The organism is Pantoea sp. SM3, from assembly GCF_000963995.1.
Classification (GTDB): Bacteria; Pseudomonadota; Gammaproteobacteria; order Enterobacterales; family Enterobacteriaceae; genus Pantoea; species Pantoea rwandensis_B.
On the sequence record NZ_JZRD01000005.1, the window covers coordinates 113657 to 228999 of the forward strand.

113 protein-coding genes, 3 tRNA genes, 1 other RNA gene and 1 other annotated feature (2 of these 118 running past the window's edge) are annotated in these 115343 nt (G+C 52.4%); of the genes, 69 read left to right on the forward strand and 48 right to left on the reverse strand.

The features are described from left to right. Nucleotides 1-183, reverse strand: partial view of a hypothetical protein gene (locus VI01_RS02845; RefSeq protein WP_156149328.1) — the start only. 246 nt of this gene lie to the left of the window's left edge; only the first 183 of its 429 coding nucleotides appear in the window; it begins with the start codon at nucleotides 181-183; the stop codon falls past the left edge of the window. Between the two features lie 69 nt (nucleotides 184-252). Further along, nucleotides 253-645 carry a VOC family protein gene (locus VI01_RS02850; protein WP_045813919.1) on the reverse strand — a complete coding sequence of 131 codons (393 nt, stop codon included), beginning with the start codon at nucleotides 643-645 and terminating at the stop codon, nucleotides 253-255. A 532-nt stretch (nucleotides 646-1177) separates the two neighbouring features. Between VI01_RS02850 and VI01_RS02855 the strand changes: the two genes are divergently transcribed. Continuing rightward, nucleotides 1178-2155: a thymidylate synthase gene (locus VI01_RS02855; protein WP_045813920.1), complete on the forward strand. Its 978-nt coding sequence runs from the start codon at nucleotides 1178-1180 to the stop codon at nucleotides 2153-2155. Beyond that, nucleotides 2155-3099 carry a hypothetical protein gene (locus tag VI01_RS02860; protein WP_045813921.1) on the forward strand — a complete coding sequence of 315 codons (945 nt, stop codon included), beginning with the start codon at nucleotides 2155-2157 and terminating at the stop codon, nucleotides 3097-3099. Before VI01_RS02855 ends, VI01_RS02860 begins: the two co-directional genes overlap by 1 nt. 1 nt (nucleotide 3100) lies before the next feature. On the opposite strand, the gene VI01_RS02865 is transcribed toward VI01_RS02860, so the two are convergent. Both VI01_RS02865 and VI01_RS02870 read right to left on the reverse strand, forming a co-directional pair. After that, on the reverse strand, nucleotides 3101-4183 hold the full coding sequence (locus VI01_RS02865; protein WP_045813922.1) for an ImmA/IrrE family metallo-endopeptidase: 1083 nt from the start codon (nucleotides 4181-4183) through the stop codon (nucleotides 3101-3103). Then, nucleotides 4180-4506, reverse strand: a complete 327-nt coding sequence (locus VI01_RS02870; RefSeq protein ID WP_045813923.1) for a hypothetical protein — start codon at nucleotides 4504-4506, stop codon at nucleotides 4180-4182. The genes VI01_RS02865 and VI01_RS02870 overlap by 4 nt, the downstream gene beginning before the upstream one ends. Nucleotides 4507-4651: 145 nt before the next feature. Between VI01_RS02870 and VI01_RS02875 the strand changes: the two genes are divergently transcribed. Continuing rightward, nucleotides 4652-4918: a MazG-like family protein gene (locus VI01_RS02875; RefSeq protein ID WP_045813924.1), complete on the forward strand. Its 267-nt coding sequence runs from the start codon at nucleotides 4652-4654 to the stop codon at nucleotides 4916-4918. 752 nt (nucleotides 4919-5670) lie between these two features. Here VI01_RS02875 and VI01_RS02880 read toward each other — a convergent pair. The 7 genes from VI01_RS02880 to alaE all read right to left on the reverse strand — a co-directional run bounded on the left by VI01_RS02880 (nucleotide 5671) and on the right by alaE (nucleotide 11532). Further along, complete coding sequence (locus VI01_RS02880) at nucleotides 5671-6717, reverse strand: thiamine-monophosphate kinase (protein WP_045813925.1); 1047 nt, start codon at nucleotides 6715-6717, stop codon at nucleotides 5671-5673. After that, nucleotides 6717-7400, reverse strand: a complete 684-nt coding sequence (locus tag VI01_RS02885; RefSeq protein WP_045813926.1) for a hypothetical protein — start codon at nucleotides 7398-7400, stop codon at nucleotides 6717-6719. The genes VI01_RS02880 and VI01_RS02885 overlap by 1 nt, the downstream gene beginning before the upstream one ends. Continuing rightward, the gene (locus tag VI01_RS02890) at nucleotides 7384-8259 is read right to left on the reverse strand and encodes a hypothetical protein (protein WP_045813927.1); all 876 of its coding nucleotides are present in this window, start codon (nucleotides 8257-8259) and stop codon (nucleotides 7384-7386) included. Before VI01_RS02890 ends, VI01_RS02885 begins: the two co-directional genes overlap by 17 nt. Nucleotides 8260-8616: 357 nt before the next feature. Then, a complete protein-coding gene (locus VI01_RS02895) occupies nucleotides 8617-9357 on the reverse strand; it encodes an SDR family oxidoreductase (protein WP_045813928.1) in 741 nt (246 codons plus the stop codon). A gap of 392 nt (nucleotides 9358-9749) precedes the next feature. Further along, nucleotides 9750-10034 carry a biofilm development regulator YmgB/AriR family protein gene (locus VI01_RS02900; RefSeq protein ID WP_045813929.1) on the reverse strand — a complete coding sequence of 95 codons (285 nt, stop codon included), beginning with the start codon at nucleotides 10032-10034 and terminating at the stop codon, nucleotides 9750-9752. A 480-nt stretch (nucleotides 10035-10514) separates the two neighbouring features. Next, nucleotides 10515-10775 carry a hypothetical protein gene (locus VI01_RS02905; protein WP_045813930.1) on the reverse strand — a complete coding sequence of 87 codons (261 nt, stop codon included), beginning with the start codon at nucleotides 10773-10775 and terminating at the stop codon, nucleotides 10515-10517. A 319-nt stretch (nucleotides 10776-11094) separates the two neighbouring features. Further along, nucleotides 11095-11532, reverse strand: coding sequence for an L-alanine exporter AlaE (alaE, locus tag VI01_RS02910; RefSeq protein ID WP_045813931.1), 438 nt, complete (start codon nucleotides 11530-11532; stop codon nucleotides 11095-11097). Between the two features lie 257 nt (nucleotides 11533-11789). Here alaE and umuD point away from each other — a divergent pair, with 257 nt between their 5' ends. The 3 genes from umuD to VI01_RS02925 all read left to right on the forward strand — a co-directional run bounded on the left by umuD (nucleotide 11790) and on the right by VI01_RS02925 (nucleotide 14214). Continuing rightward, on the forward strand, nucleotides 11790-12212 hold the full coding sequence (umuD, locus tag VI01_RS02915) for a translesion error-prone DNA polymerase V autoproteolytic subunit (protein WP_045813932.1): 423 nt from the start codon (nucleotides 11790-11792) through the stop codon (nucleotides 12210-12212). Then, nucleotides 12212-13474 carry a translesion error-prone DNA polymerase V subunit UmuC gene (gene umuC / locus VI01_RS02920; protein ID WP_045813933.1) on the forward strand — a complete coding sequence of 421 codons (1263 nt, stop codon included), beginning with the start codon at nucleotides 12212-12214 and terminating at the stop codon, nucleotides 13472-13474. The genes umuD and umuC overlap by 1 nt, the downstream gene beginning before the upstream one ends. 152 nt (nucleotides 13475-13626) lie before the next feature. Continuing rightward, nucleotides 13627-14214, forward strand: coding sequence for a DsrE family protein (locus tag VI01_RS02925; RefSeq protein WP_045813934.1), 588 nt, complete (start codon nucleotides 13627-13629; stop codon nucleotides 14212-14214). Nucleotides 14215-14258: 44 nt separating this feature from the next. Here VI01_RS02925 and VI01_RS02930 read toward each other — a convergent pair whose 3' ends face one another. Both VI01_RS02930 and VI01_RS02935 read right to left on the reverse strand, forming a co-directional pair. Further along, nucleotides 14259-15326 (reverse strand): hypothetical protein, encoded by a 1068-nt coding sequence (locus VI01_RS02930; RefSeq protein WP_052696960.1) that lies wholly within the window; start codon nucleotides 15324-15326, stop codon nucleotides 14259-14261. After that, entirely contained in the window at nucleotides 15326-16144 is an 819-nt protein-coding gene (locus VI01_RS02935) for a nucleotidyltransferase domain-containing protein (RefSeq protein WP_045813935.1), read from the reverse strand. The genes VI01_RS02930 and VI01_RS02935 overlap by 1 nt, the downstream gene beginning before the upstream one ends. A 190-nt stretch (nucleotides 16145-16334) precedes the next feature. Between VI01_RS02935 and rtcR the strand changes: the two genes are divergently transcribed. From rtcR to VI01_RS02950, 3 genes are all read left to right on the forward strand, one after another. After that, entirely contained in the window at nucleotides 16335-17909 is a 1575-nt protein-coding gene (rtcR, locus tag VI01_RS02940; protein ID WP_045813936.1) for an RNA repair transcriptional activator RtcR, read from the forward strand. Between the two features lie 256 nt (nucleotides 17910-18165). Further along, entirely contained in the window at nucleotides 18166-18426 is a 261-nt protein-coding gene (locus VI01_RS02945) for a hypothetical protein (protein WP_034821873.1), read from the forward strand. A gap of 312 nt (nucleotides 18427-18738) precedes the next feature. Beyond that, a complete protein-coding gene (locus VI01_RS02950) occupies nucleotides 18739-19050 on the forward strand; it encodes a hypothetical protein (RefSeq protein ID WP_045813937.1) in 312 nt (103 codons plus the stop codon). A gap of 32 nt (nucleotides 19051-19082) precedes the next feature. Here the strand turns inward: VI01_RS02950 and VI01_RS02955 are convergent, their stop codons facing one another. The 4 genes from VI01_RS02955 to VI01_RS02970 form a co-directional block, all read right to left on the reverse strand. Beyond that, complete coding sequence (locus VI01_RS02955; protein ID WP_045813938.1) at nucleotides 19083-20141, reverse strand: YeiH family putative sulfate export transporter; 1059 nt, start codon at nucleotides 20139-20141, stop codon at nucleotides 19083-19085. A gap of 158 nt (nucleotides 20142-20299) precedes the next feature. Continuing rightward, nucleotides 20300-20812, reverse strand: coding sequence for a GNAT family N-acetyltransferase (locus VI01_RS02960; protein ID WP_038647425.1), 513 nt, complete (start codon nucleotides 20810-20812; stop codon nucleotides 20300-20302). Nucleotides 20813-20909: 97 nt separating this feature from the next. Continuing rightward, a complete protein-coding gene (locus tag VI01_RS02965; RefSeq protein ID WP_234465340.1) occupies nucleotides 20910-21203 on the reverse strand; it encodes a hypothetical protein in 294 nt (97 codons plus the stop codon). 24 nt (nucleotides 21204-21227) lie between these two features. Beyond that, complete coding sequence (locus tag VI01_RS02970) at nucleotides 21228-21518, reverse strand: hypothetical protein (RefSeq protein WP_045813939.1); 291 nt, start codon at nucleotides 21516-21518, stop codon at nucleotides 21228-21230. A gap of 224 nt (nucleotides 21519-21742) precedes the next feature. On the opposite strand from VI01_RS02970, the gene otsB reads away from it, so the two are divergent. The 15 genes from otsB to cheZ all read left to right on the forward strand — a co-directional run bounded on the left by otsB (nucleotide 21743) and on the right by cheZ (nucleotide 39117). Next, nucleotides 21743-22531, forward strand: coding sequence for a trehalose-phosphatase (otsB, locus tag VI01_RS02975; RefSeq protein ID WP_045813940.1), 789 nt, complete (start codon nucleotides 21743-21745; stop codon nucleotides 22529-22531). Then, nucleotides 22528-23964 (forward strand): alpha,alpha-trehalose-phosphate synthase, encoded by a 1437-nt coding sequence (gene otsA, locus VI01_RS02980; RefSeq protein ID WP_045813941.1) that lies wholly within the window; start codon nucleotides 22528-22530, stop codon nucleotides 23962-23964. Before otsB ends, otsA begins: the two co-directional genes overlap by 4 nt. A 960-nt stretch (nucleotides 23965-24924) precedes the next feature. Further along, nucleotides 24925-25275: a flagellar transcriptional regulator FlhD gene (gene flhD / locus VI01_RS02985; protein WP_038647417.1), complete on the forward strand. Its 351-nt coding sequence runs from the start codon at nucleotides 24925-24927 to the stop codon at nucleotides 25273-25275. Beyond that, entirely contained in the window at nucleotides 25275-25853 is a 579-nt protein-coding gene (gene flhC / locus VI01_RS02990) for a flagellar transcriptional regulator FlhC (protein ID WP_034821849.1), read from the forward strand. The genes flhD and flhC overlap by 1 nt, the downstream gene beginning before the upstream one ends. Before the next feature lie 131 nt (nucleotides 25854-25984). Continuing rightward, nucleotides 25985-26872 carry a flagellar motor stator protein MotA gene (gene motA, locus VI01_RS02995; protein WP_034821846.1) on the forward strand — a complete coding sequence of 296 codons (888 nt, stop codon included), beginning with the start codon at nucleotides 25985-25987 and terminating at the stop codon, nucleotides 26870-26872. Next, nucleotides 26869-27900 (forward strand): flagellar motor protein MotB, encoded by a 1032-nt coding sequence (motB, locus tag VI01_RS03000; protein WP_038647414.1) that lies wholly within the window; start codon nucleotides 26869-26871, stop codon nucleotides 27898-27900. The genes motA and motB overlap by 4 nt, the downstream gene beginning before the upstream one ends. 10 nt (nucleotides 27901-27910) lie before the next feature. Beyond that, a complete protein-coding gene (gene cheA, locus VI01_RS03005) occupies nucleotides 27911-29893 on the forward strand; it encodes a chemotaxis protein CheA (RefSeq protein ID WP_197079558.1) in 1983 nt (660 codons plus the stop codon). Between the two features lie 22 nt (nucleotides 29894-29915). Further along, the gene (cheW, locus tag VI01_RS03010; protein WP_034821837.1) at nucleotides 29916-30413 is read left to right on the forward strand and encodes a chemotaxis protein CheW; all 498 of its coding nucleotides are present in this window, start codon (nucleotides 29916-29918) and stop codon (nucleotides 30411-30413) included. A gap of 170 nt (nucleotides 30414-30583) precedes the next feature. Continuing rightward, on the forward strand, nucleotides 30584-32260 hold the full coding sequence (locus VI01_RS03015; protein ID WP_045813942.1) for a methyl-accepting chemotaxis protein: 1677 nt from the start codon (nucleotides 30584-30586) through the stop codon (nucleotides 32258-32260). Between the two features lie 249 nt (nucleotides 32261-32509). Beyond that, nucleotides 32510-34180, forward strand: coding sequence for a methyl-accepting chemotaxis protein (locus tag VI01_RS03020; protein WP_045813943.1), 1671 nt, complete (start codon nucleotides 32510-32512; stop codon nucleotides 34178-34180). Between the two features lie 165 nt (nucleotides 34181-34345). Then, entirely contained in the window at nucleotides 34346-36025 is a 1680-nt protein-coding gene (locus tag VI01_RS03025) for a methyl-accepting chemotaxis protein (protein WP_045813944.1), read from the forward strand. A gap of 90 nt (nucleotides 36026-36115) precedes the next feature. Then, entirely contained in the window at nucleotides 36116-36991 is an 876-nt protein-coding gene (gene cheR, locus VI01_RS03030; RefSeq protein ID WP_034821825.1) for a protein-glutamate O-methyltransferase CheR, read from the forward strand. After that, on the forward strand, nucleotides 36988-38037 hold the full coding sequence (locus tag VI01_RS03035; protein ID WP_038647406.1) for a chemotaxis response regulator protein-glutamate methylesterase: 1050 nt from the start codon (nucleotides 36988-36990) through the stop codon (nucleotides 38035-38037). Before cheR ends, VI01_RS03035 begins: the two co-directional genes overlap by 4 nt. A gap of 39 nt (nucleotides 38038-38076) precedes the next feature. Next, nucleotides 38077-38466 carry a chemotaxis response regulator CheY gene (gene cheY, locus VI01_RS03040; RefSeq protein ID WP_007892562.1) on the forward strand — a complete coding sequence of 130 codons (390 nt, stop codon included), beginning with the start codon at nucleotides 38077-38079 and terminating at the stop codon, nucleotides 38464-38466. Between the two features lie 9 nt (nucleotides 38467-38475). Next, nucleotides 38476-39117: a protein phosphatase CheZ gene (gene cheZ / locus VI01_RS03045; RefSeq protein WP_045813945.1), complete on the forward strand. Its 642-nt coding sequence runs from the start codon at nucleotides 38476-38478 to the stop codon at nucleotides 39115-39117. A gap of 44 nt (nucleotides 39118-39161) precedes the next feature. On the opposite strand, the gene VI01_RS03050 is transcribed toward cheZ, so the two are convergent. Continuing rightward, nucleotides 39162-39983: a DeoR/GlpR family DNA-binding transcription regulator gene (locus tag VI01_RS03050; RefSeq protein ID WP_038647401.1), complete on the reverse strand. Its 822-nt coding sequence runs from the start codon at nucleotides 39981-39983 to the stop codon at nucleotides 39162-39164. 376 nt (nucleotides 39984-40359) lie between these two features. On the opposite strand from VI01_RS03050, the gene VI01_RS03055 reads away from it, so the two are divergent. The 8 genes from VI01_RS03055 to VI01_RS03090 all read left to right on the forward strand — a co-directional run bounded on the left by VI01_RS03055 (nucleotide 40360) and on the right by VI01_RS03090 (nucleotide 49410). After that, a complete protein-coding gene (locus tag VI01_RS03055) occupies nucleotides 40360-41157 on the forward strand; it encodes a GolD/DthD family dehydrogenase (protein ID WP_045813946.1) in 798 nt (265 codons plus the stop codon). 65 nt (nucleotides 41158-41222) lie between these two features. Next, nucleotides 41223-42158, forward strand: a complete 936-nt coding sequence (locus tag VI01_RS03060; protein ID WP_038647397.1) for a D-ribose ABC transporter substrate-binding protein — start codon at nucleotides 41223-41225, stop codon at nucleotides 42156-42158. A gap of 44 nt (nucleotides 42159-42202) precedes the next feature. Continuing rightward, complete coding sequence (locus VI01_RS03065) at nucleotides 42203-42814, forward strand: DUF2291 family protein (RefSeq protein ID WP_045813947.1); 612 nt, start codon at nucleotides 42203-42205, stop codon at nucleotides 42812-42814. 9 nt (nucleotides 42815-42823) lie between these two features. Beyond that, complete coding sequence (locus VI01_RS03070) at nucleotides 42824-44344, forward strand: sugar ABC transporter ATP-binding protein (protein WP_045813948.1); 1521 nt, start codon at nucleotides 42824-42826, stop codon at nucleotides 44342-44344. Between the two features lie 19 nt (nucleotides 44345-44363). Then, entirely contained in the window at nucleotides 44364-45431 is a 1068-nt protein-coding gene (locus VI01_RS03075) for an ABC transporter permease (protein WP_038647393.1), read from the forward strand. A gap of 11 nt (nucleotides 45432-45442) precedes the next feature. Further along, nucleotides 45443-46240, forward strand: coding sequence for a glucose 1-dehydrogenase (locus tag VI01_RS03080; protein WP_045813949.1), 798 nt, complete (start codon nucleotides 45443-45445; stop codon nucleotides 46238-46240). 629 nt (nucleotides 46241-46869) lie between these two features. After that, nucleotides 46870-48306, forward strand: coding sequence for a YchO/YchP family invasin (locus VI01_RS03085; protein ID WP_082082023.1), 1437 nt, complete (start codon nucleotides 46870-46872; stop codon nucleotides 48304-48306). 84 nt (nucleotides 48307-48390) lie between these two features. Beyond that, a complete protein-coding gene (locus tag VI01_RS03090; protein ID WP_045813950.1) occupies nucleotides 48391-49410 on the forward strand; it encodes an AraC family transcriptional regulator in 1020 nt (339 codons plus the stop codon). Here the strand turns inward: VI01_RS03090 and VI01_RS24625 are convergent. Both VI01_RS24625 and VI01_RS03095 read right to left on the reverse strand, forming a co-directional pair. Beyond that, the gene (locus VI01_RS24625) at nucleotides 49343-50416 is read right to left on the reverse strand and encodes an alpha/beta fold hydrolase (protein WP_231638442.1); all 1074 of its coding nucleotides are present in this window, start codon (nucleotides 50414-50416) and stop codon (nucleotides 49343-49345) included. The two genes, VI01_RS03090 and VI01_RS24625, sit on opposite strands and share 68 nt — an antisense overlap. A gap of 157 nt (nucleotides 50417-50573) precedes the next feature. Further along, nucleotides 50574-51665: a porin gene (locus VI01_RS03095; RefSeq protein WP_038647379.1), complete on the reverse strand. Its 1092-nt coding sequence runs from the start codon at nucleotides 51663-51665 to the stop codon at nucleotides 50574-50576. Nucleotides 51666-52553: 888 nt separating this feature from the next. Here VI01_RS03095 and VI01_RS03100 point away from each other — a divergent pair. The 6 genes from VI01_RS03100 (at nucleotide 52554) to spy (ending at nucleotide 59410) form a co-directional block, all read left to right on the forward strand. Further along, the gene (locus VI01_RS03100; RefSeq protein WP_045813951.1) at nucleotides 52554-53774 is read left to right on the forward strand and encodes an aspartate aminotransferase family protein; all 1221 of its coding nucleotides are present in this window, start codon (nucleotides 52554-52556) and stop codon (nucleotides 53772-53774) included. Continuing rightward, nucleotides 53771-54802, forward strand: a complete 1032-nt coding sequence (astA, locus tag VI01_RS03105; protein ID WP_045813952.1) for an arginine N-succinyltransferase — start codon at nucleotides 53771-53773, stop codon at nucleotides 54800-54802. Before VI01_RS03100 ends, astA begins: the two co-directional genes overlap by 4 nt. Next, entirely contained in the window at nucleotides 54799-56265 is a 1467-nt protein-coding gene (gene astD / locus VI01_RS03110) for a succinylglutamate-semialdehyde dehydrogenase (protein WP_045813953.1), read from the forward strand. The genes astA and astD overlap by 4 nt, the downstream gene beginning before the upstream one ends. Then, the gene (astB, locus tag VI01_RS03115; protein ID WP_045813954.1) at nucleotides 56265-57593 is read left to right on the forward strand and encodes an N-succinylarginine dihydrolase; all 1329 of its coding nucleotides are present in this window, start codon (nucleotides 56265-56267) and stop codon (nucleotides 57591-57593) included. Before astD ends, astB begins: the two co-directional genes overlap by 1 nt. Nucleotides 57594-57636: 43 nt before the next feature. After that, nucleotides 57637-58632, forward strand: coding sequence for a succinylglutamate desuccinylase (astE, locus tag VI01_RS03120; protein WP_045813955.1), 996 nt, complete (start codon nucleotides 57637-57639; stop codon nucleotides 58630-58632). 280 nt (nucleotides 58633-58912) lie between these two features. Beyond that, nucleotides 58913-59410 (forward strand): ATP-independent periplasmic protein-refolding chaperone Spy, encoded by a 498-nt coding sequence (spy, locus tag VI01_RS03125; RefSeq protein ID WP_045813956.1) that lies wholly within the window; start codon nucleotides 58913-58915, stop codon nucleotides 59408-59410. A gap of 78 nt (nucleotides 59411-59488) precedes the next feature. On the opposite strand, the gene cho is transcribed toward spy, so the two are convergent. From cho to VI01_RS03140, 3 genes are all read right to left on the reverse strand, one after another. Continuing rightward, nucleotides 59489-60349, reverse strand: a complete 861-nt coding sequence (cho, locus tag VI01_RS03130; protein ID WP_045813957.1) for an excinuclease Cho — start codon at nucleotides 60347-60349, stop codon at nucleotides 59489-59491. A 112-nt stretch (nucleotides 60350-60461) separates the two neighbouring features. Continuing rightward, nucleotides 60462-61289 carry an ammonia-dependent NAD(+) synthetase gene (nadE, locus tag VI01_RS03135; RefSeq protein ID WP_045813958.1) on the reverse strand — a complete coding sequence of 276 codons (828 nt, stop codon included), beginning with the start codon at nucleotides 61287-61289 and terminating at the stop codon, nucleotides 60462-60464. A 117-nt stretch (nucleotides 61290-61406) separates the two neighbouring features. Next, complete coding sequence (locus VI01_RS03140; protein ID WP_038647360.1) at nucleotides 61407-62597, reverse strand: multidrug effflux MFS transporter; 1191 nt, start codon at nucleotides 62595-62597, stop codon at nucleotides 61407-61409. Between the two features lie 191 nt (nucleotides 62598-62788). On the opposite strand from VI01_RS03140, the gene osmE reads away from it, so the two are divergent. Next, nucleotides 62789-63124, forward strand: coding sequence for an osmotically-inducible lipoprotein OsmE (osmE, locus tag VI01_RS03145; RefSeq protein ID WP_038647358.1), 336 nt, complete (start codon nucleotides 62789-62791; stop codon nucleotides 63122-63124). A 54-nt stretch (nucleotides 63125-63178) separates the two neighbouring features. Here the strand turns inward: osmE and VI01_RS03150 are convergent, their stop codons facing one another. The 6 genes from VI01_RS03150 to hxpB form a co-directional block, all read right to left on the reverse strand. Beyond that, nucleotides 63179-63580 (reverse strand): DUF6515 family protein, encoded by a 402-nt coding sequence (locus VI01_RS03150; RefSeq protein WP_045813959.1) that lies wholly within the window; start codon nucleotides 63578-63580, stop codon nucleotides 63179-63181. A gap of 198 nt (nucleotides 63581-63778) precedes the next feature. Beyond that, nucleotides 63779-65170 carry an L-cystine transporter gene (locus VI01_RS03155; RefSeq protein WP_045813960.1) on the reverse strand — a complete coding sequence of 464 codons (1392 nt, stop codon included), beginning with the start codon at nucleotides 65168-65170 and terminating at the stop codon, nucleotides 63779-63781. Between the two features lie 153 nt (nucleotides 65171-65323). Continuing rightward, entirely contained in the window at nucleotides 65324-65914 is a 591-nt protein-coding gene (locus VI01_RS03160; protein ID WP_038650160.1) for a metal-dependent hydrolase, read from the reverse strand. Nucleotides 65915-66048: 134 nt separating this feature from the next. Then, entirely contained in the window at nucleotides 66049-66810 is a 762-nt protein-coding gene (kduD, locus tag VI01_RS03165; protein WP_038647352.1) for a 2-dehydro-3-deoxy-D-gluconate 5-dehydrogenase KduD, read from the reverse strand. Nucleotides 66811-66822: 12 nt separating this feature from the next. Beyond that, nucleotides 66823-67659, reverse strand: coding sequence for a 5-dehydro-4-deoxy-D-glucuronate isomerase (kduI, locus tag VI01_RS03170; protein WP_045813961.1), 837 nt, complete (start codon nucleotides 67657-67659; stop codon nucleotides 66823-66825). A 234-nt stretch (nucleotides 67660-67893) separates the two neighbouring features. Next, nucleotides 67894-68562, reverse strand: coding sequence for a hexitol phosphatase HxpB (hxpB, locus tag VI01_RS03175; RefSeq protein WP_045813962.1), 669 nt, complete (start codon nucleotides 68560-68562; stop codon nucleotides 67894-67896). A 143-nt stretch (nucleotides 68563-68705) separates the two neighbouring features. Between hxpB and VI01_RS03180 the strand changes: the two genes are divergently transcribed. Beyond that, complete coding sequence (locus VI01_RS03180) at nucleotides 68706-69242, forward strand: YniB family protein (RefSeq protein ID WP_045813963.1); 537 nt, start codon at nucleotides 68706-68708, stop codon at nucleotides 69240-69242. Nucleotides 69243-69246: 4 nt separating this feature from the next. Here VI01_RS03180 and VI01_RS03185 read toward each other — a convergent pair whose 3' ends face one another. Further along, the gene (locus VI01_RS03185) at nucleotides 69247-70140 is read right to left on the reverse strand and encodes a fructosamine kinase family protein (protein WP_038647344.1); all 894 of its coding nucleotides are present in this window, start codon (nucleotides 70138-70140) and stop codon (nucleotides 69247-69249) included. An 89-nt stretch (nucleotides 70141-70229) separates the two neighbouring features. After that, nucleotides 70230-70523: a type V toxin-antitoxin system endoribonuclease antitoxin GhoS gene (gene ghoS / locus VI01_RS03190; protein WP_231638443.1), complete on the reverse strand. Its 294-nt coding sequence runs from the start codon at nucleotides 70521-70523 to the stop codon at nucleotides 70230-70232. 328 nt (nucleotides 70524-70851) lie between these two features. Here ghoS and VI01_RS03195 point away from each other — a divergent pair, with 328 nt between their 5' ends. From VI01_RS03195 to VI01_RS03265, 16 genes are all read left to right on the forward strand, one after another. Beyond that, nucleotides 70852-71613: a YdiY family protein gene (locus VI01_RS03195; protein ID WP_038647342.1), complete on the forward strand. Its 762-nt coding sequence runs from the start codon at nucleotides 70852-70854 to the stop codon at nucleotides 71611-71613. 244 nt (nucleotides 71614-71857) lie between these two features. Next, nucleotides 71858-73786 carry a threonine--tRNA ligase gene (thrS, locus tag VI01_RS03200; protein WP_038647340.1) on the forward strand — a complete coding sequence of 643 codons (1929 nt, stop codon included), beginning with the start codon at nucleotides 71858-71860 and terminating at the stop codon, nucleotides 73784-73786. Between the two features lie 4 nt (nucleotides 73787-73790). Then, a complete protein-coding gene (gene infC, locus VI01_RS03205) occupies nucleotides 73791-74342 on the forward strand; it encodes a translation initiation factor IF-3 (RefSeq protein ID WP_034821726.1) in 552 nt (183 codons plus the stop codon). A 99-nt stretch (nucleotides 74343-74441) separates the two neighbouring features. Beyond that, nucleotides 74442-74639: a 50S ribosomal protein L35 gene (gene rpmI, locus VI01_RS03210; protein WP_006118955.1), complete on the forward strand. Its 198-nt coding sequence runs from the start codon at nucleotides 74442-74444 to the stop codon at nucleotides 74637-74639. Between the two features lie 82 nt (nucleotides 74640-74721). Beyond that, on the forward strand, nucleotides 74722-75078 hold the full coding sequence (gene rplT / locus VI01_RS03215; protein WP_007892678.1) for a 50S ribosomal protein L20: 357 nt from the start codon (nucleotides 74722-74724) through the stop codon (nucleotides 75076-75078). 115 nt (nucleotides 75079-75193) lie between these two features. Next, nucleotides 75194-75319: a sequence feature (Phe leader region), on the forward strand. Beyond that, a complete protein-coding gene (gene pheM / locus VI01_RS25295; RefSeq protein WP_121626058.1) occupies nucleotides 75199-75243 on the forward strand; it encodes a pheST operon leader peptide PheM in 45 nt (14 codons plus the stop codon). (Overlaps the previous feature by 45 nt.) A gap of 71 nt (nucleotides 75320-75390) precedes the next feature. Further along, nucleotides 75391-76374 carry a phenylalanine--tRNA ligase subunit alpha gene (gene pheS, locus VI01_RS03220; protein ID WP_038647337.1) on the forward strand — a complete coding sequence of 328 codons (984 nt, stop codon included), beginning with the start codon at nucleotides 75391-75393 and terminating at the stop codon, nucleotides 76372-76374. A gap of 14 nt (nucleotides 76375-76388) precedes the next feature. Further along, entirely contained in the window at nucleotides 76389-78776 is a 2388-nt protein-coding gene (pheT, locus tag VI01_RS03225) for a phenylalanine--tRNA ligase subunit beta (protein WP_045813964.1), read from the forward strand. Between the two features lie 4 nt (nucleotides 78777-78780). After that, nucleotides 78781-79083 (forward strand): integration host factor subunit alpha, encoded by a 303-nt coding sequence (gene ihfA / locus VI01_RS03230; protein WP_007892687.1) that lies wholly within the window; start codon nucleotides 78781-78783, stop codon nucleotides 79081-79083. 191 nt (nucleotides 79084-79274) lie between these two features. After that, nucleotides 79275-79646 (forward strand): DUF2502 domain-containing protein, encoded by a 372-nt coding sequence (locus VI01_RS03235; RefSeq protein WP_045813965.1) that lies wholly within the window; start codon nucleotides 79275-79277, stop codon nucleotides 79644-79646. 90 nt (nucleotides 79647-79736) lie between these two features. Then, nucleotides 79737-80720 carry a vitamin B12 ABC transporter permease BtuC gene (gene btuC / locus VI01_RS03240; protein WP_045813966.1) on the forward strand — a complete coding sequence of 328 codons (984 nt, stop codon included), beginning with the start codon at nucleotides 79737-79739 and terminating at the stop codon, nucleotides 80718-80720. Nucleotides 80721-80759: 39 nt separating this feature from the next. Continuing rightward, the gene (locus tag VI01_RS03245; RefSeq protein ID WP_038647329.1) at nucleotides 80760-81305 is read left to right on the forward strand and encodes a glutathione peroxidase; all 546 of its coding nucleotides are present in this window, start codon (nucleotides 80760-80762) and stop codon (nucleotides 81303-81305) included. Then, on the forward strand, nucleotides 81306-82052 hold the full coding sequence (btuD, locus tag VI01_RS03250) for a vitamin B12 ABC transporter ATP-binding protein BtuD (RefSeq protein WP_045813967.1): 747 nt from the start codon (nucleotides 81306-81308) through the stop codon (nucleotides 82050-82052). 68 nt (nucleotides 82053-82120) lie between these two features. Further along, nucleotides 82121-82582 (forward strand): NlpC/P60 family protein, encoded by a 462-nt coding sequence (locus VI01_RS03255; RefSeq protein WP_045813968.1) that lies wholly within the window; start codon nucleotides 82121-82123, stop codon nucleotides 82580-82582. A 311-nt stretch (nucleotides 82583-82893) separates the two neighbouring features. Beyond that, a complete protein-coding gene (locus VI01_RS03260) occupies nucleotides 82894-83637 on the forward strand; it encodes an EAL domain-containing protein (RefSeq protein ID WP_045814000.1) in 744 nt (247 codons plus the stop codon). Nucleotides 83638-83734: 97 nt separating this feature from the next. Then, nucleotides 83735-85174, forward strand: a complete 1440-nt coding sequence (locus tag VI01_RS03265) for a protein adenylyltransferase SelO (RefSeq protein WP_045813969.1) — start codon at nucleotides 83735-83737, stop codon at nucleotides 85172-85174. A gap of 5 nt (nucleotides 85175-85179) precedes the next feature. Here the strand turns inward: VI01_RS03265 and VI01_RS03270 are convergent, their stop codons facing one another. Further along, nucleotides 85180-86226, reverse strand: a complete 1047-nt coding sequence (locus VI01_RS03270) for a 3-deoxy-7-phosphoheptulonate synthase (RefSeq protein ID WP_045813970.1) — start codon at nucleotides 86224-86226, stop codon at nucleotides 85180-85182. A gap of 148 nt (nucleotides 86227-86374) precedes the next feature. Beyond that, nucleotides 86375-87202 (reverse strand): pyruvate, water dikinase regulatory protein, encoded by an 828-nt coding sequence (locus VI01_RS03275; RefSeq protein ID WP_034821695.1) that lies wholly within the window; start codon nucleotides 87200-87202, stop codon nucleotides 86375-86377. Nucleotides 87203-87652: 450 nt separating this feature from the next. On the opposite strand from VI01_RS03275, the gene ppsA reads away from it, so the two are divergent. Further along, nucleotides 87653-90040: a phosphoenolpyruvate synthase gene (gene ppsA, locus VI01_RS03280; protein ID WP_045813971.1), complete on the forward strand. Its 2388-nt coding sequence runs from the start codon at nucleotides 87653-87655 to the stop codon at nucleotides 90038-90040. A gap of 99 nt (nucleotides 90041-90139) precedes the next feature. Here the strand turns inward: ppsA and rprA are convergent. Then, an RNA gene (gene rprA / locus VI01_RS24630) (antisense sRNA RprA) lies at nucleotides 90140-90247 on the reverse strand. Nucleotides 90248-90563: 316 nt separating this feature from the next. Beyond that, nucleotides 90564-91676, reverse strand: coding sequence for an AI-2E family transporter YdiK (gene ydiK / locus VI01_RS03285; protein ID WP_034821692.1), 1113 nt, complete (start codon nucleotides 91674-91676; stop codon nucleotides 90564-90566). A gap of 207 nt (nucleotides 91677-91883) precedes the next feature. On the opposite strand from ydiK, the gene VI01_RS03290 reads away from it, so the two are divergent. Next, nucleotides 91884-94937: an FAD-binding and (Fe-S)-binding domain-containing protein gene (locus VI01_RS03290; protein WP_045813972.1), complete on the forward strand. Its 3054-nt coding sequence runs from the start codon at nucleotides 91884-91886 to the stop codon at nucleotides 94935-94937. Nucleotides 94938-94967: 30 nt separating this feature from the next. Here VI01_RS03290 and VI01_RS03295 read toward each other — a convergent pair whose 3' ends face one another. Further along, nucleotides 94968-95372: a hypothetical protein gene (locus VI01_RS03295; RefSeq protein WP_045813973.1), complete on the reverse strand. Its 405-nt coding sequence runs from the start codon at nucleotides 95370-95372 to the stop codon at nucleotides 94968-94970. 390 nt (nucleotides 95373-95762) lie between these two features. On the opposite strand from VI01_RS03295, the gene sufA reads away from it, so the two are divergent. The 7 genes from sufA to VI01_RS03330 all read left to right on the forward strand — a co-directional run bounded on the left by sufA (nucleotide 95763) and on the right by VI01_RS03330 (nucleotide 102430). Continuing rightward, on the forward strand, nucleotides 95763-96137 hold the full coding sequence (sufA, locus tag VI01_RS03300) for a Fe-S cluster assembly scaffold SufA (RefSeq protein ID WP_038647312.1): 375 nt from the start codon (nucleotides 95763-95765) through the stop codon (nucleotides 96135-96137). Nucleotides 96138-96142: 5 nt separating this feature from the next. Beyond that, on the forward strand, nucleotides 96143-97636 hold the full coding sequence (gene sufB / locus VI01_RS03305; protein WP_038647310.1) for a Fe-S cluster assembly protein SufB: 1494 nt from the start codon (nucleotides 96143-96145) through the stop codon (nucleotides 97634-97636). 39 nt (nucleotides 97637-97675) lie between these two features. Next, on the forward strand, nucleotides 97676-98422 hold the full coding sequence (sufC, locus tag VI01_RS03310) for a Fe-S cluster assembly ATPase SufC (protein ID WP_034821684.1): 747 nt from the start codon (nucleotides 97676-97678) through the stop codon (nucleotides 98420-98422). Beyond that, nucleotides 98397-99674, forward strand: a complete 1278-nt coding sequence (sufD, locus tag VI01_RS03315; protein WP_038647308.1) for a Fe-S cluster assembly protein SufD — start codon at nucleotides 98397-98399, stop codon at nucleotides 99672-99674. Before sufC ends, sufD begins: the two co-directional genes overlap by 26 nt. Beyond that, nucleotides 99671-100894 (forward strand): cysteine desulfurase SufS, encoded by a 1224-nt coding sequence (gene sufS / locus VI01_RS03320; protein WP_045813974.1) that lies wholly within the window; start codon nucleotides 99671-99673, stop codon nucleotides 100892-100894. Before sufD ends, sufS begins: the two co-directional genes overlap by 4 nt. Before the next feature lie 20 nt (nucleotides 100895-100914). Continuing rightward, nucleotides 100915-101331, forward strand: coding sequence for a cysteine desulfuration protein SufE (gene sufE, locus VI01_RS03325; protein WP_038647304.1), 417 nt, complete (start codon nucleotides 100915-100917; stop codon nucleotides 101329-101331). Between the two features lie 61 nt (nucleotides 101332-101392). Then, nucleotides 101393-102430 carry a L,D-transpeptidase family protein gene (locus tag VI01_RS03330; RefSeq protein WP_038647302.1) on the forward strand — a complete coding sequence of 346 codons (1038 nt, stop codon included), beginning with the start codon at nucleotides 101393-101395 and terminating at the stop codon, nucleotides 102428-102430. A 65-nt stretch (nucleotides 102431-102495) separates the two neighbouring features. Here VI01_RS03330 and VI01_RS03335 read toward each other — a convergent pair whose 3' ends face one another. From VI01_RS03335 to VI01_RS03360, 6 genes are all read right to left on the reverse strand, one after another. Beyond that, entirely contained in the window at nucleotides 102496-102732 is a 237-nt protein-coding gene (locus VI01_RS03335; protein WP_007374746.1) for a major outer membrane lipoprotein, read from the reverse strand. A 305-nt stretch (nucleotides 102733-103037) separates the two neighbouring features. Next, nucleotides 103038-104450, reverse strand: a complete 1413-nt coding sequence (gene pykF, locus VI01_RS03340; protein WP_038647298.1) for a pyruvate kinase PykF — start codon at nucleotides 104448-104450, stop codon at nucleotides 103038-103040. Nucleotides 104451-104794: 344 nt separating this feature from the next. Then, nucleotides 104795-104871: transfer RNA gene (locus VI01_RS03345), tRNA-Val, on the reverse strand. A 12-nt stretch (nucleotides 104872-104883) separates the two neighbouring features. Beyond that, nucleotides 104884-104960, reverse strand: a tRNA-Val gene (locus VI01_RS03350). Nucleotides 104961-104963: 3 nt separating this feature from the next. Next, nucleotides 104964-105040: transfer RNA gene (locus VI01_RS03355), tRNA-Val, on the reverse strand. 154 nt (nucleotides 105041-105194) lie between these two features. Next, nucleotides 105195-106568: an MATE family efflux transporter gene (locus VI01_RS03360; protein ID WP_045813975.1), complete on the reverse strand. Its 1374-nt coding sequence runs from the start codon at nucleotides 106566-106568 to the stop codon at nucleotides 105195-105197. Nucleotides 106569-106766: 198 nt separating this feature from the next. Here VI01_RS03360 and VI01_RS03365 point away from each other — a divergent pair, with 198 nt between their 5' ends. Then, a complete protein-coding gene (locus tag VI01_RS03365) occupies nucleotides 106767-107417 on the forward strand; it encodes a riboflavin synthase (protein WP_034821656.1) in 651 nt (216 codons plus the stop codon). 46 nt (nucleotides 107418-107463) lie between these two features. On the opposite strand, the gene cfa is transcribed toward VI01_RS03365, so the two are convergent. After that, nucleotides 107464-108612: a cyclopropane fatty acyl phospholipid synthase gene (cfa, locus tag VI01_RS03370; protein WP_045813976.1), complete on the reverse strand. Its 1149-nt coding sequence runs from the start codon at nucleotides 108610-108612 to the stop codon at nucleotides 107464-107466. Nucleotides 108613-108921: 309 nt separating this feature from the next. Then, nucleotides 108922-110124 carry a purine nucleoside transporter PunC gene (gene punC / locus VI01_RS03375; protein WP_045813977.1) on the reverse strand — a complete coding sequence of 401 codons (1203 nt, stop codon included), beginning with the start codon at nucleotides 110122-110124 and terminating at the stop codon, nucleotides 108922-108924. Between the two features lie 108 nt (nucleotides 110125-110232). On the opposite strand from punC, the gene punR reads away from it, so the two are divergent. Then, nucleotides 110233-111144 carry a DNA-binding transcriptional activator PunR gene (gene punR, locus VI01_RS03380; RefSeq protein WP_045813978.1) on the forward strand — a complete coding sequence of 304 codons (912 nt, stop codon included), beginning with the start codon at nucleotides 110233-110235 and terminating at the stop codon, nucleotides 111142-111144. Here punR and purR read toward each other — a convergent pair. Further along, on the reverse strand, nucleotides 111141-112166 hold the full coding sequence (purR, locus tag VI01_RS03385; RefSeq protein ID WP_038647288.1) for an HTH-type transcriptional repressor PurR: 1026 nt from the start codon (nucleotides 112164-112166) through the stop codon (nucleotides 111141-111143). The genes punR and purR overlap by 4 nt on opposite strands. A gap of 273 nt (nucleotides 112167-112439) precedes the next feature. On the opposite strand from purR, the gene VI01_RS25300 reads away from it, so the two are divergent. Then, entirely contained in the window at nucleotides 112440-112529 is a 90-nt protein-coding gene (locus VI01_RS25300) for a YnhF family membrane protein (RefSeq protein WP_097119278.1), read from the forward strand. Nucleotides 112530-112617: 88 nt separating this feature from the next. Here the strand turns inward: VI01_RS25300 and VI01_RS03390 are convergent, their stop codons facing one another. Next, nucleotides 112618-113403, reverse strand: a complete 786-nt coding sequence (locus tag VI01_RS03390) for a C40 family peptidase (protein WP_045813979.1) — start codon at nucleotides 113401-113403, stop codon at nucleotides 112618-112620. 364 nt (nucleotides 113404-113767) lie between these two features. On the opposite strand from VI01_RS03390, the gene VI01_RS03395 reads away from it, so the two are divergent. After that, complete coding sequence (locus tag VI01_RS03395; protein ID WP_197079559.1) at nucleotides 113768-114103, forward strand: Grx4 family monothiol glutaredoxin; 336 nt, start codon at nucleotides 113768-113770, stop codon at nucleotides 114101-114103. Nucleotides 114104-114201: 98 nt separating this feature from the next. On the opposite strand, the gene rnt is transcribed toward VI01_RS03395, so the two are convergent. Together rnt and gloA are read right to left on the reverse strand one after the other, a co-directional pair. Then, nucleotides 114202-114870 carry a ribonuclease T gene (gene rnt / locus VI01_RS03400; protein ID WP_045813980.1) on the reverse strand — a complete coding sequence of 223 codons (669 nt, stop codon included), beginning with the start codon at nucleotides 114868-114870 and terminating at the stop codon, nucleotides 114202-114204. Between the two features lie 108 nt (nucleotides 114871-114978). Beyond that, nucleotides 114979-115343 carry the 3' portion of a lactoylglutathione lyase gene (gloA, locus tag VI01_RS03405; protein WP_034821634.1) on the reverse strand. The gene runs 43 nt beyond the window's last position, so 365 of the gene's 408 nt are visible here — the last part of the coding sequence; the start codon falls outside the window, past its right edge; it ends in the stop codon at nucleotides 114979-114981.

Sequence of the window (115343 nt, forward strand, 5' to 3'; positions counted from 1 at the left end):
TGCAAGCCCGCATAACATACCGGTAAAGCCGCCGGTGATATTGCCATGAGTTAATTGGGGCAATAGCCATTTAATCACGGCTGAAAAGAATAGCCCGGTGAGAATGAAAAAAACGATCCTGAAACTGTCTTTTTGCCATTGCTTTATCAGGCTAAGGCGATGAAGTGAATAGTGAAGTTTCAATTTTTGATTCCTTTCAAAATGTGCATCCATTCTTGATTGTAGCGTTATCCGTTGCTTACTGACGAATCGTTATGCCGCCTTTTCCAATATCTGTTTTGCCTGCGTATATTCCCAGGACGTGATTTCAATCTTGTTGCCACTGAGATCGCTGAAGTAAAGGGACATAGAGACATCGTGGTCACTCGCGGTATAAGCGATTTTTTTCGACTTGAGGATAGGTATGAGTTCGAGAAACGCTGACGCCTCCACGGCGAAAGCCATGGTGTGGCCTGGGTGCTGGGATTTTCTCAGGAAGAGGGAAAGCGATGCGCCATCATTCCTGATAACCAGCGGCCCTCCTTGTTCAAACCAGAAGTACAGCGAGCTATCGCGGGTGAAGCCAAGGATTTCCTGATACCAGCGTTCGGCTTTTTCGATATCGTCGACGTAGACGTGGATATGGTCGATTTTGGTTATGTTCATATAGCTCGATCCTTATTTGTGCTTTGGCGATGTTTGCTGAAGAATTTGCGAGATACAACTATCTGAGCACAGCACAACACGGGATTTACCATAATGTTTTGGGGCGTATTTATGTTGGTAAGGTGGCGGCTGGCTTGGTGGTGAAGGTCCGCTGTGAGCGAGAGTCAGACCAAAGTTGTTAATATTAGAACTTGCAGTTGCACAGTGGTAAAGCCTGAAGTCAGATGCTTACAGGCGCTCCGCATTTGGCAGCCTGTCTTTCTCCACTAGTTTCAGGTCTGATATTAGGAAACCGACCGGTTCATTTGGCGGAATATCTTGGCGAGTGGCCCTGCATGGGTCTGTGCCCTCAGTTTTTAGGCTGCATGAACGTTTATTGCATTCATAGGGAATGGAGGAAATCTGGATGTTAAATTTCGCATCTGATGATCTGTGTTAAAGCTGCTATAGCCCTGTTTGTACTAATGTAATATTGACTATTTATCACACAGGTGGTAATCATTTGTTACATTCATAATATAACAGGCAGTTTATGACTCTTCTGGTGACAGCTGAATGTGTTGACGATCTATTAAACGATGTACATCAGGCGATCCTGACTGACGGACTCTGGAATACTCCCACTAAAGGAGCAAATATTGAGATTCTGGGAGCCTACCTGATTCTCACCGATCCTCGCCGCAGAATAAGCAGGACAGAATCCCGCGGTAAAATTGTCAGCTGTCTTGGGGAATTGCTGTGGTACCTCTCAGCCCAGAACGATCTCGATTTCATCCGGCACTTCATACCTCGTTACGTAAAATACGCTGAATCCGATGGCAGAATACACGGGGGATATGGTCCGAGGTTATTTAAGATGCACGGGCTGTATAATCAGCTGGAAAATGTTATCAGTCTACTGCATAAAAAAAGAAGTACTCGACGCGCACTTATACAACTATTTGATGCCTCAGATCTTGTTACAGATAATCCAGAACAGACAGAATATGCCGATATTCCGTGCACGATATCGTTGCAATTTATTGTCAGACAAGACGCACTGCATCTTTTTGTCAGTATGCGCTCGAACGATGCCTTTATGGGCTTACCCCATGATGTGTTTGCCTTCACGATGATGCAGGAACTGGTCGCCCGCCTCACCGGGTGCAAACTGGGGCATTATCATCACTTCGTCTCAAGCCTCCATATATATGAAGAACATTTTGAACAAGTAAAAGCGCTACAGCGAGAAGGCTTTATGAGTACCTTTCCGGTGATGGGTGATATGCCTGAAATTAAATCCTTAAAAGACATTACAGTTATCCTTGAAGCAGAAAAGGCTCTGCGGGAAAACAAGGAATTTGATATTGATACTATGCCCCTGAATGACTACTGGAAGGATCTGCTGCGCGTGATAAAGACCCATTTTTTGTTGCGTTCACATACGTCGGCACACGATGAGTTGGCCCGCCAGGAGCTGACTGCACTGAATAATCAGGAATACCGATTTATTTTTGACGGGAAAATTTAATGAATAGACACAGTCAGGCCAGCCAGCTTGTCGCCGCTCTTCGAAAATTCAGTCATGATGAACATGTCTTGAACGGACTGAGTTCTCCGGCTCACTATAATGTATTAGCCTGTCAAATTATCGACAGTATTCGCCGTATTCGCTATATGGCAACTCTGACATCACGAACCGATTATATGGATCCGCTAAGACAAGAGCCGAACTCAGATTTATTTGATCCTCTTCGTGCTGCGTGTCTGCACCTGCGTGACAATAATTATGACGAAGCCTGCTGGTTAGTTTTCCTGGCCACGCATTTTGGCCGGAGTAATAAAACTGGCTGGGTATTGTGCCGCGATATTTACAGTGGACTGGGTACCCAGACGTGGACATGGGATGCCATAACGGATGACTTTGATGCTTTTGAACAGTGGTTTGCCAGTGTTTCTGATGAGCTGACTTTAAAAAGCAGTATTAGGCAGTATGGTAACCATCGCAAATATGAAACGAAAAAATATCATTCACGTCGTTCTATACCTGTCGTTTTCCGTTCTTATCTCGGATTCATCGGAGCAACATACAGCCACGAGGCCCGTTTTGCAGAAGCAAGAAGCCTCGCGGCTACACCAGCTACTCTTTTCGAATTGCTGTATTCAGGCCTGAATGCGGTGGTTTCATTCGGACGAACCGCCCGATTTGATTACCTGACTATGCTAAGAAAAACCGGGCTTATCGAAGCAGAACCGGGGCATGCTTTTTTGAAGGGAGCTACCGGCCCTCTTCAGGGAAGCCGGCTGCTGTTTAGTAACAGCCGGAGCGCGGGTGACAGTCTAGATACTCTGAATGATAAACTGGCAGAGCTTGCCGAAATTATCCCTGCACCTTATCTCAGGATGCAGGTCATTGAAGACGCGCTGTGTAACTGGCAGAAGTCACCTGATCGCTACGTCTATTTTGGCGGCTGACTTATACAATATCTTCTTTACTGAATCTCACCTTAAGCCGGTTAAGGTGAGAAAAAGGAATGTTGCCCTCATGTTGTAAGTACCCGAGGACAATCCCTTTTGATACGCCCATTTTCCGGGCCGTGCGGACGATGTCTCTCCAGTGGCGAACACTATAGCGCCTGAGCTGCTGCCTATATTCTTCCGGAATGAGGACGTCTACCGCAAACGTATCGGCTTCTTTTTCCTCTTCTGTCGTCAGGCCTTCTTTACCTTCCGCACGGACCCGCACAGCCTCATGCAGAATGAGATGACCGATCTCATGAAACAGCGTAAACCAGAAATGGTCATCGGTGAGATAGCGGAAACTCATGACCAACGTGGCGCGGTCTGGAGTGAAAAAGCAGGTGGCACCACTGGCTCGGCATCCCCTAGGTGTTGGCAGCACGATCAGCGAAACCCCGGCAGTCGCGAGAAGCCTGCGAATATGGGGGATAAAAATGCCCATATCAGGTTCGTTTGTTGCTCTGCGAAGTTCAGGCAAAAGCGCCTTCAGCGCCTTTTTATTCCATTCTGCGCAGACCTGTTTTGCACTCAGCTGTTCTGCCCGGGTCAGCCATACCAGATCGGCGACAGGCTCAGTCGTCAGATTCAGTGATTTACGAAAGGCGACCAGTGGAGCATCAGAATGTATTTTGTGAAAAAACTCTCTCACGGAGTGTATACCGAAGAACGACAGGCAGTGCCGAAATTTACTTTCCCGCGTTGTGGTTCTCGGGATCCAGCCAAACTCCATCATGTCGCGCACGGGCAATGATTCCAGCCAGTCGCTGTTCACTTTTTGGATATGTTCTATTTGCTGGCGATAAGCATCTTCGCGCCTGATCCAGAAGTCCGTCGATACGCTGAACAGCTCTTCGAGTTTGTCGGCCAGGGACGGATTAAGTCGGAGTTTCCCTACAAGAAGTTGCTGGCCCCGATCAAGTGACAAGCCTATCTTCTTACTCAGCTCTTCATCAGAAATCCCGTGTTCATCCATCAGATCTATAATCGTATCACCAGGTGGAGATACCCAGTCAGGCTGGAAGTCCTGCGTTACCATCATTTCACATCACCTATGAACACTAACCGTATCCGGCTGACTTGGGACCAGTTGATCGTATTGTCTTGATTTTTGGGCTGAACAGTATTCCCGCAAACAAATCCCATTTTTTTATCGCCCAAAAGGGTGATTGTAATACACTCTTCCCCTTCCTCAAAGCATACCTCTGGCGAACCGACGGGCAACGACAATATGTTGTCCGCTACGATGATATCGGATAGGCGTGCGCGTAGCTTGGATGCCAGTTTTTCACCAAGGTTCTCATTTGCATTGTGCATACTCTCACAAAGAGCTCTTAACTTTTTGCTTTGAAAGGTAATGAACAAGGTTATCCACTTTTAATTTTTATCATTGTTACGTTTATAGCAAACTTACCTTTCAATCACAAAATACGATGCGCCATCGCAATGGACTCAACTTATATTTAATGTTAATGATAGCGCTTAAAATAAAGGATACGTAGCGGGAATAATGAAAGATAAACATCAAGAAACCGAAGCACTGAAAGATGTGTTGGCTGAAATGCAACGGCAGGATGCCAAATGGGGAGCAGACCGCAATCTTGATCCTTTCATTTGGGGTGCCATCCTTGGGGAGGAAGTGGGAGAGTTTAATCAGGCCGTACTCCATGATCGTTTTGGGGGAAAAGCAGCCGGTACCAGCAGAGAAGAAGCGGTGCAGATTGCTGCGGTTGCGCTGCAAATCATCGAATATTACGATCGCGTACAAACCCGCTGACCGAGGATCATCACCGACCATTGTCCTCCTGGCATCGCCTCCTCTTTTTTCTGCGCTCCTTGACCTCGAGGAATGAGTGTTATCTTCTTAAGACGAGTATGGACGTCATGCTCGGTCCATAGAACACTGCCCTGTGTTAAGCCAGCATGCCATCATATGGTCTGCAAGCCTTTGACGGGGCCCCGCCCCCAGTAAGATTTTCTTTTTTTCGGTCATTCAGCCCCAAGCATTCTCAATTTTCTGCAGACACTCATTGCACAAATCAGTCCGGGCCACACCGGGACCTATCCTGTTGACCAGGGATTAACTGTCGATCATAACTAAGTCATTAATTTTTTTTGAAGAAGGGCCTTCTTGTGTAAGGCTGTGAACAATAACCATTGCGAGCTCATCTTGCCTATAAAGTTTTCTAGGCCACTCATCGTATCAAATTACTGCTTTCTAGGTGGTCAGTCGGGACAACTGACTTCGTGCCACGACGTAGTAATGACCGTCACAACCATTACTCCGTCCAGCAGCGTGGGTCTTTAAATTAGCTTGCAAAGTTTTGGTCTCAGAGCATTTTTAAATGCAGCAACCCCCGCTTTTCTGCAAGATATATTCATTTGAATTTTATTTCACAAACAAAGACATAACTAAAATATTTATTTTATTTCCATGCCTCGCCCTAAAAAACATAAGAACATAGTGATGATCTCATGATGGATGTATCAATAGCAAGAAATTTAAAGCATTACAAATTACAAGTGTGGTTACTCTTTTTCTTTAAGGAATGTGAATTTATTAAATTCTGAAAAATAGTCTGTCTCTTTTTCCATTGTTTTTCGAAAGTGTTCATTTTTTAAATCGACCGATAACTCGTAGTTTGTCCCAGTCAGGAAAGACCGATAAAGTGGTGTGTCTGCCCTAACGATTGTTCCAATTTTAGTTAATGCTAAACCCGGTGGCATGGATTTTATCGCATTTTCTGCGTCGTTTTTAGACATAGAAAAGAGAATTCCCCAGTCACCTACAGTAAATGCAAAGTTTGATTTAGTAATTAGCAGTTCATTCGAAGCACGGATTGCTAATTGATGTAGTGGTAAGGAGTCGATATCAATTAAGGGGGCTAACCCATCCTTACTTAGCAACGATAATCCCTCGGAAATTCCATCACTTAGATCAACCGCTGCGGTTACTTTACCATTGGAGAAAAGATATCTCGCCTCATCCCAAGCGCATGTTGGAAGCGAGAGAGACTGTAAAATTTCTCTATTTTCAACTCCCAACTTGGACCGCAATAAATAAGCAGAAGCAAATCCTCCGAGCTGACCTGCAAGGATTATTGTATCGCCTTCTTCAGCATTTCTGCGGCTAATAATGGAGTCTTTGTTAATTGTACCAAACGCAGCGCCTACCACATTAGCCTCGCCTCCTTCCTTTGTATCTCCCCCTACAAACGCAACCCCTTTTTCTTTGCAAGCATTCTCAGCTCCGGCAATAATTGCTTCAACATCAGAGGATTTCCAGCAACCGGGCACGGTGATAGAGAGCATGAATGCCGAGGGCGTTGCTCCAACAGCGAGAATATCACTTAGGTTAGCTGTGACGGCTAATCGGCCCCACATCTGGAAGTCCGTCCATCCTTTGTAAGCTGCAATAGGTTTAGCTGCGCGATCAATTTTAAAGGCGATAGCTATATCGGGAAGACCAATATCTACAACACTCGCATCGTTTCCAAAATCATTCAGGAAACATTTTGATTTTTCAAGACGAGGAAGTATAGAACTTAAAAATAACTTTTCCCCAATATCATGCATTAGCATTTTTCTTTTCCCAGCAGAAAGCAAATTTTTTCGAGAACTCTGCTCATAGTAGCAGAATCTAAATTTTTTGCTGTACGTGATGAATCACCTGTGTGTGACTGCCTGCTATATACATTTATATTACGTTCATTGGGAGAGTTTTGGAGTACCAAAGTTATTGCATATTCTGAAAGTGGCTCAATACAATGCAAATCATCGAAGTTAACGTAATATACTTCGTTAGAATTTATCTGAAACTCGCCAGCTTGGGAAAGATTCGTTGCTTCTAAATTTTGTACATATGGCTTACAATTATGTCCTACAGCCGCAAAATTTTTATGGAAATACCTTTCACCGTCATCGTTTAAAATGAAATTTTTAGAAAGAATAGTTCCATGCAAGACTCGAGAGGAAAAAGATGCAATATGGTCATGCACATCCTCTTGCACTTCTCCATATTTCCAAAAGTGTAAACGCACTCGACGAGGGCATTTACCACCAATCTCGGAAATTACAAACTTGTAAAATCCAATCTGATGCTCGTACCCGTTAATATTCAAAGTGCTCTTATCTAACAACGACTTTATATACTCGTAAATTTCATCGTTATTTACAAGATGTGTAAGCATGTCAATAAGATCTTTATCACTAAGATCTTCATTACATCGTTGGTTAAGCTCGTTAATTAGTCGCTTCATTTTTAAAATCCAACAGATGTGTTAACGAAATACCAGGCCTGCCGTTGGCAAGAATCCGCTGCTCTACATGTTCAATAACATCAGCATTTCTCTCAAAAGTACTTTTGTCTTTTTTTAGCTCGCCGATAGTCTTCCATGAATATTGTCCTCCAGGAAGAGTTAGGTCCATTGTGATCATTTTTTTAGAAAAATCCTCTGAAAATTTCACAAAGAAAATATCGAAATAGTACGTGGTAATATTATTATTTTTATACGACATCTTTGTGCTAATTAAATCATCATCAATAGCTGAAATAGTGATGTCTTTGCTGCAAGCTCCCCATTTGTCTGCTAATGCACTACAAAGTTTGTTATGTGTATCAAGAGTCAAAGAACTACTCTTTCCAAAATTAGGTAGCAGCCAACATTCCCAGGTCTCAGAATGTTCTACCAGCAGCCTCAAAGATTGATCTTTGTCAGTCGCAAGGATCAAAAAGACAAACCGGCGTACCTGTCTAGTTAACGACTCATTAGTTAAAATTTGCAGAAATTTTTCGTAGCTTGGTGTGGTAATTATTTTATAAACAATATAAAGAAGCCATGTTATTAAAAATGAAAAAAAGAAAATAGAAGCTGCTATCCAAATGCTTTTATCAACACCCCATTTAGTACTTATATCAGATACAAGCATTGTGTATCCAATAGTTACAAGAATACTAATTTGAGATAATATGATTCCGATGTTGGCTGTTTTATTATCAAAGTATGGACGAAGAAAACTTTTTAGGTAACTGCGATCATATAGCAGTTTATCAGGGGATAACGGTTTTTCATTATCTTTAGAGATGGTTATTTTTATTTTCCAGAGATTAAATTCCAATTTATTTCTCCTTGTTGTTTATTTGGTTCTGTGAAAGTAGATTGACAAGGTGATTGTTTAACTTATCAGATAATTGATTGTTTTAAAATGTTTTTTTAAATTTAATGTGGTTGGGTCTTATCATTTAGCATATGGGGATGAGGACAGCGTAATAGCCCCCGTTTAAACCGTGCACTTCACCAGTAAGAGATAGTCATAGTGACCTGCTCCCATTTTACTAATACGCCGCGATTTTCAATTTAACTAATGTCTGCTTTTGGCACGGATCGGACATCTACAACAGCCAAGATCCACTGTGAGCGAACAGCAGACTTTATTGAATCTATTCGATAGATTTCATAATTCCTTATAGACACATCAGTAATGTACCAGCCCGCCGTCTACAGCATACTGACTGCCAGTAACATAGGATGCGTCATCGGACAGGAGGAAGAGTGCAACCGAAGCGGCTTCTTCTGCTGTGCCTGCGCGACCTAAAGGAACCTGGCTTACCACGAAATCTTCAAACTGCTGACGCGACTCCTCTGGCATAAAGTGCCTGAAGTTAGTTTCAATTGGACCTGGCACCAAAGTGTTGGCGCGAATGCCACGTTCGGCCAGCGCAGATGCCCAGCTTTTGACCATTGCGATAACGGCACCTTTCGTCGCTGCATACAGGCTTGTCATAGCCGCACCTTCGTAAGTTGAAGAGGACGAAGTAACCAGAACGGATGCACCTGAATTAAGTGATTTTGATAGGGCGGCAAGCTGTAGCATCGGGCCGCGCACATTTGCGCTCATCATGCGATTAAAAGAATCCGCCGTTACAGATTCCGGAGAGCTGACCTCCGCGAAGCCAGCATTGAGCCATAATCCATCAAGTGAACCCCAATCGCTAATAGCTTCCTTTAGCGCATTGATGTCAACTTCGCTCGCAGAGTCACTTTTCAAAATAAGCGATGTTTTAGGCAGCAGAGTACGGGCGCGTTCCAGTCTTTCTTCACTAAGCCCTGTAATAGCTACATCACCACCCTCAGCGATAATGCGCAGCGCGCCTGCCAGTCCCATGCCACTTGTACCACCAGTGATCAGTATACGTTTGCCCTGAAACCTGCCCATGCTTAGTCCTTTTTTTGGCTGAGGAATGAGCATTTACCTTACGTAAACAAAACACTGTTCGTCATCTATTTCATTACGCAACTAAGGCATTGCTGATTGAACTACAGCTTCTGGTACGGAATGGACCAACTGGCGAGATGTCAGGTCGGCTTTGAGCGTGAAGCAGATCTTGCCTTTCCGGCGCGAACAGCGTCGAAATTTGCAGGCGCCTAATATGACCTCACTAAATAAGGTGACAGAAAATCCTCCACTTCGTGTTTGCCGATACCTGGCGTATAGCTGATACCTGCATTCTTTAAAATATTGAGTGCTTCCCGTCTGTTTTCTGGATGTGGGGCTGCTGTAGCAACAATATCAATGATCGAGGATGTGTTTAGTCTTTATAAACACTTTTACCAGTTGAAGTATGCCCAACGTTCCTCTTCCCCGGGCGTCATCCCGACCACGATTTTTAATGCGTTGAGTAACAGATCGATTTGCACGGGATCAGAGGCCTTCTGCACTTCAGTGATCAATTGCAAAATCACGGCGCCGTTGGTGACTCTCATGCCACGTTGGGTGATTTCACGCGCGGCTGCTTCAATTACAACGGTTTCAGCAGTGGCTTTATCGCGAAGCGCATCTAAGTGCAGGAAAGACTTCGCGCTATTGGTTGACTGTTGTGTGCTCTGATACATGATTTTATCCCTTATGTCCGCTACTCAGGCGTCACTATGGTCATGCTGTAACATATAACAATCGCAATCTATTGGTAGAGTGCGGATTTTGTACAGGGTGGCATTTCGACTGATGTCGAAATCACATATGAAATAAATTTAGCGCACTTTGTCAAAATTGGGAGGGCGGAGATCACCAAACATAGTTCTGCCATCGTCTATAAATCTTAATAGACCAATTTATGCTCAAAGGCATCTTCGGTGTTTAGGGCTTTTTATGCGGGTATGCCTTGGGTTGAGTGTGCAACCAACTCATGCTTGATAACTCTGTTGCTTCGTCAGCGGAGTAGAGGAAGAAATATTCTGGCAAATCATTTTGAGAGTGTCGTCCCTGACAGTGTCTCCGGCCGGTGTACACTCACGTGTAACCGATGAGGTCATCCGCTTCGTCGTCTTCCGGCCGGAACCGGATTACGTCCTTTGGCTTCAGTTCATATATCGTTAATTCAGTTCATTGTTCAGGCCAACTAAGGTCTGCAAATAAGGTATTTGCTCCTCGGCGACTGAAGGTGACTCAAAGCTCATTAACCAGTTTCTGGCTTTAGCGATTTGAGTCAATCGGTCAATATTATTCTCTGATTTAGACATCAAACCAAGCTGTGAAAAAAGGTTTGCAACACTGATTTCCTTTCGACATAAAGCAAGGCTTAATGCGGCTTCACCAATGATAATATGGCTTTTTTCATGATCTTGAAATAACACTGAAAATCCTCCATCAGATCGAATTAATGACAACCTCCATTTAAACTTAGACGCTACTTTTAATATTGCATTGCGAATCATCTTAATAGCGTTGGGTGTGGCTTTTTATGATTAATAAAAGCGGAGTTTTTACATCATAATCTGTATTTTTCATCATACTGAATGGATGTTGTTTTTTTAATCTAGTGTGAAATACTGGTTTTAATGATTATATAAGAACGTACCATTAATATGATGAAAGTGCCTGTTCATCAAAAGGTTAACACACCCTTTCACAGGCTATTCGAATAATTCTCGTTCGCTTCAGCTAGCGAATCATTTAGCTATCCAATGACATCGGCTTTTCCCCACCCGGCGGCAAACCAAACATGCCTCGCACCCAATTAAGAAACGCGCCATAAGGCCTGCCCAAAAACAGCATCATCAACGCAGCACCTAGCGTACCGCGTACCAATCCACTGCCCGATGCACCGCTAAAAGCAATGATCGCCGCATAGATTGGCACCTGAAAACTCACCAGCGCGATACTGTCCCACAGCAGCTTCGAAACCCGGCCCGATCCTGCTCGCTGCATCACCCAATCACGCCACAAGCCGTAAGGGCGGGCAACCGGCACCATCAGAATTGCACCAATTAAACGGGCATGCAGCACCTGGTCCCACGCCATGCCGGCAATCCATCGTTCATTAATGATGCCCGTCGTGGTGAAAAATAAAATCAGTGCAGTGGTATCCGCAATAAAGGCCTTTCGGCGCATGTTTAGGTCTTGAGGTTGAGGCAAAATACATTTCCTATATGAAATCGTGAGACAAAAGCCGTTCAACTCAGCGGCGAACCCTCATTTCACCCTAGCCCAAAACCACCGCAGCACATCCATCTCACCGTTAAAACCAGCCAAAACTAAATCTCCTTTCCTGCCAACTGCTTTGCATCATCCCGAAGGATCCCGCTTGATCAAACAACCCGATCAGTAATACTGTATTTATATACAGTATTTTTTCGAAGGCCATCATCATGGTGTTTTATCAACCGGCGGAACTCCGTTCCATCCTCAGTTTGCCCTTGTTTATCAGTCGTGTGCCGTGTGGTTTTCCGTCACCGGCGCAGGACTACGTTGAGCAGCGTATTGACCTCAATGACCTCTGCGTCACACATCCCAGCGCCACTTACTTCATCAAAGTCAGCGGTGACTCAATGATCGAAGGCGGAATCAGCGACGGCGATATGCTGATCGTCGATAGTGCGGAGAAACCCGAGCAGGGTGATGTGGTGGTGGCGGCCATCTCGGGGGAGTTCACGGTGAAGCAGCTGATGCTGAAGCCCTGTCTGCACCTCAAACCGATGAATGCGGCGCACGCCATCATTCCCATTCCCGACCCGGATCAGTTTGAGATCTTCGGTGTCGTTAAACATGTCATCAAGACGCTGAGAAGGTGATGTTTGCGCTGGTGGATGTGAACTCATTCTATGCCTCATGCGAGACGGTGTTCAGGCCGGACCTCAAAGGTAAGCCGGTGATTGTGTTAAGCAACAACGATGGCTGTGTCATCGCACGTTCGGCCGAGGCTAAGAAGCTGAATATCGGCATGGGCGGCCCCTATTTCAAAATCAAAGATGTGTTGCGTCGCCATAACGTGCATGTGTTCAGCTCTAACTATGCGCTCTACGCCGACATGAGTCTGCGCGTGATGACGATACTGGAAGAGATTGCGCCCGCCGTTGAGATCTACTCCATCGATGAGGCGTTTATGAACCTCACGGGCGTGCGGAATTGCCGCGTGCTGGAAGAGTTCGGACGGGAAATCCAGCAGCGGGTGAAACGCGAAACGCATCTGGCGGTGGGGGTGGGGATCGCGCCCACCAAAACCCTGGCCAAGCTGGCCAACCATGCCGCTAAGAAATGGAGTAAAACCGGCGGCGTGCTGGATCTCTCCAACCTTGAGCGGCAAAAGAAGTTAATGGCGTTAGTCGATGTGGCCGATGTGTGGGGCGTAGGGCGTCGCATCAGCAAAAAGCTGAATGCTATGGGCATCAATACCGCGCTGGATTTGTCGGAGCAGAGCACCTGGGTGATCCGCAAGCACTTCAATGTGGTACTGGAGCGCACCGTGCGCGAGCTGCGCGGTGAGCCCTGTCTCGAACTGGAAGAGTTTGCGCCCGTGAAGCAGCAGATTGTCTGCTCACGCTCGTTTGCGGGACGTATCACGGAGTACGCCGACATGCGTGAGGCGGTGTGCAACTATGCCGTGCGCGCCGCCGAAAAATTGCGGGGCGAGCGGCAGTACTGTCGACAGATCGGCGTGTTTATTCGCACCAGCCCGCATGCGGAGGGGGAAATTTTTTACGGTAATCAGGCAATCATTAAAGTGCTGACGCCCACCAACGACAGCCGCGATATTATTCGTGTGGCCACCGAGGCGCTGGATCGCATCTGGCGGGAAGGGTGCCGCTATATGAAAGCAGGGGTGATGTTAGGTGACTTCTTCAGTCAGGGTGTGGCGCAACTCAATTTGTTTGATGACATCCAGCCGCAGGCGAATAGTGAAATGCTGATGCGGGTGATCGATGGCATAAATCAAAGCGGGAAAGGGAAGCTATGGTTCGCCGGGCAGGGAATCCAAAAATCCTGGGCGATGAAGCGTGAGATGTTGTCTCCAGCGTATACCACCCGATACGCAGATCTCCCGGTAGCGAAGTGAATAGGGGTTACGCATAACATGAGCCACCGCTTTTCACCGAGCGTTAGGAAATGGCTGAATATGCCCGTATACCTCTGAGATAAGCCGACAAAATGGCAATCCATGCCATACTTGCCAAGGCCGATTTTTCACGATGTCGCGGGGGAAAAGAGATGCGTTCAGTGGTGATTAGCGCAGTTGTCGCAGTAGCGGGTGGGGTATGCGGTGCCTTACTCAGCCAAAATGAAACCCTCTTTGCCGCGAAAGTGAGTGCCCCACCTTCCGATCCCGCCATCAACTGGACTACGCCAGCCATCGCCGGTTACGGCAAAGTGCACTATGACGCCAGCAGCGCATTCCAGCCCAGCAGTGCGCTGAGTAACAAAGTGGTCTTCAAAGTCAGCCGTGGTGCGGAAGAACGCAGTCAGGTTAATCCGGCGTTGGAGCATGTGGCACAAGTGGTGAATACCTATGTGGCGGCCGGTGTGCCGGCAAAGCAGTTAAAATTTGTCGTGGCGGTGAATGGCGAAGCGACGCCCGCGATGCTGGAAAACACTCGCTTTCGACAGCTATTTGGTGTGGATAATCCCAACCTTGCGCTGATATCGGCGCTGGAGCAGCAGGGCGTCAAAGTCACGGTGTGCGATCAGGCTCTGGCCTGGCATCATTACGAACCACAATGGATCGCAGACTCGGTGATCCATACGCTCACTACGATGACCACGCTGCAGAATCAGGGGTACGCCTTGCTCAGTATGTGATCGCACTTGTGGCTTTGCTGGCTCTTGCACCAACTTCAGCGCCATTATTGCTGCTCCTGCCACATCGGTTGCGCCAGCACCTGCTCACATAATGCCGTCAGTCGCTGAGCCAGCGGCGCATCCATCAATGTTTCGCCCGCCACCCAGGCACCGATCTCCTGTGCGGCGAGGTAATGTTGTGAATGTGCTGGCTGCTGGGTGACCACATGTTGTAAGTAGCGTAAGCACGTAATTGGCCCATCTTCATAGGTTGAAATGTCCGGTGTTGGCGCATCACTCAACATGGCGAGCAGCATCTGCGCACAGCCTAGCAGAAGTGCATCGTCGTGCTCGCTGGCCAGCGCATCCAGCAACTCGCCGTACACCGCACAGTTCACTGCGGTGTATTCAATCATCACGCTGTTGGCGTATCCCGTACGCAATAACCAACCGCGTTGTGCGGCGTTCAATGTGGCAGGCATTCGCTCCATCAGATGCACGCGACCCCAGCCATCGACGCGTTGCATCATGGCGAACCAAACTGCCGTGTACTCCTCTGGATCCAGCATGGTTCCCAGCGCGACTACCGCATAAAGCGTGAGTTCGTCATGCTGCGCCAGCACCTGCAATATCTTCACGGTGCGCTGCTGTGAGAACCATGCGGTCATTGCCATGGCAAACTTCACCACGTTCTGATCCGGGCTGGAGGTCACCAGCCAGATCACCAGCGGATAGAGCTGAACTGCGCTCAGGTTTGCCTGCGGAATCGCCTCCATCAATGCATCGATGTAGTACAACGGCGACTGCTGATTGATCAGCCGATACAGCGCGCGCATGTTTTTCTTGCCCGGCGCTGCCAGCACCCGTTGTAACGCAGCGAGGATGGCTGCGGCATCCTCTTCAGCCGGGTTGACGCCGATGTGGTAAATCAGCGTGCCTTCGCAGGCTCCCGGCGCCCAGCGTAACTCGGAGGCCTCTGCCAACGGCTGTGCTGGCAGCACTATGTTATCCCAGGGCAACGGCTGTGCAGTGTCATAGCTCGGTGCCAGAAGGGTATACAGGGCGCGCTGCCGGGTTTTCCATACCACGGGGAACGCAGAAACCAGTCCTAATGAATGCATCAGTGCGCGCATTATATCTCCTCCTTTACATTAAAATCGGCCATCACGGCGTCGAATAACAGGGCATCCAACAGCGCGCTGTCCCGCTTGCTGTGCGCCAGTGGCAGCGCCTCTGTCGGGCGATCCAGTTCGGCACGGATAAAGGCGTGCAGTATCGGGCGTCGCGGACCGTACTCCGCCTCCCCGGCACGCTGCTTCACCGACAGCAATTCAGCGATATCGCGCAGCAGTGGGCCATCCTGCACCGTGCCGTGCAGCAGTTGATCAAAACGCATGGGTGGCGCACCTTTCCCTGCCTCGATCCAGCGAACGGCCAGCAAGGGACGCAGCACGTAGAAGTACTTCTTTAGCCGAACCTCATCGTCCTGCAGATACTGGCGAAAGTTCTTTTGTGCCATGGACAGGTAATGCCAGCGCGCGCTTTCGGCAGAGAAGAAGCGCCCGCTCAGCGCATGCAGCTGCGCCATGATGCCGTCGTGCTGGCGATACACGATGGGCGAATCAAGCCAGTCGATCAGCGTTGGGTTGGCGCGTTTTAATAAGCCTAATGCTTTACGCCACTCCCAACCGCACACATCTAACTCGGCATCGATGGGTTTTTCGATCACATCGCGTGGCGGCTCCACCCGCAAATACCACGCGGGTTTATGGACATAGAGAAAACGCACATCGTAATCACTGTCGGGGGAGGCAAACCCCCAGCCACGACTCCCGGATTCGCAGGCGAAGAGAACACGGACTTCATGTTCAGCTTCTATCTGCTGTAACACACTACAGACACGCTCACGCATAACGGTATCAACGCCATGAACCCCTGTGGTCAGTTTCATCTCTTATTCCTTTTAAAATCTTGAGGTAATAAAGAGATAGCGAATAACGTGCCAAAAATCATAAAACGTCATATTTTCAATTAGCCGCATGATTTATAACAGTTAATTATTTTGGTGTGACATTTCTGATAGCCAGTAGAGGAGAAGTTTTTTATTCTTTAAGATAAGTTTTTATCTTGAGGGATAAAGTGTGAAGCGACGGGTAGTGATAGGTGTTTTAGGCACGCAACTCGACAAACGTGGCAAAAGGCAAAACCGCTGGAGTAAGTGGCGGCCCAGTGTGGCGCTGTGTCAGCATGCCGATTTGCCCGTGGACCGGTTTGAGGTACTGCATCAACCGCTGAATCGCGGCATGGTGGAACAACTGACTGAAGATATCGCGCGCATTTCTCCCCAGACTCAGGTGGTGCCTCATCAAATCAGTCTCGACGATCCCTGGGATTTTGAAGAGGTGTACGGTGCTTTTCTTGATTTTGCTCGCAACTATCCCTTCGATACCGAAAATGAAGAGTATCTGGTCCACATCACCACCGGCTCGCACGTTGCGCAAATATGCTGGTTCCTGTTAACCGAAGCACGCTTTCTGCCTGCTAGCCTGTTACAGACGGGACCGGGGCCGAAGGAGGAGAAATCCCCTCAGGGTGTTTACTCGATTATTGATTTGGACTTGAGCCGCTATACAACTCTGACCAGTCGTTTTCAGCACGAACAACAGAATTCCGTGTCGTTCCTTAAATCAGGCATTGAAACGCGCAGCGCCATTTTTAACGCACTGATTGAACAAATTGAGCGGGTGGCGCAGCGCTCTGATGCGCCAATGTTGCTGACCGGGCCGACGGGGGCGGGGAAATCCTTCCTCGCTGAGCGTATCTATCAATTGCGTCTCGCACGTCATCAGGTGAAGGGCAAGTTTGTCGCGGTCAATTGTGCGACGCTGCGTGGTGATAACGCCATGTCAACGCTGTTTGGCCATGTTAAAGGGGCCTTTACGGGGGCATTAACGGCACGCAGCGGCTTATTGCGTGAAGCGGATGGTGGCATTCTCTTTCTTGATGAAGTTGCTGAACTGGGTCTGGATGAACAGGCGATGTTATTACGCGCCATTGAAGAGAAACGTTTTTTCCCGTTTGGAGCCGACCGTGAAGTGAGCAGTGATTTCCAGCTTATTGCGGGCACGCACCGTGACATGCGCCAATGGGTAAAAGAGGGGCGCTTCAGGGAGGACCTTTACGCACGCATCAATATGTGGACTTTCCAGTTGCCGGGATTGGCAGAGCGTCGTGAGGATATCGAACCGAATATCGATTATGAATTGCAGCGATTTACGCGCACGCGTCAGCATCAGGTGCGGTTTGATAAAGAAGCGCGTCAGCATTATGTGGCTTTTGCCACCTCACCAGCAGCTGCATGGCACGGTAACTTTCGTGAACTGGGTGCCAGTGTTATGCGCATGGCAACACTGGCTGAAGACGGGCGTATTTCACTGATGCTGGTAGACGAGGAGATCGCGCGATTACGCGTAAACTGGCAGAGTGAGCGAGTGGCATCACCCCTACTGCCGAGGGTTGGCGATATTGATCTCTTCGAGCAAAGACAACTCGAGACGGTGCTGGAAGTCTGCCAGCACACCTCAACATTATCTGAAGCGGGACGACATTTATTTTCGGTCTCACGGCAGCATAAAAAGCAGCCGAATGATGCCGATCGCTTACGTAAATACCTCATGCGCTTCGGGCTGAATTGGGAAGATATCCAGAAAAAATGAATGCCGTTGTTTGCGCGGCTGAGAGGAAATTTCCTGTGGGGTAGCTTCACACAGCTGAAATGTTTAAATCTCGCTGCGCTTTTAATTGTCTCCAAACCTGAGGTGTTTTTTCCTGGTATTGACGTTAGGTTTAATTAAAACATTAATTAAATCAATGGCAATACGATCCAGGAATAGACTGTTTTTTCTTCCAGATACTGTAAATTACGCGGCAATTTTGCTTTAATTAACCGACGTAGCAAGATGAGAGGACAGCATGACAAAAGCCTATATAACAAAATATGCATTAACCCGGGGCATCTACATCGCAGAAGGTGAACTCAAAAATGATGGCGAGGTATTTGTACAGCGCCGCGATCGTGAGTACAACTTTGAGCAATTTTTTAAGAAAAAAGAGTTTCAGTTAACCGAAGAAGAAGCGCTGGCGCGTGCGGATAAAATGCGTGCGGTGCAACTTAAAAAGCTGGCGAAAGAGTATCAAAAACTCAGTGAGCTGGAGTTTACGATTAAAGAGTGATCCTGATTGGATAAAAATAATCTAATTCACTGATTCTAAAGGGTTGCGAAATTGATGTGGGTGTCCGAAAGAAATTCGTTAAGATTTCGCTAAAATAATGAAACCTCATTTCAATATTTGCTAGAAAGTGATGTGACACGCCGCCTGCGGGCGGTTTTTTATTGTCTGATAGGGTGAAGGTTGCCCATCAATCCTGACGAAAGAAATGCTGATAGGTAACAATAGCGAAGCGGCGAAAGGTATTGCCGATTATGTTAATTCACAGACTTAGGTTACTGTAATATTACGGACCAATAATAAGCAGAGGTTCGCGTGCGCGAGAACGAGATTGACATCCATTATTACGCCACCGAAATCCGGAAATTAGCAGCATCGCATCAGGCTGGAGAAACACTGAGTGACGTAAAAGCCAGAGTGGATAGCCTCATTCAGTTAATGAAAGAGTCACTCGGCAGTGACAAAGCCTGGCAGGCGAAGAATTGGGAGGCGCTGTTGGATCAGTTGAATGTTTATTTGACCAACAAGGTTGATCCGAAGTGGATGACGGTGATCTCTCATGCCAAATTCCGCATTAAAAGCCGCAGACAGACCGCCATCTATTCACGAAAACACTTCAAACAATAAGGTATTTGCCGCCCAGCCGGGCGGCAAATAAGTTATCCAAGCCAATGATGGATGGTGAGATTAATCGCGCCGCCACCCACAATCAGCCAGATAAACAACATCAACCCTAATAACAGCGGACGCAGACCGGCTCGCTTCAGTTGACTGATATGGGTGGTAAGACCCAGTGCGGCCATCGCCATGGCGAGCAGCACGTTATCCAGCTGATTAATGACCGCAATCGCCGAGGCGGGAATCAAATGCGCTGAGTTAAACAGCGCCACCAGAATGAACGCCAGTGCAAACCATGGGAAAGTAATACGCTGTTTTTCCCCGCTGGTGGCCGGTGCGCTGCGGCGTACCATCACGCCGATTACCACCAGGAACGGTGCCAGCATCATCACGCGCAGCATTTTGGCAATGACCGCCGCATTTTCTGTTTCCGGGCTGATAGCATGTCCGGCCGCCACGACCTGCGCCACTTCATGCATGGTCGAACCGGTGTAAATACCAAATTCACTCAGGCTCAGGCCCGGCAGTAAAGGCGAAACGCTATGCCAAATCAGCGGGTAAAGAAAAATCGCCAGTGTACCGAAGATCACCACAGTCGCGACCGCCACCGCCACTTTGGACGATTCGGCTTTAATCACCGGTTCAGTCGCCAGTACGGCGGCGGCACCGCAAATACTGCTACCTGCACCAATCAACCACGTGGTTTCACGATCCAGCTTCAGGATTTTACGTCCCAGCCAGCAGGCGAGGGTAAAGGTGCTGGTCAGCATCAGTACATCTATCACCACACCGCTGACGCCGACATCCAGCACCTGCTGGAAGGTGAGACGGAAGCCATAAAGGATAATGCCGAGACGCAGCAGTTTCTGTTTGGCAAACTGTACGCCCGCGTCGCAGTGGCCGTGCACCGTCGGGTAGAGCGTATTGCCGAGAATGATCCCGCCGATGATGGCCAGCGTCAGTGCGCCTAACCCCAGTTGTGCGACAGACGGTAGATTACCGAGCCATGCCGTTGCCAGCGCAATGGCCGCCGTAAGCAGCAAACCGGGCGCGAAATGCGCCATACCCTGTGAGTGTTTGTGTAGAGAGATATCAGCCATAACGCCTCCTGTGTTGCCGTTATGATGCGGAGAGATGGCTTGAAAGAAAAACTGATTATATCGTTATAACAAATCTGAATAAGTGGTAAAGACGGGGATGAACGCAGATAAAGGCGGAGAGGGCGCGGCGAAATCGGTGTTCGCGGCGCCCTGTCGGGTTAAATCACCATACCCAAAATTTGCAGCGTGCTGCGCTGCGAGGCGGTAACGAACGGGATGTCTTTGATGTGCTGCATGCCAAAGGCTTCCCAAAATTTACGTGCACGCACGTTTTCAGCCATCACTTCTAGCCACATGTAACCTTCCTGCTTCTCACGGGCTTCATTGATGATGCTTTGGAACATGATTTTGCCGAAGTTCTTACCGGTCTGATCGGGATTCAGGTAGAGCTTATTCAACATGGCGCCCGTCATGCCGGAATCAGGAACCGGTGTATTCCAGGTGACCTTGGCAAAACCTACTGGGTGATCGGTCTCGGCGATCAGCCAGCTCTCGTTTTCTGCCGCGAGGCTGCTCTGCAGCACCGTCAGGCCGTATTCTTTATCGATAAACGCATCCATTTCGTCGGTTGAAACCCACATATGTTTGAAATGCGCGCTGTAGGTCATGCGTCCCAGCTGATGAAGCAGTTCCGCGTCCTCGGCCCGAGCCTTGCGTATGGTGAAATTCATGTAAGATGTCCTGTTATCCGTCCCTGTTGATGGTCGTGCAGCCAAACGTTCCATCGCTGACTTTTCAGCAGGGTACTTTAACAGGGAGGCGCGGTATTCACGATCCTAACCGCAGGGTTTCGGCGCGCTTGGCGGTGTCATAAACGTATTGCAGCATCGGCTCCAGATCGGCATCCGGCCCGGAGCTGATGATTTTGCCACGCAACCACTCAATTTCGCTGGTGATGTCGGGGTGGAAAATGGTGTTGTTCTGCGCGTTACGCAGCCATTTCAGCAGAAAGTTATTCTTGCCGCGCACGCCGGCGGGTTTGCGCGTTTTTGCATTGATCTTCAGCGCCACCAAAATGCAGTAATAGAAATGCACGCGCTGGCTGTAGCTCTGGGGGATCATAGGCTGTTACCCGCCATGACATCGCTAAAGTGTGAACTTGATCGGATTTTCATCGTCCTGAATGCCTGCCTGAAAGCGCCATTTGGCGCAGATATGGGCCTTTTTTGGCCTTTTTTCCGCCTTGAATCGCGCGGTAACCGCACCATAAGCCAATCGGCGGCGCGGATGCAAGTGAGGAAAATCTGGTAAATGCGGCGTCATCAGGGAAAGAGGGCGGGCAAAAATTAAGGTCTTAAAAAAGCGAAGCGTTATAAAAGGAAAGGGGGCGATTTTTTGCCGTCGCAAAGACCTGAAACAGACACTTTTCTCATGCATTAACCCGCTGCGCCTGGCAAAACTGTGATCTCCGTCTAGACTTAATGCTGACGATGTTCGCAGTCAGGTTGCTGTGTTGGCAATAAAGTTGTGCGTTTGTGGAGAGTTACCTATCGCAGTCCCCCGTTTTTGGCTCAATCTCCTCGCCTCAGTCCAGACATCGGACTGAAAACACCCAGCCTGACTTCGAACATCCTGTTAAAGCCCAATGAACAGGAGGAGACGTGACCCCTGCGGTTAATCAGAACAGCACCTTGCCGTCACTCAGCGGCGGTCTTTATGCCTTCTTTTTTGATGTCGACGGCACGCTAGCGACCATTGAATCGCAACCCGAGTCGGTTTCCATCCCCGCATCGGTGCGCCAGCATCTGCAACAAATCTCCAATCTGAGTCATGGCGCCCTGGCGCTGGTATCGGGCCGTCCGATTGCGCAACTGGATGCGCTGGTTGCGCCACTGGAAGCGCCTGCTGCTGGCGTGCATGGTGCAGAACGCCGTGACGCCAGCGGGCACGTGCACCGGCATGCGTTGCCTGGCGATATTGCGCAAACGCTACAAACCGAACTGCAGCAAACGCTCGACCAATGGCCAGGCACCCTGCTGGAAGTGAAAGGCATGGCGTTCGCACTGCACTATCGCAACGCGCCCGAGTACGAGAAATCCATCATGCAACTGGCAGAGGACGCCGTGATGCGCTTTCCTGCGCTGGCGCTACAGCCGGGCAAGTGCGTGGTGGAATTGAAGCCGCAGGGCATCGATAAAGGTGCGGCGGTACGTGAATTCATGCAAGAAGCCCCCTTTATTGGCCGTATTCCGGTCTTCGTGGGTGACGATCTGACCGATGAAAAAGGATTTCTCGCCGTGAACGCCATGCAGGGCATTTCAGTCAAGGTCGGAGAAGGCGCCAGCCATGCGCGCTACCGTCTCGACAGCGTTGACGCGGTATGGCACTGGCTGGGGCAATTATTATTACAACTAGAACATGACATCGTCGGTAAGGAGTCAAGGTTATGAGTCGTTTAGTCGTGGTATCTAACCGTATCGCCATTCCGGATGGAGGCAAAGCCAGCGCAGGGGGTCTTGCGGTGGGCATTTTGGACGCGTTACGCACCACCGGAGGCTTGTGGTTTGGCTGGAACGGAGAGATCAGTGAATTTTCTGGCGAGGAAGATGAGCCTCTTTCGCAAGTCGAGCAGGATGGCATCACCTATGCTTCTCTGCCGCTCAATCAGAACGATTACGATCAGTATTACTGCCAGTTCTCCAATACCGTTATCTGGCCTGCCTTTCACTATCGTCTGGATTTAGTGCAGTATCAGCGTGAAGCCTGGGATGGCTATTGCCGCGTGAACACCTTGCTGGCGCAGCGCCTGAAACCGTTGCTGCAACCCGACGATGTGTTATGGATCCATGATTATCATCTGCTGCCGTTTGCGGCCGAGTTGCGCAAACTGGGTGTGAATAATCGCATCGGCTTCTTTTTACATATCCCGTTCCCGACGCCGGAGATCTTTAATGCGCTGCCACCGCATCAGACGCTGCTGGAGATGCTGTGCGATTATGACTTGCTGGGTTTCCAGACCGAATCCGATCGCGTGGCCTTCCTCGATAGCCTGAGCCAGTTGACGCAGTTGCAGAATAAAGGTGAGAAGAAACACCGTGCCTTTGGCAATACCTTTATGACGGAGGTGTATCCGATTGGTATCGAACCGGACAGCATAAAAGAGATGGCTGAGGGACATTTGCCACCGAAGATGGCGGCGATGAAACGTGAGTTGGGCGATGTGCAAAACATTATTGCCAGCGAGCGGCTCGATTATTCCAAAGGATTACCGGAGCGTTTTCTGGCTTATGAGGCACTGCTGGAGAATTTCCCGCAGCATCGCGGCAATATCCGTTATTCACAAATCGCGCCGACGTCTCGTGGCGATGTGCAGGCCTATCAGGATATTCGTCATCAATTAGAGACGGAAGCGGGGCGCATTAACGGTAAGTACGGTACGCTCGGCTGGACACCGCTCTATTATCTGAACCAGCACTTTGATCGTCGCCTGTTGATGAAAATCTTCCGCTTAACCGATGTGGGTCTGGTCACGCCGCTGCGTGACGGCATGAACCTGGTGGCGAAAGAATATGTGGCCGCGCAGGACCCGGACGATCCGGGCGTGCTGGTGCTGTCTCGCTTTGCGGGGGCGGCAAATGAGCTGACATCGGCATTGATCGTTAATCCTTACGATCGTGATGAAGTGGCCGCCGCACTCGACAGAGCGCTCACCATGCCGCGCACGGAGCGTATTTCGCGCTATAACGACATGATGGCGGTATTGCGTAAGCAGGATATTACGCAATGGCGTGAAAGCTTCCTGCGTGATTTAAATGCGTTACCTGCGCGCAGCGCCGATCATGGTATCGCCAATAAAGTCGCGACCTTCCCGAAACTCGCCTAAATCTGCTTTCCGGTGCGCAGTTCTGCGCACCGTTTTCACTGTCCATCCTAAACCTACGAAATCGTTTTCATTTTCTTAAGGGGTAACTGCCTGACACGGCAGCCAAAATCGCACGTTTTGTTTAAAAAGCGTGCAATTGAACGCGAAAAAAGTTTTTTTTTCATGTCAGCCCTAAAGGTTTGGTTGGTCAGGCCGATAGTTATCTCAGATCAATGCGTCAAATCCCCAATTCATTCATATCACTAATGTAACGCACTGTTACATCCACTGCCGTTCGCTAAACACTCCCTACAAAGCCCTAACAGTTCCCAGGCGCGCTGCGTCCAGTCTTCACGCTTATCTATCATCATGGTGGTAGTGCCTTTCGGCAATATTCCCTATAAGTGATTAATTTAGAAGCAAATAGTTTTTCCTGAAATCAGCATAATATGCTGCCTTTGTGATTTTAACTGGCTGCATATCGCCATTTAAACCAACTCAACAGATAAAAGATCGCGTTATCATGACAATCGACCACACAGGCTAAACGGGGGCTTTTTAGAGTGAAATATTAGCGAAACAATTCAAATTCGTTCAAAAAACGTACAACAGAAAAGCAATTCTGAAGCTTCCAGGAAAAAATTTGCCTTAAAAGTGTGACGCAGATCACACTTTATCTAAAATTTCGCTCCACTCACGTTGTATGTCGATATCAGACGATATAGATTTGCGTTGTTTTCGGATTAGTCTTAAAAAACTGTAAGCAGACGTCACGGAAGATGGTTACAACTCGATAAAAGAATGGCCTGGAGTTTTGACTACTACTGACCAATGCCCCGGTGGGGAATGAAACAGTTCAGTACACGTTGGCTTGTGCCTGATAATTTTTTGCCATCTTTAGATTTACCAACCAGCAACCCGAACCATAGAACTTTTAATTCTGTGGCCGTATATGTGTCGCGTCTATCAGGATGGAAAAAAATGGGTACATCAGAATTACTAAAACATATATATGACATCAATCTGTCATATTTGCTTCTTGCTCAGCGTTTAATTAACCAGGAAAAAGCTTCAGCAATGTTTCGTTTAGGCATCGATGAATCGATGGCAGATGCATTGTCGCAATTAACCTTGCCTGAGATGGTAAAATTAGCGGAAACCAATCAACTGGTTTGCCAGTTCCGCTTTACCGATCACAGCCATATTAATCGTTTGACTCAAGAATCACGCGTGGATGACCTGCAGCAAATCCACACCGGCATTTTATTATCCAGCCGTTTACTGCGGAACGCGTCAAAAGATGATGCTTCCGCGAAGAAGAGGGCGGTTTAATGACCGAAAAAAGTATTGTTCAGGAAGCGCGCGATATTCAGCTGGCCATGGAGCTGATTACGTTGGGCGCACGACTGCAAATGCTGGAGAGTGAAACTCAGCTGAGCCGTGGTCGCCTGATTAAACTGTATAAAGAGCTGCGTGGTGCACCACCACCGAAAGGCATGCTGCCATTCTCAACCGATTGGTTCATGACCTGGGAACAAAATATTCACTCATCCATGTTCTGTAATGCCTGGCAGTTCCTGTTGAAAACCGGGCTGAGCAATGGTGTTGAAGCGGTGATTAAAGCGTATCGCTTGTATCTTGAGCAGTGTCCGCAATCGGACGAGGGCCCGCTGTTGGCGCTAACGCGTGCATGGACCCTGGTGCGATTCGTTGAAAGCGGCATGCTGGAATTGTCTGACTGTAAATGCTGTGGCGGGAGCTTTATTAATCACGCTCATCAGCCTGTTGGCAGCTTTGTTTGCAGCCTGTGCCAGCCGCCATCACGTGCCGTAAAAAGACGTAAACTTTCTGCAGATTCTGCCGATACCTTTCCACAACTGCTGGATGAACAGGTTAAACGCGCCGTTTAAGTTTGTTCGCATCGTGGAAAACATCCAGCAGCGGCTTAGTCCGCTGCTTTTTTTTGCCCACGATTTACGAATAACACCTGCGGCTCTCTGGCTTAACTTCTACCAACACGTTACGGACGTAAGGATTTTTTGTGCTGATTATTCTGGGTTATATCGTGGTCGTCGGCTCCGTGTTGGGCGGCTATATGATGGTCGGTGGCCATCTGGGGGCGCTTTATCAGCCTGCCGAGCTGATTATTATCGGCGGTGCCGGTATTGGTGCCTTTTTAGTGGGCAACAATGGCAAGTCGATCAAGAAAACATTAAAAGCCTTGCCAATGTTAATGCGCGGCTCGAAATATAACAAAGCTGTATACATGGATTTAATGGCACTGCTGTATCGCCTGATGGCGAAATCACGTCAGCAAGGCATGCTGTCATTAGAACGTGACATTGAAGATCCCAGCCAGAGCGAAATTTTTGCTAACTATCCGCGTATTTTGTCCGATAAACAGTTGGTGGATTTTATTACCGACTATTTGCGATTGATGGTGAGCGGAAATATGAATGCGTTTGAAATTGAAGCGCTGATGGACGAAGAGATCGAGACCTACGAGCACGAGTGTGAAGTGCCGGCGCAAAGTATTTCGGCCATGGGCGATGGCTTACCTGCCTTCGGTATCGTGGCGGCGGTGATGGGCGTGGTACACGCACTGGCCTCAGCCGATCGCCCGGCAGCAGAGTTGGGCGCACTGGTAGCACACGCCATGGTGGGAACCTTCCTCGGCATCTTGCTGGCTTATGGCTTTATCTCGCCGCTGGCGTCAGTGCTGCGTCAGAAGTGTGCCGAAACCACCAAAATGATGCAGTGCGTCAAGGTGACCTTGCTCTCCAGTCTGAATGGTTACGCACCGCAAATCGCCGTGGAGTTTGGGCGTAAAACCCTGTATTCCGCTGAGCGTCCGTCGTTCTCCGAACTGGAAGAGCATGTGCGTAACGCGAAAAATCCTGCGAAACAAACCTCGGATCAGAACTCATGAAAGCAGGCAATCGCCCCATTGTGCTGGTTAAAAAGCGCAAACATAAAGGTCATCATGGCAGCCACGGCTCGTGGAAGATTGCCTATGCCGACTTTATGACGGCGATGATGGCGTTCTTTATGGTGATGTGGCTGCTCTCAATTTCCAGCCCGAAAGAGTTGATTCAGATTGCAGAATACTTTCGTACGCCGCTGAAAGTCGCGCTGACCGGTGGCCAGCGCAGCAGCGATAGCGAAAGCCCGATCCCCGGCGGCGGTGATGATCCAACGCGTAAAGACGGTGAAGTGAAGAAAGTGGTCGATATGGATGCGCAGAAGAAAAAGCTGGAAGAGATTCGTCTGAATCGTCTGCGCGAAAAGCTGGACCAGTTGATTGAAGCCGATCCGCGTCTGAAAGCACTGCGTCCGCATCTGATCATCAACATGGTGGAAGAGGGGCTGCGCATTCAGATCATTGATAGCCAGAACCGCCCAATGTTCAAAACCGGTAGCGCAGAAGTGGAGCCGTACATGCGTGACATCCTGCGCGCTATTGCGCCGGTGCTGAATGATATTCCGAACAAAATCAGTCTGGCTGGGCATACGGATGATTTTCAGTATGCGTCTGGCGACCGTGGCTACAGCAACTGGGAACTCTCAGCAGACCGCGCCAATGCTTCACGTCGTGAATTGGTGATTGGCGGGCTGGATGGGGGCAAAATGCTGCGCGTAGTGGGCATGGCTGACACCATGAAGTTAAAGAATCGTGGTTCGAACGATGCTGTAAACCGTCGTATCAGTCTGCTGGTGTTGAACCATGACACCCAGGCTGCGATTGAGAAAGAGAACTCTGAGAGCGATGCCGCGCAGATAACTGACCCGGCACAAATTATTCCCGACATTACCGCACCGACCGGTCCCGCTGCATCTGCTGCACCCGCAAGTTCTACCGCGACTCCGGCCTCGCCGGCCAGTGCGGTGGCACCTGCACCAGCAGCGCAGCCAGCGGCAGGCGCGGTGACACCAGACCAACCCTCACAGCCGAGGTGATCCCGTGAGCATGGACATCAGCGATTTTTACCAGACGTTTTTCGATGAAGCCGATGAGCTGTTAGCGGATATGGAGCAACACCTGTTGGGATTGGATCCCCAGGAGCCCGATTCCGAGCAGTTGAATGCCATTTTCCGCGCCGCCCACTCTATTAAGGGCGGAGCCGGTACGTTTGGCTTTACGGTTTTACAGGAAACCACCCACATCCTGGAAAACATTCTGGATGGTGCGCGCCGCGGCGAAATGCAGCTCAGCACCGACATCATCAACCTGTTTTTGGAAACCAAAGATATTATGCAAGAACAGCTCGATGCCTATAAAACGGCGCAGGAACCCAACGCAGAAAACTTCAAATATATCTGCGAAGCACTGCGTCAGCTGGCGCTGGAAGCCAAAGGAATCGCACCCGAACCGGCGAAAGTGGCCGACGTGGTGGAGATCGCCGCGGCCCCGACAGCAGCAGCGGGTTTACGCCTGCAACTGATCGATTTGAAAGAGAAAGAGCCGGAACTGATGCTGGAGGAACTGGGTAACCTCGGCACCGTCTCCAACGTGGTGAAAGGCACCCACTCGTTAGAAGTGACCATTGATGGCGTCGGTAAAGACGACATCGTTGCGGTACTCTGTTTTGTTATTGATGAAGCGCAGATTCATTTCCCGGAAGGCGCGGCCGCCGTCGCAGCAGCACCTGCCGAAGCCGTTGCGGTGGAAGCCCCTGCACCGGTGCAAACCGCCACCGTAACTGACATCACCCCGCCAGCCAAACGTGAAGCGAAACGTGCGGCAGCGCCGGCCAAAACCAGCGAATCCAGCAGTATTCGTGTAGCGGTTGAGAAGGTGGATCAGCTGATCAACCTGGTTGGCGAGCTGGTGATTACCCAATCGATGCTGGCACAACGTTCTGGCGAACTGGATCCTGTGGCGCACGGCGACCTGCTGAACAGCATGGGCCAGCTTGAGCGTAACGCGCGGGACCTGCAAGAGTCGGTGATGTCGATTCGTATGATGCCGATGGAGTATGTGTTTAGCCGCTTCCCACGTCTGGTGCGCGATCTGGCCAGCAAGCTGGGCAAAGAAGTGGAGCTGACGCTGCTGGGTAGCTCAACTGAACTGGATAAGAGCCTGATCGAGCGCATTATCGATCCGTTAACGCACCTGGTGCGTAACAGTCTTGACCACGGTATCGAAACGCCAGAGAAGCGTCTGGCCTCCAGCAAAACGGCGGTGGGCAATCTGACGCTGTCAGCAGAACATCAGGGCGGCAATATCTGCATCGAAGTGATCGATGACGGCGCCGGTCTGAACCGTGAACGTATTCTGGCGAAAGCCCTGTCCTCTGGCCTGCCGGTCAGCGACAGCATGAGCGATGAAGAAGTCGGCATGCTGATCTTCGCACCGGGCTTCTCAACGGCGGAGCAGGTGACTGACGTGTCCGGCCGTGGTGTGGGCATGGACGTGGTGAAACGAAACATTCAGGAGATGGGCGGTCACGTCGAAATCTCCTCGAAGCAGGGCAAAGGCACCACCATTCGCATCCTGCTGCCACTGACGCTGGCTATCCTGGATGGCATGTCAGTGCGCGTGGCGGATGAAGTGTTCATTCTGCCGCTGAACGCGGTGATGGAATCCCTGCAGCCAACGGCTGAAGAGCTGAAACCGCTGGCGGGTGGCGAGCGCGTGCTGGAGGTGCGTGGCGAATACCTGCCGCTGGTTGAGCTGTGGAATGTGTTTGATGTGCAGAATGCCAAAACCGATGCGACCCAGGGTATCGTGGTGATTCTGCAGAGCGCAGGCCGTCGTTATGCACTGCTGGTGGATCAGCTGATTGGCCAGCATCAGGTGGTGGTGAAGAATCTGGAAAGCAACTACCGCAAAGTGCCGGGCATTTCTGCCGCCACCATCCTCGGCGATGGTAGCGTGGCGCTGATTGTGGATGTTTCTGCACTGCAATCGTTGAACCGTGAAAAGCGTGTGGCCGGTGCCGCAGCGTAATAGATAAATAAAGGGCAAAAAAATGACTGACATGGCAACCGTGACCAAAATCGCTGGCGAAACCGTGGGCCAGGAATTCTTAGTTTTCACCCTGGGTGACGAAGAGTACGGCATCGACATTCTCAAAGTGCAGGAGATTCGGGGTTACGATCAGGTAACGCGCATTGCTAACACCCCTGAGTTCATCAAGGGTGTGACTAACCTGCGTGGCGTGATCGTGCCAATCATCGACCTGCGCGTGAAGTTCGCGCAGCAGGATGTGGAATACAACGAAAACACCGTGGTGATCGTGCTGAATCTTGAGCACCGCGTGGTGGGTATCGTGGTGGATGGCGTGTCTGACGTGCTGTCTCTGATGCAAGAACAGATTCGTCCGGCACCGGAATTCGCTGTAACCATGTCTACCGAGTACCTGACCGGCCTCGGCGCACTGGGCGAGCGTATGCTGATTCTGGTCGACATCGAGAAGCTGCTGAGCAGCGAAGAGATGGCGCTGGTGGATACGCTGCGTAGCGCGTAATCATCGACAATCACGGGCTGGCAGCATCGGCCCGTGATAATTCCGCATTGAAATAATTTCTATAAAAATCAGATAATAACAATATTTATTCACACAACTTTCATTAAACTCCCTGCCTCGCCCGCCGATAAATACTGCGTTCCATTTACTTACTTTTCCCAGGGCTATCTATGTTAAAAAAAATTCGCGTCGTCACCAGTCTGCTGGTGGTGCTACTGATGTTTGGCCTGCTGCAGGTCATATCCGGATCAATATTTCTCAAAGCATTAAACGACGACAAATCCAGCTTCAATGTGTCGCAGCTAGCGAGCCAAAACCTTTCGGCGCTGAATGATGCTTATATGAGCCTCAACCAAAGCCGTGTTGTATTGACGCGCATCCAGTTGCGTATCGCCACCAGTAAACTGGCCAACAAAGAGCCGGATATTGAGGGACTGTTCAACGACAGCAAGCAGTTCCAGCAAAAAGCAGCGGATAATTTCAAACTTTATAAAGCGATTCCGGACGCACCGGGACAAAATGCTGAACTCACAGAGCAACTGGATGAGGGCTATGCGGCTTACGCCACGGCATTGGGACAGATGCAGGATGCGCTGGTTGCTAACGATTTATCAAAAGCGGGCAGCGTGCCAGTGGCACCGAGCCAGAGCAAATTCCTGAAAACTTACACCGACTGGCGTGCGGATGTGGCGAAGCTGACAGTACAAGGCCAGGAAAAAAATGCCGATGCATTCAGCCGCATGAGCTGGATTCTGGGCGCTATCATGGTGGTGGTATTAGTGGTGATTGGATTGTGCTGGGTGAACCTGCGCCGCATTCTGATTAATCCATTGAACACTAACATTGCCCACATTCAGTCGATCGCGCAGGGTGATCTGACCCAGAGTATTACCGTTGAAGGCCGCAATGAGATGAGCCAACTGGCGAGCAGCCTGCATGACATGCAGCAGTCGCTGGTGCGTACTGTCAGTAACGTGCGTGACGGCTCTGATGCGATCTTCACCGGCGCGAGTGAAATCTCGGCGGGTAACAACGATCTCTCAGCCCGTACGGAAGAGCAGGCCGCCTCGCTGGAACAGACCGCAGCCAGCATGGAACAGTTGACCGCCACAGTGAAACAGAACGCCGAAAACGCCCGTCAGGCGTCACAGCTGGCGTTGAGTGCCTCTGAAACCGCACAGAAGGGCGGCAACGTGGTGGAAGGCGTAGTGCGCACCATGAGCGATATCGCCGGGAGTTCGAAGAAGATCGCTGATATCACCAGCGTGATTGACGGTATCGCTTTCCAGACCAACATCCTTGCGCTAAACGCAGCGGTGGAAGCGGCGCGCGCTGGCGAGCAGGGGCGTGGCTTTGCGGTGGTGGCAGGTGAAGTACGCAACCTGGCACAGCGCAGCGCCCAGGCGGCGAAAGAGATTAAGGGTCTGATTGAAGATTCTGTCAATCGCGTCAACAGCGGTTCGCAGCTGGTGGGTACCGCCGGTGAAACCATGAGTGAAATCGTCAATGCGGTCACCCGCGTGACCGATATAATGGGCGAAATCGCCTCAGCCTCTGATGAACAGAGTCGCGGTATCGATCAGGTCGGTCAGGCAGTGACGGAAATGGATCGCGTGACCCAGCAGAACGCCTCGCTGGTCGAAGAGTCTGCTGCGGCAGCGGCTTCGCTGGAAGAGCAGGCCAGCCGTCTGAGCCAGTCTGTGGCGGTGTTCCGTGTGCCGCGTGCCGAACAGCCTGGCATGGCCAGTGCCGTGGTGCGCCATCCGCAGATCGCGCCGCCGGTGTTGAGTACACCCTGTAAAGCCGTAACGGCGTCGGTCAGCGACAGTAACTGGGAAACGTTTTAATCGCTTGCAGTGGCGTGCGCTGGCGCACCCACTGCCGCAATATCCTTTTATTCCAACAACATCAATGCGCTTTTATCGTTTATTCGGTAAAGGCGCATTTTTTTTAATGACAATTTCTTTAGTTATAAAACACTTTAAAGAAAGTTATTGGCAGAATTATATTTCGTAAAATCCATTAAAGCCCCTCAAAATTTAACAACTGCGGTCGATAACAGCGGGAGCCGAAATGCCTCACTCTTTGGAGAACCCATGTTAAAACGAATCAATGTTGTCACCAGTCTGATCGCGGTGTTACTGGTCTTTGGTGCTTTGCAGTTACTGTCGGGTGGATTGTTCTGGTCTGCCTTACAAAAAGATAAAGAAGCTTTTGCCGTGGCACAAACGTCGACCAACAACGTCGGCGCGATGTCCGATGCCTGGATTGAACTCAACCAGACCCGTACCGTATTAAACCGCGCGATGTTGCGCATGCAAGGCAGCATGGCCGCACAGTCCAACGGCGGCCAGCTTCAGGCGCTGATTGCACAGACTGAAAAGCAGCTGGATGTGGCTGCCGGGCACTACCAGCGTTACTACGATCTGCCGGGTACGCCAGGCTTGCCGGACGCACTGCGCGATCGGCTGGAAACGGACTACGCCGCCTTCAACGATGGCTTGAAAGCGATGCTGGAACGTTTGAAAGCTAACGATCTGCAAGGCATGTTTGCGCAGAACATTGAAGCCAAACAGGTGAAGATGAAAGCCACCTATGCAGAGTGGCGCACGGCGCAGAGCGCGCTGGCGGCGGAAGGCGTGGCGCAAAACCAGCAAGCGTTCCACATGATGATGTGGCTGCTGGTGATGGTGGCGCTGGTGGTGGTGTTCGTGATTGTCGGCTGCTGGTTTGGTCTGCGTACCGTGCTGATCCAACCGTTGCATCAGCTGCTGGGCCATATCCGCCAAATCGCATCTGGCGATCTGACGCAGCATATTGCCGTGGAAGGACGTAACGAAATGAGCCAACTGGCGGCCAGTCTGCATGAGATGCAGCAGTCCCTTGTGCGTACCGTCAGTCATGTGCGTGATGGCTCGGATGCCATTTTTACCGGCGCAAGCGAAATCTCGGCGGGCAACAACGATCTCTCCGCCCGTACGGAAGAGCAGGCGGCTTCGCTGGAACAGACGGCGGCCAGCATGGAGCAGCTGACGGCGACCGTGAAGCAGAATGCGGAGAACGCCCGTCAGGCATCTCAGCTGGCGCTCAGTGCTTCTGATACCGCACGCAAAGGCGGCGAAGTGGTGGATGGCGTGGTGCGTACCATGAGTGATATTGCCGGCAGTTCGAAGAAAATCGCCGATATCATCAGCGTGATCGATGGCATTGCCTTCCAGACCAATATTCTGGCACTGAATGCGGCGGTTGAAGCCGCTCGCGCCGGTGAGCAGGGTCGTGGCTTTGCGGTGGTCGCCGGTGAAGTGCGCAATCTGGCACAGCGCAGCGCGCAGGCGGCGAAGGAGATTAAAGGTTTAATTGAAGATTCGGTGAATCGGGTTAACAGCGGTTCGCAGCTGGTCGGCACCGCCGGTGAAACCATGAATGATATCGTCGGCGCGGTGACGCGTGTCACCGATATCATGGGCGAAATCGCCTCCGCGTCGGATGAGCAGAGCCGCGGTATCGATCAGGTCGGCCAGGCGGTCACGGAGATGGACCGCGTGACCCAGCAGAATGCCTCGCTGGTGGAAGAATCCGCCGCTGCTGCGGCGTCGCTGGAAGAGCAGGCCAGTCGTTTGAGCCAGTCAGTGGCGGTATTCCGCGTGCCGCGTGCCTCGCAGGCCACTGCGGTGGTGCGCGCGTCACCGAGCGTGCAGCCGGTGCTGAGTACACCGCGCAAAGCTGTCACCGCGCCAGTGAGTGACAGCAACTGGGAGACATTTTAAACGTTTTTAACCGGGCGCACGCAGGTGCGTCCGTTCACCTGTCGGCACACGTTAATTTATCCCAGATCCTCCTTAATTCCCGCTGGTCCAACCCGTTGCAGACAACATAAAGATCCCCCTGTGAACGCCGATAACAGGAGCGATCCGCCAACCAATGAGGTGTTTATGTTTAGTCGTATTCGTGTCGTTTCCGGGCTGTTATGTGTGCTGGTACTGTTTGCCTTGCTGCAGCTGTTTTCCGGAGGGATGTTTTTTACCACGGTGAAAGCCGATAAAGAGAATTTTGCCTACAACCAGCGTCTCAGTACGCTGCAACGGGCGATGGGCACCTCTTGGGTATCGCTGGTTCAGGCGCGTAACACGCTGAACCGTGCAGGGATCCGCTATTTGCTGGACAGCCAGCAGGCTGGCTCAGGCGCAACCGTGAAAGATCTGGTCGCGCTGGCAAGTGAGGAGTTGAAAACCGCTGACCAGGCCTTTGCGGAGTTCAACGCGAATTTGTCTGAGAAGGGCAAAAGCGCAGAGAACGTCAAGACGCTGCAGGCCAACTACAACGCATTTCGCGGCGGACTCGCCGAGCTGATTGACTTCCTGGGTAACGGGAATTTCAAAGGCTTTGTCGATCAGCCTACGCAAAGTATGCAGGATAAATTCGAAAAGGATTACACCGCATGGCTGAACTACAACATCGTGCTGGCTAAGCAGGGTATTGATGCCAATGAGAGCGCTTATCAGCACTCCATCATGCTGGTGATCGGCACCTTGCTGGTGACCCTGCTGGTGATTGCGCTGGTGTGGAGCGGCATGCGCAACGTGCTGATTCGTCCGCTGAAACAGAGCATCGACCATATCCGTCATATCGCACGTGGCGATCTGACGCAGCATATCGATGTCAGTATGCGCAACGAGATGGGCGAACTGCTGACATCACTGCAGCACATGCAGCAGGAGCTGGCGAATACCGTGCGTACCGTGCGTGATGGTTCAGACGCTATTTACACCGGTGCCAGCGAAATCGCCATGGGTAACAACGATCTCTCTTCACGTACTGAACAGCAGGCCGCTTCTCTGGAAGAGACGGCTGCCAGCATGGAGCAGTTGACCGCGACCGTGAAGCAGAACGCCGAAAACGCCCGTCAGGCTTCACAGCTGGCGCTGACTGCCTCTGAAACCGCGCAGCACGGCGGCAAAGTGGTGGATGGCGTGGTCACCACCATGAAAGAGATCACCGGCAGCTCGAAGAAAATCGCCGATATCATCAGTGTGATTGATGGCATCGCGTTCCAGACCAACATTCTGGCACTCAACGCGGCGGTGGAAGCGGCACGTGCGGGTGAGCAGGGACGTGGCTTTGCGGTGGTGGCGGGCGAGGTGCGTAGTCTGGCACAGCGTAGCGCCCAGGCAGCGAAAGAGATCAAAGGCCTGATCGAAGACTCGGTGAGTCGCGTCAACACCGGTTCGGTGCTGGTGGAGAGCGCAGGCGAAACCATGACCAACATCGTCAACGCCGTCACTCGCGTCACCGACATCATGGGCGAAATCGCCTCGGCGTCGGATGAACAGAGTCGCGGAATCGACCAGGTGGGTCTGGCCGTGAACGAGATGGACCGCGTGACACAGCAGAACGCCGCGCTGGTTGAAGAGTCAGCCACGGCGGCTGCCGCACTGGAAGATCAGGCCAGTCGACTGAAACAGTCAGTTGCGGTGTTCAATATTGGTAAAGAATTTGTCGCTCAGGCCGTTAACGTATCTACAGCGCCAAAAATGTTGCGTCCAGCCGCAGTCAAAGCGCTGGCTCAACCCGCAGGTGCACGTAGCGCGGACGATAACTGGGAAACCTTTTAATCCGTGTGGCCGCCGCAAGGCGGCCCAACTGGCAGCGCAGCAGTAATCGCAGTATCACAATTTAATCAGTTTGTTGCCGGGTGACCTGACATGAAGAAATCGACGTTATTGGATCAAAGTGAAGCGACAACGCTGCTCTCGCAAATGGTGCAGCGCCTGCCGCTCTCAGATACGCATTTTCGTCGTATCAGCCAGCTGATCTATCAACGCGCAGGCATCGTGCTGGCCGATCATAAGCGGGAGATGGTTTACAACCGCTTAGTGCGCCGTTTGCGCACGCTGAACATTGATGATTTTGGTCGCTATCTGGCGTTGCTGGAGCAAGACCAGAACAGTGCAGAGTGGCAGGCGTTTATTAACGCACTGACCACCAATCTGACCTCATTTTTCCGCGAGGCGCACCATTTCCCGATCCTCGCGGATCATGCGCGTAAGCGCAGTGGCAGTTATAGCGTGTGGAGTACCGCCGCCTCAACCGGCGAAGAGCCGTACTCCATCGCCATGACGTTGGCCGAAACGCTGGGCACCGGACCGGGCAAATTCCAGGTCCACGCCAGCGATATTGATACGCAGGTACTGGAAAAAGCCGTGGCGGGGGTGTATCGCCAGGAAGAGCTGCGCACCTTATCGCAATCGCAGCTGCAACGCTTTTTCCTGCGTGGTACTGGCCCGCATGAAGGCATGGTACGCGTACGCTCCGATCTCGCCAGCATGGTGAACTATTCACAGCTGAATTTACTGGCCAACGACTGGGCGTTGCCGGGTCCGTTCGACGCAATTTTCTGTCGCAACGTGATGATCTATTTCGATAAAGAGACGCAGGAAAAAATTCTGCGCCGTTTCGTTCCCCTGCTGAAGCCCGGCGGTGTGCTGTTCGCTGGACACTCAGAGAACTTCAGCCAGATCAGTAAAGAGTTCTGGCTGCGTGGACAGACAGTCTATGGATTGACCAAGGAAAGACGATGAGCAAAATCACCGTGATGTGCGTGGATGACTCCGCGCTAATGCGACAGTTGATGACGGAGATCATCAACAGCCACGCCGATATGGAGATGGTCGCCACCGCGCCCGATCCGTTGGTGGCGCGGGATTTAATCAAGCAGTACAACCCACAGGTGCTGACGCTGGATGTCGAAATGCCGCGTATGGATGGCCTCGACTTCCTGGAGAAGCTGATGCGCCTGCGTCCGATGCCGGTGGTGATGGTGTCATCGCTGACCGGTAAAGGATCGGAAGTGACGCTGCGCGCGCTGGAGCTGGGCGCGGTGGATTTCGTTACCAAGCCGCAGTTGGGGATTCGCGAAGGGATGCTGGCTTACAGCCAGATGATCGCCGATAAAATTCGTGCAGCGGCCCGGGCGAAATTGCATGCGCGCCCTGCGACGCTGGCCCCGGTGACGCTGAAAGCCGGTCCGCTGCTCAGTAGTGAGAAGCTGATTGCGATTGGTTCTTCTACCGGCGGCACGGAGGCGATTCGCCATGTGCTGCAACCGCTGCCCGCGACCAGCCCGGCGCTGCTGATCACTCAGCATATGCCGCCAGGTTTTACCCGCTCGTTTGCCGAGCGCCTGAACAAGCTGTGCCAGATTACCGTGAAAGAAGCGGAAGATGGCGAACGTATTTTGCCCGGCCATGCCTATATCGCGCCGGGTGCCATGCACATGGAGTTGGGCCGTAGCGGCGCTAACTACGTGGTGAAACTGAATGATGGACCGCCAGTGAACCGCCATAAGCCGTCGGTTGACGTGCTGTTCCGGTCCGTGGCGACACACGCAGGACGAAATGCCGTGGGTGTCATCCTCACCGGGATGGGTAACGACGGTGCCGCCGGGATGCTGGAAATGCATCGTGCCGGTGCCTGGACCATCGCGCAGGATGAAGCCAGCTGCGTCGTCTTTGGTATGCCGCGCGAAGCGATTGCGATGGGCGGTGCCAGTGAAGTAGTCGATTTAGGACACATCAGTCAGCACATGCTGGCAAAAATTAGCGCCGGACAGGCATTGCGAATTTAACGAGCCCGTCCTGCCGGACGAGACAACACAGGAGTAGATATGGCTGATAAAAACATGCGCTTTTTGGTGGTGGATGACTTCAATACGATGCGTCGTATCGTCCGCAACCTGCTGAAAGAGCTGGGGTTCAACAACGTTGAAGAAGCAGAGGATGGTGTTGATGCACTGACCAAACTGCGTGCGGGTGGGTTTGATTTCGTGGTATCCGACTGGAACATGCCCAACATGGACGGTCTGGAACTGCTGCAGACTATTCGTGCGGATGCGGCATTGAGCAAACTGCCCGTGCTGATGGTCACCGCCGAAGCGAAAAAAGAGAACATCATTGCAGCCGCCCAGGCCGGTGCCAGCGGTTACGTAGTGAAGCCGTTCACCGCAGCCACGCTGGAAGAAAAGCTGGGTAAAATTTTTGAAAAACTGGGTATGTAAGGAGATGTGATGAGCGACCTTCCGAAACCAACCGAAGAAGCCTCGGCACACGACATTATTACCCGTATCGGCTCGCTGACGCGCATGTTGCGCGACAGCCTGCGCGAATTGGGGTTAGACCAGGCGATTGCCGAAGCGGCGGAAGCGATTCCGGACGCACGTGACCGTCTGGATTACGTGGTGCAGATGACGGCGCAAGCGGCAGAACGCGCACTAAACTGCGTTGAAGCCGCGCAGCCACACCAGGACAAAATGGAAGCCAACGCCAACCAGCTGAAAGGCCGTTGGGATGCGTGGTTTGAAAACCCGATTGAGCTGGCGGATGCACGCGAGTTGGTTTCGGATACGCGCGAATTTCTCAGTGATGTGCCGTCGCATACCTCGTACACCAACAAGCAGCTGCTCGAGATCATGATGGCGCAGGATTTCCAGGACCTGACTGGTCAGGTGATCAAGCGCATGATGGATGTGATCCAGGAGATCGAGCGTCAGTTGCTGATGGTGCTGCTGGAGAATATGCCTGAAGCCAACGCTGCCGCGCGCAAAGACGCCAGCAGCCTGTTGAATGGACCGCAGATCCATGCCAATGCACCAGGCGTGGTCGCGAACCAGGATCAGGTGGATGATTTGCTGGATAGCTTAGGTTTCTAATCAGCATTGAGGGGGCGGCGAGTTGGCCGCCCCTGAATGAATGCTCAAAATACCGCACGTTTTTTTGCCTCTTCAATACCTGCCACCAACACCTGTACACCTAACGCTTCAAACGCCGCAATCTGCGCCGATGTAATCCCGCGATCGGTAATCAAATAATGGATTTTGCTCCAGTCACAGGGCAGGGCAAACATCGACACCTTATCGATTTTGCTGGAGTCTGCCACCACAAACACCGTACTGGCGGAGTTGATCATCGCCATCTTCACTTTGATATCCGTCTCGCTGGGGAAGCTCAACCCGAGGCGCGGCGATATACAGGCGGTGGCGAGAAACAGCTTTTCGGCCAGCACGTTCTCAAAGAAAGAAGCCGCTTTTTCACCGGACGTCGAGAGTGTCGGAAATTTGAAGGTACCGCCCGTCAGCAGGATATTAATCCCCGGTTCCCCCCCCAGCTTCAGCGCAATATTCACCGCCGTGGTGATCACCGATAAACGACGGATATGCCCAATCGCCTCGGCAATGGCGGTGGTCGTGGTGCCGGAATCGAAAATCACCGTATCCCCATTTTCCACATACTGCGCGGCCAGCCGGCCAATGGCTTCTTTCTCATCAAGGTGAGTTTGACGCTCAAGCAGCAGTGCGCCGGTGTTCTGCTTACCGGTCATCAGCGTGGCGCCACCGTGATAACGCTGCACATGCCCGGCTTTTTGCAGCATACGCAAATCGGTGCGGATGGTTGCCTCGGTCAGGCCAAAGGTATCGGTAAGCGCTTTAACCGTGACTGTGCCGTCCTCGCGGATCATCTCCAGGATCTTCTCACGACGCTGCTGCATGTCAGCCAGCTGCTCAGTTTTGCTTTTCAATCGAAATGCTCCCTCTTTCCAATCACGGTCTGGTTTTGGCAATAAGAAAACCCGTGATGATTTTACTCTGCGTGCCAGGGATTTGCGAGGCGGCTCGCACAAAGATGCATTTTCGAATGAAAATAAGATAAAGCCATGCAATTGATTTCACATACACCTGCCAGCCGTTATTTCTATATCAAAAAACGCGTCATTTGGTTATTTACTTAAAATACAGAGGGATAAAAATAGTTTGAATCATTTGTATGAAATTTGATCTCACCCACAAACCATTGCGAAACGATAGCTTATATTTTTGTTCGAAAATCAATGTTACTGCGAACCTATCCGGCCAGAGATAACCAGAGCCGCTGAATATGCACACAGGAGAGAAAGGATGAGTGGGGAATACGATGTCAACCTGCGCTACGGCGTGAATACCGATCTGGACCTCACCGGCAAGGTGGCGGTGGTGACCGGTGGCCTCGGTGGTATTGCCATGGCCAGTAACGCCATGCTGTTAGAAAAAGGTGCGCGACTGGCCCTGCTTTACCCTCCATTCGAAAGCGATCGCGTCGCAGCTGTACAGGAACAATTCTCCGCTGACCGCGTGCTGCTGGTGTGCTGTGACGTGACCGATGCTGATTCGGTGGAGGCGGCGTTCGATCACGTCGAACAGTATTACGGGCACATCGATATCCTGGTGAACTGCGCGGGTTATGTGATGTTACAGCCGGTACTGGAAACCGACTTTGCCGAGTGGCAAAAGCAGATCGCCGTTAATCTCACGGGTCCTTTTCTCTGCTCACAAGCGGCGGGCAAACGCATGGTGCGCGCCGGTAAGGGCGGCAAGATCATCAATATCGCTTCACAGGCCGCTTCCATCGCCATTGATAACCACGTGGCCTATACCTCTGCCAAAGCGGGTCTGCTCGGTATGACCAAAGTCATGGCCAAAGAGTTCGCACCACACCGTATCAACGTGAATACCTTGTCACCCACCGTGGTGCTGACGCCGATGGGCGAAAAGGCCTGGCGCGGTGAGAAAGGCGAACAGATGAAAAAACTGATCCCGTTAGGGCGTTTTGCTTACACCGATGAAATTGCCGCTGCCGTGCTGTTCTTCGCCAGCAACGGCAGCGACATGATCACCGGCGCAGATTTAATGATCGATGGCGGCTTCACCATCTGGTAATGCCGCGCCAGCACCAGTACGGCCTCAACCCTGCAATAACAACAAAACAATGAGAGAGCACGAACATGAAAAAACGCACCCTGTTATTCACTGCCATTGCCAGTTGCCTGATCGCCCAATCCAGTTTCGCTGCCGACAAAGGCACCATCATGATTCTGGTGAACTCACTGGATAACCCCTATTACGCTTCCGAAGCCAAAGGCGCCAACTTGAAAGCGCAAGAGCTGGGCTATAAAACCAGCGTGCTGTCGCACGGTGAAGACGTTAAGAAGCAGAGCGAGCTGATCGATGCTGCCATCGGTAAAAAAGTGCAGGGCATAGTGCTGGATAACGCCGACTCCACCGCCAGCGTCGCGGCAATCAAAAAAGCCAAAGATGCGGGTATTCCCGTGGTGCTGATCAACCGTGAGATTCCGGTAGACGATGTGGCGCTGGCGCAGATCACCCACAACAACTTCCAGGCGGGTTCTGATGTGGCCAACGTGTTTGTAGAGAAAATGGGTGAGAAGGGCAGCTATGCCGAATTGACCTGTAACCTCGCTGACAACAACTGCGTCACCCGCTCGAAATCCTTCCACCAGGTGCTGGATCAGTATCCGGATATGAAATCTGTCGCGCGTCAGGATGCGAAAGGCACCCTGATCGATGGCAAACGCATCATGGACAGCATCCTGCAGGCTCATCCTGATGTCAAAGGCGTGATCTGCGGTAACGGCCCAGTGGCGCTGGGTGCAATTGCGGCACTTAAAGCCGCAGGCCGCACCGATGTCACCGTGGTGGGTATCGACGGCAGCAACGACGAGCGTGATGCGGTTGAAAAAGGCGACCTGAAAGCCACGGTGATGTTGCAGGCACAGGCTATTGCTGCGCAGGGCGTGACCGACCTCGACAACTTCATCCAGAAAGGGGTGAAGCCAGAGAAGCAGCGCGTGATGTTCCGCGGCATTCTGATCACCCCGGACAATGCTAAAGGTGTGCAGGACTTTAACTACAAGTCGTAATCAATAATCGGTGCGCCTGCACAGCAGGCGCCCAGGAGAATGTGATGCACAAACGACTCTGGTTACTGCTTCCTATCGTGATCCTTAGCGGTTGCCGCATTGTGTCGCAGCAGGAGCTGGCCGACCTGAAAAATCCCCCCAATCCCAAAATGGCCAATATTGCTCAGACCTGGCAGCAGAAACTGGTGCCGCAGATTCAGCACGATGCGAAGCCAGTGGCTGAACTGCTGAATGCGTTGAAGTCCGCCAAAGATTTTGACAGCGCCTGTCAAACCTACGGCTACCGCTCACAGGAAGAGAACCCCTGCGTCTTCAGCGTCAAGGTCAGTGGTGAAATCACGGCGGTGAATACCACTTCACGTAATGGCCGCATGACGGTGAAAGATGTATCAGGCGATAACGTGACGGTGCAGGTCGGTCCGATTTTCCCAGGCACGGTGCTGCGTGATGCCTATAAAGGGGCCAGCTATCAGGACTTCAACGATCAGGTGCTGTTTGGCGACTACAGCCGCGCTATTAATCAGCAGGCAGCCAACATGATGAGCGCCTTCAAGCCCAAAGTCGGCGACAAGGTGCAAATTTCCGGCGTGTTTAGCAGCTTCGATACACCTGAACAGGTGCCGAATGTCACACCTGCTGCCATCGTGCGGCAGTAAGGAGCAGGTATGCAAAATCCTCAAAGTGACGTGATCATCGAAACCCGTAATGTGTCACGCATTTACCCCGGCGTGACCGCACTCGATCAGGTGAATTACCGCGTCTATCGCAACAAAGTGAACGTGCTGATTGGCGAAAACGGTGCCGGTAAATCCACCATGATGAAAATGCTGGCAGGCGTGGAAACCCCTTCCTCTGGTGAGATTCTGCTGGACGGCCAAGTGGTGTCGCTCAGTTCCACCCACCAGGCGGAAAAGCACGGCATCAGCATCATCTTTCAGGAACTCAACCTGTTCCCCAACATGAATGTGATGGACAACATCTTTATCGCCAACGAGTTTTTCCAGCGCGGCGTGATCAACGAAAAATATCAGTATGCGCTGGCGAAATCATTGCTGGAGCGACTGGAACTGGATGTTGACCCTTATGCGCAGCTGGGGGAATTGGGCATCGGCCATCAGCAGCTGGTCGAAATCGCCCGGGCGTTGTCCAAAGATACGCGTGTGCTGATCATGGATGAACCCACCAGTGCGCTGAGCCAGTCTGAAGTGAAAGTGCTGTTCAACGTCATTGACCAGCTGAAGCGGCGTGGCGTGACCATCATCTATATCTCACACCGGCTGGAAGAGCTGATGGAAATTGGCGATCACATCACCATTTTTCGTGACGGTCGCTTTATCAGCGAGCGAGAAGTGCGTGACGCTTCGGTTCCCTGGATCATCGAACAGATGGTCGGCGACAAGAAAAAACACTTCGACTATCAGCCCGCGGCTCAGGGCGAAACCGTTTTGCACGTCAACGGCCTGACGGCACTGCATCAGAATGGTGGCTATAAGCTCAATGATGTGTCGTTTTCACTGCGCAAGGGTGAAGTGATCGGCATTTACGGTTTGCTGGGCGCGGGACGCACGGAGTTGTTTAAAGGGCTGATTGGCATGATGCACTGCCAGTCTGGCAGCGTCAGCCTGAATGGCGAAGTACTGGATAAACGCAATTTCCAGCAGCGGTTAAAGAAAGGCATTGCGCTGGTACCGGAAGATCGACAAACCGAAGGCGTGGTGCAGTTGATGTCCATCACCGCCAACATGACGTTAAGCGATCTCAGCTTGCGCGGTTTTCGCCGTGCGCTGCGCTTACTCAATCCCCACAAAGAGCAGCGTCGCGTCGATGAAATGATTGGTCATCTCGCCATCAAAGTGAGCGATCCGGAACTGCCGATTACCTCACTCAGCGGCGGCAACCAGCAGAAAGTGGTGCTGGGAAAAGCGCTGATGACGGGCCCTCAAGTGGTGTTGCTGGATGAACCCACGCGCGGGATCGATGTGGGGGCCAAAACGGACGTGTACCACCTGATTGGCAATCTCGCACAGCAAGGTCTGGCGGTGATGTTCTCCTCTTCTGAACTGGACGAGGTGATGGCACTGGCCGATCGCATTCTGGTGATGGCCGATGGCCGTATTACCGCCGACTTACCGCGCAGCGCGGCAACGCGAGAAGCGCTGATTAGCGCCTCAACACCGCATGATTAAGCCCGCAGGAGATCAATAAATGAACCAGAAATACCTGCTTTATATGTACTTGCTGAAAGCGCGAACCTTTATCGCGTTACTGATCGTGGTCGGCTTTTTCAGCTTTATGGTGCCTAATTTCCTGACCACCTCAAACTTACTGATCATGACGCAGCATGTGGCCATCACCGGGCTGCTGGCCATTGGCATGACGTTGGTGATCCTGACCGGTGGCATCGATCTGTCGGTCGGTGCGGTGGCGGGCATCTGCGGCATGGTGGCGGGGGCTTTGCTCACCAATGGTGTGCCGCTGTGGGGCGGCAACACGCTGTTCTTTAACGTGCCGGAAGTGATTCTGGTGGTGGCGCTGTTTGGCATTGTGCTGGGGTTGATCAACGGCACCGTTGTGACGCGTCTGGGCGTGGCACCCTTTATCTGCACCCTCGGCATGATGTATGTGGCTCGCGGGGCCGCGCTGCTGTTCAACGATGGCAGCACTTACGCCAATCTGGTGGGGATGCCAGCATTGGGCAATACCGGTTTCGCGTTTTTGGGATCGGGCAGTGTGCTTGGTGTCTACATCCCTATCTGGTTGATGATCGGCTTCCTGCTGCTCGGCCTCTATCTGACACGTAAAACCCCGCTGGGGCGTTACATCTATGCCACCGGCGGCAATGAATCTGCGGCACGCCTGGCCGGTGTACCGATCATCAAGGTCAAAGTATTTGTTTATGCCTTCTCCGGTTTATGCGCTGCGCTGGTGGGATTGATCGTGGCATCTCAGCTGCAAACTGCGCACCCGATGACCGGCAACATGTTCGAGATGGACGCCATCGGCGCGACGGTGTTAGGCGGAACTGCGTTAGCAGGAGGGCGCGGGCGCGTATCAGGTTCGATCATCGGTGCCTTTGTTATCGTGTTCCTCGCCGATGGCATGGTGATGATGGGCGTCAGCGATTTCTGGCAAATGGTGATTAAAGGGCTGGTGATTGTCACCGCCGTGGTGATCGACCAGTTCCAGCAAAAATTACAAAGTAAGGTGGTGCTGCTGCGCAGACATGAAAAAAAGCAGCAATCGGCCGCCCTGCCTGAAGCAACGCATGGATAACAGGAGGCAATATGACACGCGATTTTAATGGAAAAACGGTGGTGATTACCGGCGCATGCCGCGGGATTGGCGCGGGCATTGCCGCACGATTTGCACGCGATGGTGCAAGGCTGGTGATGGTGTCCAATGCGGATCGGGTATTCACCACGGCGCGGGCGCTGGAAGAGCAGTTTGGCAGTGAGATTCTGGCGCTGCAGGTGGATGTGACCAATGAAGCCGAAGTGCAGCAGCTTTATCAGCAGGCCGCTGAGCGCTTTGGCACCATTGATGTTTCGATTCAGAACGCTGGCGTGATCACCATCGATCGCTTTGATGCGATGCCGAAAAGCGATTTCGAAAAAATTCTGGCAGTGAACACCACCGGCGTCTGGCTGTGTTGTCGTGAGGCGGCAAAGCACATGGTGAAGCAGGGCAGCGGCAGCCTGATCAACACCTCATCAGGACAGGGGCGGCAGGGCTTTATCTACACGCCACATTATGCGGCCAGCAAAATGGGTGTCATCGGTATTACTCAGAGTCTGGCGCTGGAACTGGCGCCATGGCACATCACCGTCAATGCTTTTTGTCCGGGCATCATCGAAAGTGAGATGTGGGATTACAACGATCGCGTGTGGGGAGAAATCCTCAGCAGCGATAAAAAGCAATATGGCAAAGGTGAGTTGATGGCGGAATGGGTTGAAAATATTCCGTTGAAACGCGCCGGACAGCCGCAAGATGTCGCCGGTCTGGTGGCGTTTCTCGCGTCGGATGATGCGCGCTACATTACCGGTCAAACCATCAACGTGGATGGCGGGCTGATTTTCTCCTAATCGCAGCAGCCGTGAGCGCCTGGCGGGGCTTGACGCAGGGCGCTCTGGGGGGGAGGGGGGAATGCTCGTGAGTTAAAGCCCTATTTGCAAAAGCTGTCGCTGTTAAAAGTGGCAGCTTTTTTCGTGTGGGTTAGCATATTGGAGTGCGGGCCCGAGCACCTCTTCTGCTGCCGGGCTGTCCTCGCGCCGCTGACGCGGTGCCTTCGGCTTCCACGTCGTGCCGGCGGATCGTTCGGGTAAGGCCATCCAGGCCAACCCGAACTGCCAGTCGCCTCCCTGCGCCTGGCTCCTGACCCAACGTAAAAGCCTCAGCGCTGCGGATAGCCCTTGCAGCAGTAGAGATGCTCAGGCCACCACTACCGTGCCCTTTTTCACAATAATCACTGAAGCTTCAGAGCAGGCCAGCCCCTATACGGCGGCAGACTGCGTTATCACCTGTCGCTGAACTGACGAACATTACGCGATGCGGAGCGATTTGGTGATCAAGAGAAAATGGTGCATTTGCTAATCAGGCAATGTCCTAATTCAGCCCAGCCTTTTCTGCAAAGTCGGCAGAATGTGTTAGGGTATTCCAGTACAGTTTTGTGAGCCACCTCAAATTCTAAACTGGATAAAAGCCTGTTTTTGCTATGACATCTGTTTTTTCCGCTTTCAAATCACTGCGCATGCTGCCTGCCGCAACCGGGCTGCTTTTCACTGCACCGGCTTTGGCGCTGGTCACTGACACGCACGTTGCTGATGCGCCCTTTAGCGATCCCGAACGTTTCCAGAAAATGGCCAGCGATCTGCCCGCACTCGGCTATGAAGACGAGAATGCGGCCTTCAGCAAGAATCTGGCCACCATCGCCAAGAGCATTGGTGAAGCCAGTCAGGACAGCACCAGCGACAACACTTTTGGTCATCAGGCGGGCATCTGGGCGTTTAACCATTTCCGCGATGAAGTGGCGAACCGCGTGGTGGATGAAGGCCAATCCCTGCTGTCGCCTTATGGTAAAGCGCAAATCGATTTTAACGTCGATATGGACGGTAACTTCACCGGCAGTGGCGCTTCGCTACTCACGCCGTGGGCCGATCGCTACCAATACCTGACCTTTAGTGAAGTGGGCTTTCATCAAACGGATGAAGGGCTGGTGGGTAATATCGGCTTGGGACAACGCTGGACGGCGGGTAAATGGCTGCTGGGTTACAACGGTTTTGTCGATCGCATGTTTAATAGCGGATTGCAGCGCGCTTCAGTGGGCACCGAAGCGTGGGGCGATTACCTGCGCTTCTCGGCTAACTACTACACGCCACTGTCGGGTTGGCAAAATCGCGATCCTTTCCAGCAGCAGCGTTTAGCACGCGGCTACGATTTCACCACCCAGGGCTATCTGCCTTTCTATCGCCAGCTTGGGATGTCAGTGAGTTGGGAGCAGTATCTGGGCAATGATGTGGATCTGTTTAGCAGCGGCAATACCTATCACAATCCCTCGGCGCTGACCTTCGGTGTCTCCTACACGCCTGTGCCGTTGGTCACATTTTCTGCCAGCCACAAAACCAGTAATGAAGGTGAGAGTCAGGACCAACTGGGTTTGCATCTTAACTACCGTTTCGGCGTGCCGCTGAGCCAGCAGTTGAGTGCCGATAACGTGGCAGAAGCGCGTTCGCTGCGTGGCAGTCGCTACGACATGGTCACCCGCAACACTACGCCGGTGGTGGAATATCGTCAGCGCAAAACTTTATCCGTGTTCCTCGCTACGCCGCCATGGCAATTAAACGGCGGTGAAAGCCTGCCGCTGAAATTGCAAATCCGTAATGCCAATCCGATAACCAAAGTGGTCTGGCAGGGCGACACCCAAGCGTTAAGCCTCACGCCGGGTGCGAATCCTAACGATCCGCAAGGATGGAGCATTATTATGCCCACGTGGAACAGCGCATCTGACGCCACCAACAGCTATCGCCTGTCTGTGACGCTGGAAGACAGCAAGGGCAGCCGGGTGACCTCCAACTGGATTACGCTGCAATTACAGGAACCGTTTAGCATCAATTCCGGAGAGGATAATCGTTTCGATTTGCTGGCGCCTTAAAACGGTCATCGACGAAATTCATGCCACTTCACTGCATGAACCCGGTAACATAGCGGCTTATTGTCAGGAATGGGTTCTTATTGCATGCCTTCAATTCCGGTTCCGCTGGTTACGCTACTGGTGCTGCTGATTTTAATCGTGACCTTAGCGGCGAACGATAAGCAACGCCACCAAACCACGCTGTTATTTCTGGTCGTCTGCTCACTGTTACTGGCGGTGGGAGCATTACGTTGGATCTTGCCGTCAACGCCACTCATGGCTTTGCGCGTGTTATTGGCAACGCTGCTTCCAGCGCTGGCCTGGTACTGTTTCAGCCCGCATACGACTCAGAACTATTCACGCTGGAAAATCGTCCCGCCCGCGCTGGCCATCATCATTATGCAGTGCTGGCCACCAACCATTGATAGCGTGCTATTTGTGCTCTACATCGGATACGGGGCAGCGTTGATTTTTCTGGGCTTAGGCGGTGGGGATCGATTTAGCGATGCGCGCATCAGCGAAGTCGGGCTGGCGGCAAAAATGGCTCTTACCGCCGGTGTATTTCTTTGCTTCTCTGGTATGACAGATTTGCTGGTGGCGCTCGAATTCACTTTGCATCAGGGCAAGCTTGTGCCGCAAATCATCGCGATAATGCAAAGTTTAATGCTGCCTTTACTTAGCCTGGCGATTGTATTTGCAGCACGTACTCGCCCCCGGGAAGTGAGTATTGAGACAGTACTGCCCGATTCTTCTCCGTTGCAGACGCCTGAGCAGGCAGCTTTGTGCCTGCAACTGGAAAATCGACTGCGGCAGGATGACCTGTTCCTTAATACACAACTCACGTTGAATCTATTGGCGCGCAAAGCCGGTATTCCCTCGCGTCACATCTCACGTGCGATCAATGCGACTTACCACTGTAATGTTTCTCAATGGATAAATGGTTTTCGCATCGCTCATGCGCAGCAGTTGCTCCGAAGCAGTTCACTGCCGGTTACGGAGGTGATGCTGGCTTCAGGATTCACCACCAAATCAAATTTCAATCGCGAGTTTCTCCGCATCAGCGGGCAGACGCCGAGTGCATTTCGTCAGCAGGCCGGTTCAATGCCGCGCTCAGAAAATGCGTGATACGGGCGATTAACTCCTGATGAATATCGGCACGGCTCCGGCTGCCTTGATCCTGGCAAATGATGCCATCGCCAGGGGAAGACTGTTCAATCAACTCAGCAGCATGGGGTTTACAGCGCTGCATAAAACTAAAGTGGGTTGCGCCGCTGATACGTGAAAACGGTGTCTGTTGCGGCGGAAGATACTGCGCCAGATAGCCGGATTCCAGTGAGGCGGGAAGTTCAACACTGTCTTGTTCTGCGGATAATACCAGCACTGGCACAGAAATCCTTGCCAAACTATCTGGCGTGAATCCGCGCGCCAGACCCAGATCGAGCGATATAGCCGCTTTGATGTGGGGGCTACCTAATTGAGCATTTAATAAAGAAGCGGTATTCGTGTTGCTGATACCCAAAGTCTCAATCAATTGACAGTCTGATAGCTGCGCGTGGTTCTGGCAATCCTGAACAAATCTGTTTGACGAAAACCGGGCACCGATTAACTCCATTACTGTCCACCCTCCAAGTGAGTGGCCTATGGCGGCGATGCGCAATGGATCAACTTTTCCTGCCAGGTGTTCGTCTGCCAATAATCGGTCCAGTACCCGGCTGATATCATCTGGACGCAGCCAAAGTTTCCGGGCAGTAGCAGGATCGCGATTCTCAGTTGTTGTACCGGGATGATTGGGGGCAGCGACGATATATCCTTGCACAGTGAGTGCATGCGCCAACCAGTTGAGGTTACGCCAGCTACCGCCATAGCCGTGAGACAGCAGGACTAAAGGATGCTGTCCGGGACGAGGCGTTGCATTGCGTAAAACCGACTCACCATAGAACGCTGGGTTCTCACCCACATCTTCTAAGACGCCCGTGGCTGCAGTGGGATACCAAAAAGCAACATTGAGCGGACGATTGCCCTGGCTATCAAGTGTTATCTGACGAAAGCCCGTAGCTGCCTGTGCAAGCGATGCACACATCATCAGCATAAGTGCACAAATACAAAATCGAATCATTAGCGTGTTCTCCATGAGTGTAAAATCATGAAGAGTAATAACGGAAACAGTCAGTTATCGCGTCCTCAATCACGATTGAGTACCTGTATAACGACAATAAAAAAGGGCAGCTTGCGCTGCCCTTTGCTCATACCCAGCCGACACTAGCCGGTATGCAATGAGGGATACTCACTTAGAACTGATACACCAGACCAACAGCAGTTACGTCGTCAGTGTTGATGTTCAACGCGTTATTATCTTTCAACAGGTTGATTTTATACTCTGCATAAGCAGACATGTTCTTGTTGAAGTAGTAAGTCACGCCAACGGCTACGTATTTGAACAGGTCAGTATCACCCACATTGTTCTCGACATCTTTCGCGCGAGAAGACACATAGCCCAGTGAAGGACGCAGGCCATTCAGGAACTGATACTGTGCAACGGCTTCAAAGTTAACCGCTTTGTTAGCGAAACCGTTATTACCGATCGGCGTCGCGTTCTGCGTTTCGCCATAGATGGTCGCCAGGTAAATCTGGTTGGCATCGTATTTCAGACCGGCTGCCCAGCTCTGCGCTTTATCGCCACGGCCGTAGGTTGCGGTGTTCTGTGCAGTGACACGATCGAGGTTCGCATAAGCACCAACAATGCTCAGGCCAAAATCGAAATCATAGGAGGTTGACAACGCAAAGCCGTCACCATTCGAACGACGTACCGCCAGGTTGCTGGCAGTTGCGCTGTCAGAGCGCTCGTTTTTGCCTTCATACTGCGCGGCAAAGTTCCAGCCTTTCACCAGACCGAAGAAATCTTTGTTACGCCAGGTCAGCACACCGGTAGAACGGCCTGACAAGAACGCATCGGTGTAACCTGAATCACCACCAAAGTACGGCAGCATATCGGTGTAGCCCAGTACGTCGTACACCAGACCGTAGTTACGGCCGTAGTCGATTGAACCGAACTGAGCAATTTTCAGACCCGCAAAGCCCAGACGGGTTTTGTTGCCTGAGTTAGCATCGCTGCCTTCAGAGTTGCTCAGGCTGTACTGGTATTGCCACTGACCATAGCCGGTCAGCTGGTCATTAATTTTGGTTTCGCCTTTAAAGCCCAGGCGGGTATAGGAAGAGACTTCACCGTTTGCGCTGTCGTTATCAGAGAACAGATGCGAAACGTTGATTTTGCCGGTCAGGTCCAGTTTGTTGCCATCTTTGTTATAGATTTCGGCGGCCTGAGCCGAAGAAAGTCCCAGCAGTAAAGGCATCACTGCTGCCAGTAAGGAGCGCTTCATCATTTATAATTTACCCTGTGATATTTTTTAATTGTATCCCCGTCATCGGGGTGAAAAGAAAATGACACAAAAGGTTCAAGATCAACAGTGCAATATATGTAACTAAATATTTCAGATTGGCTTTTTGTGTGATTTTTAATCTTAACTTCCATTATATGGGATTTTACATTGGATAAACTTATCCCAATATCAATATGTATCGCATCAATATAAATAGATAACTCATTGTTTTATATTGGTATTAATAAAATTAAAGAAAAGTAAATCACTCTGTTTCTATGATGGTTAAATAGCACAAGCCTATGCATTATTGTTCAATAACAAATATATAAAACCACCTAATCATTAGCATGGTAATTATCTGGTTAATCTCTTTGTGTCTTTTTATTTCTGCAATGATAATAACCTTAGTCACTAAACGTCGTTTAACTTACGTTTAATTAAGGCGTTGTTCAAAATGCAGCCAAATATGCAAAGAGATTGTTAAACAGGAGCGAGTGAGTGCCACCTCTACTTGCCGATTTGGATGCACATTTCCTGCACATCCGCGCACCATAAATGCACAAGTTGCCCTAAAACAGGGCGGACGCCGCGACTTTTTGGCGAAATATTTGCTGTGCGATCACAAAAGCGCTATTTCATTTTGTGAATGCATAAATCTGCTAAATAAATAGCTGCTCTCCTCTCTCCATCAGACTGATATTCACTTTTTATGCAGTTAATGTGAATAGTGACCTAATCTAACTCATTGATAATGCGTTGCTCAAACCCATTTATGCATTTTTTCCGCTAGCTGGCACGCTTACTGCACTCTAGAGTAGTGCTGCGACACAACGGATTTTAACAATTTTAAAACAATAGCTTCACTTAGCTGGAGCAGGAGAAATGGCTATGTCACTGCAGGTTTCACGTCACGATTTTGATCAATGGATGATGCCGGTATATGCCCCCGCAGCTTTTGTACCGGTGCGTGCTGAAGGCTCAACGCTCTGGGATCAGCAAGGTAAGGATTACATCGACTTTGCAGGCGGCATCGCGGTTAATGCATTGGGACATGCGCATCCCGCTTTGCAACAGGCTCTGACAGAGCAGGCCGGTAAGCTATGGCACACTGGCAATGGCTATACCAACGAACCTATTTTGCGCCTGGCTAAACAGCTCATTGACGCCACCTTTGCCGATCGCGTGTTCTTCTGTAACTCCGGGGCAGAGGCCAATGAGGCAGCACTGAAACTGGCGCGTAAAGTCGCGCACGATCGTTTTGGCGCCGAGAAAAATGGCATCGTGGCCTTCAATAATGCTTTCCACGGACGCACGCTATTTACTGTTTCAGCGGGTGGTCAACCAGCTTATTCACGTGATTTTGCGCCGTTACCCCCGGCGATTGAACATGCCAGCTTCAACGATCTGGCCTCTGCCGCAGCACTGATCAATGACCAAACCTGTGCCGTGATTGTTGAACCGATTCAGGGTGAGGGCGGTGTTGTACCGGCCGATCCGGCTTTCCTGCGCGGCCTGCGTGAACTGTGCGACAAACATCAGGCGACGTTGATATTCGATGAAGTGCAGAGCGGCGTGGGGCGTACCGGTTCGCTGTATGCCTACATGCACTATGGCGTGACGCCGGACGTGCTGACCACCGCCAAAGCGCTGGGTGGTGGCTTCCCGATCGGCGCGATGCTGACACGTGAAGATCTGGCGCTGGTGATGGGCGTGGGCACCCATGGCACCACCTACGGCGGTAACCCGCTGGCAGGTGCCGTCGCCGGTAAAGTGATGGAGTTGATTAACCAACCCGATTTTATGGCGGGTGTCACAGAGCGCCATCAGTGGTTTGTCGCGGCATTAAAAGAGATGAACCAGCGCCTGCCGATCTTTAAAGAAGTTCGCGGTCTTGGGCTGTTGATTGGAGCCGTGCTGAATGAAGATTTTGCCGGGAAAGCGAAGCAGTTCAACCTGGCGGCGGCGGAAGAGGGCGTCATGGTGCTGATTGCCGGTGCTAACGTGGTGCGTTTCGCGCCCGCGCTGAATATCAGTGAAGCGGAAGTGAAAGAGGGACTGGCGCGCTTTGAACGTGCCTGCGCTCGCGTGCTCAAAGGAGCTGCATCATGATGGTGATTCGCCCCGTCGAACGTGACGACCTTGCGCAGTTGCTGTCGCTGGCGGGCAAAACCGGGGGCGGCTTAACCTCGCTGCCCGCCGATAGCGATACACTGAAAGCGCGTATTGAGCGTTCTCTGCTCACCTGGCAGGGCGCGCTCTCGCGTGCTGAACAAGGCTATGTGTTTGTACTGGCCGATAGCGCAGACAATCGTGCTGTTGGGATCTGTGCCATTGAAGTGGCCGTGGGCCTGCAAGACCCGTGGTACAACTTCCGGGTGGGTACGCAGGTACACGCTTCGAAAGAGTTAAATGTTTACGCCAGTTTGCCAACGCTGTCGTTAAGTAACGATCACACCGGCAGTAGCGAACTGTGCACGCTGTTCCTCGATCCCGATTATCGCGATGGAAAAAATGGCCATCTGCTGTCAAAATCTCGCTTCCTGTTTATGGCTAATTTCCGCGATCGCTTTATGAAGCACGTGGTGGCTGAGATGCGCGGTGTGAGTGATGACACAGGTCATTCCCCGTTCTGGGACAGTGTCGGCAGCCGTTTCTTCTCCATGGAGTTTCGTGAAGCCGATTTCCTCAGCGGCACCGGGCAGAAAGCCTTTATTGCTGAGCTGATGCCAAAACATCCGCTGTATATCCATTATCTCAGTGAAGCGGCGCAGAAAGTGATTGGCGAAGTGCATCCGAAAACGGCACCCGCGCGCGCCGTGCTGGAAGCGGAAGGGTTTCGTTATCTCAATTACGTCGACATCTTTGACGGCGGCCCAACGCTGGAGTGCGAGATTGATCGCATTCGCGCCATCCGTAAAAGTCACCTGCTTCAGGCCGAAGCCGGGGAAGCCGATGACAGCTGGCCGCTGTGCCTGGTCGCCAACGGTGATTACCAGCATTTCCGCGTGGCGCTGCTGCCCATCGATATGGCGAGTGGAAAAGTCCGTATCAATGAACATCAGCGCACGGCGTTGCGCTGCGATTATGGCGATGCATTGCGTGTGGTCACGCTGTGCCGCGAGGAGAAAAAAGCATGACGCACTTCATTAATGGTCAATGGCTGACGGGCGGCGCTGAAGCGTTAACCAAACAAAACCCGGTGAACGGTGAAACGTTATGGCAGGGACGGGCAGCGACCGGTGCACAGGTGGCGGCGGCTTGTGAAGCGGCGCGCGCGGCCTTTCCCGCCTGGGCGCGCAAGCCTTTCGCGGAACGTCAGGCGATAGTGGAAGCCTTCGCCAAATTACTCGAGAGCCACAAAACTGCACTGGCAGAAACTATCGCCAAAGAAACCGGAAAACCGCGTTGGGAAACTCTGACCGAAGTGCAGGCGATGATCAATAAAATCGCCATCTCGGTAAAAGCCTACCACACGCGTACCGGAGAACAGGCCGAGGGTGAAAGTTCGTTGCGCCATCGCCCGCACGGCGTACTCGCAGTGTTTGGTCCCTACAATTTTCCTGGCCATCTGCCGAACGGACATATCGTTCCCGCGCTGCTGGCGGGCAACTGTGTCGTGTTTAAACCGAGTGAGCTTACGCCGATGACGGCGGAAAAAACCGTTGAGCTGTGGGAGCAAGCGGGGCTGCCAGCGGGTGTGATCGCGCTGTTGCAGGGCGCGCGCGAAACCGGCCAGGCACTGGCGCATGAGCCACAAATCGATGGCTTGCTGTTTACCGGCAGTGCCGCAACAGGCTATCACCTGCATCGCCAGTTTGCCGGTCAGCCTGAGAAAATGCTGGCGCTGGAGATGGGCGGTAACAATGCGCTGATCGTCGAGGACCCCTCAGACCTTGATGGCGCAGTGCACATCGCGATTCAGTCTGCCTTTATTACAGCCGGGCAGCGCTGCACCTGTGCGCGTCGTCTGCTGGTGAAACGCGGAGCAGCAGGCGATGCCTTCCTGCAGCGTTTGGTGGCAGTGACCGCTCGTCTGCAGCCTGCCGCCTGGAATGCTGAACCGCAGCCCTTTATGGGCAGCGTGATTTCACCTGCCGCCGCCGGACATATTTACGCCGCCTGGCAGCAGCGTATCGATCTGGGCGGCAAGGTGTTGCTGGCGATGCACTGGCCCGACCGCGACAGCGCCATTATCACTCCCGGTATCATTGAGATGACGGACGTGGCGAAACTGCCCGACGAAGAGGTGTTTGGTCCGCTGCTGCAAGTCATCCGCTACGATGAGTATGATCAGGCGATTCGCCTCGCCAACCAGACGCGCTATGGCCTCTCCTGCGGCTTGATTTCTCCGCAGCGTGCGCAGTTTGACCAATTGCTGCTGGAAGCGCGTGCCGGGATTGTTAACTGGAACAAACCGTTAACCGGTGCCGCCAGCTCAGCGCCGTTTGGTGGTGTGGGTGCATCCGGTAATCATCGCGCCAGTGCATGGTATGCCGCAGATTACTGCGCGTGGCCGATGGCATCTTTGGAGAGCCCGAGTCTGGCCTTACCGGGCAGTTTATCGCCGGGACTGGATTTCTCCGCGGAAGGAGCTGAATGATGAAAGCGTTTGAAGCCAATTTTGACGGTCTGGTCGGCCTGACGCACCATTACGCCGGGCTCTCATTTGGTAATGAAGCCTCAACGCGTAATCAGCTGCAGCCTTCTAACCCACGTCTGGCGGCGAAACAGGGCCTGTTGAAAATGAAAGCGCTGGCGGACATGGGCTATGTGCAAGGGGTGATTCCGCCGCATGAGCGGCCGAATATCCCGCTGCTGCGCCAGTTGGGTTTCGCTGGCACTGACGAACAGGTGCTGGAGAAAGCCGCCCGGCAGGCACCGCAATTGCTGTCTGCGGCCAGTTCTGCCTCGGCAATGTGGGTGGCGAATGCTGCCACCGTTTCGCCTTCAGCCGACAGTGCCGATGGGCGCGTGCACTTTACCGTGGCTAACCTTAACAATAAATTCCACCGCGCCATCGAAGCGCCGGAAACGGCCGACTTGCTGCGCGCCATTTTCCGCGATCCGCAACATTTCAGCGTGCATGATGCTTTGCCGCAGGTGGCGCTGTTTGGCGATGAAGGTGCCGCCAACCATAACCGCTTTGGCGCGGAGTACGGCGATGCGGGTGTTCAGCTGTTTGTTTATGGTCGTGATGGACAACAGCAGGGCGCTGCACCAGCACGTTATCCGGCACGTCAGACGCGGGAAGCCAGTGCCGCGGTGGCGCGCCTGCATCAGCTCGACGACGATCGCACGCTGTTTGCTCAGCAAAACCCGCTGGTGATCGATCAGGGCGTATTCCACAACGATGTCATCGCCGTCAGCAACCAGCAGGTGCTGTTCTGCCATGAAGAGGCGTTTGTCGATCAGCCGGCGTTATTACAACAGCTGGCTACGCGCGTGCCCGGTTTCCAGCCGATTGTGGTGCCGCGCGATAAAGTGTCAGTGGCCGACGCGGTGAATACCTATCTGTTTAACAGCCAGCTGTTGCAGCATCCTGAAGGTGGGATGCGACTGGTACTGCCTGAAGAGTCACGCCAGCATGCGGGCGTGTGGCGCTACTTGAGCGAGCTGGTGGAGAGCGGCGGACCGATTCGTGAGCTCACGGTGTTCGATCTGCGTGAGAGTATGTGCAATGGCGGTGGGCCAGCCTGTCTGCGTTTGCGCGTGGTGCTCAATGAAGCAGAGCGTCAGGCCCTCAATCCAGCGGTACTGATGAACGATCGCCTGTTCACCACCCTGAACAGTTGGGTCGATCGCCATTATCGCGATCGCCTGACCCAAGCCGATTTGGCCGATCCACAGTTACTGCGTGAAGGACGCACCGCGCTGGATGAGCTGACACAGCTGCTAGACTTAGGCAGTGTCTACGCATTTCAGCGTTAACCTCAGAGGGTAAGTGAAGCTTCTGAGTTGAAAAGGAGTGTACATGCAGGATTTTCTCCAACAAACCCTGTCAGGTAAGCCGCCCCAGCAGCGGCAGGGCAGCAATGCCCATTTACAGTGGCAGTGGCACGATGAGGGCATTCTATCCCTGACACCCCATGCACCGACGCATCAGGCGCTGGTGCTGTCAGCGGGCGTGCACGGCAACGAAACGGCCCCGGTAGAGATTCTTAACCTGTTGTTGACGCCACTGCTGCGCGGAGAACAACCGTTAGCGGTGCGGTTGCTGGTGATATTGGGCAATCCCGATGCGCTACGCAGCGGCAAGCGCTATCAGCAATATGATATTAACCGCTTGTTCGGTGGGCGCTGGCAGAAGGTCTCCGATTTGCCTGAAGCTCAACGCACGCTGCGGCTGGAGCAGGCGCTGGAACAGTTCTGGCGCGAGTGTCGCGATCATGAAGTGCGCTGGCATCTCGATCTGCATACCGCAATTCGCGGCTCATACCATGCGCGTTTCGGCGTGATGCCGCTGAATCCTCAGCCGTGGCCGCAGGATTTCCTGCACTGGCTGGCGGCGGCTGAGCTGGAAGCGCTGGTGTTTCATCGTTCCCCAGGCGGCACCTTTACCCATTACAGCTGTGAACATCACGATGCGGCCAGTTGCACGCTGGAGCTGGGTAAAGCGCTGCCGTTTGGTGAAAATGATCTCAGCCAGTTTGCGGCCGTGCAGCTGGCGCTGGCGGCATTGTTGTACGGTGAGCCACTGCCAGAGGTGCGGGAACAACCCCGCCACTATCGCGTGGCGCAGCAGATTACCCGCCACGGCGACGCGTTTGTGCTGCACATGGGGCCAGAGACCCTGAACTTTACCGCCTTCCCGCAGGGCACGTTGCTGGCAGAAGAGGGTGACACGCGCTATTACGTGCAACAGGCGCGCGAATATGTGCTGTTTCCCAACCCAAATGTTGCCGCAGGACTGCGTGCTGGCCTGATGCTGGTGGAAGAAAACGAGCAAACGCAGGCACTGACATTATAAATAAGGTGGGTGAAGAAAATTCACCCATTTTTCCCTTCCGCAAATCCGACAATACCGTTACACTCCTCCTTAATTCCTGCGCATTTCCGTTTGATTGTCATACTCTTTTGCAATTCCTCACGCATTTCTTCTCTTTCTCTCCATGATTGCCTGATTACTGTCTTTTATGCTTTCAGGGCTTTACTCAGACTCTGAGTAGTTGACGTTTGGCGTCGTATGCTTGTTTCCGAAGACGCGACACACCTTGTCGTCATGAAACTGAATAGTAAGGACAAATATTATGCGTAAACTCACTTCCCTGTTCCTGGCTACTGCAATGGCTCTTGGTGCTGCCAACATCGTCCACGCTGCAGCGGACAATCTGACACCACCGCCAGCAGGTAGCGAAAAACCGATGCACAAGCCGCCAATGCGTCATCACGGTATGGAGATGATGTTCAAAGGCCTGAATCTGACGGATGCGCAGAAAGCGCAGATCAAAACCATCATGCGTGACAGCCATAAAGAGATGAAACGTCCATCTCTGGAAGAGCGTCGTGCTAACCACAGCATCATCGCTTCAGATACTTTCGATAAAGCGAAAGCCGAAGCGCAGGCTGAGAAAATGACCGCCAACGCGAAAGATCGTGCGGTGAGCATGATGGAAATGCAGAACAAGATTTACAACGTGCTGACACCTGAACAGAAAAAACAGTACAACGCCAACTTTGAGAAACGTCTGACAGAGAAAGGCCCGCATGACGGTAAAATGCCGCCACCGCCGGCTGATGGTGAATAAGCCGTTTAGCTCATCGGTTTGAGACCGCCGACGTTGTCCACTGCATCTGATGCATTGGGCAGCGTCGGCGGTTTTGTTTTAGAGTTCGATCAGCGGGAAAACCCCGGACAACAGCGGGCGACACAAAATTTTATAGCCGTCATGATCAAAGCCCTGACGTGCGCGCTGTAGCTGGCGGGCTTCCGCTTCGGTGGTGACCGAACCGAGCCAGAACCAGTGATCGATGACGTGAATCTGTGTCATCTCTGCTCCCACTTCTACCATGCCAACCGGACCTTGCCACGGCCAGCACACCACACGCATCTGTTCCAGTGCCTGATGCAAACGTTGCTGATGGGCTTCAACGGATTCGGTACCGCAGCACGCCCCGGCGCAGCGTTTTAGCGCGGCGCGAAAACAGCCGCGTCCCGGTGATAAGCGCTCTAATCCCAGTAATCCATGGCACAGGCGTTGTTCATCGGCAATCGCCTTGAGTTTTTCCATGGCCGCAAAACGACTGCGAAACAAACTGTAGAGGTTGGGGGAGCAGGAGAAGTCGAGATCTTTGGCGTAAACCACCTGCGGAGCGCCATCGCCAAGCTGCAACGAACAGAGCTGACGATTTTTGCGCAGGCGCTTATTAAACAGCGGCTGCTGCGTTTTAATCATCTGCGCTTCCAGCAGTTGCGCGCCAAGATCGCCCGCGGTAGGGATCCAGGTCACACGCCGCGCCTGACGCAACATGTTGGCTTCATCCGGCGTGCGAAAATGCGACATTACCCGGCTGCGCAGGTTGACGCTTTTGCCGATATAAAGTGGCAGGCTGTCGCTCTCACCGTGAAAGGTATACACGCCTGGCTGATTGGGTAATCCTTCCAGCCATTGTCGTAAATGTTCGGGATATTGATAAATCGCGGCCGCATCAAATTCGAGGCGGTGGCTGGCTGCACGTCTGACCAAAACACACTCCGATTACTGGTTGTCCGTCCAGTATATCAGCGTGATGCTTTTATCGCCAGTCCGCGGCAGAAGGAGGGCGTTTCCCGCGACAGCGGCGGGAAACGTAGAACAATTACTTTTTCCAGAAATCGTCAAACACGGTAATCGGCGGACGACGTTTGTGTTCGGTTTTCAGATACCAGCCTTCAATGGTCTTTGCGGCGGCGGCATCGATGGTTTTGCCTTCCAGATAAGCGTCAATCTGTTGATAGGTCACGCCAAGCGCCACTTCGTCCTGCAAGCCAGGACGATCGTCTTCCAGATCGGCAGTAGGATGCTTCAGATACAAGTGTTCCGGGCAGCCCAGCGTTTTTAACAGCTGTTTGCCCTGGCCTTTGTGCAGGCGGAAAATCGGGTTGATATCGCTGCCACCGTCACCGTATTTGGTAAAGAAGCCGGTCACGGCCTCGGCTGCATGGTCGGTGCCCACTACCACGCCTTTGGTCATGCCGGCGATGCTGTATTGTGCCTTCATACGCTCGCGGGCTTTTTCGTTGCCGCGTACGAAATCGGAGACTGCGATGCCCGCTTCTTTCAACGCGCGCTCACTGGCGAGAATCGCTTCTTTGATATTGACCACTAACGTGCGATCCGGCTGGATAAACGCCAGCGCATCCTGACAATCCTGCTCATCGGCCTGCACGCCATACGGCAGACGTACCGCGATAAAGGTGTAGTCCTTATCGCCGGTCTCTTCTCGCAACTCGCGAATGGCGGTTTGAGACAGGATGCCAGTCAGCGTGGAGTCCTGTCCGCCGCTAATGCCAAGCACCAGCGTTTTCAGGAATGGATTGGCTTTCAGGTAGGATTTCAGAAAATCGACGCTGACGCGGACTTCCTGTTGCGGATCGATAACGGGTTTAACACCCAACGCTTCAATGATTTCCTGCTGCAGTGACATGAACCTCTCCTCAAGTCAGTAGCCTGACGGCACAATACGAATCATCTGCTAAAGCTAACGCCTCCGTTGGCAAACAACAAGCCGCATGGCTTGTTGTCGCACTTATTTGCAGGCTTTTCAGGCGCTTTTTGGTTTTTGTGCCAACAGGATGAACATCAAAATTGCCAGCATAAAGCAGCCAAAGATAGTGCCCGTCATGCTCGATACTGAGGTGCCCCCCAAACCGGTTACGGGCACGCTAATGGCACCTAACGTGAACATGGTGACACCAATCACCGCTGAGGCACTGCCTGCACGATGCCCCTGACTCTGCATCGCCAGAGACGAAGCCGTCGTCGCAATGACACCGTTACTGGCAATGGTGAAGAACAGTGCCAGCAGGATCACCGGCAGCGGTGCCCCGGTCAGACCCGCTAATAACAGACAGCTCGACGCCACGAATGCCAGCGTCAGCCCGCCTTTTAGCACGCGATATTCTCCCCACAGTGGGCACAAACGTGCACTGGTTTGAGATGCAATAATCAGGCCGAAGCCATTAGCAGCGAAACAGAAGCTAAACGCCTGGGGTGAGAGGCCGTAGATTTGCTGTAACACAAATGGGGAAGCGCCGATGTAGGCAAACATGCCGGACATCATAAAGCCCTGCGTCAGGCAGAAGCCCATGAAGGGACGATGAGTAATCACCTGGCCGAGTGCTGCCCAGGCGGAAAAGATTGAGCCCTGGCTACGACGTTCAGCGGGCAGCGTTTCGTGCAGTTTCCAGCGTGCGAGGAAGATCAGCAGTACAGCGATACAACCGAGTACCACAAAAATGCCGCGCCAGTTCAGCACCGTCATTAACACACCGCCGAGCACCGGTGCACCAATTGGCGCCAGGCCATTCACCAGCATCAGCAGGGCAAAGAAGCGAGTCAGTTCATGGCCGCTGTACATATCGCGTGCGATAGCGCGTGACAACACCGCGCCGCCTGCGCCCGCCAGACCTTCAAACAGACGTGCTACCAACAGAGAGTGAATGTCTTTTGCTAGCGCGCAGCCAATCGACGCGATAAATAACAGCACCAGCGACAGCAACAACGGGCGGATACGGCCAAACTTGTCGCTCATCGGGCCAAACAGCAATTGTCCGGCGCCGAGGCCCAGTAATCCTGCGGTTAAACTTAACTGCGCGGTGGCGGTTTCGGTATGCAGATCGCGCGCCAGTTCAGGTAAGGCGGGCAAGTACAGGTCGATACAGAGCGGTCCAAGTGCCGCGAGCAGGCCCAGCGTAATGGCGTAAACCAGCCGATTAGAGTGTGCAGGTGTCATTGATCCTCTGTTTTATTGATGTCTTAAGATTTTTTTTGCCGGGAGATTATACGAAGCGTGAAGCGGCAACACAGCAACTTTACGTAAAACTAACGCTTCAGAATGGGCTTAAAGCGAAGCCATTAAGTTGATAAATCTGGATTTATGATCCAGGCTTAGTGTGACATGGACAAAGTATGAGGAATATAAAGATGAATAAAGTGCTGGGATGTATCGCTGCCGCTATGACGCTGGTAGCCTTATCGGGTTGTACGACTTATGACAAAGCCGAAAGCTATGTGACTAAGCCGGTGGTTAAAGATGTGAAAAAAGGAATGACGCGCGATCAGGTACGCCAGATTGCGGGTGCGCCATCAACTGAAATTACCATGGTACATGCCCGTGGTACTTGCCAGACCTACGTGCTCGGCGAGCGAGATGGTAAAGCACAGACCTACTTTGTCAGTTACAACGATGTGGGCCGCGTGATGAACTACGGCTTCCAGAGCTGTAAAGACTACGATACCGATCCGCAAGCTGCACAGTAATTCTTGCCGAATACAAAAAGGCCCGTCGATGACGGGCCTTTTTTCGTTTCACGCTTACAGTCCGTACGGGCGGGGCACTTCAACATAATTGCCGCCCATCTCACGCTGATAGTAGTGACCTTCCTGCACGTAATAGCGTTTTCCGTTGAAATCCAGCACGCGCATTCCGCCCTCTGGCGGTGCTTCAGGCGCCTGAACGACGACATAGGTATCGCCCTGACGCTGGTAGTAGTTGCCATTCAGCATGTAATAGGTGAGACCGCCAATCAGCACCGCAGTAGCCGCTTCAGGTAAGAAGCGCAACGGACCCGGGCCACCCCAACGTGGGCCACCTCCCCAATGTGGACCCCCACCCCAATGTGGACCTGGGCCGGGGCCCCAGCCGTAAGGGTGGGCAAAACTGATGGCTGGCGTTAATAAGGTTAACGCCAGCACCGAGGCGATAACGTTTTTCATCGGTGATTCTCCTGCTATGACTGATAGCAGAATTCGCCTTTTAATGACAAAACTCAAGTGAAAAGTGGCTGATTTTTCGTCTGTTTACCATGCTTAACGCTTTCCTGACGCTAACGCCACGATCGGGGGGAATTGCGGAGTTTCAGCCATAAAAAAACGGCAGGCGATGAGGCCTGCCGTTGTTCTGTTGCGTCGGAATTAGCGATGCGCCAGTTCAGCGTGCTCGTCGCTTTCCAGCACTTTTTTATCGGTCAAACCGAGCCAGCGACTGGTGAGTGAACCTGCTGTCATCGAACCATTGACGTTCAATGCGGTACGGCCCATATCGATCAGCGGCTCGATGGAAATCAGCAGGGCAACCAGTGTGACTGGCAAGCCCATCGCTGGCAGCACAATCAGCGCAGCGAAAGTAGCACCGCCGCCAACACCGGCAACACCGGCTGAGCTCAGCGTAACGATACCGACCAGTGTCGCAATCCACATCGGATCAAACGGGTTGATGCCGACCGTTGGTGCAACCATCACCGCCAGCATGGTCGGGTACAAACCGGCGCAACCGTTCTGACCAATGGTGGCACCAAAGGAAGCCGAGAAGCTGGCAATCGATTCCGGCACACCAAGACGGCGCGTCTGCGTTTCCACGTTCAGCGGAATGCTGGCCGCACTGGAACGGCTGGTGAAAGCGAAGGTGATCACCGGCCATACTTTGCGGAAGAAGCGCATCGGGTTGATACCGTTCACTGACAGCAGCAGGGCGTGCACGCCAAACATGATCGCCAGACCGAGATAAGAGGCCACCACAAAACCGCCCAGCTTGATGATGTCCTGCAGGTTAGAGCCTGCCACCACTTTGGTCATCAGCGCCAGCACACCGTACGGCGTCAGCTTCATGATCAAACGCACCAGTTTCATCACCCAGGACTGCAGCGTATCAATTGCCACCAGTACGCGCTCGCCTTTGACTTTGTCATCCTTCAGCAGCTGCAATGCCGCCACGCCGAGGAAGGCAGCGAAGATCACCACGCTAATGATCGAGGTTGGGTTAGCGCCCGCCATATCGGCAAACGGATTTTTCGGGATAAAGGAGAGCAGCAGCTGCGGCGTACTGAGATCTGCAACCTTGCCTACATAGTTGCTCTGGATCGCGCTCAGACGTGCGGTTTCCTGCGCACCCTGCACCAGACCTTCTGCGCTCAGGCCAAACAGCCCGGTGACCATCACACCCACCAGCGCGGAGATCGCGGTGGTGAACAGCAATACGCCAATGGTCAGCACGCTGATCTTGCCGAGTGAAGAGGCATTATGCAGGCGCGCGACAGCGCTCAGGATCGACGCAAACACCAGCGGCATCACAATCATCTGCAGCAACTGGACATAACCGTTGCCGACAATGTTGAACCAGCTGATTGAATCCTTAACCACCGGGCTGTTTTCGCCATAAATGGTTTGCAGCGCCAGACCGAACAGCACGCCAATCACTAAGCCAGTCAGCACGCGTTTCGACAAGCTCCAGCTTTGGTTGCCAATGCGATTCAACAGAATCAGCAACGCAACAAAGGCGACGATATTAATAATGAGGGGAAAATCCATACTCGACTCCAGAGGTGTGCCGCGCAGCACGTTTGGCTGGCACGGAAAACAGTAAGTTCCCGTCAGGGAATGTCAGGAATGTTACCAGTTCAGGAAAGTGCAGGCTTATACTCAAAAGGAATGGTTTATAACTTTCTTGATTGATCTGCCTGATTATTGACCGTTTTGACCATTAACCAGCCGACCGACTCCATTTTGCAGCGTATTAAACAGTTGCTCGGGCCAACCGTTGGCACCAAAAGAGGGCATGCCAGCGGGAAACCACAGTGCATATCCGACCAATGCGAGGCAAAGTGCGCGCTCCAGCTGATTACCTTTTTGGCTGTTGAGCAGCGGCAGGCGGAAACGCCAGCGGCACGGCCACAGCAAGGGGACGCCTGCGGGGGTCAACATGTCGGCGACGATGTGACTGAGATAGCCCAGCGTCATCCCCTGTAAGACATCGGCAGGCAGGAACCAGTCCGCCGGGACGTTAATCTGGAATAGCCACAGGCTGACCGCCACCGCCAGCAAACTGTGAGTAAATCCACGATGACCAAAGGCGCGAGCGATAGGTTGCGAGATCCATTTCAGGCGCTGGCCTAACACAGATTTAGGATGGTCAATATCAGGCAGCAGACAGGTCAGAAGTGCAGCAGGCACGAGATGCCACCAGTCGGCGCTGGCCATGACTGGCGTCAGCTCCGCACGCTTAGCAAAAATCGCACTGGCAATGGCAAAAATGATATGGCCTTCGGCCGTCATGATGAAACCTGGCTGCAAAAACTGTCGATGCATCCAGTATAGGGATTTATCCAGTGAAATAGAACGGTGACGCTGTAACGAAGCGTTAATATTTTTCGCTTTCCCGCGTCATAATGACGCGGGAAAAGAACAGGTTAGCGTGCTAACCATCCACCATCGACGGCCAGCGTGTAGCCGTGCACATAATCTGCAGCGTCAGAAGCCAGAAACACGATCGGACCCATCATATCATCCGGAACACCCCAGCGTCCGGCAGGGATGCGCCCAAGGATCTCTTCATTGCGCGACTCATCATTGCGCAGTTGTTCGGTGTTATTGGTCGCCATGTAGCCAGGAGCGATGGCATTTACGTTAATGCCGTGTTTCGCCCACTCATTGGCCATCAGCCGCGTTAAACCCATCACTGCGCTTTTCGACGCAGTGTAAGAGGGCACGCGGATGCCGCCCTGAAAGGAGAGCATTGAGGCGATATTAATAATTTTGCCGCCGTTGCCCTGAGCGATAAACTGACGCGCCACCTGCTGAGACAGGAAGAACAGGCTTTTGCTGTTGATGTTCATCACATCGTCCCAGTCCTGCTCGCTGAAGTTGAGCGCATCTTCACGGCGGATGATGCCCGCGTTATTCACCAGAATATCGATACGTCCTGCCTGAGCCACGGCTTGCTCAACAATCTGCGGCACCCCTTTCGGCTGAGTCAAATCGGCCTGAATCGACCAAAAGCGGCGGCCCAGGGCTTCAACTTTAGCCTGTGTATCGGCAGGACCGGCACGGTTAACGCCGATGATGTCACAGCCGGCTTGCGCCAACCCTAAGGCCATCCCCTGACCTAAACCGGTATTGCAGCCGGTGACCAGCGCAATTTTGCCTTCAAGATTAAATGCGTTAAGAATCATCTTCCGCTCCTGTTAGCGCAGCGCGCTGATGCTGACGTGATCCATGTCATCGAACACCTGGTTTTCGCCCACCATGCCCCAGATAAAGGTATAGCGCTGTGTCCCCACACCGGCATGGATTGACCAACTCGGTGAAATCACCGCCTGCTCGTTGTGCACCAGTAAATGGCGCGTTTCCTGCGGCTGACCCATCATGTGGAAAACGGCGCTGTCATCTGCCATATCAAAGTAAAAGTACACTTCCATGCGACGTTCATGGGTGTGACACGGCATGGTGTTCCACAGATTGCCGTCATCAAGACGCGTGAGTCCCATGGTGAGTTGGCAGGTAGGTAACACATCCGGCACGATAAATTTATTAATGGTGCGACGGTTTGAGGTCGCAGCATCGCCTAACGTGGCTTTGACTGCATCCTGCAGGGTAATCTTTTTATCCGGATAACGGGTATGTGCGGGTGCGCTGTTGTAGTAAAACTTCGCTGGAAGATTGGCGTTGCTGCTGCGGAAAACCACGCTTTTGGCACCCTGGCCAACATACAGCGCCTCCTGATGGCCCACCTCCCAGGTTTTGCCATCGACGTCAATCAAGCCCGGTCCGCCAATGTTGATCACGCCCAGTTCGCGGCGTTCGAGAAAATAGCTGACGCCCAGCTGTTTGCCGACTTCCTCACCGATCGTCACCGACTGCTGAATTGGCATAACACCCCCAATGATGATGCGATCAATGTGGCTGTAAGTGAGGGTGTAATTGTCGGCCGCAAAAATTTTCTCGATCAAAAATTCGCGACGTAATCCGGCGGTGTCCAGATTTTTTGCATGCTCAGTATGAATGCTTTGACGAACGTCCATCTCAGACCTCTCAAAGTTAAAGGAAGTGTCCCGAAGTGGGTCTTTGGGCATCTTAGGCAGGATGGGACATGAATTCAATAAAAATGAAACGTTGTTTTATTTAATTGTGTGGGCGATCTAATACACACGGTTATTGCTGTAGTGAGTGCTCAGAGGAACAATGGAAAGCGTTGCCCACAGGTGGGCAACGAGAGTGGATGGGCTGCGTCCTGGCCCGACACAGGTGTATCAGAATTAATTGAACAGATGCTCAGCTTTCAGCTCGGTCAAATTCGCCAGCTTCACATTGGCCAGCGCCCAACGCGCATCATCCGCGTACTCAGCTGCAGGCACCACAATCGAACGCATGCGCGCGGCTTTGGTGGCGATCATGCCATTAAACGAATCTTCCAGCGTCACACAGTTCAGCGGATCCACCGCCAACTTCGCCGCCGCATCCAGATAGACCTGTGGATGAGGTTTGCTGTAAGGCAGTGCTTCGGCTGAAGCAATGGCGTCGAAGTATTTGCGCAGGTCGAACATCTCCAGCACGCGCTCCAACATAAACAGCGGTGATGCTGAGGCGAGGGCGATCTTCAATCCCTGCTGCTGGCAAAGTTGCAATGCCTGTTCAACGCCGGGCAGTAATGGACGCGTCTCCTCAACCAATGCCAGTGCGCGGGCAATGATACGTTGCGTCACTTCCGCCTGATCCGGGCCGTTCCACGGCAGGGCTTCAAACCACATACGGACGGTTTGATCGATGCGCAAACCCAGCGTATCGGGCAGTTCATGGCGGCGGGTAATATCCACCCCCAAACTGGCAAACACATCCAGTTCCGCCTGATCCCACAGGGGTTCAGAATCGATCAGCAATCCGTCCATATCAAAAATAGCGGCCAACACCGGGCGACGATAAGACATACAACAGCTCCGTTTGAAATTTGCCCTACCATACCATGTGCAGCCGGTAAATCCGACTCACGGCAGGTTACGCATTTTTCAGGAAAAAAAGCCGCAGTGCAGGTAGACTTAGGGCAAAACTACTGTATGTGAAGGGAGACACCATGACTTACCAACAGGCTGGCCGCATCGCCATCCTTAAGCGAGTGGCTGGCTGGGTAATTTTTATTCCGGCGCTGCTATCCACCATTATTTCAATTCTCGGCTTCATGTTTAAACACAGTGAAAAGCAGCCGGGCATTGATGCCGTGATGCTCGATTTTGTCCATGTCATGGTCGACATGATCAAGTTCAACACGCCGTTTTTGAACCTGTTTTGGCAAAATTCACCGGTTCCGGAGTTTAATGGCGGTGCCAATATTGGCTTCTGGATCATCTACATCCTGATTTTCGTCGGCATTGCGCTGCAGGCGTCAGGCGCACGCATGTGGCGTCAGTCGCGTCACATCAAGGAAGGTATTGAGGATCAGTTGATTCTTGAACAAGCCAAAGGAGCAGAAGGACGCACACGCGCGCAGCTGGAAGAGAAGATCCATGTCCCGCGACATACTATTTTGCTGCAAGTTTTCCCGCTCTATATCCTGCCAATCGTGATTGCTATTGCGGGTTATTTTGTCCTGAAATTACTGGGCATGCTGTAAGGCGTCAGGCCGGCCTGGCCTGACGTTGTCCCAATGCATCTTCATTTAACAACTGGTCAATCGCGAATTGTGCGGCGTTTGTCCAGTTACCGGCAAACACGTTGGCGCGGTTGAGCAAATAGTAGAGCTGATACACGGGCTGTCGTTGCGAAAATCCTTCTGCCAGCGGCCACACCGAGTGATATCCCTCGTAAATCTGGCGTGGCAATTCGACGTAGTAATTTAGCATCGCGAGATCGCATTCTCGATCGCCCCAATAGCAGGCGGGGTCAAACAACCATGGCCCACTGCTGCTATCCGCGCAGTTAGCAGGCCACAAATCGCCGTGTAATAAAGAAGGCTGTGGATGATGATTGGCCAGCGCGCGTTGCACGCAATCGACGATCAGTTCGGTATTGCCGTATTGCACCCCTTTCTCAGCGGCCAGTTGTAGTTGCCAGCCAATACGCTGTTCAGCAAAGAACACCGACCAGCGGCGTAGCCAGCTGTTGGGCTGGGGGGAGGTGGTGATGTTGTTATCGTAATCGAGGCCAAACTGCGGTTGCTCGCTCCATTGATGCAGGTGAGCTAACTGCTGGCCAAGCTGGAAGGCGCTGTGTTCGTTCAGCGCCTCTGGCTGAATATACTCCAACAGCAAAAAGCTGCTGTCGCGGTCATTCCCGACGCCATACACTTTTGGCACCCGGACCGTCTGTGTCCGCGCCAGCAAGCCCAACTGATCCGCTTCCCAGCTAAACAGGGTGAGCATATCGCGCGTATTACATTTAACGAAAACGTCGAGATCGCCGTAGCGGAGGCGCCAGGCAGGATGCACATCGCCACCGGGAAGTTCGTAACGTTCAGTGATTTCAGCTTCACCGGCGTGTTCGCTCAACAGACGACTAATGGCTGACCACATTGGGTAATCCTCTTTATTCGCTGCGTAAGTTTGATTGTAGCGCTCAAAACTTCAGCAAAACCAGTGGTGGGGCGATTATTTGTGGCGCGTCAGGGTTTTGCCTTTAGAAATTCGGAAAGCGTGCTGATTTTCACCCCTGCCTGGCGGTGCAAAGCAACATCGGCCAGCCCGGCTGCGTGTTCCGCAATCTCGTGTTGTTCCAGGGCAGTGATGATGCCAAAACTGTTGGTCCCCAATTCATGTGAACGGCCCTCGTCGTCATGCAGGGTCGTGGTGTAACCGCCATTGACCATCACACTGTTCAGAGATTGCAGATCGCCTAAGCTCTCATCCGAATAGCTTAGCGTGACAATGTAACGTTTCAGGTCGTGGTTACTCATCATTCACCTCGTTGTTATGGAACAAATTCCAGCGTAGACCAGCGCTGCGAATAGAGCGAATTCTGCGCAATTGGGAGGGGAAAGGAGGCGTAAATCTGCGTCAACAGGCTTCAGAAAATTCTTGTATCAATTGGGCTGCTATTTGGTTAATTGCCTCTTATAATGCGCAGCGGAAATGGGAAAGCTCCTATTAACCATGCGGTTCCAGCGCGGAACCTGGCATTTCTGGCACCTTCATACTTTTTTACAAAACTTACCGTAAATTGCATTGATTGGCCGGGAAAACTCTTCAGACTCACTCTTTTTTAAACTGCCGTACGGGTCACATTTAATGAAAGCCTTTAATAAGCTGTCCGCTGTTGTATTGCTCTCTGCTGGAGCATTTTGTCACCAGGCATTAGCTGATAACACTGTTTTTACCTCTATGGATGACCCTTCAACGGCAAAAAAACCGTTTGAAGGCAGCGCGTCAGCGGGATATCTGGCTCAAACCGGTAACACCACCAGTTCAGCGCTGAGTGCTGCGACCAACATGACCTGGTATCAGACCAACACCGCTTACAGTCTCTGGGGTAATGCCGCGAACAACTCCTCAAACGATGAGCGTTCGTCAGAGACCTACAGCCTGGGTGGTCGTACTCGTTACAACCTGAACAGTGCTGACTACCTGTTCGGCCAGGCAAGCTGGTTGAGCGACCGTTTCAACGGTTATGACTCACGCGATGTGTTGACCGCAGGTTACGGTCGCCAGATCCTTAATGGCCCGGTGCATTCACTGCGTGCTGAATTCGGTCCAGGTGTTCGTTATGATGACTTCCACGCGGGTGGCCACGAAACCAAAGCCCTGGGCTATGGTGCGGTGAGTTATCAATGGCAGCTGACGGATACCACCAAGTTCATTCAGGGTGTATCTGTGCTGAGCAGCTTCGGTGATGATACGACGGTGAACTCCGAAACCGGCTTGCAGGTAGCGATTAACTCGCACTTTGCGCTGAAGCTGGCTTACAACGTGACCTGGAATAACAATCCGCCAGAGTCTGCGCCGGATCGTACCGACACCAAAACCACCATCCAGCTTTCTTACGCGATGTAAGCGAGCCGTGATGAAGAAACCGTTGCCGGCCTGCGCCGCGCAGCGGTTTTTTTTTATCTGTCGATGGCTTAGCGCATTTTTCGCGGGTTTAGATCGCGGCAGAAAGCTGCTATTATCTCCGGCGCTTTACATTCCTGGCGTCATTCCGACAACGTGGGTCTGACATTACGCCGGGTTACTCAAACAGAACTCAATGTTGCATGTAGGCTTTCGTGTGGCTTACCACTGCAATTAAGGATATGAAATGCCAGTAATTACTCTTCCTGATGGCAGCCAGCGCGTATTTGACCGTCCGGTCAGCGTGATGGATATCGCTCTGGATATTGGACCGGGTCTGGCGAAAGCCTGCATTGCCGGTCGTGTTAATGGCGAGCTGGTGGACGCGGTTGATCCGATCACCGAAGATGCTCAGGTGGCAATTATCACCGCCAAAGATGAAGCCGGTCTGGAAATTATTCGTCACTCTTGTGCACACCTGTTAGGGCATGCAATTAAACAGCTGTGGCCGAATACCAAAATGGCGATTGGTCCGGTGATTGATAACGGCTTCTATTATGACGTCGATTTGGATCACACCCTGACGCAGGAAGATCTTGAGCTGCTGGAAAAGCGTATGCACCAGCTGGCTGAGACTAATTACGATGTTGTGAAGAAGAAGGTGAGCTGGCAGGAAGCGCGTGACGTGTTTGCTGAGCGTGGCGAAAGCTACAAAACCACCATTCTTGACGAAAACATCAGCCACGATGATCAACCTGGTTTGTATCATCATGAAGAATATATCGACATGTGCCGCGGTCCGCACGTGCCGAACATGCGTTTCTGCCATCACTTCAAACTGCAGAAAATCTCCGGTGCTTACTGGCGCGGCAACAGCGACAACAAAATGCTGCAGCGTATTTACGGTACAGCGTGGGGCGACAAGAAGCAGCTGGCTGCCTATCTGCAGCGCCTGGAAGAAGCGGCGAAGCGCGATCACCGTAAAATCGGTAAGCAGCTCGACCTGTACCATATGCAGGAAGAAGCGCCAGGTATGGTGTTCTGGCACAACGACGGTTGGACCATCTTCCGTGAACTGGAAGTGTTCGTCCGTACCAAGCTGAAAGAGTACGATTACCAGGAAGTGAAAGGTCCGTTCATGATGGACCGTGTGCTGTGGGAAAAAACCGGCCACTGGGAAAACTACAAAGAAGCGATGTTCACCACCTCTTCAGAGAACCGTGAATATTGCATCAAGCCAATGAACTGCCCTGGCCACGTTCAGATCTTTAATCAGGGTCTGAAATCCTACCGTGACCTGCCGCTGCGTATGGCGGAATTTGGTAGCTGCCACCGTAATGAGCCTTCAGGCGCATTGCACGGCCTGATGCGCGTTCGTGGTTTTACCCAGGATGATGCACACGTCTTCTGTACTGAAGATCAGGTTCGTGATGAAGTGAACAGCTGTATCCGCATGGTTTACGACATGTACAGCACCTTCGGTTTTGAAAAAATCGTGGTGAAACTGTCGACCCGTCCGGAGAAACGTATCGGTACCGATGAAATGTGGGACCGTGCGGAAGTGGATTTAGCAGAAGCGCTGAAGGAGAACGAAATTCCGTTCGAATATCAGCCAGGAGAGGGTGCCTTCTACGGCCCGAAAATTGAGTTTACCCTGTACGATTGCCTCGACCGCGCATGGCAGTGCGGCACCGTTCAGCTAGACTTCTCCCTGCCAAAACGTTTGGACGCCACTTATGTGGGCGAAAACAACGATCGTCAGACGCCGGTCATGATTCACCGTGCGATTCTCGGTTCAATGGAGCGCTTTATCGGCATCCTGACCGAAGAGTTCGCGGGCTTCTTCCCGAGCTGGCTGGCCCCGGTGCAGGCTGTGGTGATGAATATTACCGACAGTCAGGCAGAATATGTCAGTGAATTGACAAAGAAATTGCAGAAAGCTGGCATTCGTGTCAAAGCAGACTTGAGAAACGAGAAGATAGGCTTTAAAATCCGCGAGCACACATTACGTCGCGTCCCTTATATGCTGGTTTGCGGTGAGAAAGAGGTGGAAGCAGGCAAAGTTGCCGTGCGCACCCGCCGTGGTAAAGACCTCGGGAGCATGGACGTAGATGTGTTTGTTGAGAAGCTGCAACAAGAGATTCGCAGCCGACATCTTCACCAATTAGAGGAATAAGGTTATTAAAGGCGGAAAACGAGTACAACCGACGCGTCCGAACCGTATCAACGGCGAAATCCGTGCTACCGAAGTGCGCTTAACTGGCGTAGACGGCGAGCAACTTGGCATTGTGACATTGCGCGAAGCAATTGAGAAAGCCGAAGAAGCTGGCGTAGATTTAGTTGAAATCAGCCCGAACGCCGAACCGCCGGTTTGCCGTATTATGGATTACGGCAAGTTCCTTTATGAAAAGAGTAAGTCTTCTAAGGAACAGAAGAAGAAGCAGAAAGTTATCCAGGTTAAGGAAATCAAATTCCGTCCTGGTACCGATGATGGCGACTATCAGGTCAAACTACGCAACCTGATTCGCTTTCTGGAAGAGGGCGATAAAGCCAAAATCACGCTGCGTTTCCGTGGTCGTGAAATGGCGCACCAGCAGATCGGTATGGAAGTGCTCAACCGCGTCCGTAAAGACCTGTGTGAAGATCTGGATCTGGCCATTGTCGAGTCCTTCCCGACTAAGATCGAAGGCCGCCAGATGATCATGGTGCTCGCACCGAAGAAGAAACAGTAGGCCTTCAAGTAATAATACCGCGCAGCGTTCGCGCTGTGCGGAATTTTATTCGCCTGTCTGATTCATTTTATTAACAATGCGAAGTGGATATTTGTAAAAATGCCAAAGATTAAAACTGTCCGTGGCGCGGCTAAGCGCTTCAAGAAGACCGCTTCTGGCGGCTTCAAGCGTAAGCACGCGAACCTGCGTCATATTCTGACTAAGAAGTCTACCAAGCGTAAACGTCACCTGCGTCCGAAAGGCATGGTGTCTAAAGGCGATCTGGGTCTGGTTGTTGCCTGCCTGCCGTACGCATAAGTAAACTTTTTATAAATCTGCCTGAACACTTTGCGTACTGCAGGGAATAGGGCATCACAGAATATGATATAGGAGAGCTCACATGGCTCGCGTAAAACGTGGTGTAATTGCTCGCGCACGTCACAAGAAAATCTTAAAACAAGCTAAAGGCTACTACGGTGCACGTTCACGTGTTTACCGCGTTGCTTTCCAGGCTGTTATCAAAGCTGGTCAGTATGCTTACCGTGACCGTCGTCAACGTAAGCGTCAGTTCCGTCAGCTGTGGATCGCGCGTATCAACGCTGCGGCCCGTCAGAACGGTATCTCTTACAGCCGTTTCATCAATGGCCTGAAAAAAGCCTCTATTGAAATCGACCGTAAGATTCTGGCTGACATCGCTGTATTCGACAAAGTGACCTTCACGGCACTGGTCGAAAAAGCAAAATCAGCTCTGGCGTAAGTCAGATGAAAAAGGGAGCTTGCTCCCTTTTTTATTGCCTGCAACTCACGCAAAAGATTGACATTTTAACCGCTGGGCTTTTCAATAGTGCGGTTTCTATCAAGACAAGGTAACGCAAGCATGCACGCTGCTATTTTCCGTTTCTTTTTTTACTTTAGCGCCTGACAATCGGGGGCTTTTGCGCATAAGAAAAGAAACGAAAAATCGCGCTGAAAGCCTCCCTCGTGGAGGCTTTTTTGTTTCTGGCGACACTTAATCGGATCTCACGGTCCTTACAAGAACTGACCAGCCTGGCTGGAAGAAGAGGAAATCATGTCCCAACTCGCAGACCTGGTGGCCCGTGCCACGGCCGCTATCGACGAGGCGTCGGATATCGCCGCCCTGGACGCCGTGCGCGTCGAATTCCTGGGTAAGAAAGGGCACCTGACGCTGCAAATGACCACCCTGCGTGAACTGCCAGCGGAAGATCGTCCGGCAGCAGGCGCGGTGATTAACGAAGCGAAGCAGCAGGTACAAGACCGCCTTACCGAGCGTAAAAACACCCTGGAAAGCGCTGAACTGAATGCACGCCTCGCCGCAGAGACCATTGATGTCTCGCTGCCTGGTCGTCGCGTTGAGAACGGTGGATTGCACCCGGTGACCCGCACCATCGACCGTATCGAAAACTTCTTCGGCGAGTTGGGCTTTGCGGTGGTCACGGGTCCGGAAATCGAAGATGACTATCATAACTTCGACGCACTCAACATTCCCGGCCACCATCCGGCGCGTGCTGACCACGATACCTTCTGGTTCGATGCCACCCGTCTGCTGCGCACCCAGACGTCTGGCGTGCAGATCCGCACCATGAAAAACCAGCAGCCACCGATCCGCATCATCGCGCCAGGTCGCGTGTATCGTAACGACTACGATCAAACGCACACCCCAATGTTCCATCAGATGGAAGGCCTGATTGTTGATAAAGACATCAGCTTCACCAATCTGAAAGGCACGCTGCACGATTTCCTGAACAACTTCTTTGAAGAAGACCTGCAGATTCGCTTCCGTCCTTCTTACTTCCCGTTCACTGAACCCTCCGCAGAAGTGGATGTGATGGGTAAAAACGGCAAGTGGCTGGAAGTGCTGGGCTGCGGCATGGTGCATCCAAATGTTCTGCGCAATGTCGGCATCGATCCGGAAGTTTACTCGGGCTTCGCTTTCGGCATGGGGATGGAGCGTCTCACCATGCTGCGTTATGGCGTGAACGATCTGCGCGCCTTCTTCGAAAATGATTTACGTTTCCTCAAACAATTTAAATAAGGGCAGGTTATCCAATGAAATTCAGTGAACTCTGGTTACGCGAATGGGTAAATCCAGCCCTGGACAGCGCTGCGCTGTCTGAGCAAATCACCATGGCCGGCCTGGAAGTGGACGGCGTGGATCCTGTCGCCGGTGCGTTCCATGGCGTGGTCGTGGGTGAAGTGGTGGAGTGCGGCCAGCACCCGAACGCCGACAAACTGCGCGTGACCAAAATCAACGTGGGCGGCGAGCGCCTGCTGGATATCGTCTGTGGCGCGCCAAACTGCCGCCAGGGCCTGAAAGTCGCCGTGGCGACCGTCGGCGCTGTGCTGCCAGGCGATTTCAAAATCAAAGCCGCGAAACTGCGCGGTGAGCCTTCAGAAGGCATGCTGTGCTCGTTCTCTGAGCTGGGTATTTCCGACGATCACAGCGGCATTATTGAACTGCCCGCTGATGCGCCGATTGGCACGGATATCCGCAGCTATCTGCAACTGGATGACAACACCATTGAAATCAGTGTGACCCCTAACCGTGCTGATTGCCTCGGTATTATCGGCATCGCGCGCGATGTGGCGGTGGTCAACGGTTTGCCACTCACAGAGCCAACGATTGAGCCCGTTAAGGCAACAATCACCGATACCTTCCCGATTCGCGTGGACGCCACAGAGGCTTGCCCACGTTATCTGGGCCGCGTGGTGAAAGGGATTAACGTAAAAGCGGCAACGCCACTGTGGATGCGTGAAAAACTGCGTCGCTGTGGAATCCGTTCTATCGACCCGGTGGTAGATATCACCAACTACGTTCTGCTGGAACTGGGTCAGCCAATGCACGCCTTTGACCTCGACCGCATTGACGGCGGCATTGTGGTGCGCATGGCGGAAGAGGGTGAAGTGTTGACGCTGCTGGATGGCACTGAAGCCAAACTCAGCAGCGATACGCTGGTGATTGCTGACCATCAAAAAGCGCTGGCGATGGGCGGTATTTTTGGTGGTGAGCACTCTGGTGTGAACGAAGAAACCAAAAATGTGCTGTTCGAGTGTGCCTTCTTTGAACCGCTGGCGATCACCGGCCGTGCACGTCGTCAGGGCCTGCATACCGATGCGTCACACCGTTACGAGCGTGGTGTTGATCCGGCGCTGCAATTCAAAGCCATTGAGCGTGCTACCCAGCTGCTGCTCGACATCTGCGGTGGTGAAGCAGGTCCGGTTATCGATCAAACCGACGCCAGTAAATTGCCTGAGCGCGCCACTATCACTTTGCGTCGCGAAAAGCTGGACCGTCTGATTGGTCACGAGATCGCCGATGAGCAGGTCACCGATATCCTGACGCGTCTGGGTTGCGAAGTGAGCGTGGGCAATGGCGAGTGGACAGCCGTTGCGCCAAGCTGGCGTTTCGATATGGCGATTGAGGAAGATCTGGTTGAAGAAGTGGCCCGCGTGTACGGCTACAACAACATCCCAGACGTGCCAGTGAAAGCCAACCTGATCATGACTCAGCATCGCGAAGCGGATTTGTCGCTGAAGCGTGCGCGTAACCTGCTCGTCGATAAAGGTTATCAGGAAGCCATTACTTATAGCTTCGTTGATCCAAAAGTGCAGCAGTTGCTGCATCCAGGCGAAGAAGCGCTGATTCTGCCAAGCCCAATTTCCAGCGATATGTCGGCGATGCGCCTGTCGCTGTGGACCGGCCTGCTTGGTGCAGTGGTGTATAACCAGAACCGTCAGCAAGGCCGCGTACGCCTGTTTGAGAGCGGTTTGCGCTTTGTTCCTGATACGCAGGCCGATCTCGGTATTCGCCAGGATCTTATGCTGGCGGGGGTTCTGAGCGGTAATCGCTACGAAGAGCATTGGGATCTGGCGCGCCAGACAGTTGACTTCTATGATTTAAAAGGCGATTTAGAGTCGCTACTGGATTTGACCGGTAAACTTGATGAGATTTCTTTCCGTGCAGAAGCTAATCCGGCACTGCATCCAGGACAGAGCGCGGCAATTTATTTACGCGGCGAACGAATCGGATTTATCGGAGTGGTTCATCCGGAGTTGGAACGTAAGCTGGATCTCAACGGCCGCACCTTAGTGTTTGAACTGCTTTGGAATAAGGTCGCAGACCGCGTCCTGCCTGACGCGCGCGAGATTTCACGCTTCCCGGCGAACCGTCGTGATATCGCTGTGGTAGTGGCTGAAAACGTGCCCGCAGCAGATATCATCGCGGAGTGTAAGAAAGTTGGCGTAAATCAGGTAGTTGGCGTAAACTTGTTTGACGTGTACCGTGGTAAGGGCGTGAACGAGGGCGAAAAGAGCCTCGCGATTAGCCTGATTTTGCAGGATACCAGCCGGACACTCGAAGAAGAGGAGATTGCCGCGACCGTTGCCAAATGCGTTGCGGCATTAAAAGAGCGATTCCAGGCAACCTTGAGGGATTGAACCTATGGCGCTTACAAAAGCTGAAATGTCAGAGTACCTGTTTGAAAAACTCGGGTTGAGCAAACGCGATGCCAAAGAGTTGGTTGAGCTCTTCTTTGAAGAAGTTCGCCGCGCGTTGGAGAACGGAGAACAGGTTAAACTGTCCGGATTTGGTAATTTTGATCTGCGTGACAAAAACCAACGTCCGGGCCGTAACCCGAAGACGGGGGAAGATATTCCTATCACTGCCCGCCGAGTGGTGACCTTCCGTCCGGGACAGAAGTTGAAAAGTCGCGTTGAGAACGCGACACCGAAGGACGCTGACTAATTTCAGTATGACAAAAAGGCCGCTTAGCGGCCTTTTTTATTGGCTGCAAGATAGCCATTCTGCGCAATTTTTCCATAATGTCAGGATTTCGTAAGTGTGCGGAAAATAAGATGAAAATCGGCACTGGCTGATAGTGACTGTCGCAATCCATTTGTTATAACAGCGCCATCACATAACAAGGGGTATTGCTGATGAAAAAGACAGCACTTTTACTGGGCATCCTGTTAGGCATGCCGCTGCTGGCTAGCGCCAATGTTTCCGTTAACATCAACACACCGGGTGTCTCTATTCATATCGGTGATCAGGATAAACGTGGCTACTATTGGGATGGCTACGACTGGCGAGCGCCAACCTGGTGGAAACAGCACCACAATCAGCGTGTTGGCATGAAAGGCCCACACGGTTACTGGAACGGTAATGGCTGGCAGTCACAGCACCCGGGCAATGCGCCGCGCCACGATAACAAACCTCAGCCGCGCGACCAGCATCATGACCCGCGTGATAGCCACGATAACCACGATAAGCGTGATAATCACGGTCAACCGATCCCGCCTCATCAGTAAGCATTGCTCAGCGGCACCCACTCGGTGCCGCTTTCTTTTTGCCACAATCTCACTAAAATCAAATCTCTGTTTTCTCAGCCAATCTCATCTATGACTCTGTTGGACCAGCTTGCTTATCAGGCCGATCGTCGCAGCCAGCGCTGGCTAATGCTGCTGAGTGCCACTCTGCTACTGCTGTTTGTACTCAGTCTGTGTGCCGGAGACAGCTGGATTTCCCCAACCCAATGGTTTTCATCGAAGGGTGAGCTCTTCGTCTGGCAGTTACGCTTACCGCGGACGCTGGCCGTGCTACTGGTGGGCGCAGCACTGGCGGTGTGTGGTGTAGTGATGCAGGCGCTGTTCAACAATCCGCTGGCAGAACCCGGCCTGCTTGGCGTATCAAATGGCGCGGGCATTGGGTTAGTGTTGGGTGTCATGCTGGGCAATGGCTCGTTATGGAGCCTGGCGCTGGCGGCGATGGCGGGCGCATTATTGATCACGCTGATCCTGCTGCACTTTGCCCATCGTCAGCTTTCAGCCAGCCGCTTATTGCTCACAGGGGTCGCGCTCGGCATTATCTGTAGCGCAGTGATGACATGGGCCGTGTACTTTAGCACCAGCCTCGATCTGCGGCAGTTAATGTACTGGATGATGGGCGGCTTTGGCGGTATTGACTGGCGCTATGGCTGGATGATGCTGGCGCTGTTGCCGGTTACTCTGCTGCTTACCGCCACCGCGCGTACGCTGAATTTACTCTCACTGGGGGAGACCTCGGCGCGTCAGCTAGGCCTGCCGTTGTTGTTATGGCGCAACCTGTTAGTGCTGGCGATGGGCTGGCTGGTTGGCACCAGCGTGGCGATGGCCGGTGCCATCGGGTTTGTCGGATTGGTCATCCCTCATCTGTTACGCTTAAGCGGTTTTAGCGATCATCGTTACCTGCTGCCCGCCTCGGCGCTGGCAGGGGCTGCGGTGCTCCTCGGGGCAGATATTATCGCCCGACTGGTGCTGACGTCGGCAGAGCTGCCGATTGGCGTGGTCACCGCCACCCTCGGCGCACCGCTGTTTATCGTGCTATTAGTGAAATCTTCGCGCTAGCAATGGCTGGCATCTTGGTCTCAACAACAGGAATCGACAATGAGCATTTATCAGACAGAACTGGTTACCCTGGACGGCGAAAAAACGACGCTGGCACAGTATCAGGACAACGTACTGCTGGTGGTCAACGTGGCGTCAAAATGTGGGCTGACGGCGCAGTATGAGCAACTTGAATCACTGCAGAAAGCCTGGCAGGACAAAAACTTTAGCGTGCTGGGTTTCCCCTGCAACCAGTTTCTGGAGCAGGAGCCGGGCAGCAACGAAGAGATCAAAACCTTCTGTAGCACCACTTATGGTGTGACTTTCCCGATGTTCGATAAAACCGATGTGAACGGTGCAGATCGTCATCCGCTGTATGCGCAGTTAACGGCAGCGCAGCCGGAAGCCGAACGTCCTGAAGGCAGCGGTTTCCTCGAGCGTATGGTGAGCAAAGGCCGTGCACCTAAAGCTGAGGGCGACATTTTGTGGAACTTCGAAAAATTCCTCATCAACAAACAGGGCAAGGTGATTGCGCGTTTTTCTCCGGATATGACGCCTGATGATCCGATCATCCTGAAACGCGTTGAGCAGGCGCTGGCAGAGTAAATGCTGTTGCAGTGTCAGGGAGTCAGCGTCGCAGGACGTCTGGCTCCGGTTGATCTCAGCGTCAATGCGGGTGAATGGATACATCTGGTGGGCCCGAATGGCGCGGGAAAAAGTACTTTGCTCAGTGCGCTGTCGGGATTATTACCGGCTCAAGGCGTGATTCAGCTTGCAGGAATGTCGTTGAGCCGCTTAAGCGGGTCCGCGCTGGCTCAGTGGCGTGCCTGGTTACCGCAACAACAGGCCGCGTTAGGGACCATGCCCGTCTGGCACTATCTACGATTGCATTTCTCTTCGGCGTCGCCGCAGGCAGATGTCACACTCAATGATGTGCTGACGCAACTCAGCGTACAGGACAAATTAACCCGTAAGCTGACGCAACTCTCCGGAGGCGAATGGCAGCGCGTGCGGCTGGCGGCGGTGGTGATGCAAATCCATCCAGCGATCAATCCTCACGGCAAGCTTTTAATTCTGGATGAGCCACTGACGGCGCTGGATGTCGCACAGCAGCGAGCCGTGGACAAATTGCTGCTCCAGCTGTGCCGCACCGGTATCGCGGTGATTGCCAGCGGCCACGATCTTAACCACAGTCTGCGCCATGCTGACCGCGTAGGGTTGATGCATCAGGGGGAAGTGGTCATGCAGGGACGTGCGCGGGAAGTCCTCACCGCCGCCAATCTCTCCCCGCTGTACCAAACCGAGTTTGAACAATTGGATACGCCGCAAGGCCCTTTGCTGTTTATTCCCTGAATAACATTGCCTGTTAAGCAGATTTGCCGCTAAAGTGTCATCCGGGCGACGGATTTAGGGACATTCTGATGCGAATAACGGTATTTCTTCTGATGATGCTGCTGGCTGGGTGTAGTAGCCATCACGCGCCGCCGCCGAATGGCCGTCTTTCTGACTCCATCACCGTGATTGCCCAACTCAATGATCAGTTAGGTCGCTGGCGTGGCACGCCTTATCGCTACGGCGGATTAAGTCGAGGCGGTGTAGACTGTTCTGGTTTTGTTTATCTAACCTTCCGCGATAAATTCGATATGCAACTGCCGCGTTCTACCGTCGACCAGACGGATATTGGCACACGCATTGATAAACGCGATTTGCTGCCCGGTGATCTGGTCTTCTTTAAAACGGGCAGTGGAGAGAATGGCCTGCATGTGGGTATTTATGATACCGATAACACCTTTATCCACGCTTCTACCAGCCAGGGCGTGATTCGCTCTTCACTGGATAACGTCTATTGGCGCAAGGTATTTTGGCAGGCACGTCGTATCTGAGTGATTACCATACCAGTGCTGAATGACCTATTCTCTTCATGGTTTTTCAGCCGATTTATTATAGAATTCCCCTCGAATTTAACTCTCATTTAAAATGGCACTTTACCTGCGACCGCATTAATACTAAAAATAAGACTGAATTTATTTAATGAGTATGGACAACCACCCCGGTTATTTGGCTTAAGTTTTATTTATGGCTTAAAACGGTTTAATCAGGTACAAAATTGCGTCTCTTCTAACGTTTGGTCCTATTGCCTGACCGTTTTCATTGATATACGATGCGCCAATTGCCACTGCTTCTGGCTGCTAAAATGAAAGTCCATTTATCTGCCGACTATCAGTCGGAAACCTGGTTCTATCCAGTTTATACACTGGCGGGCCAGCTGACTGCGGTCGAGCTGGTGACGCAATTCGTCCACGACAGCGCACCAATTACGCTGCCGCAGGATTTGCTGTTGCCGCAATTAGACGATGCGCAGCAATTACGGTTAATGCAGAGCCAGCTTTCTTTACTGGAAAAGTACCGTGACTTTTTTGAGCTACATCAAATTACTGCTCTGGTTCGTATTGATCATTCGATGGCGTTAACGCTGCTTGAAAGTGAATTTCTGTTAAGGAAATTTAAACAACTTCCTTTTATTATTCTCGATATTAGCGAAACGTTTCCGCAATTAGCGCGCGGAAAAGCGCAGCCACTTCTGGCCACATTACAGCAGGAATTCCGTTTATCGCTTTCCCAATTTGGTGCGGGTAAAGCACCTGCGACCGCAGTCTACGATAATCTCTTTAGTGTACTGAAGCTGGATAAAACCTTTATACAAGGCCTGGCTAAACGTGCATCTTTTACACCCTTTATCCAAACGGTCATCGATAATTTCTCAGATTATGCCGATCAGCTCATAATATGTGGTGTTGACGATAACGCCATGCTGGAGAAAGTCAGCACGCTGAGCGGAGCTCAACTGCAAGGCAATTTGTTCCCGGTTGTCAAAGCGGAACGGTTAGGTGATCTTATTTATCCTGATGTGACTTCGCATACCCCTTCACAGCAGTAGTCCTTTCAACTGTCATCCGCTGACGCCCAGCGTTACACTGAACCCTATTCTTTAAACTCACTGTCGGTGCTTTTCGTGTGCACCTTCTGGAGTGGTGATGCAATTTATTAACAGCTGGCAGCAAGAGCTGTCGGGATGCTATACGGCGCTGATGCCAACGCCGTTGGAAGGCGGGCGCCTGTTCTATCATAACGCGCCGCTGGCGGCAGAAATGGAACTGGATGTCGGGCTCTTCACTGGGCAGGGGCACGGCGTCTGGAGTGGTCGTGAGCTACTGCCAGGTATGGCACCGCTGGCACAGGTTTACAGCGGACATCAATTTGGCGTGTGGGCCGGCCAACTGGGTGATGGGCGTGGCATTCTGCTGGGCGAACAGCAATTGACGAACGGACGTAAACTCGACTGGCATTTGAAAGGGGCGGGATTAACGCCCTATTCGCGTATGGGGGATGGCCGGGCGGTGATTCGTTCCAGTGTGCGTGAGTTCCTGGCTTCGGAAGCGCTGCATCATTTGGGGATTCCCACCACTCGCGCGCTGGCGCTGGCGATTGGCGATGAGCCGGTGCTGCGTGAAACGCAGGAACGCGGGGCAATGCTGATGCGCATCGCTGAGAGTCATCTGCGTTTTGGTCACTTTGAACATTTTTACTATGGCGGCGAGCAGGATAAGGTCCGGCAACTGGCGGATTACGCCATTCATCATCACTGGCCGCAGCTAAGCGATGACGCTGACCGCTATGTGCTGTGGTTTACCGATATCGTGAAACGCACCGCCAGCCTGATCGCCCAATGGCAGAGCGTAGGCTTCGCGCATGGCGTGATGAACACCGACAACATGTCGATCCTCGGACTGACGCTGGATTATGGTCCGTATGGCTTCCTTGATGATTACCAGCCCGGATTCATCTGCAATCACAGCGATTATCAGGGGCGTTATTCCTTTGAGAATCAGCCGATGATTGGTTTGTGGAACCTCAACCGTCTGGCGCATGCATTGTCAGGGTTGATGAGCACGGATCAGTTAAAACAGGCGCTCAGCCAGTATGAAACGGAACTGATGCGGGTCTGGGGTGAGAAGATGCGCGCTAAACTGGGTCTTCTGACTGCCGATGCCAATGACAACGCGATTCTGACGCAACTGCTGTCGCTGATGACACAAGAGCGAAGCGATTACACGCTGACCTTCCGCTTACTGAGTGAGACGCAGCAGCATCAACAGCGTTCGCCGCTGCGTGATGAATTTATCGACCGCGAGGCGTTTGACCACTGGTACGACGGCTATCGTCAACGCCTGCTGCAGGATGAGGCATCAGATGAACAACGCCAGCAGGTCATGAAAGCGGCCAACCCGGCGCTGGTGTTGCGCAATTATCTGGCACAGCAGGTGATTGAAGAAGTTGAGCAGGGTGAGAAGGCGGCGCTGGAGCGGCTCCATCTGGCCTTACAGCAGCCATTTGATGATGCGGCCGTCAGCGCAGAGTTACGCCAACGGCCGCCAGAGTGGGGCAAAACGCTGGAGGTGAGTTGCTCCAGCTAAGGTGATTAAAAACGGCTGTCGACCGCGGCAGCCAGTTTCTCCAGCACTTCGGCGCTGTCTTCCCAACTCAGGCAGGGATCGGTAATGGACTGACCGTAGTTTAACGGTTCACCGCTCACCACTTTCTGATTGCCTTCCTGCAGGAAGCTTTCAATCATCACGCCTGCGACCGCACGTGATCCCGTACGAATCTGTGCTGCCACATCATCCGCAACATCGCGCTGGCGACGATGCTGTTTCAGGCAGTTACCATGGCTGAAGTCGATGATCAGCTGTTCCGGCAAATTAAAGTCACGCAGATTTGCGGCCGCGGCCGCGACATCTTCGGCGTGGTAGTTAGGTTGACGACCACCGCGCAGAATGACATGACCATGCGGATTGCCGCTGGTCTGATAAATCGTCATCTGACCGTGCTTATCCGGCGAAAGGAACATATGGCTAACGCGTGAGGCGCGAATGGCATCCACCGCGATTTGCACATTGCCGTCCGTACCGTTTTTAAAACCAACGGGGCACGACAGTGCCGAAGCCATTTCTCGGTGGATCTGACTCTCTGTGGTGCGTGCACCAATGGCGCCCCAGCTGATCAGGTCAGCAATAAACTGGCCGATCACCATATCGAGGAACTCGGTGGCGGTCGGCATACCGGTGGCGTTGATATCCAGCAACAGTTTACGGGCAATGGCGATGCCGCGATTAACGTCGAAACTGCCATCCAGATCCGGATCCGAGATCAATCCTTTCCAGCCGACCACCGTGCGCGGTTTTTCGAAGTAAGCGCGCATCACGATTTCCAGACGGTCCTGATAACGTTCGCGTAACACGTTGAGGCGTTCGGCATATTCCAGCGCGGCTTTAGGGTCGTGTAGCGAGCACGGGCCGATAATCACCAACAGGCGTGGATCTTCGCCGGTTAAAATGCGTGCAATACGCTGGCGCGCAGCGGTGACGGTGGCCGCCACCTCCGGTGAAATGGGGTGTTCTTGCGCAAGCGCAGCGGGCGTTAGCAGGCTGCCGATGCGCGCAGTACGCAGTTCATCAGTCTTGTTCATTGGGATTCTCAAAATCTGTTCTTCGCAACGGTGAAATACCGGGAAGTGATGGTGGTCACAATAAACCAATAGGCCGCGAATTCAACCCGCTAAAAAGAAAGGTGAGCGAAACAAGACGGAAGCCAGGCTTTACGGCCTGGCGTACAGATTAATACATGCTGCGGCGCAGACCCATAATGTCGAGGATTTTGGTGGCAATCTCCTCGACCGAATAGTTGGTACTGTTAAGGTAACGAATCTGATGCGTGCGGAAGAGCGCTTCCACTTCTCCCACTTCGAGCCGGCACTGGCGCATTGAGGCATAACGGGTATTCTCTGCACGCTCTTGCCGAATCGCCGCCAGACGTTCAGGATCGATAGTTAATCCAAACAGCTTATGTTGATGGGCGCGTAACGCCGGCGGCAATTTTAGGTTATCCATGTCATCGGCGATAAAGGGATAGTTTGCCGCACGTACACCAAACTGCATGGCCAGATAGAGGCTGGTGGGTGTTTTGCCACAGCGAGAGACGCCGAGCAAAATCACCTGCGCATCCTCCAGACCACGCAGTGAAATACCATCATCGTGCGCCAGGGTGTAATCAATTGCGGCAATACGCGCATCATATTTGCCGAGATTGCTCGCCGTCAGACCATGGGTTCGGTGCGCCACTGGCATTGAAGCAACGCCCAGTTCACTTTGCAACGGGCCCACTAATGCCTGCACGATGTCCTGACAAAAGCCTTCGCTTTCCAGAATGATTTCGCGCACATCCGGTGTGACGATGGAAAAGAACACAATCGGACGTACGCCGCTTTGCTGATACAGCGCGTTAATCTGCGCCTTAACCGCCTGAGCTCGCTGAACATTCTCAACAAAGGGCAGGGTCACGCTATTGATGTTCACAGGGAATTGCGACAGAACGGCATGCCCCAATACCTCCGCGGTAATGGCGGTACCGTCTGAAATGTAGAACACACTGCGCTCAGTGCTCATAGGCGAAATCCCCTCTCATTTACTTTTGCGTAACAATGTCATTGCTGATATTTCATTTTAATTAAAAATAAAATGAAATATCCATATCGTTAGCGCTTTCTGCTGGAATTTGATTTGTGTGATGAACAATATTAGATGAAATGCTGTTTTGAAAACGGCTATTTCCCCGCAATTTTTATCACAAGGTAAAAATAAAGTCTGAATCTGTTGCGCAACAAAAAGCAATGGCTAACCCTCTGAAAAGGGGAAAAATATCGTTGCGACCATGTTTCGGCATTAAATAAGCCCGTTGCGCAACGCTAGCACTGACAGGTACTAGTCCGATTTTGCGTTTCTTTTTCTGCTTTAACGATTCAACACTTAGTCTTTATTAATTGATTGTGCCAGGCTGTTTTGGCGAATAGCAAATTGTTCCATGTGCTCCAATCATTTAAATGAAGGATAATCTCAATGTCCAATCAAGACCAACAGTCGCTAGTGCTCTGGTACAACCAGCTTGGCATGCATGATGTTGATCGGGTGGGGGGCAAGAATGCTTCCCTGGGAGAAATGATTACTAACTTGTCGTCACTGGGCGTCTCCGTGCCTAACGGCTATGCCACGACATCTTACGCCTTTAATCTGTTTCTCGATCAAAGCGGACTGAACCAGCGCATTTATGATTTGCTGGACAAAACGGATATTGATGATGTGGAAGAGCTGGCTAAGGCCGGTAAACAAATTCGTCAATGGGTTGTGGACACGCCATTCCTGCCTGAGCTGGAAGAGGCGATCCGTACTGCCTATGAGCAACTCTCCTCTGATGATGCCGACGCTTCCTTTGCGGTGCGATCATCCGCCACCGCGGAGGACATGCCCGATGCCTCGTTTGCGGGGCAACAGGAGACGTTCCTTAACGTGCAGGGCTTCGATGCGGTGCTGGTGGCCGTGAAGCACGTGTACGCTTCCTTATTTAACGATCGTGCGATCTCCTATCGTGTGCATCAGGGTTACGACCATCGTGGCGTTGCCCTGTCAGCCGGTATTCAGCGCATGGTGCGATCCGATCTTGCCTCTTCCGGCGTGATGTTCACTATTGATACTGAATCCGGTTTCGACCAGGTGGTCTTCATCACCTCGGCGTTTGGCCTCGGAGAAATGGTGGTGCAGGGGGCGGTCAACCCGGATGAGTTCTATGTGCATAAACCGACGCTGGCAGCCAATCGCCCGGCCATCGTTCGCCGCACCATGGGCTCCAAAAAGATTCGCATGGTATATGCCGATTCTCAGGAACACGGTGAGCAGGTGCGCATTGAAGATGTCGATCAGGAGCAGCGAGACCGCTTTAGTCTGACCGATGAAGAAGTGCAGGATCTGGCGCGTCAGGCGGTGTTGATTGAGCAGCACTACAAACGCCCCATGGATATCGAGTGGGCCAAAGATGGTCACACCGGCAAATTGTTCATTGTGCAGGCGCGTCCGGAAACCGTGCGGTCAAACGGCCAGGTGATGGAGCGCTATAACCTGCAAGGGAAAGGCAAGGTGCTGGTCGAAGGCCGTGCCATCGGCCATCGCATTGGCGCGGGTGAAGTGAAAGTGATTCATGATATCAGCGAAATGCACCGCATCGAAAAAGGTGATGTGCTGGTCACTGACATGACTGACCCGGATTGGGAACCGATCATGAAGAAAGCCTCCGCGATTGTCACCAATCGTGGCGGCCGTACCTGCCATGCGGCGATCATCGCGCGTGAGCTGGGCATTCCTGCTGTCGTTGGCTGCGGCGATGCCACCGATCATCTGAAAGATGGGCATAAGGTGACCGTTTCCTGTGCTGAAGGCGACACCGGTTATGTGTATCAGGATCTACTGGACTTTGAAGTGACCAGTTCGCAAGTGGATACCATGCCGGACCTGCCACTGAAAATCATGATGAACGTCGGTAACCCGGATCGCGCCTTTGACTTCGCCTGTTTGCCGAACGAGGGTGTCGGTCTGGCACGTCTGGAATTTATCATCAACCGTATGATCGGCGTGCATCCGAAAGCCCTGCTGGAATTTGACCAGCAGACACCGGAATTGCAGCAGCAGATTCGTCAAATGATGAAAGGTTTCGACGATCCGGTTGAGTTCTACATCGCCCGTCTGACCGAAGGGATCGCGACCCTGGGTGCGGCCTTTGCGCCGAAGCGCGTCATTGTGCGCCTCTCAGACTTCAAATCGAACGAATACGCCAACCTGGTGGGTGGCGAGCGTTACGAGCCAGAAGAAGAGAACCCGATGCTGGGCTTCCGTGGCGCGGGGCGCTATGTGGCGGACAGCTTCCGCGACTGTTTCGCGCTGGAGTGTGAAGCCGTGAAACGTGTGCGTAATGAAATGGGTCTGACTAACGTCGAGATTATGATTCCATTTGTGCGCACCGTTGACCAGGCGGCGGCCGTGGTGGAGGAACTCGGTAAGCAAGGTCTGAAGCGCGGTGAGAACGGCTTGAAAGTGATCATGATGTGTGAAATACCATCAAACGCCTTACTGGCTGAGCAGTTCCTGCAGTACTTCGATGGCTTCTCTATCGGTTCAAACGATATGACGCAACTGGCGCTGGGCCTGGATCGCGATTCTGGTGTGGTCTCGGCGCTGTTTGATGAGCGCAACGATGCCGTGAAGGCGCTGCTGTCGATGTCAATTCAAGCCGCGAAGAAACAGGGTAAATACGTGGGAATTTGCGGGCAGGGCCCTTCAGACCATGAAGACTTTGCAGCATGGTTGATGGAGCAGGGGATTGATAGCCTGTCATTGAACCCGGATACCGTGGTGCAAACCTGGTTAAATCTGGCGGAATTGGATGCTGCTAAGCAATAATCAGACATCAATTAGGACGCGTTTGGGGTAAATCTGAAGCGTCCTTGATGAAATCATTAAGGCCAGCGCTGCTGGCCTTTTCTTTATCCATAAAAAATACAAAAAAAAAGCCCATCACAGGGGATGGGCAAAGACTACACACAGCAATTCTTCACTTTACTCAGGGGAAAAAGGTTGTTTAAAAATCAGTGGTTTGATCTCAAACATAGGATTCATGTTATTCATCAGGCTTGCTGGCGTCTTTAAGAATCCTCTTATTAGTTTAAAGCTGATAATCTTTTCTGTGCTTTTTTAACGGTTGCGCCTGATGATTCAGTTCGAAAAATAATCATTTCGTTAGCGAAATCCACCTAAAGCGCCTAAATCTGCGTTTTTTCTTAAAAATCGCTTATGAAAAATAAAGGGTGTTGCAGTCAATTATGTGACAGCGATTAAGTTGCTTTCAGCGCGCCAGGTAAGGCAAATCAGGAGTGGGAGAAGAAGGCGGTGCATTTATCTGCACCGCTCGCGGAAAAGGCCTGCTTTAAGGTTGCTCTTCCTCGTGTTCGGCAAGAGCTTCGATGGCCGTTTGCGGGTCATCATCCGGAGCAGGTGCTTCATGCATCCACACGGAAACCAGACGATAGGACACGGCTAATACCACAGGACCAATAAACAGCCCGATCATGCCGAAGGCGATCAATCCACCGATAACACCAGAAAGGATCAGAATCATCGGCAAATCTGCACCCATGCGAATCAGCATCGGACGTAACACGCTATCGAGCGTACCCACCACACAACTCCACACCAGTAATATCGTGCCCCAGGTGGTATCGCCACTCCAGTAGAGCCAGATGATGGCCGGTACCAGCACCACTAACGGCCCCAACTGCACCAGGCATGTCAGAATCATCAGCACGGTGAGCAGAGTGGCGTAAGGGATGCCGGAGATTGCCAGGCCAATACCGCCCAGCACACCCTGCACCAGCGCCGTCACCACCACGCCCAGCGCCACGGCACGAATCGCTTGCCCGGCCAGCAGCACCGCCGCATCGCCGCGACGTCCGCCCATGCGATAAGCAAAGTGGCGAATGCCGTGGCCGACCTGCTCACCGCGCCAATAGAGCAACACGCTAAATAGCAGCATGACGGCGAGGTGAATCATAAAGCGGCCGAAGTGGCCGGCCTGTGCCACAAAGAAGCCTGTGGTGCGACCAATGTAAGGTTGCAGCTGATTCAGAATCGCTGTACCGCCGCCATCGACCATTTTGTGGTAGCTGGAGTAGGTTTTGTTGCCGACATAAGGAATCTCACGCAGCCAGACAAAGTCCGGGAAAACCAGATGGCGTTGCGTTGCCCAGGCGATGACCGGCGCGCTGTTGTCGATCAGGCTACTCACCAGCAGGGCAATCGGAATAATAAACAGCAGCAGTAATAGAATGGTCATGGCGATCACCGCCAGCGATCGTCGTCCCCACAGCAGATGCTGCAAACGGATCATTAATGGCCAGGTCGCAATCACCACCATGCTGGCCCAGGCAAAGCCCAGAATAAAGGGTTGTACCACCCACAGGCAGGCGATGATCATGATGAGAATGAACATCAACGAGAACAGCAGTTGCGGTAGATCCATACCGCGTTGCAGGCTTTTCATCACAACGTTTTGACCTCAATTAATCCTTCGTGGTGGACCGCGGGGGCCCTGATCAATGATGAGCTATTTCCTGAAAATTAAACAGAAAAAAGCAGGGCGCGCGAAGGTCTTTCCTGAAAAAACAGCAGGCGATAAAAAAATATGATAAAACCAATGGTTGAAAAAAAATAACCACGCAAACGTTTACAACATCTCGGTCACGCAATAATGATCCCACAGATTTCCCAGGCGCCAGGCCTCGTTCAACTGGTGCTGACATTCCTGCAGTCATTAAAAGAACAAGGCTTCACCGGCGATACCGCCACCAGTTATGCCGATCGTCTCTCGCTTTCTACCGATAACAGCATTTATCAGCTGTTACCCGATGCCGCGCTATTTCCGCGTTCGACGGCGGACGTGGCGTTAATCGCGCGTCTGGCAGGCGAAACGCGGTTTAACAGCCTGGTGTTTACCCCACGCGGCGGCGGAACGGGTACCAACGGTCAGTCACTCAATCAGGGCATTGTGGTCGACATGTCGCGCTACATGAATCGCATCCTTGAAATCAATCCTGAACAGGGTTGGGTGCGTGTGGAAGCGGGCGTGGTGAAAGATCAGCTCAATGCCTGGCTGAAGCCTTATGGATTCTTCTTTTCGCCGGAGCTCTCCACCAGTAATCGCGCTACCTTAGGTGGCATGATCAATACCGATGCATCCGGGCAGGGTTCGCTGGTGTATGGTAAAACCTCGGATCACGTGGAGGGTTTGCGGGCGGTTCTGCTCGGCGGCGATATCCTGGATACCCGCGCGATGCCCACCGAACTGGCTGAGCAATTAGCAACAACACCGACAGCCGAAGGGCGCATCTATCAACAGGTGTTAAACCGCTGTCGTGATCAGCGTGACCTGATTCTGGATAAATTCCCTAAGCTTAACCGCTTCCTGACCGGTTATGACTTGCGTCATGTGTTCAGCGATGACATGCAAACCTTCGATCTGACTCGCTTGTTATGCGGTGCAGAAGGGACGCTGGCCTTTATTACGGAAGCGCGTCTGGACATCACGCCGATTCCTAAAGTACGTCGTCTGGTGAACATCAAGTACGACTCCTTTGACTCTGCGCTGCGGAATGCCCCTTTCATGGTGGAAGCCAAAGCGCTGTCAGTGGAAACCGTGGACTCTAAAGTGTTGAATCTGGCACGAGAGGATATTGTCTGGCACTCGGTAAAAGAGCTGATTACCGATGTGCCGGATAAGGAAATGCTCGGTCTGAATATTGTTGAATTTGCCGGTGACAACGGCGAATTGATCGAACAGCAGGTCAACAGCTTGTGCGCTCGGCTGGATGAGTTGATGGCGCAGCAGCAGGGCGGTGTGATCGGCTATCAGCTGTGTAATGATTTAGGCGGTATCGAGCGCATCTATAATATGCGCAAAAAAGCGGTGGGCTTGCTGGGCAACGCCAAAGGGCGCGCGAAGCCGATTCCGTTTGTGGAAGACACGGCAGTACCGCCAGAACAACTGGCGGATTACATTGTCGATTTCCGTGCCTTGCTGGATAGCCATGGCCTGAGTTACGGCATGTTTGGCCATGTGGACGCCGGTGTGCTGCACGTGCGTCCTGCGCTCGACATGTGCGATCCGCAGCAAGAGATGCTGATGAAGCAAATCTCCGACGAAGTGGTGGCGCTGACCGCGCGCTACGGCGGATTACTGTGGGGTGAACACGGTAAAGGATTCCGCGCGCAGTACAGCCCGGAATTTTTTGGCGAGACGCTGTTTAACGAACTGCGCGCGATTAAAGCGGCCTTCGATCCTGATAATCGCCTGAACCCTGGCAAGATTTGCACCCCGCTGGGCAGCAACGAGCCGATGATGCAGGTGGATGCGGTGAAACGCGGCACTTACGATCGCCAGATTCCGGTCACGGTGCGAACTGACTGGCGCGGCGCCATGGAGTGCAACGGCAACGGCTTATGCTTCAACTTTGATGCGCGTAGCCCGATGTGCCCATCGATGAAGATTACCCGCAACCGTATCCATTCGCCGAAAGGACGCGCGACGCTAACGCGTGAATGGTTGCGTTTGCTGTCAGAGCAGGGCGTTGATCCCTCTCAGCTGGAACAGGCGCTGCCGAAACAGGGGGCCAGCCTGCGCACACTGATCCAACGCACGCGTAACTCCTGGCACGCGAAGCAGGGCGAGTATGACTTTTCTCATGAAGTGAAAGAGGCGATGTCAGGCTGTTTAGCCTGCAAAGCCTGTTCGACGCAGTGCCCGATTAAGATTGATGTACCGGGCTTCCGCTCGCGCTTCCTGCAGCTTTATCACACGCGCTATTTGCGTCCGGTGAGCGATCATCTGGTGGCCACCGTTGAGAGTTATGCGCCTTTGATGGCCAAAGCGCCTAGGGTGTTCAACTTCTTCCTTAAGCAACCGTGGGTACGCAATCTCAGTAAAACCCACATTGGCATGGTCGATCTGCCGTTGCTTTCATCGCCAAGTCTGAAACAGCAACTCGGTGGGCATCCGGCCATGAGCCTGACGCTGGAACAGCTGGAAGCAATGGATATCGCGCAGCGTGAAAACTGTGTGCTGGTGGTGCAGGATCCGTTCACCAGCTATTACGAAGCACAGCTGGTGACCGATTTTGTCAAATTGATTGAAAAGCTGGGCTATCGTCCGGTGTTATTACCCTTCTCACCGAACGGTAAAGCGCAGCATGTGAAAGGCTTCCTGCAGCGCTTTGCGCGCACTGCCGGTAAAACCGCCGAGTTTCTAAATCGTGTCGCCCAATTGGGGATGCCGATGGTTGGGGTCGATCCCGCAACGGTGCTGTGTTATCGCGATGAATATCAGGAAGTGCTGGGTGAGCAGCGTGGTGAGTTCAAGGTGCAACTGGTCCACGAATGGTTGCAGCAGGCCCTGAATGCGCGCGCGGTGCAAACTGCCAGCGGCGAGGCCTGGTATCTGTTTGCGCACTGCACTGAAGTCACTGCGCTGCCCTCCACGCCGAATCAGTGGCAGGAGATCTTTGCGCGTTTCGGTGCGAAGCTGGAGAACGTCAACGTCGGGTGTTGCGGTATGGCGGGGACGTACGGACATGAGAGCAAGAACCTCGAAAATTCGCTGGGCATCTACGAACTCTCGTGGCATCCGCAATTACAGAAACTGCCACGTCAGCGTTGTCTGGCGACAGGTTTCTCCTGTCGCAGCCAGGTTAAACGCGCCGAGGGCAACGGCATGCGCCATCCGCTGCAGGCACTACTGGAAATGATGTAAACAAATTGTAGGAGTCGTCACAAAGCTGGATTAGAATATCCAGCCTGCGTGACGGACAAAATCACTCTGCAGGCTGGTGGCTTTATCCCACTCGCCGCTGAGCGCCAGTTGATGACACAAACGAGTTAACGACAGGCGCGCCAGTTGATAGGCCTGAATACGGAATAAACGGTCGCGATCGGCATTGCCCATCTCCTGCACTAAGCGGTGATGGAGCTTGCCCATGGCATGCAGATAGCTTTGGTCGTCGCCGTTAAGCTCGCAGATTTCTGCCATGTCGAGACAGGTGTCGTTAAAGCGACGCAGTTGGTCAATAGTACAATCGGTGCGGTTGAGCTTAGCCTGAGCCATGTAGAAGTCGACGGTGATATCACGCACTGAAAACTTATATTCATCGATTTTGTGTTGTAACCAGGCTGAGACGGTAAGCGTCATGTCGCTACCCTAAATGGGTTAATGATAATCATTATCATATTCAACCGCGTCAGGAATGCAATTCCCGCAATGAAATTTTATTGATTTCCTTTGCCTGTTACTAAAATCGGCAATAACAATCTCTTTACATTGAAGAAAGGCGTAACCTATCAATCATGATGATGTCGTAAAGTTGAATTTCTAAATTTTACGTCATTTTAACGGGTTACGCTGGTGTGGCGCGCACGGGAATGCCGCTTACAAGCTCGATTGAAGAGACTATGCTTAATTAAGCAACAGTAAAAAACAGCACGAGATGATTATCCCTGCAAAACAAGAGGTTGAAGTGGTATCTGATATCACTACCATAGGGGGATAGCCTGAAAAGGCCCAGACTTACGAGGTAGCACTATGTCATCAGTAAATGCAGCTTCCTTTTCACCCGACGATTTCGTCTGGAAAGGGCTTACGCTGACCGAATCGGCAGCGAAACAGATTCTTAACCTGGTTGAGGCGGATCCTGAAGTTAAGGGCCTTAGATTGGGTGTGAAGCAGTCCGGCTGTGCCGGTTTTGGGTACGTTATGGATCTGACAAAAGAGCCAGCCGATGACGACCTGACGTTTGAGCAATTCGGCGCAAAATTATTTGTGCCTCTTCAGGCTATGCCGTTTGTTGACGGTACCGAACTGGATTATGTCCGTGAAGGCCTGAACCAGATTTTTAAATTCAACAACCCTAAAGCTCAGCACGCCTGCGGGTGCGGTGAGAGTTTTGGCGTCGAGTAAGTAAAATGTCACGACACAGCGAAGCATCTGACGATGTACAAACGTGGGAAGGTAGCCTGAATTATAAAGAAGGCTTCTTTACCCAGTTGCAAACCGACGAATTGGCACACGGCATCAATGAAGATGTGGTGCGTGCCATTTCGGCCAAACGTAACGAACCTGAGTGGATGCTGGAATTCCGCCTCAAGGCCTTCCGTGCCTGGTTAGAGATGGAAGAACCACATTGGTTGAAAGCCAACTACGCCTCACTCGATTATCAGGACTACAGCTACTATTCCGCGCCGTCTTGCGGCAATTGCGATGATAGCTGCGCGTCTGAACCGGGTGCGAAGCAAACATCTGGCAGCGTAGCGTCAAGCGATTACCTGACGAAAGAAGTGGAAGACGCTTTCAATCAGTTGGGTGTTCCGGTACGTGAAGGACGTGAAGTCGCCGTTGATGCGATTTTTGACTCTGTTTCCGTATCCACCACCTATCGTGACAAACTGGCTGAGCAAGGCATTATCTTCTGCTCATTCGGTGAAGCGATTCACGATCATCCAGAGCTGGTGCAGAAGTATCTCGGTACTGTGGTTCCCCACAACGATAACTTCTTCGCAGCATTGAACTCTGCTGTGGCTTCAGACGGTACTTTTGTTTACATCCCCAAAGGCGTGCGTTGCCCGATGGAGCTGTCGACTTATTTCCGTATCAACGCGGCGAAAACGGGTCAGTTCGAACGTACCATTCTGATCGCCGATGAAGACAGCTATGTCAGCTACATCGAAGGCTGCTCCGCGCCTGTGCGTGACACCTACCAGCTGCACGCCGCAGTGGTTGAAGTGATCATCCACAAAAACGCCGAAGTGAAATATTCCACCGTACAGAATTGGTTCCCGGGCGGTGAAGGCGAGGGCGGTATCCTCAACTTCGTGACCAAGCGTGCGCTGTGTGAAGGCGACCACAGCAAGATGTCCTGGACACAGTCAGAGACGGGGTCAGCCATCACCTGGAAATACCCAAGCTGTATCCTGCGTGGTGATTACTCTGTGGGTGAATTCTACTCTGTCGCACTGACCAGCGGCCGTCAGCAGGCGGATACCGGTACCAAGATGATCCACATTGGTAAAAACACCAAGTCGACCATCATCTCGAAAGGGATCTCTGCCGGTAAGAGTGAGAACACTTATCGTGGTCTGGTAAAAATCATGCCAACCGCGACCAACGCGCGTAACTTCACCCAGTGTGACTCGATGCTGATTGGTGCCGAGTGCGGTGCGCACACCTTCCCTTATGTGGAAACGCGAAACAACACAGCACAGCTGGAACATGAAGCCACCACCTCGCGTATTGGCGAAGACCAGATGTTCTATTGCCTGCAGCGCGGCATTAGCGAAGAAGATGCGATCTCAATGATCGTCAACGGCTTCTGCAAAGATGTTTTCTCCGAGCTGCCACTGGAATTCGCCGTGGAAGCGCAAAAACTGTTGGCTATCAGCCTTGAGCACAGTGTGGGCTGATGCCACACGCGTTGCCGGAAGCAATGTGAAGGAAAGAGTATGTTAAGCATTAAAGATTTACAGGTTAGCGTTGAAGACAAAGAGATTTTGCGCGGTCTGAACCTTGAAGTGAAGCCAGGCGAAGTCCACGCCATCATGGGCCCTAACGGCTCGGGTAAAAGTACCCTGTCTGCAACGCTGGCAGGTCGTGAAGATTACGAAGTGACCGGTGGTTCGGTCAGCTTCCATGGCAAAGATCTGCTGGAACTCGAGCCAGAAGAGCGCGCGGGCGAAGGCATCTTCATGGCGTTCCAGTATCCGGTCGAGATTCCGGGCGTCAGCAACCAATTCTTCCTGCAGACTTCTGTGAATGCGGTGCGCAAATACCGTGAGCAGGAAGAGCTGGATCGTTTTGATTTCCAGGACTTCATCGAAGACAAAATTAAACTGCTGAAGATGCCTGAAGATTTGCTGACCCGTTCAGTAAACGTTGGCTTCTCCGGTGGTGAGAAGAAGCGTAACGACATTCTGCAGATGGCCGCTCTTGAGCCAGAACTGTGCATCCTGGATGAAACCGACTCCGGTCTGGATATCGATGCGCTGAAAATCGTCGCTGAAGGCGTTAACAGCCTGCGTGACGGCAAGCGTTCATTCATTATCGTGACCCACTACCAGCGCATCCTGGATTACATCAAGCCAGATCACGTGCACGTGCTGTATCAGGGCAAAATCGTTAAGTCTGGCGATTTCTCGCTGGTTAAACAGCTGGAGGAGCAAGGCTATGGCTGGCTTACCGACGAAGAGTGATAACGCCCTGCAACAGTGGCATCACCTGTTTGAATCGCGCGGTGAGGTGCGTTCTCTGCAGGCTCAGCAGCACTGGCAGCAATTAATGCGTGTCGGCTTGCCGACCCGTAAGCATGAAAACTGGAAATACACCGCGCTGGATGGCCTGTTTGCCAACCAGTTCGTGCTGCCAGAAGCGCAGACCGTTACGGCGGAGCAGGTTGCTGAATTGGCGCTGCCGGTGGATGCAGTGCGTCTTGTGTTCGTTGATGGCCGCTTCCAGCCTGAGCTGAGCGCGCGCGACACCGATCTGTTTGACGTACAGCACAGCCGTGCGGCTGAACGCCGCCCGTTGCCGGCTGCGGTGCAGCCAGAAGTGTTTCTGCATCTGACCGAAAGCCTGGCGGAAGAAGTGACTTCCATTCGTCTGGCGCGCGGCAAGTCGGCGGCACGTCCGCTGTATTTACTGCACATCACCAGCGGCAAAGCCGATGCGTTGAACACCGTTCATCACCGCCATCATCTTGAGCTGGAGCAGAGCGCCGAAGCTGAAGTGATTGAGCATTACGTGACGCTGAACGGTGCGGCACACTTTACTGGTGCTCGCTTTACCTTTGCTGTCGCCGACAATGCCCAACTGAAACACATCAAGCTGGCGTTTGAAGAGAGCAGTAGCTATCACTTTGCACACAATGACATCGTGATTGGTCGTGATGCGCAGGTCAGCAGCACCAGCTTCCTGCTGGGTGCCGGCTTGTCTCGTCACAACACCAGCGTGCAGCTCAACGGTGAAAACACCCAGCTGTCACTGAACAGTCTGGTGCTACCGATCAACGCTGAAGTGGCGGATACCCGCAGCTATCTGGAACACAACAAAGGCTACTGCCTGAGTCGTCAGCTGCACAAAACCATCTCGCGCGATAAGGGCCGTTCGATTTTCAACGGTCACATTAAAGTGGCGAAGCATGCACTGAAAACTGACGGACAGATGACCAACAACAACCTGTTGCTCGGTCGCCTGGCGGAAGTGGACACCAAGCCGCAGCTGGAAATCTATGCGGATGATGTGAAGTGCAGCCATGGCGCAACGATTGGCCGTATCGACGATGAGCAGATGTTCTATCTGCGCTCGCGTGGTATCCCTGAAGATGCCGCACAGCAGATGATTATCCATGCGTTCGCAGCTGAATTGACTGAACTGCTGGAAGAAGAACCGCTGCGCCAGCTGGTGCTGGAACGCATTAGTGCGCGTTTCCCTGGAGTTGAGTTATGACTTTCGATCTCGAACGAATCAGAGCGGAATTTCCGATTCTGAAACGTGAGGTCAACGGACATCCGCTGGCCTACCTTGATAGCGCGGCCAGCGCTCAGCGCCCGCTCGCGGTTATCAATGCGGAAAGTTATTTTTACCAGCACGGCTATGCCGCCGTGCACCGTGGCATCCACTCGCTCAGTGCGCAAGCCACCACCGATATGGAAAACGTGCGTACACAAGCCTCGCGTTTTCTCAATGCGGCATCGCCAGAAGAGATTATCTTCGTTAAAGGCACCACTGAAGGCATCAATCTGGTGGCCAACAGTTGGGGCGGCAGTCAGCTGCAATCGGGCGATAACATCATCATCACGGAGATGGAGCACCACGCTAATATCGTGCCGTGGCAGATGGTGGCGCAGCGTACCGGTGCAGAGATTCGCGTTCTGCCGCTTAACGAGCAAGGTGAATTAGCCCTTGAGCAACTGAGTGGGTTGATCGACAGCCGCACACGCCTGTTGGCGGTGATGCATGTTTCCAACGTGCTCGGTACCGTAAACCCGGTAAAAGCCATCGTCGCACAGGCGAAAGCCGCTGGCGTGATCACGCTGGTCGATGGTGCTCAGGCGGTGATGCATCACAAGGTGGATGTGCAGGATATCGATTGCGATTTCTACGTCTTCTCGGGCCATAAAATTTATGGCCCGACCGGCATCGGCGTACTGTATGCGCGTAAAGCACTGCAGGAGATCATGCCACCGTGGGAAGGCGGTGGTTCGATGATCGATCAGGTGATGCTGCCAACTGGCACCACCTGGAACAGCACGCCATGGCGTTTTGAAGCCGGCACACCGAATACCGGTGGCATTATCGGCTTAGGCGCGGCGCTGAACTGGATCAGTGAACTGGGATTGGATGTCATCAACGAACGTGAGACGTCACTGATGCGTTATGCATTAGATAAGCTCGCGTCGGTGCCAGACCTGATTATTTACGGTCCTGCACAGCGCAGTGGCGTGGTGGCATTCAACCTTGGTAAGCATCATGCATTCGACGTCGGGAGTTTCCTCGATCAATACGGCATTGCGATCCGCACCGGTCATCATTGTGCTATGCCTCTGATGCGCCATTATGCGGTGCCCGCGATGTGTCGTGCCTCGTTTGCACTGTATAACAGTGAAGAAGAAGCCGATCGCCTGGCAGCAGGTTTGACGCGTATTCATCGTCTGCTGGGCGGTTGAGCAGATTTCAGGAGTTATCCATGGCGAATTTGCCAGAGAAAGAGAAGCTGGTGCGCAACTTTAACCGTTGCGCTAATTGGGAAGAGAAGTATCTCTACATCATTGAACTCGGTGCGAAATTACCAGAATCCTCTGAAAGCTTACAGCAGCCAGAGTATGTGATTTCCGGTTGCCAGAGCCAGGTGTGGATCCGCATGACCCCACAAGCTGATGGCACCATCGCCTTTGAAGGGGACAGTGATGCCGCCATCGTTAAGGGCTTGATTGCGGTGGTATTTAGCCTCTATCAGGGCTTGCAAGCGCAGGAGATTCTCGCGCTGGATGTCGGTCATTGGTTCGCAGAGTTAGAGTTGACTCAACACCTCACTCCTACACGTTCTCAAGGATTGGAAGCGATGATTCGCGCGATCCGTCATAACGCTCAAAGCCTCAGCTAAGTTACACTCTCCAGACCCCGGCATGACCGGGGTCTGTTCCATCCGACAAAGAGAAAATTGCATGAAACCAGCGTTACGTTTAGCCGGTGCATTGCTGTTGTCCTGCTTCGGACTTTCTGCACCAGCATTTGCAACGGAATATCCCCTGCCAGCCGATAACAGCCGTTTAATTGGCGAGAATACCCTGACCACTGTCCCTGACGACAAACGGCCCTTAGAGAGCATCGCAGCGCATTATAAGATTGGGATGCTCGGCATGCTGGAGGCCAATCCTGGTGTCGATCCCTGGCTGCCGAAAGCGGGGACGCAACTGACGGTTCCATTACAAATGCTGCTGCCTGATGCTCCTCGTGAAGGCATCGTCATCAACCTTGCGGAGCTGCGTCTCTACTACTATCCGAAAGGGGAGAATCGCGTGGTGGTGTATCCGATCGGAATCGGCCAGTTGGGCGCTGCGACACCCAGCATGGTCACCAGCATCAGCCAGAAAATCCCCAATCCCACCTGGACGCCTACCGTCAATATCCGCAAACGTTACGCGAAAGAGGGCATCACCTTACCAGGTGTCGTTCCGGCCGGGCCAGACAACCCGATGGGGCTGTTTGCGATGCGTCTGGCGCGCGGGACCGGCCAGTACTTGATCCACGGCACCAACGCCGATTTCGGTATTGGGATGCGCGTGAGCTCGGGCTGTATTCGTTTGCGTCCGGATGATATCGAAGCGCTGTTCAACAGCGTGCCGAAGGGAACGAGGGTGCAGATCGTTAACGAGCCGATCAAGTATGCGGTGGAACCGGATGGCAAGCGTTACGTAGAGGTGCATCAGCCGTTGTCGCGCAATGAGAAGGACGATCCGCAAACGATGCCGATTGCGTTGACCGCAAAATCTAAGGCGTTTATCAATAGCCAGAAGAGTGACACGGCACTGATCAAAGAGGCGATGGCGCGTCGTTCAGGGATGCCCGTACTGGTGAGCAGCGGCGAACCCGTTACGCAGGACACGGCGTTACCAGATGTGCTGCAAACGCAACAGAGTGGCGCTGGGGCAGGACAAGCGACCATCAGTCAGGCGATGGGTGAGAGCGGCGCGAAACCCTGATTCAGAACCAAAATCAGGACAAAAAAAATGGTGCCACATGGGCACCATTTTTCAAACCAGAACTCTTACTTACGGTAAGAGTGAGCCTGGTTGTCCAGACGCTGGTTAGCGCGAGCTGCGTCATCTTTAGCAGCCTGAACGTCAGAACGGATTGCGTTCACGTCGTTGCTCAGCTGGTCAACTTTGGCGTTCAGAGTCTGAACGTCTGAAGACAGCTGGTCGATTTTAGCGTTGCTTGAGCAACCAGCCAGCAGAGTTGAACCCAGAATTACCGCGCCCAGTACCAGTTTAGTACGATTCATTATTAATACCCTCTAGAATTGAGTTAATCTCCATGTAGCGTTACAAGTATTACACAAAGCTTTTTGAGTTGAGAATAAATTTTTGATGAGAACATGCTTAAATTTGATCGTTCGCTCAAAGAAGCAGCGTTTCGCAGAAGATGATGAAAATATTTAGCTAAAACAGAGAGATTTAATCGGACTAACCTTAATTGTGCGGGATATTGAATAGTTATTATCGATTGGAAAAATCTGGATTTTGTATTAGCGCAAGAATAAAAAAAGCGCCCCAAAAAGGCGCTTTTAAATAAAACTTCAGGCAAAAATCAGAGTACGTGGACTGAAGCGGTGTTGGTCGTGCCACTTGGAACCAGCGCACCTGATACCATCACCACAACGTCGCCTTTCTGTGCATAGCCACTTTCCAGCGCCATTTCCTTGCCAATACGGTAGAAATCATCCGTTGAGGCAATTTCAGTCACCAGACGCGTCTCCACGCCTTTGCTCAGAATGAGCTGACGTGCGGTGGTCGCATTGGTGGTCAGCGCCAGAATGGTGGCATCCGGGAAGTATTTACGAATCGCTTTGGCAGACTTACCGCCTTCGGTCGCCACCACAATAACAGGGGCTTCCAGCTTTTCTGCTGTTTCCACTGCACCGCGACAAACCGCTTCAGTGATGCGCATTTTGCGTGAATCCTGCAGCTCACCGATGCGTGATTTCATTACGCGGTCGGTACGCTCACAGATGGTCGCCATGATAGTCACGGATTCCAGCGGGTAACGACCCTTAGCACTTTCACCCGACAGCATTACCGCATCAGTACCATCAAGGATGGCGTTCGCCACGTCGCCTGCTTCCGCGCGGGTAGGGCGTGGGTTCTTGATCATAGAATCCAGCATCTGCGTCGCGGTGATGACCACTTTGCGTGCTTTATTACATTTCTTGATCATCATCTTCTGGGCGAATATCACTTCTTCAACCGGGATCTCAACACCCAGGTCACCACGTGCAACCATGATGCCGTCAGAGGCTTCCAGAATCTCGTCGAAGTTGTTCAGGCCTTCCTGGTTTTCGATTTTAGAGATGATCTGGATATGCTCGCCGCCGTGGGCTTTCAGGTGCTCGCGAATTTCCAGGACATCCGAACGTTTGCGGATAAAGGAAGCCGCCACGAAGTCAACGCCTTGCTCGCAGCCGAAGATCAGGTCACGTTTGTCTTTTTCAGCCAATGCTGGCAGCTGGATAGAAACACCTGGCAGGTTAACGCCTTTGTTTTCACCGAGGTCACCGTTGTTCAGCACATGACAGACGACAGTGTTTTCTGTCACTTCAGTCACCTGCATACCAATCAGGCCATCATCGACCAACACGGTGTTGCCGATTTTCAGGTCTTCGGTGAAGCCTGCATAGGTCACAGCAACACGTTCGCTGTTACCAATCACTGACTGATCGGTGGTGAAAGTGAAAGTCTGGCCGGCTTTCAATGCAACATCGTTGCCGCCTTCCAGCTTCATGGTACGAATTTCAGGACCTTTGGTGTCCAGCAGAATCGCGGCCTGACGACCGGTTTTTTCCATGACGGCACGCATGTTAGTGATGCGCTGACCATGTTCGGCATAATCCCCGTGAGAGAAGTTCAGGCGCATGACGTTCATGCCCGCTTCCAGCAGTTGAGTCAGCATCTCTTCAGATTCGGTTTTCGGACCGATAGTACAAACAATCTTGGTCTTTTTCATGTCAGGTTTTCTGTAAGTTGTGATGGATGATAGAGGTCGGGATTCGCAGCGCAAGGCAGCGAAGTGAAAATGTGTATGGTGTTGGTTTGGATCGTACAGGAGTAAGAATAGGTGACAGAGGCTAAGCGTGCAGAGAAGTTGTGCAGTACGCGAGGGAACTGGCAGAGCAGTGTTGCGCAAATCATTTGAGTTGTTTGCATAGGCACGTTAGCGCTGAAACCTTTCAGGTGGACAACGCGGCATAGTATAGACGCTAAGTATGCGAAAACCAATATAAAAGCTGAGAGAGAAAACGATACAGATCAAGGAAAGGGGTGTTGCGCAAAGAGAGAGAAAACAAAGAGTGGTGCGCTCTAATGGACTCGAACCATCGACCCCCACCATGTCAAGGTGGTGCTCTAACCAACTGAGCTAAGAGCGCATTTTAGAAATTTGGTGCGTCCGAGTGGACTCGAACCACCGACCCCCACCATGTCAAGGTGGTGCTCTAACCAACTGAGCTACGGACGCACTTGGTGCGCTCTAATGGACTCGAACCATCGACCCCCACCATGTCAAGGTGGTGCTCTAACCAACTGAGCTAAGAGCGCAACATGCTGTCAGGGCGACAGCGGGGACGAATATTAACGGCAGGCCGCGATGCTGGCAAGGGAAAAAATGATTTTCCATGACGACTGACCAGCATCTGTGCGACCCGCTGTTTTTTTAGGCATTGCGGGAGCAAATAACGGCCTGTTCAGCCACTTAGCGGGCCGCGCGCGCCAAAATTATCTGTGCCGGCAAACGTTGCAACCGAAGAATACGCCAAATCATCATCACGGCAGCAGACGTCAGGCCGACAATAAATCCGCACCAGAATCCTGCTGGACCGAGTTGCGGTACCACCCAGTCGGTGAGCGCCAGAATATAACCCACCGGCAAACCCAGCACCCAATAGGCAATCAGCGTGATAAAGAAGATAGAGCGCGTATCTTTGTAGCCGCGCAGAATCCCGCTACCTATGACCTGAATGGAATCGGAGAACTGATAGATGGCAGCGAGCAGCATAAGCTGGGCGGCCAGCGTAATCACTTCTGGATTGGCGGTGTAAAGTGCGGCGATATGTTCACGAAAGGTGACGGTGAGGATCGCTGTGATAGCGGCCATGCTGATACCGACACCTTGTCCCGTCCATGCCGCCACGCGCGCCTGTTCAGTTGAGCCCTGCCCAAGCCGATATCCCACGCGGATAGTGGTCGCGACACCGAGCGACAGAGGCAGAACGAACATCAGCGAACTGAAGTTCAGCGCAATCTGATGACCCGCAACTTTAACGATCCCCAGCGGAGAGACCAGCAGTGCGACCACCGCAAACAAAGTGACTTCAAAGAAAAGAGCCAGCGCAACCGGTAACCCGAGGTTAAACAGCCGTGACAAAATGACACGTGAGGGCGGAGACCAGCGGCTGTTCATGCGAATATCGCGCATGCTCGCCATGCGTTTAACCCAGAAACGCATCACGATAAACATCACCCAGTAAACCGAGGCGGTGGCGACACCACAGCCTACGCCCCCGAGAGCGGGCATACCGAAATGACCATAAATGAACACGTAGTTCAGCGGAATGTTAACCAACAAGCCTAAAAAGCCCAGCAGCATGGCTGGCTTGGTTTTTGATAATCCATCGCATTGATTACGTGCCACCTGGAAGAACAGGTAACCGGGTGCACCCCACAATAATGCATGCAGGTAGCCTTCGGCTTTTGCGGCCAGTTGCGGATCGATATCGTGCATGGCATGAATCAGATACCCTGCATTCCACAGCACCAGCATAATCAGCAAGGCAACTGCCAGCGCCAGCCAGTAACCCTGACGCACTTGTTCCGCGATGCGTTCGCGCCGTCCTGAACCGTTGAATTGTGCAACGGTGGGCGTCAACGCCAGCAGAAGACCATGACCAAACAGAATGGCGGGAAGCCAGATAGAGGTGCCGACAGCAACGGCGGCCATATCCGTGGCGCTCACCGCACCGGCCATAATGGTATCCACAAAACCCATCGCCGTCTGAGCCACCTGAGCAAGGATGACCGGGATCGCGAGGGCCAGCAATTGACGCGCTTCTGTTAAATACTTCTGCACGTAACACCTGCTTAAATTAAGAAGAGAAGAGGGGGATATCCCCAAAGAATGCGCGGCATAGTGTAGCGGTAGCGCTGCGTTCCACCAAACTTTGATCGCATTTTGTTAAGTTAATTGTGTAAAGTTTGAACTCCGGCAAATTAAACCGCGCAACCCAAGCTGTGATAAACTGGGGCAAACTTCGCAGAGGCTGAAAGTATGTTTACTGGAATTGTGCAGGGCACGGCCGAAATTATCGCCGTGGAAGAAAAAGAGTTGTTTCGTACCCATATCGTTCGTCTGCCGGAAGAGCTCTTACCGGGATTAGCGTTGGGGGCATCGGTGGCGCACAACGGTTGCTGCCTGACGGTGACGGCGATTGAGGGCGATCGCGTGAGCTTCGACCTGATCAAAGAAACCCTGCGCATTACCAACCTGGGAGAATTAGCGGTTGGCGATGTAGTGAATATTGAGCGCGCGGCGAAGTTCAGTGATGAAATTGGCGGACATTTAATGTCTGGCCATATTATGACCACTGCAGAAATCTGCAAAATCATTCAGTCAGAAAATAACCGTGAAGTGTGGTTTAAATTGCAGGATGCTTCCCAGATCAAATATATCCTGCATAAAGGTTTCGTCGGTATCGATGGCATCAGCCTGACCGTGGGTGACGTCACCAAGAGTAAATTCTGCGTGCATCTGATTCCAGAAACCCTGGAGCGCACCACGCTGGGTGCGAAAAAGCTGGGGCATAAGGTGAATATTGAGATCGATCCCCATACTCAGGCGATTGTCGAGACGGTGGAACGCGTGCTGGCTCAGCGCGAAGCTGCGGCCATTGCGCTGGCGCAAGCCGCAGACGCAGAGTAATCCAATAAAAAAGGCGCCGCGGCGCCTTTTCTCTTGCTGTCATTGATTAACGCGCAACGCGTAAACCCCCTTCTTTACCGCGACTAAAGACCACCTGCCACAATTGGATGTCACGCGCGCGGAAAGCGCCGGCGCAAGCATTGAGGTAATAACTAAACATCCGTTTGAAGCGATCGCCGTATTTTTCTTCAAGCTGCAGCCAGGACGCCAGGAACCGTTCATGCCATGCCATTAATGTGGTGTCATAGTCCGCACCAAAATTATGCCAGTCTTCCATAATAAAATGTTTTTCGCTGGCATCCGCAATCTGGCGCACAGAGGGTAAACATCCATTGGGGAAGATATATTTATCAATCCAGGGATCAACATTCATGTCGGTGGTGATGGCGCCAATGGTATGCAGTAAAAATATGCCGTCTGGTTTGAGATTGCGATCGGCAACATCAAAATAAGTGGCATAGTTTTTCGGCCCCACGTGTTCAAACATCCCGACAGACACGATGCGATCAAACTGCAAATTCAAATCGCGGTAATCCTGCAGCAAGATGGTGACGTCCAACCCTTCGCAGCGTTGCTGTGCCAACTTCTGCTGTTCTGCGGAAATGGTCACACCCTGCACTTTAACACCGTAGTTGCGTGCGGCAAATTCCGCCAATCCACCCCAGCCGCAACCGATATCCAGCAGCGTCATGCCAGGTTCAAGCTGCAATTTACGGCAGATCATATCCAGCTTGGCAGACTGAGCCTGTTCCAGTGTCTCTGCGTCTTTCCAGTAACCGCAGGAATACTGCATAAAGGGATCGAGCATCAGTGAAAAAAGATCGTTACCGAGGTCGTAATGCTCTTTCCCGACAATCCAGGCACGTTTTTTCGACTGTAAATTGGTTAAACGCGCGGCCGCAATACGCAAGGTATCTTTAAAATGACGCGGGAGTTGTTTATCCAGATGGTGTTGCAGAACGCGATGGAAAAAGACATCTAATTGTTCGCATTCCCACCAGCCATCCATATAACTTTCGCCCAGACCTAGCGATCCTTCCTGCAAAACACGTTTGAAAAAATCCGGATGCTTGACCTGAATATCCCAGGGGCGTGTGCCATTGACTGCAACATCAGCGCGTTCCAGTAATTCGTTGACGATGCGAAACCAGTGGTTTTCTTCAAGGCTCACTTCTTCTATACACGATGAACTCATAGCTTCTCCATCACCCTTCCGATTTGAACCTGTGGAAATAATAGTCAATTTCCTAAGGTCTGTGAGAGAACTCACGGAAAATCCGTGCGCCAGATATCCGACGTTTTACAGAGGTATGAATCTGAATAGAAATGTCTGTCATCAATCAGGAGAGGAAGATCGTGCAGACGCCATCCCAGCGACAGAGTCGCTTAAAATTAATGCAATTATGTTATTGATTTGTTGCAGAAATGCTGACCCACTGAGTATATGCTCACGTGGGTCAATATTCAACGAGTTATCGTTAGTTTGCTAACGATAATCGTTGCATCAGTGATTATCTTCGCAGGGACGTGAGGTGTGAGCAATATCACTTTGTGCGTTTAGGCTGCGTTGCCAGATGAAACCGGCCCATGCCAGAACTACCGTGGCGACCATCACCAGTGTGGTGTTGTAAAGCGCTTGTTGTAATCCGGCCGAGACCAGCAGGCTGGCAATAAAGCATAAGCCCAGTTGCAGCAGGTTTTGGAGTCCTGCCGCCTTACCTGTGGCATGTGGGAAGGGCGCTAATGCACTGGCCACCACAATCGGATAGATAGCGCCATTCGCCAGTGCCATGCCGCAGAAGGGCAGCAGCAGTGCAATCAAAGAGGGCGCGGGCATCATCGCGACGACAAACAGACTCAAAATGCTCAGGCTGTAGAGCACCAACAGCCATGGCAGCAGTTGTGACCCTTGATAACGGCTCAGCATCGCACGGCAACCAAAGCCACCAATCAGAAACGCAATGGTCTGCGGAATATAGCTCAGACCAATATCGGCGGGGGTTAAACCCGCTGACGCCAGGATGAAGGGCGAACCGGTTAACCAGGCAAAGAAACTGGCAGAACACGCCGAGTAAATCAGCACGTTGCCGCTGTAAACACGCGTGGTGAGCAGATTCAGCCAGCCGGGTTGCGGGGTATGATCGGCTTTGGTTTTTTTAGGCGCGGCAAGTTGCAAGGTTCCGATGATCAGCAGCACGGTGATGATCGTCAGCGCGATAAAGATGCTGCGCCAGTGGAAATGGCCCATCAGCCACGCTCCCAGTAAAGGGGCCAGCGCGGGGGAAAGGGCAACCAGCGGCATAATGGTGGCGAACACTTTGTTAGCCTGGGCTTTGGGATAGCGATCGACCACCAGTGCCTGCCAACTGACTGCAGCGGCGCACACACCAACAGCCTGCACAAAGCGCAGTGCCAGCATCATGTTGACGTCCGTCACCCACAACATCCCCAGGCAACCCAGGGCAAAAATGGTCAAACCTGCCAGTAAAATCGGTTTACGTCCAAAACGGTCTGACAGCGGTCCCCAGAATACCTGCGCGCAGGCAAATCCACCGAGAAACAGACTGAGGCTGGCGCTGATGGTGCCCGGTGCGGTGGCGAAGTCGCGTTGCATGTCCCCAAAAGCGGGCAGATACATATCCGTAGCGAGGAAGCCGAGCATACTGAGCACAGCAAGGTAGGGAATAAATCCTTTTGACGACAACATAGTGATTCTCATTGGCAGATTGAACGCCGGGGAGTGTAAAAGAGTGCGTCATTCTTTGTGAAACGCTAATATTTGCGCAGTGCTGTTAAAATTTTTGAAGGCAAAAATATGTGGTCTGAATATGCGCTGGAAGTGGTGGACGCTGTCGCGCGCAATGGCAGTTTTAGTGCTGCGGCCCAGGAGTTGCATCGCGTGCCCTCTGCCGTCAGCTACACGGTGCGTCAGCTGGAAACCTGGTTGGCCGTGCCGTTGTTTGAGCGTCAGCACCGTGAGGTGGTTTTAACCCCTGCAGGCGAGCATTTTGTGCGGGAAGGGCGATCTGTTATCAAAAAAATGCTGGCAACCCGCAGGCAGTGCCAGCAACTGGCGAATGGCTGGCGCGGACAACTCAGTATTGCCGTGGATTGCATTGTAAAACCACAGCGTACCCGGCAACTGGTAAAGGACTTTTACCGTCATTTCCCTGATATGGAATTGATTATCAGCTACGAGGTATTTAACGGTGTATGGGATGCCTTAGCGGACGGGCGGGTCGATGTGGCGATTGGCGCCACTCAGGCGATCCCTGTAGGCGGACGTTTTGCGTTTCAGGACATGGGTGCCCTTAACTGGCGTTGTGTGGTCAGTCCCGACCATCCTCTGGCCGCGCATGCTGAACTCAATGAAGAAGCGCTGCGTGCCTGGCCATCGCTGGTATTGGAAGATACCTCTCGCGCATTACCACGACGCATGACCTGGACATTGGATAATCAGCGGCGTTTGGTGGTGCCAGAGTGGGAAACGGGAATGGACTGTTTGCAGGCGGGATTGTGCGTGGGCATGGTGCCGGGCCACCTCGCGCGACCTTTACTCGACAATGGCGCGCTGGTGGAGTTATCACTGCCGCAGCCGTTTCCGGAAAGCCCCTGCTGCGTCAGCTGGTCAGAACAGCGTGCGTCACCCGCGCTGGAGTGGTTACTCGCCTATCTCGGCGATGCTGAAACGCTGAACCACGAATGGCTCAGCGAAAATCAGCATTAACGGCGGTAATCGCGGAACGGGCCGTCCGCCACAGAGCGGCGCTCAATCAATGTTGGCTGCACTTCTATGGTTTGCGGCTCTTCGCGTTTGCTGGTGATACGATCCAGTAACATTTCCAGTGCTTTCTCGCCCAACTGAGCCTTCGGCTGGTGGACCGTGGTCAGCGCCGGGGTGAAATAGCGCGCGTTGCGCACGTTATCATAGCCAATAACGGAGATATCCTGCGGCACGCGCAGCCCCATCTCATCGGCGGCACAAATCGCGCCCATCGCCATGATATCGCCACCACAGAACACGGCGGTCGGACGCTGTTTCTGATTAAGGATCTGCTGCATCGCCTGATAACCCGATTCTGGCTCGAAGTCGCCCTGAACCACCCATTCCGGCCGCACAGTCACACCGGCTTCGCTCATCGCCTGCAGGAAGCCCGCATGGCGCCCCCCGCCGGTGTTGCGCTCCATTTGGCCCGGAATGGCACCAATATCACGGTGACCGCGCTCAATCAGGTAACGACCCGCCAGATAACCGCCGTGGAAGGCGTTATCCTGCACGGTATCGGTGAAGTCGCCGCGTGAGGCGCCCCAGTCCATGACCACCATCGGGATATTGCGGTTCTCTTCCAGCATCTGCAGTAAATCGTCAGGATACTCGGAGCACATGACTAACAGACCATCCACACGCTTTTGCGCCATCATCGACAGATAAGCGCGCTGCTTTTGTAAATCGTTGTGCGCATTGCCCAGAATCAAGGTATAGCCGCGTTCGAAACAGTGGTTCTCAACGGCTTCAATAATTTCGGCAAAATAGGGCGCTTCACTGGAGGTGGCCAACAGTCCCAGCGTTTTGGTGTGATTCACCTTTAAACTGCGCGCAACGGCGCTCGGCGAATAGTGCAGCTCTTTGATCGCTTCCCATACGGCGTTACGCGTTTCCTCTGCGACAAAACGCGTTTTGTTGATGACATGCGAAACGGTGGTAGTTGATACACCGGCGCGTTTCGCTACATCTTTAATTGTTGCCATGAAAAAGGTACTCCCCGGCTTATCGCAACTTACTGATAAGTATATTGTTAAACGTTTGCGTCTGCGAAGGGTTTTACGCCCTAAAAAGGGGGCAAATCTGCCGTTTCAGGCAGGGAAAATCACTTCAGCAGGCTGTAAATACAGCATGCGCAAAATCAGTTGCGCAACGAAAGGCGGCGATTCTAGCAAGCCAACGCGGATAAGACGAGATTTTTGCCCACCGCTGTGCGAAAATTGTTTTAACCCTAATAAATGTGTGACTAAGGAGTAGTGATGAGTACAGATTTAAAGCTGGCGCTAATGACCACGGTTGGCGCACTTTTGATGATTATTGCGTTTAGCTTCACTGCCATTCTTCATTGATTCAAAACGCATCAATAAAAAAAGCCGGCACTGATTAAGCGTCCGGCTTTTTTTGTGGCGAGAGCCACAGGATGTTGTTGCGCAACAATTAGCGAATAGTTTTTGGTGTCATCATACGGCGCGCACCCACATAGTGTTTCTGCCAGTAGTCTTCGCCTAATGCACTAATTTGAATGTCTTTACCGGTGCGTGGAGACTGGATGAATTTACCGTTGCCGAGGTAAACGCCCACATGGTCGGCAGTCCCGCGATTATTGATGCGGAAGAATACCAAATCCCCCTTCTCCAGCATCTCACGCTTAATAGGTGAGGCATCGTGCAGGTGATACATCTCATTCGCCGTGCGCGGGAATTTGTATTTCACCAAATCCTTATACGCGTACCACACTAAACCACTGCAATCGAAACCGGTATGAGGTGAGGTGCCCCCCCACTGGTAAGGCTTGCCCAGTTGTCCCATCAACTTCGTCATCGCGGTTTCGCGTGCCTTTTGGTAGCGCAGGCGGTGGGATTTGCTCATCTTGATACCGGTGAGTCCCTGAACGTCATCGTCCACATCAGGGGACTTTTTCGCGAGACGTTGATGGCCATACTTTTTCAATGGCGACTTCAGCAGGGATTTTTTGCGGCTGGATTTGTTTAAGGCGGTTTCGGTTTTACTCTGCTTTTTCAGCTTGAGCTTCTGCACGGTAGTCAGGCGAGACTTTTTAGCCGTTGTTTTAACCGGGCGTCGCTTGCGGCGCTCATCTTCGCGCGCACTTTTTTTCTCGGCGTTATGCAAACTGGCATTAATCGGGGCATGCTGGGAAGCAGAAGCCACGTTAAAGAACAGTTGGGCAAAAGCCAGTATGAAAAGCGTAATCAGTAAACGCATAGTCCGGTTACAGGTTAAGCAGTCTGGCAAAAAGCAGGCTGCGGCAGAGTAAGAGAAATCTGATCAACGATCAGCGCCGAAGCAATTCTAATCCACTTTTTTTCCAAAAGGTAAGGCCTTTTTCCATTAATCTGTTACCAGACAGATAATGTCGCTAAATTGAGCGATTTCAGCTGTTTAACGCAGCGAAATTATTGCTAATTATTAATTTGTTCATGCTTACTAATGATAGGAAAATGTTATCTATCCTGTTTGCACTTAACAAACATGGCGATCAGCCGGTCGGTAACGCAAAATCCCGTTTTCAGTGTGGGGCTGAAGTCGCTACAATAAACAAACACGAAGTGAAGGATTAAGGAAGGCAATAATGAGTACTGTTGAAAAAATTCAGCGCCAGATCGCAGAAAACCCGATTCTGTTATACATGAAAGGTTCCCCGAAACTGCCAAGCTGCGGTTTCTCTGCACAGGCTGTGCAGGCGCTTTCTGCCTGTGGTGAGCGCTTCGCGTATGTTGATATCCTGCAGAACCCGGATATCCGCGCTGAAATGCCGAAATTCGCTAACTGGCCAACCTTCCCGCAGCTGTGGGTCGATGGTGAGCTGGTGGGCGGTTGCGACATCATCGTTGAGATGTTCCAGCGTGGCGAATTGCAGCCGCTGGTAAAAGAAACCGCTGAGAAGTATAAAGAAGCGGAATAATTGCGAAGGCCGACAAATGTCGGCCTTTTCTTTGAAAATCAATCGTTCAATCGTCCAATCGTCCAATCGTCCAATCGTCCAATCGTCCAATCAGCCCATCAGGCTGAGGCGTCGTCTTCCGTCTGCTCTTCACTGAAAGCCAGTGGCCAACCTCCCAAACGTTTCCAACGATTGACCAGCTCACAGAACAGCGTGGCCGTCTGTTCAGTGTCGTAGAGCGCCGAGTGCGCCTGTGTGCTGTCAAACTCCATCCCTGCCGCTTTACAGGCTTTCGCCAGCACGGTCTGTCCCAATACTAAACCGCTCAGTGCTGCAGTATCAAAGGTCGCAAAAGGGTGGAAGGGATTTCGCTTCAGGCTGGCGCGTTCGGCCGCTGCCATCACAAAATTCAAATCGAAGGTGGCATTGTGCGCCACGATAATCGCGCGATTGCAGCCATGATCTTTGGTGCCTTTACGTACCATCTTGAAAATGGCATGCAGCGCCTCGTACTCGCTTACCGCACCACGTAAAGGGTTAGAGGGATCGATGCCCGTAAACGCCAGCGCCGCAGGATTGAGGATCGCGCCTTCGAACGGCTCAACGTGAAAGTGCAGGGTTTCATCACGGTGTAACCAACCGTCCTCATCCATCTTAAGCGTGGTCGCTGCAATTTCCAGCAGCGCATCGGTTTGCGCGTTAAAGCCGGCAGTTTCGACGTCAATAACCACAGGATAAAAACCACGGAAGCGTTGATGAAGAGCGTTTAAGGCGTTCGATTCAGACATCAGGATCTCATAGCAAGAAATGGGGCAGCGCGCATTATGGCAAAAATTACGGGAGGGTGCAGCAGGAGAGGGAAGTCAGCCTGCAAATTAGCAGACTGACTAACGGCATCAATGACCGAGGCCGTGACCAGCGTGTTTGTTTTCGATCAGCTCGATTTTGTAACCATCGGGATCTTCAACAAAAGCAATGATGGTGGTGCCGCCTTTAACCGGACCGGCTTCACGCGTTACGTTGCCACCGACACTGCGGATACGTTCACAGGTCTCTGCAACGTTATCGACGCCCAGCGCAATATGGCCATAAGCATTGCCGAGGTCATACTTATCAACGCCCCAGTTGTAGGTCAATTCGATCACCGCGCCTTCACTCTCTTCGGTGTAACCCACGAAAGCCAGGGTGTATTTGTATTCGGTGTTTTCGCTTTGACGCAGTACGCGCATGCCCAGCACACGAGTATAAAAATCGATAGAAC

Coding starts and splice junctions, on each gene's coding strand:
- VI01_RS02850 (WP_045813919.1), bottom strand. CDS start 645: ATGAACATAACCAAAATCGACCATATCCACGTCTACGTCGACGATATC.
- VI01_RS02855 (WP_045813920.1), top strand. CDS start 1,178: ATGACTCTTCTGGTGACAGCTGAATGTGTTGACGATCTATTAAACGAT.
- VI01_RS02860 (WP_045813921.1), top strand. CDS start 2,155: ATGAATAGACACAGTCAGGCCAGCCAGCTTGTCGCCGCTCTTCGAAAA.
- VI01_RS02865 (WP_045813922.1), bottom strand. CDS start 4,183: ATGATGGTAACGCAGGACTTCCAGCCTGACTGGGTATCTCCACCTGGT.
- VI01_RS02875 (WP_045813924.1), top strand. CDS start 4,652: ATGAAAGATAAACATCAAGAAACCGAAGCACTGAAAGATGTGTTGGCT.
- VI01_RS02880 (WP_045813925.1), bottom strand. CDS start 6,717: ATGCATGATATTGGGGAAAAGTTATTTTTAAGTTCTATACTTCCTCGT.
- VI01_RS02885 (WP_045813926.1), bottom strand. CDS start 7,400: ATGAAGCGACTAATTAACGAGCTTAACCAACGATGTAATGAAGATCTT.
- VI01_RS02895 (WP_045813928.1), bottom strand. CDS start 9,357: ATGGGCAGGTTTCAGGGCAAACGTATACTGATCACTGGTGGTACAAGT.
- VI01_RS02900 (WP_045813929.1), bottom strand. CDS start 10,034: ATGTATCAGAGCACACAACAGTCAACCAATAGCGCGAAGTCTTTCCTG.
- alaE (WP_045813931.1), bottom strand. CDS start 11,532: ATGCGCCGAAAGGCCTTTATTGCGGATACCACTGCACTGATTTTATTT.
- umuD (WP_045813932.1), top strand. CDS start 11,790: ATGGTGTTTTATCAACCGGCGGAACTCCGTTCCATCCTCAGTTTGCCC.
- umuC (WP_045813933.1), top strand. CDS start 12,212: ATGTTTGCGCTGGTGGATGTGAACTCATTCTATGCCTCATGCGAGACG.
- VI01_RS02925 (WP_045813934.1), top strand. CDS start 13,627: ATGCGTTCAGTGGTGATTAGCGCAGTTGTCGCAGTAGCGGGTGGGGTA.
- VI01_RS02930 (WP_052696960.1), bottom strand. CDS start 15,326: ATGCGCGCACTGATGCATTCATTAGGACTGGTTTCTGCGTTCCCCGTG.
- VI01_RS02935 (WP_045813935.1), bottom strand. CDS start 16,144: ATGAAACTGACCACAGGGGTTCATGGCGTTGATACCGTTATGCGTGAG.
- VI01_RS02945 (WP_034821873.1), top strand. CDS start 18,166: ATGACAAAAGCCTATATAACAAAATATGCATTAACCCGGGGCATCTAC.
- VI01_RS02955 (WP_045813938.1), bottom strand. CDS start 20,141: ATGGCTGATATCTCTCTACACAAACACTCACAGGGTATGGCGCATTTC.
- VI01_RS02960 (WP_038647425.1), bottom strand. CDS start 20,812: ATGAATTTCACCATACGCAAGGCTCGGGCCGAGGACGCGGAACTGCTT.
- VI01_RS02965 (WP_234465340.1), bottom strand. CDS start 21,203: ATGATCCCCCAGAGCTACAGCCAGCGCGTGCATTTCTATTACTGCATT.
- VI01_RS02970 (WP_045813939.1), bottom strand. CDS start 21,518: ATGCATGAGAAAAGTGTCTGTTTCAGGTCTTTGCGACGGCAAAAAATC.
- otsA (WP_045813941.1), top strand. CDS start 22,528: ATGAGTCGTTTAGTCGTGGTATCTAACCGTATCGCCATTCCGGATGGA.
- flhD (WP_038647417.1), top strand. CDS start 24,925: ATGGGTACATCAGAATTACTAAAACATATATATGACATCAATCTGTCA.
- flhC (WP_034821849.1), top strand. CDS start 25,275: ATGACCGAAAAAAGTATTGTTCAGGAAGCGCGCGATATTCAGCTGGCC.
- motB (WP_038647414.1), top strand. CDS start 26,869: ATGAAAGCAGGCAATCGCCCCATTGTGCTGGTTAAAAAGCGCAAACAT.
- cheA (WP_197079558.1), top strand. CDS start 27,911: ATGGACATCAGCGATTTTTACCAGACGTTTTTCGATGAAGCCGATGAG.
- cheW (WP_034821837.1), top strand. CDS start 29,916: ATGACTGACATGGCAACCGTGACCAAAATCGCTGGCGAAACCGTGGGC.
- VI01_RS03015 (WP_045813942.1), top strand. CDS start 30,584: ATGTTAAAAAAAATTCGCGTCGTCACCAGTCTGCTGGTGGTGCTACTG.
- VI01_RS03020 (WP_045813943.1), top strand. CDS start 32,510: ATGTTAAAACGAATCAATGTTGTCACCAGTCTGATCGCGGTGTTACTG.
- VI01_RS03025 (WP_045813944.1), top strand. CDS start 34,346: ATGTTTAGTCGTATTCGTGTCGTTTCCGGGCTGTTATGTGTGCTGGTA.
- cheR (WP_034821825.1), top strand. CDS start 36,116: ATGAAGAAATCGACGTTATTGGATCAAAGTGAAGCGACAACGCTGCTC.
- VI01_RS03035 (WP_038647406.1), top strand. CDS start 36,988: ATGAGCAAAATCACCGTGATGTGCGTGGATGACTCCGCGCTAATGCGA.
- cheY (WP_007892562.1), top strand. CDS start 38,077: ATGGCTGATAAAAACATGCGCTTTTTGGTGGTGGATGACTTCAATACG.
- cheZ (WP_045813945.1), top strand. CDS start 38,476: ATGAGCGACCTTCCGAAACCAACCGAAGAAGCCTCGGCACACGACATT.
- VI01_RS03055 (WP_045813946.1), top strand. CDS start 40,360: ATGAGTGGGGAATACGATGTCAACCTGCGCTACGGCGTGAATACCGAT.
- VI01_RS03060 (WP_038647397.1), top strand. CDS start 41,223: ATGAAAAAACGCACCCTGTTATTCACTGCCATTGCCAGTTGCCTGATC.
- VI01_RS03065 (WP_045813947.1), top strand. CDS start 42,203: ATGCACAAACGACTCTGGTTACTGCTTCCTATCGTGATCCTTAGCGGT.
- VI01_RS03070 (WP_045813948.1), top strand. CDS start 42,824: ATGCAAAATCCTCAAAGTGACGTGATCATCGAAACCCGTAATGTGTCA.
- VI01_RS03075 (WP_038647393.1), top strand. CDS start 44,364: ATGAACCAGAAATACCTGCTTTATATGTACTTGCTGAAAGCGCGAACC.
- VI01_RS03080 (WP_045813949.1), top strand. CDS start 45,443: ATGACACGCGATTTTAATGGAAAAACGGTGGTGATTACCGGCGCATGC.
- VI01_RS03085 (WP_082082023.1), top strand. CDS start 46,870: ATGACATCTGTTTTTTCCGCTTTCAAATCACTGCGCATGCTGCCTGCC.
- VI01_RS03090 (WP_045813950.1), top strand. CDS start 48,391: ATGCCTTCAATTCCGGTTCCGCTGGTTACGCTACTGGTGCTGCTGATT.
- VI01_RS24625 (WP_231638442.1), bottom strand. CDS start 50,416: ATGGAGAACACGCTAATGATTCGATTTTGTATTTGTGCACTTATGCTG.
- VI01_RS03095 (WP_038647379.1), bottom strand. CDS start 51,665: ATGATGAAGCGCTCCTTACTGGCAGCAGTGATGCCTTTACTGCTGGGA.
- VI01_RS03100 (WP_045813951.1), top strand. CDS start 52,554: ATGTCACTGCAGGTTTCACGTCACGATTTTGATCAATGGATGATGCCG.
- astA (WP_045813952.1), top strand. CDS start 53,771: ATGATGGTGATTCGCCCCGTCGAACGTGACGACCTTGCGCAGTTGCTG.
- astD (WP_045813953.1), top strand. CDS start 54,799: ATGACGCACTTCATTAATGGTCAATGGCTGACGGGCGGCGCTGAAGCG.
- astB (WP_045813954.1), top strand. CDS start 56,265: ATGAAAGCGTTTGAAGCCAATTTTGACGGTCTGGTCGGCCTGACGCAC.
- astE (WP_045813955.1), top strand. CDS start 57,637: ATGCAGGATTTTCTCCAACAAACCCTGTCAGGTAAGCCGCCCCAGCAG.
- spy (WP_045813956.1), top strand. CDS start 58,913: ATGCGTAAACTCACTTCCCTGTTCCTGGCTACTGCAATGGCTCTTGGT.
- nadE (WP_045813958.1), bottom strand. CDS start 61,289: ATGTCACTGCAGCAGGAAATCATTGAAGCGTTGGGTGTTAAACCCGTT.
- VI01_RS03140 (WP_038647360.1), bottom strand. CDS start 62,597: ATGACACCTGCACACTCTAATCGGCTGGTTTACGCCATTACGCTGGGC.
- osmE (WP_038647358.1), top strand. CDS start 62,789: ATGAATAAAGTGCTGGGATGTATCGCTGCCGCTATGACGCTGGTAGCC.
- VI01_RS03150 (WP_045813959.1), bottom strand. CDS start 63,580: ATGAAAAACGTTATCGCCTCGGTGCTGGCGTTAACCTTATTAACGCCA.
- VI01_RS03155 (WP_045813960.1), bottom strand. CDS start 65,170: ATGGATTTTCCCCTCATTATTAATATCGTCGCCTTTGTTGCGTTGCTG.
- VI01_RS03160 (WP_038650160.1), bottom strand. CDS start 65,914: ATGACGGCCGAAGGCCATATCATTTTTGCCATTGCCAGTGCGATTTTT.
- kduD (WP_038647352.1), bottom strand. CDS start 66,810: ATGATTCTTAACGCATTTAATCTTGAAGGCAAAATTGCGCTGGTCACC.
- kduI (WP_045813961.1), bottom strand. CDS start 67,659: ATGGACGTTCGTCAAAGCATTCATACTGAGCATGCAAAAAATCTGGAC.
- hxpB (WP_045813962.1), bottom strand. CDS start 68,562: ATGTCTTATCGTCGCCCGGTGTTGGCCGCTATTTTTGATATGGACGGA.
- VI01_RS03180 (WP_045813963.1), top strand. CDS start 68,706: ATGACTTACCAACAGGCTGGCCGCATCGCCATCCTTAAGCGAGTGGCT.
- VI01_RS03185 (WP_038647344.1), bottom strand. CDS start 70,140: ATGTGGTCAGCCATTAGTCGTCTGTTGAGCGAACACGCCGGTGAAGCT.
- ghoS (WP_231638443.1), bottom strand. CDS start 70,523: ATGATGAGTAACCACGACCTGAAACGTTACATTGTCACGCTAAGCTAT.
- VI01_RS03195 (WP_038647342.1), top strand. CDS start 70,852: ATGAAAGCCTTTAATAAGCTGTCCGCTGTTGTATTGCTCTCTGCTGGA.
- thrS (WP_038647340.1), top strand. CDS start 71,858: ATGCCAGTAATTACTCTTCCTGATGGCAGCCAGCGCGTATTTGACCGT.
- rpmI (WP_006118955.1), top strand. CDS start 74,442: ATGCCAAAGATTAAAACTGTCCGTGGCGCGGCTAAGCGCTTCAAGAAG.
- rplT (WP_007892678.1), top strand. CDS start 74,722: ATGGCTCGCGTAAAACGTGGTGTAATTGCTCGCGCACGTCACAAGAAA.
- pheS (WP_038647337.1), top strand. CDS start 75,391: ATGTCCCAACTCGCAGACCTGGTGGCCCGTGCCACGGCCGCTATCGAC.
- pheT (WP_045813964.1), top strand. CDS start 76,389: ATGAAATTCAGTGAACTCTGGTTACGCGAATGGGTAAATCCAGCCCTG.
- ihfA (WP_007892687.1), top strand. CDS start 78,781: ATGGCGCTTACAAAAGCTGAAATGTCAGAGTACCTGTTTGAAAAACTC.
- VI01_RS03235 (WP_045813965.1), top strand. CDS start 79,275: ATGAAAAAGACAGCACTTTTACTGGGCATCCTGTTAGGCATGCCGCTG.
- btuC (WP_045813966.1), top strand. CDS start 79,737: ATGACTCTGTTGGACCAGCTTGCTTATCAGGCCGATCGTCGCAGCCAG.
- VI01_RS03245 (WP_038647329.1), top strand. CDS start 80,760: ATGAGCATTTATCAGACAGAACTGGTTACCCTGGACGGCGAAAAAACG.
- btuD (WP_045813967.1), top strand. CDS start 81,306: ATGCTGTTGCAGTGTCAGGGAGTCAGCGTCGCAGGACGTCTGGCTCCG.
- VI01_RS03255 (WP_045813968.1), top strand. CDS start 82,121: ATGCGAATAACGGTATTTCTTCTGATGATGCTGCTGGCTGGGTGTAGT.
- VI01_RS03260 (WP_045814000.1), top strand. CDS start 82,894: ATGAAAGTCCATTTATCTGCCGACTATCAGTCGGAAACCTGGTTCTAT.
- VI01_RS03265 (WP_045813969.1), top strand. CDS start 83,735: ATGCAATTTATTAACAGCTGGCAGCAAGAGCTGTCGGGATGCTATACG.
- VI01_RS03270 (WP_045813970.1), bottom strand. CDS start 86,226: ATGAACAAGACTGATGAACTGCGTACTGCGCGCATCGGCAGCCTGCTA.
- VI01_RS03275 (WP_034821695.1), bottom strand. CDS start 87,202: ATGAGCACTGAGCGCAGTGTGTTCTACATTTCAGACGGTACCGCCATT.
- ppsA (WP_045813971.1), top strand. CDS start 87,653: ATGTCCAATCAAGACCAACAGTCGCTAGTGCTCTGGTACAACCAGCTT.
- ydiK (WP_034821692.1), bottom strand. CDS start 91,676: ATGAAAAGCCTGCAACGCGGTATGGATCTACCGCAACTGCTGTTCTCG.
- VI01_RS03290 (WP_045813972.1), top strand. CDS start 91,884: ATGATCCCACAGATTTCCCAGGCGCCAGGCCTCGTTCAACTGGTGCTG.
- VI01_RS03295 (WP_045813973.1), bottom strand. CDS start 95,372: ATGACGCTTACCGTCTCAGCCTGGTTACAACACAAAATCGATGAATAT.
- sufA (WP_038647312.1), top strand. CDS start 95,763: ATGTCATCAGTAAATGCAGCTTCCTTTTCACCCGACGATTTCGTCTGG.
- sufB (WP_038647310.1), top strand. CDS start 96,143: ATGTCACGACACAGCGAAGCATCTGACGATGTACAAACGTGGGAAGGT.
- sufC (WP_034821684.1), top strand. CDS start 97,676: ATGTTAAGCATTAAAGATTTACAGGTTAGCGTTGAAGACAAAGAGATT.
- sufD (WP_038647308.1), top strand. CDS start 98,397: ATGGCTGGCTTACCGACGAAGAGTGATAACGCCCTGCAACAGTGGCAT.
- sufS (WP_045813974.1), top strand. CDS start 99,671: ATGACTTTCGATCTCGAACGAATCAGAGCGGAATTTCCGATTCTGAAA.
- sufE (WP_038647304.1), top strand. CDS start 100,915: ATGGCGAATTTGCCAGAGAAAGAGAAGCTGGTGCGCAACTTTAACCGT.
- VI01_RS03330 (WP_038647302.1), top strand. CDS start 101,393: ATGAAACCAGCGTTACGTTTAGCCGGTGCATTGCTGTTGTCCTGCTTC.
- VI01_RS03335 (WP_007374746.1), bottom strand. CDS start 102,732: ATGAATCGTACTAAACTGGTACTGGGCGCGGTAATTCTGGGTTCAACT.
- pykF (WP_038647298.1), bottom strand. CDS start 104,450: ATGAAAAAGACCAAGATTGTTTGTACTATCGGTCCGAAAACCGAATCT.
- VI01_RS03365 (WP_034821656.1), top strand. CDS start 106,767: ATGTTTACTGGAATTGTGCAGGGCACGGCCGAAATTATCGCCGTGGAA.
- cfa (WP_045813976.1), bottom strand. CDS start 108,612: ATGAGTTCATCGTGTATAGAAGAAGTGAGCCTTGAAGAAAACCACTGG.
- punC (WP_045813977.1), bottom strand. CDS start 110,124: ATGTTGTCGTCAAAAGGATTTATTCCCTACCTTGCTGTGCTCAGTATG.
- punR (WP_045813978.1), top strand. CDS start 110,233: ATGTGGTCTGAATATGCGCTGGAAGTGGTGGACGCTGTCGCGCGCAAT.
- purR (WP_038647288.1), bottom strand. CDS start 112,166: ATGGCAACAATTAAAGATGTAGCGAAACGCGCCGGTGTATCAACTACC.
- VI01_RS25300 (WP_097119278.1), top strand. CDS start 112,440: ATGAGTACAGATTTAAAGCTGGCGCTAATGACCACGGTTGGCGCACTT.
- VI01_RS03390 (WP_045813979.1), bottom strand. CDS start 113,403: ATGCGTTTACTGATTACGCTTTTCATACTGGCTTTTGCCCAACTGTTC.
- rnt (WP_045813980.1), bottom strand. CDS start 114,870: ATGTCTGAATCGAACGCCTTAAACGCTCTTCATCAACGCTTCCGTGGT.